The 115343-nt window shown below is 50.2% G+C and carries 95 protein-coding genes (1 of these 95 cut by a window edge); 45 read left to right on the top strand and 50 right to left on the bottom strand.

All coding sequences use genetic code 11. From position 1 onward, the window contains the following. Together ABD028_RS03895 and ABD028_RS03890 are read right to left on the bottom strand one after the other, a co-directional pair. Positions 1-298, bottom strand: partial view of a hemerythrin domain-containing protein gene (locus tag ABD028_RS03895; RefSeq protein WP_343841996.1) — the 5' portion only. Its footprint begins 143 nt before the window's first position; the window shows 298 of its 441 coding nt (coding positions 1-298); it begins with the start codon at positions 296-298; its stop codon lies off the left edge, out of view. A gap of 90 nt (positions 299-388) precedes the next feature. Next, positions 389-754 (bottom strand): YbaN family protein, encoded by a 366-nt coding sequence (locus ABD028_RS03890; protein ID WP_343841994.1) that lies wholly within the window; start codon positions 752-754, stop codon positions 389-391. A 177-nt stretch (positions 755-931) separates the two neighbouring features. Between ABD028_RS03890 and ABD028_RS03885 the strand changes: the two genes are divergently transcribed. Further along, complete coding sequence (locus tag ABD028_RS03885; RefSeq protein WP_343841991.1) at positions 932-2434, top strand: dipeptidase; 1503 nt, start codon at positions 932-934, stop codon at positions 2432-2434. Positions 2435-2590: 156 nt separating this feature from the next. Then, the gene (locus tag ABD028_RS03880) at positions 2591-2956 is read left to right on the top strand and encodes a DUF1428 domain-containing protein (protein WP_102795435.1); all 366 of its coding nucleotides are present in this window, start codon (positions 2591-2593) and stop codon (positions 2954-2956) included. Between the two features lie 40 nt (positions 2957-2996). Here the strand turns inward: ABD028_RS03880 and ABD028_RS03875 are convergent, their stop codons facing one another. Further along, positions 2997-5531, bottom strand: a complete 2535-nt coding sequence (locus ABD028_RS03875; RefSeq protein ID WP_343841987.1) for a TonB-dependent receptor plug domain-containing protein — start codon at positions 5529-5531, stop codon at positions 2997-2999. Between the two features lie 268 nt (positions 5532-5799). Then, the gene (locus ABD028_RS03870) at positions 5800-7380 is read right to left on the bottom strand and encodes an inorganic phosphate transporter (RefSeq protein WP_343841984.1); all 1581 of its coding nucleotides are present in this window, start codon (positions 7378-7380) and stop codon (positions 5800-5802) included. Between the two features lie 192 nt (positions 7381-7572). Here ABD028_RS03870 and modA point away from each other — a divergent pair, with 192 nt between their 5' ends. The 10 genes from modA to ABD028_RS03820 all read left to right on the top strand — a co-directional run bounded on the left by modA (position 7573) and on the right by ABD028_RS03820 (position 19840). After that, positions 7573-8316 carry a molybdate ABC transporter substrate-binding protein gene (gene modA / locus ABD028_RS03865; protein ID WP_343841982.1) on the top strand — a complete coding sequence of 248 codons (744 nt, stop codon included), beginning with the start codon at positions 7573-7575 and terminating at the stop codon, positions 8314-8316. Beyond that, the gene (gene modB, locus ABD028_RS03860) at positions 8316-9005 is read left to right on the top strand and encodes a molybdate ABC transporter permease subunit (protein ID WP_343841979.1); all 690 of its coding nucleotides are present in this window, start codon (positions 8316-8318) and stop codon (positions 9003-9005) included. Before modA ends, modB begins: the two co-directional genes overlap by 1 nt. After that, positions 8998-10059, top strand: coding sequence for a molybdenum ABC transporter ATP-binding protein (gene modC / locus ABD028_RS03855; RefSeq protein WP_343841976.1), 1062 nt, complete (start codon positions 8998-9000; stop codon positions 10057-10059). Before modB ends, modC begins: the two co-directional genes overlap by 8 nt. A 105-nt stretch (positions 10060-10164) precedes the next feature. Further along, a complete protein-coding gene (locus ABD028_RS03850) occupies positions 10165-10851 on the top strand; it encodes a GntR family transcriptional regulator (protein ID WP_343841973.1) in 687 nt (228 codons plus the stop codon). After that, positions 10848-11726: a methylisocitrate lyase gene (gene prpB, locus ABD028_RS03845; RefSeq protein WP_343841970.1), complete on the top strand. Its 879-nt coding sequence runs from the start codon at positions 10848-10850 to the stop codon at positions 11724-11726. Before ABD028_RS03850 ends, prpB begins: the two co-directional genes overlap by 4 nt. Positions 11727-11876: 150 nt before the next feature. Further along, positions 11877-13004 (top strand): bifunctional 2-methylcitrate synthase/citrate synthase, encoded by a 1128-nt coding sequence (gene prpC, locus ABD028_RS03840; RefSeq protein WP_102795427.1) that lies wholly within the window; start codon positions 11877-11879, stop codon positions 13002-13004. A 153-nt stretch (positions 13005-13157) separates the two neighbouring features. Continuing rightward, positions 13158-15752, top strand: coding sequence for a Fe/S-dependent 2-methylisocitrate dehydratase AcnD (acnD, locus tag ABD028_RS03835; protein ID WP_343841966.1), 2595 nt, complete (start codon positions 13158-13160; stop codon positions 15750-15752). A 284-nt stretch (positions 15753-16036) separates the two neighbouring features. After that, the gene (gene prpF / locus ABD028_RS03830; protein ID WP_343841963.1) at positions 16037-17215 is read left to right on the top strand and encodes a 2-methylaconitate cis-trans isomerase PrpF; all 1179 of its coding nucleotides are present in this window, start codon (positions 16037-16039) and stop codon (positions 17213-17215) included. Positions 17216-17306: 91 nt separating this feature from the next. Then, positions 17307-19433, top strand: coding sequence for a diguanylate cyclase (locus tag ABD028_RS03825; RefSeq protein ID WP_343841960.1), 2127 nt, complete (start codon positions 17307-17309; stop codon positions 19431-19433). Between the two features lie 125 nt (positions 19434-19558). Then, complete coding sequence (locus ABD028_RS03820; protein ID WP_343841958.1) at positions 19559-19840, top strand: hypothetical protein; 282 nt, start codon at positions 19559-19561, stop codon at positions 19838-19840. 9 nt (positions 19841-19849) lie between these two features. Here the strand turns inward: ABD028_RS03820 and ABD028_RS03815 are convergent, their stop codons facing one another. The 7 genes from ABD028_RS03815 to ABD028_RS03785 all read right to left on the bottom strand — a co-directional run bounded on the left by ABD028_RS03815 (position 19850) and on the right by ABD028_RS03785 (position 26410). Further along, complete coding sequence (locus tag ABD028_RS03815; protein WP_343841956.1) at positions 19850-20149, bottom strand: type II toxin-antitoxin system RelE/ParE family toxin; 300 nt, start codon at positions 20147-20149, stop codon at positions 19850-19852. An 11-nt stretch (positions 20150-20160) separates the two neighbouring features. Next, a complete protein-coding gene (locus ABD028_RS03810) occupies positions 20161-20418 on the bottom strand; it encodes a type II toxin-antitoxin system ParD family antitoxin (protein WP_343841953.1) in 258 nt (85 codons plus the stop codon). A gap of 196 nt (positions 20419-20614) precedes the next feature. Next, the gene (locus ABD028_RS03805; RefSeq protein ID WP_343841950.1) at positions 20615-20776 is read right to left on the bottom strand and encodes a hypothetical protein; all 162 of its coding nucleotides are present in this window, start codon (positions 20774-20776) and stop codon (positions 20615-20617) included. Between the two features lie 90 nt (positions 20777-20866). Beyond that, entirely contained in the window at positions 20867-21706 is an 840-nt protein-coding gene (locus tag ABD028_RS03800) for a putative zinc-binding metallopeptidase (protein WP_343841947.1), read from the bottom strand. Positions 21707-21708: 2 nt separating this feature from the next. Further along, positions 21709-22455: a LytR/AlgR family response regulator transcription factor gene (locus ABD028_RS03795; RefSeq protein ID WP_343841944.1), complete on the bottom strand. Its 747-nt coding sequence runs from the start codon at positions 22453-22455 to the stop codon at positions 21709-21711. Further along, entirely contained in the window at positions 22448-23524 is a 1077-nt protein-coding gene (locus ABD028_RS03790; protein WP_102795421.1) for a sensor histidine kinase, read from the bottom strand. Before ABD028_RS03790 ends, ABD028_RS03795 begins: the two co-directional genes overlap by 8 nt. A gap of 42 nt (positions 23525-23566) precedes the next feature. Continuing rightward, positions 23567-26410, bottom strand: coding sequence for a TonB-dependent receptor plug domain-containing protein (locus tag ABD028_RS03785; protein WP_343841939.1), 2844 nt, complete (start codon positions 26408-26410; stop codon positions 23567-23569). Positions 26411-26748: 338 nt separating this feature from the next. Here ABD028_RS03785 and ABD028_RS03780 point away from each other — a divergent pair, with 338 nt between their 5' ends. The 4 genes from ABD028_RS03780 (at position 26749) to ABD028_RS03765 (ending at position 35207) form a co-directional block, all read left to right on the top strand. Then, the gene (locus ABD028_RS03780) at positions 26749-28092 is read left to right on the top strand and encodes a M64 family metallopeptidase (RefSeq protein WP_343841937.1); all 1344 of its coding nucleotides are present in this window, start codon (positions 26749-26751) and stop codon (positions 28090-28092) included. Between the two features lie 28 nt (positions 28093-28120). Then, positions 28121-31852, top strand: coding sequence for a bifunctional proline dehydrogenase/L-glutamate gamma-semialdehyde dehydrogenase PutA (gene putA / locus ABD028_RS03775; protein ID WP_343841933.1), 3732 nt, complete (start codon positions 28121-28123; stop codon positions 31850-31852). Between the two features lie 721 nt (positions 31853-32573). Next, complete coding sequence (locus tag ABD028_RS03770) at positions 32574-34727, top strand: xanthine dehydrogenase family protein molybdopterin-binding subunit (RefSeq protein WP_343841930.1); 2154 nt, start codon at positions 32574-32576, stop codon at positions 34725-34727. Between the two features lie 9 nt (positions 34728-34736). Beyond that, the gene (locus tag ABD028_RS03765) at positions 34737-35207 is read left to right on the top strand and encodes a (2Fe-2S)-binding protein (protein WP_343841927.1); all 471 of its coding nucleotides are present in this window, start codon (positions 34737-34739) and stop codon (positions 35205-35207) included. Here the strand turns inward: ABD028_RS03765 and ABD028_RS03760 are convergent. Next, positions 35185-36018, bottom strand: a complete 834-nt coding sequence (locus ABD028_RS03760) for a LytR/AlgR family response regulator transcription factor (RefSeq protein ID WP_343841924.1) — start codon at positions 36016-36018, stop codon at positions 35185-35187. The genes ABD028_RS03765 and ABD028_RS03760 overlap by 23 nt on opposite strands. Positions 36019-36181: 163 nt before the next feature. Between ABD028_RS03760 and ABD028_RS03755 the strand changes: the two genes are divergently transcribed. The 7 genes from ABD028_RS03755 to ABD028_RS03725 all read left to right on the top strand — a co-directional run bounded on the left by ABD028_RS03755 (position 36182) and on the right by ABD028_RS03725 (position 39682). Then, on the top strand, positions 36182-37054 hold the full coding sequence (locus ABD028_RS03755) for a helix-turn-helix transcriptional regulator (RefSeq protein ID WP_343841921.1): 873 nt from the start codon (positions 36182-36184) through the stop codon (positions 37052-37054). Between the two features lie 31 nt (positions 37055-37085). Beyond that, complete coding sequence (locus ABD028_RS03750; protein WP_343841919.1) at positions 37086-37637, top strand: DUF6933 domain-containing protein; 552 nt, start codon at positions 37086-37088, stop codon at positions 37635-37637. A 67-nt stretch (positions 37638-37704) separates the two neighbouring features. After that, a complete protein-coding gene (locus ABD028_RS03745) occupies positions 37705-37881 on the top strand; it encodes a hypothetical protein (protein ID WP_343841917.1) in 177 nt (58 codons plus the stop codon). 108 nt (positions 37882-37989) lie between these two features. After that, positions 37990-38169: a hypothetical protein gene (locus tag ABD028_RS03740; protein ID WP_343841914.1), complete on the top strand. Its 180-nt coding sequence runs from the start codon at positions 37990-37992 to the stop codon at positions 38167-38169. Positions 38170-38394: 225 nt separating this feature from the next. Beyond that, on the top strand, positions 38395-38685 hold the full coding sequence (locus ABD028_RS03735; protein WP_102795406.1) for a type II toxin-antitoxin system RelB/DinJ family antitoxin: 291 nt from the start codon (positions 38395-38397) through the stop codon (positions 38683-38685). Next, positions 38678-38965 (top strand): type II toxin-antitoxin system RelE/ParE family toxin, encoded by a 288-nt coding sequence (locus ABD028_RS03730; protein WP_102795405.1) that lies wholly within the window; start codon positions 38678-38680, stop codon positions 38963-38965. The genes ABD028_RS03735 and ABD028_RS03730 overlap by 8 nt, the downstream gene beginning before the upstream one ends. A 102-nt stretch (positions 38966-39067) precedes the next feature. Next, positions 39068-39682 (top strand): hypothetical protein, encoded by a 615-nt coding sequence (locus tag ABD028_RS03725; RefSeq protein WP_343841910.1) that lies wholly within the window; start codon positions 39068-39070, stop codon positions 39680-39682. 23 nt (positions 39683-39705) lie between these two features. Here ABD028_RS03725 and ABD028_RS03720 read toward each other — a convergent pair whose 3' ends face one another. Next, entirely contained in the window at positions 39706-40038 is a 333-nt protein-coding gene (locus tag ABD028_RS03720; RefSeq protein WP_343841908.1) for a type II toxin-antitoxin system RelE/ParE family toxin, read from the bottom strand. Between the two features lie 2 nt (positions 40039-40040). After that, complete coding sequence (locus ABD028_RS03715; protein WP_343841905.1) at positions 40041-40286, bottom strand: type II toxin-antitoxin system Phd/YefM family antitoxin; 246 nt, start codon at positions 40284-40286, stop codon at positions 40041-40043. 1003 nt (positions 40287-41289) lie between these two features. On the opposite strand from ABD028_RS03715, the gene ABD028_RS03710 reads away from it, so the two are divergent. Continuing rightward, positions 41290-43503 (top strand): xanthine dehydrogenase family protein molybdopterin-binding subunit, encoded by a 2214-nt coding sequence (locus tag ABD028_RS03710; protein ID WP_343841902.1) that lies wholly within the window; start codon positions 41290-41292, stop codon positions 43501-43503. Between the two features lie 35 nt (positions 43504-43538). On the opposite strand, the gene ABD028_RS03705 is transcribed toward ABD028_RS03710, so the two are convergent. Further along, positions 43539-44723, bottom strand: coding sequence for a helix-turn-helix domain-containing protein (locus ABD028_RS03705; protein WP_343841899.1), 1185 nt, complete (start codon positions 44721-44723; stop codon positions 43539-43541). Between the two features lie 382 nt (positions 44724-45105). On the opposite strand from ABD028_RS03705, the gene ABD028_RS03700 reads away from it, so the two are divergent. From ABD028_RS03700 to fdhD, 3 genes are all read left to right on the top strand, one after another. Beyond that, entirely contained in the window at positions 45106-46440 is a 1335-nt protein-coding gene (locus tag ABD028_RS03700) for an alpha/beta hydrolase (protein WP_343841896.1), read from the top strand. 147 nt (positions 46441-46587) lie between these two features. Continuing rightward, entirely contained in the window at positions 46588-47328 is a 741-nt protein-coding gene (locus ABD028_RS03695; protein WP_343841893.1) for a trypsin-like serine protease, read from the top strand. Between the two features lie 185 nt (positions 47329-47513). Further along, complete coding sequence (gene fdhD, locus ABD028_RS03690; protein WP_343841891.1) at positions 47514-48326, top strand: formate dehydrogenase accessory sulfurtransferase FdhD; 813 nt, start codon at positions 47514-47516, stop codon at positions 48324-48326. 45 nt (positions 48327-48371) lie between these two features. Here fdhD and ABD028_RS03685 read toward each other — a convergent pair whose 3' ends face one another. Beyond that, entirely contained in the window at positions 48372-50696 is a 2325-nt protein-coding gene (locus tag ABD028_RS03685; RefSeq protein ID WP_343841889.1) for an FdhF/YdeP family oxidoreductase, read from the bottom strand. A gap of 227 nt (positions 50697-50923) precedes the next feature. On the opposite strand from ABD028_RS03685, the gene ABD028_RS03680 reads away from it, so the two are divergent. The 7 genes from ABD028_RS03680 to moeA all read left to right on the top strand — a co-directional run bounded on the left by ABD028_RS03680 (position 50924) and on the right by moeA (position 58264). After that, positions 50924-52012, top strand: a complete 1089-nt coding sequence (locus ABD028_RS03680) for a serine hydrolase domain-containing protein (RefSeq protein WP_343841886.1) — start codon at positions 50924-50926, stop codon at positions 52010-52012. A 73-nt stretch (positions 52013-52085) separates the two neighbouring features. Continuing rightward, positions 52086-52622 carry a molybdopterin adenylyltransferase gene (gene mog, locus ABD028_RS03675; RefSeq protein WP_343841883.1) on the top strand — a complete coding sequence of 179 codons (537 nt, stop codon included), beginning with the start codon at positions 52086-52088 and terminating at the stop codon, positions 52620-52622. 139 nt (positions 52623-52761) lie between these two features. Continuing rightward, the gene (locus ABD028_RS03670; protein ID WP_343841881.1) at positions 52762-53841 is read left to right on the top strand and encodes an MBL fold metallo-hydrolase; all 1080 of its coding nucleotides are present in this window, start codon (positions 52762-52764) and stop codon (positions 53839-53841) included. Next, complete coding sequence (locus ABD028_RS03665; RefSeq protein ID WP_102795393.1) at positions 53838-54254, top strand: cytidine deaminase; 417 nt, start codon at positions 53838-53840, stop codon at positions 54252-54254. The genes ABD028_RS03670 and ABD028_RS03665 overlap by 4 nt, the downstream gene beginning before the upstream one ends. 89 nt (positions 54255-54343) lie before the next feature. Continuing rightward, positions 54344-54757, top strand: coding sequence for a hypothetical protein (locus ABD028_RS03660; protein WP_343841878.1), 414 nt, complete (start codon positions 54344-54346; stop codon positions 54755-54757). A gap of 78 nt (positions 54758-54835) precedes the next feature. Then, a complete protein-coding gene (locus tag ABD028_RS03655) occupies positions 54836-56875 on the top strand; it encodes a TonB-dependent copper receptor (protein WP_343841876.1) in 2040 nt (679 codons plus the stop codon). 153 nt (positions 56876-57028) lie between these two features. Further along, a complete protein-coding gene (moeA, locus tag ABD028_RS03650; RefSeq protein WP_343841873.1) occupies positions 57029-58264 on the top strand; it encodes a molybdopterin molybdotransferase MoeA in 1236 nt (411 codons plus the stop codon). A gap of 128 nt (positions 58265-58392) precedes the next feature. On the opposite strand, the gene hemN is transcribed toward moeA, so the two are convergent. Then, positions 58393-59748: an oxygen-independent coproporphyrinogen III oxidase gene (gene hemN / locus ABD028_RS03645; RefSeq protein WP_343841869.1), complete on the bottom strand. Its 1356-nt coding sequence runs from the start codon at positions 59746-59748 to the stop codon at positions 58393-58395. A 223-nt stretch (positions 59749-59971) separates the two neighbouring features. Here hemN and ABD028_RS03640 point away from each other — a divergent pair, with 223 nt between their 5' ends. The 4 genes from ABD028_RS03640 to ABD028_RS03625 all read left to right on the top strand — a co-directional run bounded on the left by ABD028_RS03640 (position 59972) and on the right by ABD028_RS03625 (position 64730). Further along, positions 59972-60598 carry a hypothetical protein gene (locus ABD028_RS03640; protein ID WP_245921399.1) on the top strand — a complete coding sequence of 209 codons (627 nt, stop codon included), beginning with the start codon at positions 59972-59974 and terminating at the stop codon, positions 60596-60598. After that, a complete protein-coding gene (locus ABD028_RS03635) occupies positions 60588-61673 on the top strand; it encodes a rhomboid family intramembrane serine protease (RefSeq protein ID WP_343841861.1) in 1086 nt (361 codons plus the stop codon). The genes ABD028_RS03640 and ABD028_RS03635 overlap by 11 nt, the downstream gene beginning before the upstream one ends. Before the next feature lie 130 nt (positions 61674-61803). Beyond that, positions 61804-63207, top strand: coding sequence for an MBL fold metallo-hydrolase RNA specificity domain-containing protein (locus ABD028_RS03630; protein ID WP_343841858.1), 1404 nt, complete (start codon positions 61804-61806; stop codon positions 63205-63207). An 11-nt stretch (positions 63208-63218) separates the two neighbouring features. Next, on the top strand, positions 63219-64730 hold the full coding sequence (locus ABD028_RS03625) for a Na/Pi cotransporter family protein (RefSeq protein WP_343841855.1): 1512 nt from the start codon (positions 63219-63221) through the stop codon (positions 64728-64730). Here ABD028_RS03625 and ABD028_RS03620 read toward each other — a convergent pair. Further along, a complete protein-coding gene (locus tag ABD028_RS03620; RefSeq protein WP_102795509.1) occupies positions 64727-64975 on the bottom strand; it encodes a hypothetical protein in 249 nt (82 codons plus the stop codon). The two genes, ABD028_RS03625 and ABD028_RS03620, sit on opposite strands and share 4 nt — an antisense overlap. Before the next feature lie 169 nt (positions 64976-65144). Between ABD028_RS03620 and fabA the strand changes: the two genes are divergently transcribed. Then, positions 65145-65663, top strand: a complete 519-nt coding sequence (fabA, locus tag ABD028_RS03615) for a 3-hydroxyacyl-[acyl-carrier-protein] dehydratase FabA (RefSeq protein ID WP_102795383.1) — start codon at positions 65145-65147, stop codon at positions 65661-65663. An 88-nt stretch (positions 65664-65751) separates the two neighbouring features. On the opposite strand, the gene rmf is transcribed toward fabA, so the two are convergent. The 24 genes from rmf to acs form a co-directional block, all read right to left on the bottom strand. Beyond that, positions 65752-65928 carry a ribosome modulation factor gene (rmf, locus tag ABD028_RS03610; protein ID WP_102795508.1) on the bottom strand — a complete coding sequence of 59 codons (177 nt, stop codon included), beginning with the start codon at positions 65926-65928 and terminating at the stop codon, positions 65752-65754. Between the two features lie 326 nt (positions 65929-66254). After that, complete coding sequence (locus tag ABD028_RS03605; RefSeq protein ID WP_343841848.1) at positions 66255-67934, bottom strand: DUF3466 family protein; 1680 nt, start codon at positions 67932-67934, stop codon at positions 66255-66257. A gap of 38 nt (positions 67935-67972) precedes the next feature. Further along, positions 67973-69868 (bottom strand): ATP-binding cassette ATPase Uup, encoded by a 1896-nt coding sequence (gene uup / locus ABD028_RS03600; protein WP_343841845.1) that lies wholly within the window; start codon positions 69866-69868, stop codon positions 67973-67975. Then, positions 69865-70095 carry a glutaredoxin family protein gene (locus ABD028_RS03595; RefSeq protein ID WP_343841842.1) on the bottom strand — a complete coding sequence of 77 codons (231 nt, stop codon included), beginning with the start codon at positions 70093-70095 and terminating at the stop codon, positions 69865-69867. The genes uup and ABD028_RS03595 overlap by 4 nt, the downstream gene beginning before the upstream one ends. After that, positions 70085-72190: a bifunctional 23S rRNA (guanine(2069)-N(7))-methyltransferase RlmK/23S rRNA (guanine(2445)-N(2))-methyltransferase RlmL gene (gene rlmKL, locus ABD028_RS03590; protein ID WP_343841839.1), complete on the bottom strand. Its 2106-nt coding sequence runs from the start codon at positions 72188-72190 to the stop codon at positions 70085-70087. The genes ABD028_RS03595 and rlmKL overlap by 11 nt, the downstream gene beginning before the upstream one ends. 96 nt (positions 72191-72286) lie before the next feature. Further along, a complete protein-coding gene (locus ABD028_RS03585; RefSeq protein ID WP_343841836.1) occupies positions 72287-72814 on the bottom strand; it encodes a cell division protein ZapC domain-containing protein in 528 nt (175 codons plus the stop codon). Positions 72815-72944: 130 nt separating this feature from the next. Further along, complete coding sequence (pyrD, locus tag ABD028_RS03580) at positions 72945-73952, bottom strand: quinone-dependent dihydroorotate dehydrogenase (RefSeq protein WP_343841833.1); 1008 nt, start codon at positions 73950-73952, stop codon at positions 72945-72947. 163 nt (positions 73953-74115) lie between these two features. After that, positions 74116-78960 carry an NAD-glutamate dehydrogenase gene (locus ABD028_RS03575; protein ID WP_343841831.1) on the bottom strand — a complete coding sequence of 1615 codons (4845 nt, stop codon included), beginning with the start codon at positions 78958-78960 and terminating at the stop codon, positions 74116-74118. A 393-nt stretch (positions 78961-79353) separates the two neighbouring features. Beyond that, the gene (locus ABD028_RS03570; protein WP_343841829.1) at positions 79354-81669 is read right to left on the bottom strand and encodes an efflux RND transporter permease subunit; all 2316 of its coding nucleotides are present in this window, start codon (positions 81667-81669) and stop codon (positions 79354-79356) included. Positions 81670-81677: 8 nt separating this feature from the next. Next, on the bottom strand, positions 81678-82655 hold the full coding sequence (locus ABD028_RS03565) for a WD40/YVTN/BNR-like repeat-containing protein (protein ID WP_343841824.1): 978 nt from the start codon (positions 82653-82655) through the stop codon (positions 81678-81680). Positions 82656-82746: 91 nt separating this feature from the next. After that, on the bottom strand, positions 82747-84111 hold the full coding sequence (locus ABD028_RS03560) for a DUF1329 domain-containing protein (protein WP_343841821.1): 1365 nt from the start codon (positions 84109-84111) through the stop codon (positions 82747-82749). 13 nt (positions 84112-84124) lie between these two features. Continuing rightward, positions 84125-86209 carry a DUF1302 domain-containing protein gene (locus tag ABD028_RS03555; protein WP_343841819.1) on the bottom strand — a complete coding sequence of 695 codons (2085 nt, stop codon included), beginning with the start codon at positions 86207-86209 and terminating at the stop codon, positions 84125-84127. A gap of 195 nt (positions 86210-86404) precedes the next feature. Beyond that, on the bottom strand, positions 86405-86626 hold the full coding sequence (locus ABD028_RS03550) for a DUF2835 family protein (protein WP_343841817.1): 222 nt from the start codon (positions 86624-86626) through the stop codon (positions 86405-86407). An 11-nt stretch (positions 86627-86637) separates the two neighbouring features. Further along, entirely contained in the window at positions 86638-89208 is a 2571-nt protein-coding gene (gene pepN, locus ABD028_RS03545; RefSeq protein WP_343841815.1) for an aminopeptidase N, read from the bottom strand. 85 nt (positions 89209-89293) lie between these two features. After that, positions 89294-90748 carry a Na+/H+ antiporter NhaC gene (gene nhaC / locus ABD028_RS03540; RefSeq protein WP_102795369.1) on the bottom strand — a complete coding sequence of 485 codons (1455 nt, stop codon included), beginning with the start codon at positions 90746-90748 and terminating at the stop codon, positions 89294-89296. Between the two features lie 111 nt (positions 90749-90859). Further along, the gene (locus tag ABD028_RS03535; RefSeq protein WP_343841811.1) at positions 90860-92194 is read right to left on the bottom strand and encodes a sodium-dependent transporter; all 1335 of its coding nucleotides are present in this window, start codon (positions 92192-92194) and stop codon (positions 90860-90862) included. A 162-nt stretch (positions 92195-92356) separates the two neighbouring features. After that, entirely contained in the window at positions 92357-94399 is a 2043-nt protein-coding gene (gene prc, locus ABD028_RS03530) for a carboxy terminal-processing peptidase (RefSeq protein WP_343841809.1), read from the bottom strand. A 3-nt stretch (positions 94400-94402) separates the two neighbouring features. Next, on the bottom strand, positions 94403-95098 hold the full coding sequence (proQ, locus tag ABD028_RS03525; RefSeq protein ID WP_343841807.1) for an RNA chaperone ProQ: 696 nt from the start codon (positions 95096-95098) through the stop codon (positions 94403-94405). Positions 95099-95116: 18 nt separating this feature from the next. Then, positions 95117-95410, bottom strand: a complete 294-nt coding sequence (locus ABD028_RS03520) for a hypothetical protein (protein WP_102795365.1) — start codon at positions 95408-95410, stop codon at positions 95117-95119. Beyond that, entirely contained in the window at positions 95407-95871 is a 465-nt protein-coding gene (locus tag ABD028_RS03515) for a GAF domain-containing protein (RefSeq protein ID WP_343841803.1), read from the bottom strand. The genes ABD028_RS03520 and ABD028_RS03515 overlap by 4 nt, the downstream gene beginning before the upstream one ends. A gap of 158 nt (positions 95872-96029) precedes the next feature. Continuing rightward, the gene (locus tag ABD028_RS03510) at positions 96030-96704 is read right to left on the bottom strand and encodes an SIMPL domain-containing protein (RefSeq protein WP_343841800.1); all 675 of its coding nucleotides are present in this window, start codon (positions 96702-96704) and stop codon (positions 96030-96032) included. A gap of 137 nt (positions 96705-96841) precedes the next feature. Further along, positions 96842-97090 carry a DUF3862 domain-containing protein gene (locus tag ABD028_RS03505; protein ID WP_343841798.1) on the bottom strand — a complete coding sequence of 83 codons (249 nt, stop codon included), beginning with the start codon at positions 97088-97090 and terminating at the stop codon, positions 96842-96844. Between the two features lie 78 nt (positions 97091-97168). Then, complete coding sequence (locus tag ABD028_RS03500; protein WP_343841795.1) at positions 97169-97819, bottom strand: response regulator; 651 nt, start codon at positions 97817-97819, stop codon at positions 97169-97171. An 87-nt stretch (positions 97820-97906) separates the two neighbouring features. Further along, positions 97907-99850 (bottom strand): acetate--CoA ligase, encoded by a 1944-nt coding sequence (gene acs / locus ABD028_RS03495; RefSeq protein WP_343841792.1) that lies wholly within the window; start codon positions 99848-99850, stop codon positions 97907-97909. A gap of 240 nt (positions 99851-100090) precedes the next feature. Here acs and ABD028_RS03490 point away from each other — a divergent pair, with 240 nt between their 5' ends. Beyond that, a complete protein-coding gene (locus tag ABD028_RS03490; RefSeq protein ID WP_343841789.1) occupies positions 100091-101248 on the top strand; it encodes a DcaP family trimeric outer membrane transporter in 1158 nt (385 codons plus the stop codon). A 96-nt stretch (positions 101249-101344) separates the two neighbouring features. Here ABD028_RS03490 and ABD028_RS03485 read toward each other — a convergent pair whose 3' ends face one another. From ABD028_RS03485 to thrS, 8 genes are all read right to left on the bottom strand, one after another. Then, a complete protein-coding gene (locus ABD028_RS03485; protein ID WP_343841786.1) occupies positions 101345-103720 on the bottom strand; it encodes a PKD domain-containing protein in 2376 nt (791 codons plus the stop codon). Positions 103721-103843: 123 nt separating this feature from the next. Beyond that, complete coding sequence (locus ABD028_RS03480) at positions 103844-106171, bottom strand: TonB-dependent siderophore receptor (RefSeq protein ID WP_343841783.1); 2328 nt, start codon at positions 106169-106171, stop codon at positions 103844-103846. 74 nt (positions 106172-106245) lie between these two features. Next, positions 106246-107217, bottom strand: a complete 972-nt coding sequence (locus tag ABD028_RS03475) for a FecR family protein (RefSeq protein ID WP_343841781.1) — start codon at positions 107215-107217, stop codon at positions 106246-106248. Continuing rightward, entirely contained in the window at positions 107210-107713 is a 504-nt protein-coding gene (locus tag ABD028_RS03470; RefSeq protein ID WP_343841779.1) for a sigma-70 family RNA polymerase sigma factor, read from the bottom strand. Before ABD028_RS03470 ends, ABD028_RS03475 begins: the two co-directional genes overlap by 8 nt. A gap of 173 nt (positions 107714-107886) precedes the next feature. Next, positions 107887-108243, bottom strand: a complete 357-nt coding sequence (gene rplT / locus ABD028_RS03465; RefSeq protein ID WP_102795354.1) for a 50S ribosomal protein L20 — start codon at positions 108241-108243, stop codon at positions 107887-107889. 17 nt (positions 108244-108260) lie between these two features. Continuing rightward, positions 108261-108458 carry a 50S ribosomal protein L35 gene (rpmI, locus tag ABD028_RS03460; RefSeq protein WP_102795353.1) on the bottom strand — a complete coding sequence of 66 codons (198 nt, stop codon included), beginning with the start codon at positions 108456-108458 and terminating at the stop codon, positions 108261-108263. A gap of 85 nt (positions 108459-108543) precedes the next feature. Next, entirely contained in the window at positions 108544-109104 is a 561-nt protein-coding gene (infC, locus tag ABD028_RS03455) for a translation initiation factor IF-3 (RefSeq protein ID WP_425542079.1), read from the bottom strand. Next, positions 109104-111020, bottom strand: coding sequence for a threonine--tRNA ligase (thrS, locus tag ABD028_RS03450; RefSeq protein WP_343841774.1), 1917 nt, complete (start codon positions 111018-111020; stop codon positions 109104-109106). The genes infC and thrS overlap by 1 nt, the downstream gene beginning before the upstream one ends. A gap of 291 nt (positions 111021-111311) precedes the next feature. On the opposite strand from thrS, the gene ABD028_RS03445 reads away from it, so the two are divergent. Genes ABD028_RS03445 through ABD028_RS03425 form a run of 5 tightly spaced genes read left to right on the top strand, consistent with a single transcriptional unit; the run spans position 111312 to position 114808 of the window. Next, positions 111312-111863 (top strand): START domain-containing protein, encoded by a 552-nt coding sequence (locus ABD028_RS03445; protein WP_343841772.1) that lies wholly within the window; start codon positions 111312-111314, stop codon positions 111861-111863. Between the two features lie 56 nt (positions 111864-111919). After that, positions 111920-112780 (top strand): fructosamine kinase family protein, encoded by an 861-nt coding sequence (locus tag ABD028_RS03440; protein ID WP_343841770.1) that lies wholly within the window; start codon positions 111920-111922, stop codon positions 112778-112780. Between the two features lie 47 nt (positions 112781-112827). Continuing rightward, positions 112828-113559 (top strand): pteridine reductase, encoded by a 732-nt coding sequence (locus ABD028_RS03435; protein ID WP_343841768.1) that lies wholly within the window; start codon positions 112828-112830, stop codon positions 113557-113559. A 22-nt stretch (positions 113560-113581) separates the two neighbouring features. Then, positions 113582-113782 carry a CPXCG motif-containing cysteine-rich protein gene (locus ABD028_RS03430; protein WP_102795349.1) on the top strand — a complete coding sequence of 67 codons (201 nt, stop codon included), beginning with the start codon at positions 113582-113584 and terminating at the stop codon, positions 113780-113782. 6 nt (positions 113783-113788) lie between these two features. Continuing rightward, positions 113789-114808 (top strand): DUF3080 family protein, encoded by a 1020-nt coding sequence (locus tag ABD028_RS03425; RefSeq protein ID WP_343841765.1) that lies wholly within the window; start codon positions 113789-113791, stop codon positions 114806-114808. The last annotated feature ends 535 nt before the right edge of the window (positions 114809-115343 follow it).

Genomic DNA, 115343 nt, shown 5'->3' with positions numbered 1-115343 from the left:
GGCTTTCCTGTCCTTTTCGTAGCAAGTGCTCTACAGCGTCTACCTGTTGGCGGATTTTTTGTTGTTCGGCCCTGGCTTTATGGATCAGCTCATCCAATGGAGATTCGCCAAATGCCTGCAACAATGGAAATATCAGATTCTGATCCCACTGCATATGCTGGGCCAAATCATGGCTAAACAGTTTAAACAGCCTTTGAGCATGCTCTGGGCTGCTGCGCTTGTATTTGCGAAAGCCGATATACAGTAGCTCCAGCCGCTGCTGATTGGCGCTGAAGTAACGGGTAATGAATTTGTTCATGTGTCGGGCTCCAAACACCAGGGAGTGTCAGAATATCCGAAGCATGCCTGCCAAGATTTAATCTAAATCAAATGAAAGAGAGAAGCTGACTTATCTGTCCAGGGACAGCTCAGGGCGTGACCATAACCACAACATTACTGCTACCAGCACAATACTAATGGCCACGTTTAGGTACAGGTGAAGTGAAAAAAACCAAAGTAACAGAGCACTGCAGGAAATCATCACAGTAGCCAACACTTTGGCTTTTCGCGGTACGGACCCGAACTGGCGCCAATTGCGGATAGGCAAGCCATAGCGAGGATGGTTCAGTAGCCAAATTTCAAGAGCAGGCCAACCTTTACCCGCACACCAGGCAGCAATCAGCAAAAAGACCACAGTAGGCAGGCCTGGCACTACCACACCGATTAAACCAATCACCACAAAGGCGACTGCCAATAGCCGCCATAGCAAATTCATCGTCCAGCGCAACCCGACCTACTCAATCCATTTTGCATTGTCACCATCATAGCAGAATGGCCGGAAATACAGAGCAGATAATACTTTTCCTGAAAGATGCTGGGTATCGCTGATAACTTGTTGTTTTAAAATAAATAAATTGATAGTTTGAAGGCCCTTTATGTACTGGAGATAACTATGCGCAGGTCACTGGCTGCCATCCCTTTGCTGTTCACCTCTGTGATTTTTGCCCAAACACCGGATATGCGTGCCCAGCAGATTGCAGCTTATGCAGTAGAAACATATGAAGTTGCTATGGTCGACAGCCTGCGCGAGTTGGTTAAGCACAATACCGTGGCGGTAGAAGGGCTGCCGGCTTTGGATAATCCAGCCCATCAGGCATTTAAAGCTGAGCTGGCCAGGCAGGCCCACAGATTAGGCTTGGATTTTCAGGATCATGGCTATGTGGTGGTGATTGCGCTCGGTGAAGCAGAAAAACGATTAGGTGTAATTACACATGGTGATATTCAGCCCGTCGACCCATCAAAATGGACACGGTCTCCCTTTGAACTGGATGAAACCAGCGAGCCAGGGCGCTTGATTGGTCGTGGTACAGAAGATGACAAGGGCCCCATTTCCACCGCGTTGTACGCTATGAAAGCGATTAAAGACAAAGGCATTGCGCTGAACCGGCGGATTGAACTTTATGTATATATGGCTGAGGAGTCGGATTGGGGACCTCTACAGGAATTTGTTAAAGCCAACAGCCTGCCGGATCTGAATATCACGATAGATGCAGAATACCCGGTTGTGACCGCAGAAAAAGGCTACGGCACCCTGAGCATGACCTTTGCTGATCAGCTCATTGATACTGCACAGCCCTATTTGTCTGAGTTTTCCGGTGGTTTCTTTGGTAGTCAAATCCCCGAAGATGCCACGGTGGTGATCCAACATGCAGATAATGCCTTGGTCGCGCAGCTAAAGAGCCAGGCTAAACAATACAACAACATGCAGTTCCAATTTGACCAGCATGGGAATGTTTTACGGATTCAGGCCAAAGGAAAATCCGCTCATTCATCAAAACCCGATGATGGTGTGAATGCGATTTCCTATCTGGCCGCCTTGCTTAATGGTCAGCGCTGGCCAAATAACGCTGCCGGCTCGCTGGTGAACTTTATCAATGACCAGTTGGGAACCGGGCTATATGGTGACAAGTTTGGTGATATTGCGTATGCAGATGATTTTATGGGGCCAATGACGGTTTCCCCGACGGTGATTAAAGGAGTGGATGATGGTGTGCAGCTCAATATCAACATTCGTCGCCCCCGCGGCAAGACCGCTGAACAGCTTGATGTTGAGATTAATCAGGCGCTGGATGCCTGGCAGATAGCCAGTGGTGTCACCCTGGCAGCCCGGCATAACTATATAGGTGAACCCTTTGTACAAACCGGTGCGCCGCATATTGATACACTGCTGGCGGTTTTTTCCCATTATACCGGCATCCAAAACCCTGAGCCCATCGCCATAGGCGGCGGTACAAATTCCCGTTTATTTCCGAATGCGGTCAGTTTCGGGCCGTCTATGCCAGGGGTGGAATACACCGGTCACTCAGAGCATGAATTTATCAGCCGCGCACAATTTCGTTTGAATCTGCAAATGTACACGGCGGTAATGGTGGAACTGGCTGGAAAGACGCCATAATCAGCAAAATCACTATATAAAGGGTCAACATGTGTTGACCCTTTTGCTATTCGGCACATTTTGCAGGCAGTTGTCGAAACGATACCGGGCGTAGCGACTATATATTATCGTCACAGGACGATTATCGCTTTATTCTGCAAAACAGGAGAAAACCCGATGGCGAATTATGTTGATGGATTCGTATTGCCCGTACCTAAAAGCAAGCTGGACAGTTACCGACAATTGGCGCAAAAGGCCGGTGACGTCTGGATAGAATATGGTGCGCTGGAATATCGTGAATGGGTGGCGGAGGACGTCAAACCCGGTAAGGTGACTTCGTTTCCTCAGGCGGTAGACTTAAAAGACGATGAAATCGTGGTGTTTGCCTGGATCACCTATGCCTCACGGCAGGACAGGGACAGAATCAACGAGCAGGTGATGGCCGACCCAAGGTTAAGCGACATGATGAATCCCAAAGATATGCCCTTTGATGCCATGCGTATGTTCTGGGGGGGATTTGCGCCTTTGGTGCAACTGCCTTAGCGCCGAATAAAAAGGAGCGCCAATGCGCTCCTTATCTTTGTCAGAATCGATACTGTGCCTTGGCGTACCAGTAGCGCCCATCAATGCTGTAAGCGGAAAAACCGGAGTAGGGGAAGATCTGATTAAAGTCCGTTTGCCCCATAGTGCTGATGGTATCTCTGGGATACTGATCAAACAGGTTGTTGGCACCCACAGATACTTGCCACTGCTCCGTCAGCTCATAGGCCACATCCAGATCAGTAATCCATTTAGCATCCAGCACTTCGTCATTTGCTGCTGTGCTGCCGGCATCGACCACCTCTCCATAGCGTACCGCGCGCAAGGTCACTTTGCTTCTGTCATACTGCCAGGTGGCTGACAGGTTGAGCTTGGAGTCTGGCGTACCAAGCTCAAAGCGTTTGGTTTCCAGGCGGCCAAATAAGGTGTATTGGTCCGGATCCAATGCATCCAACTCTGGCGGGTTGGCGGCAATGCGTTCCACATCTGTGTCGTTACGGTTATAGGCGGCGGTCAGATTCAGACTGCCATACTCATGCAGCGGCAGGTTATAACTGGCAGTCAGGTCGACACCCTGGGTGCGAGTGTCTATGGCATTAGTGAAATAGCGCACTTGTTGCACTCCGCTGATACCGGCGTCGTTAAGAATTTGCACTACCGCCGGGCCGCTCAGGCTTTCACTTAACACAATACGATCGTCAATATTGATGCGATACCAATCCAACGTCAGGCTCAATCCGCCTGCCTGATAGGTCAAACCAATGGAGCGGCTCAGGGACTGCTCTTCCTGCAAAGGCTGCGAGCCTAAAGCTAAGGCGGCGGGATGGTCCGCGGTATAGGTGCCAACTTCAAAGGGCACGCCGTTAACAAACTGCGTACTGACGGTGGTAAAGGCTGATTGCGCCAGGCTGGGAGCACGGAAGCCGTTGCTGATTGAGGCGCGAATCGCCAAGCCGTCAGTCAACTGGTAGCGACTGGCCAGTTTGCCACTCACATCTGAACCAAAATCGCTGTAATCTTCATAGCGAGCGGCCAGGGCAATATTCCATTGCTCGGTCAGATTGGTATCCAGATCCACATACAGTGACCAGTTGTGGCGGCTGCGATCGGTAGCGCTGATGGGGGAAAAACCAGGGAACACCTGTGAGCCACCGGCCGCCACCGGATTGCCCTGCTCATCCAGCACCGTCAGATAGGATGCCAGTTCACCGGCTTTTATCTGGTAGTTTTCCCGCCGGTATTCGGCGCCCACCGCCACAAGCAGGCTGTCGGGAAGCCAGCTTGGTGTGTAATAGCGGGACAGATCCAGATTCAGCAGCGATTGCGCATATTCAAGGGTGCCAGCGTCAAATGTGGTCGGGCTGGCATTACCCATTGAGGTATTCAGACTGTTTTCCACATTAAAATTGAAACTGTCCCAACCATGCGTCAGGCTCACATCCCATTGCCATTCGCCTGCCAGGCCTTTGGCCCCCAGAGTACCACCCAGGTCTTCAATATCTGAAACAATGTAGGGTAAAAAGCCATCAGGATAGATGGCAGGTACATTACGACTATCACTGGCCCGTCGGTAAAAACCACCGCTTTCGCCATCCCGCACCCCATAGCTGGCATAGCCATACAGCTCCACCTCGCCAAGCGCATAACCACCATTTAGGATCAGGCTGTGCTCTTCAAGAGCAGCCTTGCCAAACCGGTGATTGTAACGGTCAAATTCCAGCTCTCTTGGGTCGAGTAAACCGCTGGCCTGCAAAGGATACTGGCGGCGGGGATCGAAGCCGGAACGGTTGGTGGGCTCACGGTCACGATACTCATAAGTCAGATTGATAAAACCTTCGTCACTGATGCTTAAACCTTTATTGACCGACAGGTTCCAGGTCTCACCGTCACTGCGTTTTCTGTCCTCACCAGTACTAAACTGCAGATTCCCTGCCGCGTCACCGGTGACGCCCGTCAACTGCGGTACCCCGGCCATTTGTGTATCGTGCTGACCAAAGGTCAGGGCAACGGTGCCTTCATCATCACTGTCTTTGAGGACAATGTTAATCACGCCGGCAATAGCGTCAGAGCCGTATTGTGATGCGGCGCCATCGCGCAGGATCTCAATGCGCTTGATGGCGGCGGCCGGGATCATATTCATATCCACTGCGCTGGAACCACGGCCAACCGAACCATTGAGGTTTAGCAGCGCACCGGCATGGCGGCGCTTACCATTAATCAGCACCAAGGTATGATCCGGCGCGAGACCTCGCAGTACCGCAGGACGGGCATGGTCAGTTCCATCGGTAACAGTGGCATGGGGATAATTAAAACTGGGGGCCAGATTGGTCAGAAGCTGACTGATTTCCAATTGGCCGGAAGAGGTCAGTTGATCGGCATCCAGAATATCAATGGGCACATTGCTTTGTGCCACGGTTCTGTCACTGCGTCTGGTACCTGTGATGATAATCTGTTCAAGTTGCTCATTGGCACCATCCTGCGCAAAGGCAACAGTGCTGCTGATGGTAATCAAAGGCAACGCAAGCAGTCCGGTGCCAAGCTGACGGCTAAGGGTAAAAGCAAGTTTGTTTAATTGCATGTGTCGCTCCTGCGTGTTTGTGTGTGCCACCGCACTTTAGCCAGGACCTTATAACGGGTCCAAGTTCTGATTTTAATTTTATATTCCTTAAAGGAATCAATATCGATAAATATATAACCAATATAAACGAGAAGGTCAGTTTGAGCTTAGGCAACGCCATTGACGTTGCGCCAGCAACCAACAATGTATTGATATGAAAAGCAGAAAGGCTGCGACAAACGGCTGGAATAAAGAACGCCGGCTTTACGGCCGGCGTCACTTGCAAAGACTAAAATGTGGCGCGTAGCACCATAAAACAGGCGGCACTCAGCAGTGCCGCAGCGGGCAGGGTGATGATCCAGGCCAGGCCAATGGGTTTCATCAAATCCCAGTTAGTTTGCTTATTAACCAGGCCTATGCCTAATACCGCACCAATCAGTATGTGGGTACTGGAGACGGGTAATCCCATTAAAGAGGCCACCATCACCACGGCTGCGGCGGCCAACTCCGCAGAAAAACCCGAAGCAGGGTGCATCTGCGTCAGGTTGTGGCCTACGGTTTGGATCACTTCTTTGCCAATAAACCATAGGCCGACAATCAGGGCGATACCAAAGGCTACCATGGCCACCGTGGGTACTGCCGCCGTGGCGCCCACTTCACCGGTACGCAGTACATCTAATATGGCGGCAAAAGGGCCAATGGCATTGGCAATATCATTGGAGCCGTGGCTGAAGGCAAAACCTGACGCGGTAAAAACCTGCATCCAACTGAACATTAAGTAAGTTGACTGAGACAGTGAACTGCCCTTCAGGGTTTTGGCAAAGATAAAGGTTGCCATCCATACTGCGGCGCCAATCATCATCATAATCAGATAGTTATGCAGTGTTGTCAGGCCCAGATTCATATGCTTCAGGCCTTTAAACAGCAGCATGGCAGAAATCACCATGGCCCCCAACGCGGCAATCAGTGGCACCCAGTGTTCCAGGGCTCGGTGTGCGCCGACTTCCTGCTTCTTCTGGTCAATTTCATGCAAGCTGCGGTAATAGTCAGATTCCAGATCATCAGGGCCAAAGTCACCCTCAACATACACATGAGCATCACGCGCCATGGCACCGGTATAGGCAATCTGCTGAATTTCACTTAGGCGTTCAAATGCCTGCTTATGCTGGGCTTTTAGCTTCTTTTTTTCTTTTTTTATGCGTTTCAGCTGGCTTTCTGCTTCATCATTGTAATGCAGTACATGCTTTTTAATGGCCGCAAACAACAGGTAGGAAACCAACCCACCTAACAAGGGAGACAACACCCAGGATATAGCAATTTCACCAATCTGATCCCAATGCACCAACCCAAAGGCAGAATCACTGCCATTCATTAAAATACCGAGGGTGATAGAACTACCGACAATACCGCCAATAATGGCGTGAGTGGTAGAGACCGGATAGCCGCGCTTAGAGGCAAACAACAACCAAAGGGCCGCAGACAAGAGTGCCGACATCATAATATAAACAAATTGCATCGGGTCCATATGCAATTGACTCATATCCACAATGCCTTTGCGGATAGTCTCTGTTACCTGACCGCCAGCAATCACCGCACCACTGACCTCAAAAATAGCAGCGATAAACAAGGCCTGTTTAATGGTCAGGGTACCGGCACCAACACTGGTACCAAAGGAGTTTGCTACATCGTTGCCACCTATATTAAACGCCATAAACAGGCCAAATAGCGTAGCCAATACGAATAGCAGGCTGTGGTTATTGTGGGTATAGCCTAATCCCCAATAAAGGAAATAGCCGCACGTCACTAACATCAGGACAATAAAGAACAAGCTCAACCTGGATAGCTGGTTGCCGGAGTGCGGCGCTGTCATTACATTACTCAGGGTATTCACTGCGATCGTTTTAAGTTGGGGTAAACTGCGCTCAAGCTAACAAGGCATTGTGTAATTAATGTGACATTGCAGGTCCCGTGACCATGACGAGTCATGAAATCCTTTTAGCTTCAATGGATTATTGCAATAGGCTAAGATTCAACACCAAGCGCGAAAAGATAAGGAAACGATATGAGGTCACTGGTGGCGTTACTGGCGCTGATATTTATATCTGCCCAGGCTGAACCACTGAAAGTGGCGGTAGCATCTAACTTTGCAGCCCCCATGCTGGCCATTGCCGACGAATTCGAGAAACAAAGCGGCTATCCGGTTAGTCTTGCCTTTGGCGCGTCCGGCAAATTTGTTGCGCAAATCACCCACGGTGCACCTTTTCATTTGTTTTTCAGTGCAGACCAGAGCAAACCTCAGGCCCTGCTGGACGCAGGTATCGCGCAAGCAGGAAGTCAGCAAACCTATGCCATAGGTAAGTTAGTGTTATGGTCACCCGGGCAGGATCCACAGCAGGGCAATATTCTAAACGGCCCGTATCGCAAACTGGCCCTGGCTAACCCCAGGCTCGCCCCCTATGGCAGTGCAGCGGTAAGCGTTTTAACCCAGCTCAATTTGCTGCAGAGCAGTAAAGCCCGTTGGGTGCAAGGAGAGAACATTGCCCAGACCTACCAGTTTGTGCAAAGTGGCAATGCCGAACTTGGCTTTGTGGCGTTGTCACAACTGATGCACAACGGCGCACTGGATACTCAGCATACCTGGCTGGTACCCAGCCATCTTTACCCGCCCATATACCAGGACAGGGTGGTGATCAGAAATGCCCATGAGCGTGCTGATACACAGGCCTTCCTTACCTTTTTACAATCACCCTATGCAGCGCAGATTATCCGCTCATTTGGTTACGTGTTACCCGGGCAAGACCAATAATGCCGCTTAGCAATGACGATTTAGCGGCCATTTGGCTGACCTTAAAGCTAGCCAGTACGGTGACAGTGATTCTGTTATTGATAGGGACGCCTATCGCCTGGTGGTTAAGCCAGACCACAAGTTGGTTTAAACGGCCTGTCGCAGCGTTAGTGGCGCTACCCTTGGTTTTGCCACCTACTGTTATTGGCTTTTATCTGCTGGTAGCGATGGGGCCGCAAGGGCCGATCGGACAGTTTACCCAGTGGTTGGGGCTGGGCCTGCTACCTTTTACCTTTTGGGGACTGGTGGTGGGCTCGGTGTTTTACTCCCTGCCTTTTGTGGTACAGCCTTTATACAACGCCATGACCGCCATCGGTCTGCGCCCTCTGGAAGTGGCGGCCACCTTGCGCGCCAGTCCCTGGGACCGATTTATCACTGTGGTATTGCCGCTGTCCAGACCCGGCTTTATTACCGCCGCCGTGCTTGGTTTCGCCCATACGGTGGGAGAATTTGGTGTCGTGCTGATGATAGGTGGCAATATTCCCGCCGAAACCCGCCTGGTTTCGGTACAAATCTACGATCATGTTGAAGCGCTGCAATACAGTCAGGCCCATAGTTTGTCTGCATTAATGCTGGTCTTTTCATTTATCGTGTTATTGCTGGTACAGGGAGTTTCAAGACAAAACACGCAAAGGAAAGGTCATGGATAAGATTGAAATCAGCCTGGATCTGCAATTAAGTAAACAATTCAATCTGGCTCTCGATTGCGTGTTGCCGGGCAAGGGCATTACCGGCATTTTCGGTCATTCCGGCTCGGGTAAAACCAGCCTGCTGCGTTTTATTGCCGGTCTTCAGCCTTGTGCTGGTGCCTCTTTAACTGTAGCCGGACAAATCTGGCAGCAAGGCAAGCAAAAACTGGCCGTGCATCAAAGGCCATTGGGATATGTATTTCAGGAGGCCAGCTTATTTGCTCATTTAACTGTGCAGGGCAATCTGGATTATGCGCGCAAACGGGCCTGGCCTGGCACAGGCATACCCTATCCACAAATTGTCGAACTGCTGGGCATTGACGGGCTGCTTAGGCAGTTACCCGATGCGCTGTCAGGCGGCGAACGCCAGCGGGTGGCGATTGCCAGGGCACTATTGGTTAATCCCAGCTTATTGCTGATGGACGAGCCTTTAGCTTCATTGGACGAAAAACGTAAACAGGAGTTTTTGCCCTATCTGCATAACTTGCATCAGGAGCTGGCGATTCCGGTGCTCTATGTCACCCATTCTCTGGCAGAGCTGACCCGCCTGGCTGACTACGTGCTGATGCTGGAACAGGGTAAGTTGAAGGCACAGGGCAGTATTGCCGAACTGAGCCGCCAGCTGGGGCTGGCGGATCCTGATGCACCTTTTTGTGTGCTTGACGCCGTGGTCACAGCATCCCATCCACAGTGGCATTTGGTCAGTGCCCAAAGTCAGTCGGCCAGTTTATGGCTACCAGACTCTGGCCTCAAGGTAGGAGAGCCTTTGCGCCTGCATATATTGGCCAGGGATATCAGCCTGAGCCTGGGTAATCACAATGACTCCAGCATTCTCAATCGACTGCCGGCCCGGGTAGAAAGCGTTAATACTGTGCAAGATGCAGTAATGGTTGAACTTAGCAGCAATGCAGGAGCATTGCTGGCCAAGATCAGCCTGCGCTCGGCAGAGCACCTGCATCTGCAAGTAGGCCAGTCGCTGTTCGCGCAAATCAAATCTATGGCTCTTAGTCGCTAACCTATCTACGACTATTGTCGACAATTATTGCATTTACATTTGATCTTCCCAGGTTCGGGGTCTATATTGTCGACACTTTAATAAGCTTATCCTGTGTGACGCCCCGTGAATTTACTCAGTGAACAGGCCGTAACTTCGGCCGATAAAACATTCTTCCTGCTGCGAAAGGACATAGTAGAAGGGGGGATTGCATCAGGCGCCAAGCTGAGTGAAACAGAATTGTCGACAAAATATGCCGTCAGTCGTGCCGTCATACGTGAAGCCATCAATCGATTGGAATCCTGTCGCCTGGTTGAGCGTAAAGCCAATATTGGCGCTAGAGTGGTGGCACTGAGTCCCCAGGGCCTGATTGAACTGTATGAAGTGCGCGAAGCGCTGGAAGGTATGGCGGCACGCCTGGCGGCACGCAATATGACAGAGCAGGAAATAACCGCACTGAATGACTTACTCAACCAGCATTTTCAGGAAGTAAAGGGCGGCGAATCTTATTATCAGGAAGCCGGAGATGTGGACTTTCATTACCGCATTATTCAGGGCAGCAAAAATCGCCATCTGATTAATATGCTCACCAACGGCATTTATCACCTGGTGCGTATGTACCGTGTACAGCTGGGAATGGCCGGACCGCGCGTCACCACAGCCTTCGATGAACACCGCCATATTGTTAAAGCCATTTCTAATCGTGATGAAGAACTGGCCGAAATGCTGATGCGCCGTCATATCACCTATTCAAGAATCAACATTGAACAAAAACTGGCCACTGATGCCGGTAACAGGAGAGAACAAGCATGAGTGCAGGAAAAAAATTCCGCCAGGCGCTGGCCGACAATCAACCCTTGCAGATTGTCGGTACGATTAACGCCTATACCGCGATGATGGCCAAACACATCGGCCATCAGGCTATCTATTTATCCGGCGGCGGTGTGGCCAATGCCTCTTATGGCCTGCCAGATTTAGGTATGACCTCGCTGAATGATGTGCTGGTGGATGTACAGCGTATTACCGCTGCCTGCGACCTACCGTTGATGGTGGATATTGATACCGGTTGGGGCGGGGCCTTTAATATCGCCAAAACCATCAAAGACATGCAAAAAGCCGGTGCGGCCGCAGTACATATGGAAGATCAGGTGGCGCAAAAACGCTGCGGCCATCGCCCCAATAAAGAGATTGTCTCTGTGGAAGAAATGCAGGACAGGATCAAAGCCGCCGTGGATGCCCGTACCGACCCTGACTTTTTTATTATGGCCCGCACCGATGCCTTTGCACAGGAAGGCTTGGAAGCTGCCATTGAACGAGCCAAGGCGTATGTGGAGGCCGGTGCCGACGGCATTTTCGCAGAAGCTATTCAAACCGAAACCCATTATCGGGCCTTCAGCGAAGCGTTGAACGTACCGATTCTGGCCAATATCACCGAGTTTGGTAAAACTGAGCTTTGGAACAAAGCCGAGCTAGGCCAGTGGGGCGTGGATATGGTGCTGTATCCGCTGTCCGCATTTCGGGCCATGAACCGTGCTGCAGAAAATGTCTACCGGCATATTCTTAGCGATGGTGACCAAAAAGCCGTACTGGACAGTATGCAAACCCGTATGGAGCTGTATGACTACCTGGGTTATCACGACTACGAACAAAAACTGGACGCCTTATTTGCCCAGGGCAAAAACAAGTAATAGTCCCGATTTTGCGGCAAAGGCACTGAATCAGCCGGACAAAAGCATAGAACGAGAATAGCCGCTGCAATAAATTCGTCATAAAAACGCGGCATTTCTATGCTTGATTAAACCAGTAAATGAACCCTATAAAAATCAGGAGAATGACCAATGGCACAAGGTAAAGTATTAAGTGGCGCAGGTCTGCGCGGCCAGGTGGCAGGTAAAACAGCGCTGTCTACCGTGGGTAAATCCGGCTCCGGGCTTACCTATCGCGGCTATGATGTTAAAGACCTGGCCGAACATTGCCAGTTCGAAGAAGTGGCTTACTTGATTCTGCAAGGCAAACTGCCCAATCAGGCCGAACTGGATGCGTATAAAGCTAAACTTAAGTCCCTGCGCGCGCTGCCACAGGCATTAAAAGATGTATTAGAGCGTATTCCTGCCGAAGCCCACCCAATGGATGTGTTGCGCACCGGCTGCTCAATGCTGGGCAATCTGGAAACAGAACTGGATTTCTCTGAGCAGCAAAACGCAACCGAACGCATGCTGGCCTGCTTCCCCAGCATCATCTGCTACTGGTATCGCTTCAGCCACGACGGCGTGCGCATCGAGGTAGAAACCGACGATGACAGCATTGGCGCGCACTTTTTGCATTTGTTACATGGTGAAAAACCCAAGTCGCTGCACGAGCAGGTGATGCATGTTTCCTTGATCCTTTACGCCGAACATGAGTTTAACGCCTCCACCTTTACCGCCCGCGTTTGCGCCTCCACCTTGTCAGATATGCATTCCTGTATCACCGGTGCCATCGGTTCACTGCGTGGCCCATTGCATGGCGGGGCCAATGAAGCGGCCATGGAAATGATTGAAGGCTTTACCTCTGCAGAGCATGCTGAGCAGGAAATGCTCGGTAAATTAGCCCGCAAAGAAAAGATCATGGGCTTTGGTCATGCCATTTATTCTGAGTCTGACCCGCGCAATGCCATTATCAAATCCTGGGCGGCCAGGCTGGCCGACGACGTGGGCGACAAAGTGTTGTATCCGGTGTCGGTGCGCTGTGAAGAAGTGATGTGGCGTGAGAAAAAGCTGTTCTGTAATGCCGATTTCTTCCATGCCTCGGCTTATCACTTTATGGGGATTCCGACTAAGTTGTTTACGCCGATTTTTGTGATGTCACGTTTAACCGGCTGGGCCGCCCACGTGATGGAACAGCGCGCCGACAACCGCATTATTCGCCCATCGGCGGAATACACCGGCGAAGAGCTACGTAAAGTCACTCCCATCGCCCAGCGGTAAGATCAAAAAGAACCACAGAGGCACAGAGGGCACTAAGTAATATGCTCTTTCTGTCTCTGTGGATAATGACAGCAAACAACTAAAGCGCGCTGGGAAAGACCAGCTTCTTATCTATCCAATTCTCTGTGCGCTCTGTGACTCTGTGGTGCAAATATGAATACCGAATTTAAACAGCTATTGCCTGGCACCAACCTGGCGTATTTCGATACCCAGGCTGCAGTGGAGGCTATTGAGCCTGGCGCCTATGCCAAATTACCTTATACCGCCAAAGTTCTGGCCGAAAATCTGGTCAGACGCGCCGAACCGGCCAAACTCAATGCGTTTCTAACGCAGATTATTCAGCGTAAACGCGAACTGGACTTCCCGTGGTTTCCGGCCAGGGTAGTGTGCCACGATATTTTGGGCCAGACCGCATTAGTCGACCTGGCAGGTTTACGTGACGCTATCGCCGAAAAAGGCGGCGATCCGGCCAAGGTCAATCCAGTGGTGCCCACCCAGTTGATAGTCGATCACAGCCTGGCGGTGGAACACGCCGGTTTTGAAAAAGACGCCTTTGCGAAAAACCGCGCCATAGAAGACAGGCGCAATGATGATCGCTTTCACTTTATTAACTGGACCAAAACGGCATTTAAAAATGTTGATGTGATCCCGCCAGGTAACGGCATCATGCACCAGATCAATCTGGAGAAAATGTCTCCGGTGATCCAGGTTAAAGACGGTGTCGCGTTTCCCGATACCTGTGTTGGCACCGACAGCCATACTCCGCATGTGGATGCCCTGGGCGTGATTGCCATTGGGGTGGGGGGGCTGGAAGCCGAAAGCGTGATGCTCGGACGTGCCTCCTGGATGCGTCTGCCTGATATCATCGGCGTTGAGCTGACCGGTAAACCACAACCCGGTATTACCGCTACCGATATCGTGCTGGCCATCACTGAATTTCTGCGTAAAGAAAAAGTAGTCGGGGCCTATCTGGAATTTTTCGGCGCCGGGGCCGCCAGTCTGACCCTGGGCGATCGTGCCACTATTTCCAATATGACTCCGGAATATGGCGCCACCGCGGCCATGTTCTATATCGACAAGCAAACCATTGACTACTTGCGCCTGACTGGCCGTGACGACCAACAAATCGCGCTGGTGGAGAACTATGCCAAAACCACCGGACTGTGGGCCGACAGCATGACCGAGGCGCAGTACGAGCGGGTGCTGACATTCGACCTTGCCACAGTAGTGCGCAATATGGCCGGGCCGTCTAACCCCCATGCACGAGTGGCCACCAATGAACTGGCCAGTAAAGGGATTGTCGCTGATTACCAGCAAGAGTCAGGCAAAATGCCAGATGGCGCCGTGATTATTGCCGCTATCACCAGTTGTACTAACACCAGTAACCCGCGCAATGTGATTGCCGCTGGTCTGCTGGCCAAAAAAGCCAATGCCATGGGACTGGAGCGTAAGCCCTGGGTGAAAACCTCGCTGGCCCCAGGCTCCAAAGCGGTGCAGCTGTATCTTGAAGAAGCCGGTTTGCTGCCGGAACTGGAACAGTTGGGCTTTGGTATAGTGGCGTTTGCCTGTACTACCTGTAATGGTATGAGCGGTGCACTGGATCCACAGATTCAACAAGAGATTATCGAGCGCGATCTATACGCCACTGCGGTGCTGTCGGGTAACCGTAACTTTGACGGCCGTATTCATCCTTATGCCAAGCAGGCCTTCTTAGCTTCACCGCCGCTGGTTATTGCCTATGCGATTGCCGGTACGGTGCGCTTTGATATTGAAAAAGACGCACTGGGGCAGGATGCCCAAGGTAACCCTGTGACCTTAAAGGATATCTGGCCAAGCGATGAAGAGATTGATGCGGTGATTGCCAAGTCGGTCAAACCCGAGCATTTCCGCAAAGTTTACGACCCGATGTTCGACTTAACTGTCGACTACGGTAGCCATATTGATCCCCTCTACCAGTGGCGTGAAATGAGTACCTATATCCGCCGTCCACCTTATTGGGAAGGGGCCCTGGCCGGGCAGCGCAGCCTGACAGGAATGAGACCGTTGGCGGTACTGGGTGACAATATCACTACCGATCACCTGTCGCCGTCCAATGCTATCTTGCTGGATAGTGCTGCCGGGGAATATCTGGCCAAAATGGGCCTGCCGGAAGAAGACTTTAACTCTTATGCCACCCATCGCGGTGACCATTTAACCGCGCAACGCGCCACTTTTGCCAACCCTAAGCTGTTTAACGAAATGGTCAAAGACGAAGCAGGTAAGGTTAAGCAAGGCTCGCTGGCCCGTGTTGAGCCGGAAGGTAAGGTTACGCGCATGTGGGAAGCCATAGAAACCTATATGCAGCGTAAACAGCCATTGTGCATTATTGCCGGTGCTGATTATGGACAGGGCTCGTCCCGTGACTGGGCCGCCAAAGGCGTGCGCCTGGCTGGGGTGGAAGCCATAGTGGCAGAAGGCTTTGAGCGTATTCACCGCACTAACTTAATTGGTATGGGGGTACTGCCACTGGAGTTTTTACCCGGCACCAACCGCCATACGCTGGCCATTGATGGCACTGAAACCTTTGATGTTAAAGGCAAACGTGAGCCCGGAGCGCTGCTTACCTTGGTAGTGCAGCGCCAAAATGGCCACAGTGAAGAAGTGCAGGTTAAATGCCGGCTGGATACCGCCGAGGAAGTGTCTATCTATGAAGCGGGCGGCGTGCTGCAGCGCTTCGCCCAGGACTTCCTTGAATCTGAAAAAGCCTAAGTTAACCACAGAGGCACAGAGAACACAGAGCGCTTAGATTTTGAATCTCCGTGCCCTCTGTGTCTCTGTGGTTGAATAAATTGGAAACTATTATGTTCAAACCGCAGATTCGTATTCCAGCCACCTATATGCGTGGCGGATTGTATATTACAGAGACCTGTCCAGAGCTTCCTGGAATCCAAAAAGCCTAAATTAACCACAGAGGCACAGAGAGCACAGAGTGCTTAGATTTTTGAACCTCTGTGCCCTCTGTGTCTCTGTGGTTGAATAAATTGGAGTCTATTATGTTTAAACCTCAGATTCGTATTCCGGCCACCTATATGCGTGGCGGTACCTCTAAGGGCGTGTTTTTTAAGTTGGATGATTTGCCGGTGGCGGCGCAGGTGCCTGGGGCGGAGCGGGATGCGCTGTTACTACGGGTCATCGGTAGTCCGGATCCTTATGCCAAGCATACCGACGGTATGGGCGGGGCAACATCATCCACCTCAAAAACGGTGATCTTAAGCAAAAGCACCAAAGCCAACCACGATGTGGACTACCTGTTTGGCCAGGTGGCCATCGACAAACCCTTTATCGACTGGAGTGGCAATTGCGGTAATCTCACCGCCGCAGTGGGTGCCTTTGCCATCAGCAATGGGTTGGTCAAAAGCGATCGTATTCCCCACAATGGTCATTGTGTAGTGAGGATCTGGCAGGCCAATATCGGCAAAACCATTATTGCCCATGTGCCGGTCAGTAACGGTGAAGTACAGGAAACCGGCGATTTTGAGCTGGACGGTGTGACCTTTCCAGCCGCCGAAGTACAGATTGAATTTCTGAACCCGGCCGCAGACGAAGACGGTGAGGGCGGGGCAATGTTTCCCACCGGTAATCTTATCGACACGCTGGATGTACCTGGCGTCGGCAGTTTTCCTGCCACCTTAATCAACGCCGGTATTCCTACCATTTTTGTTAACGCTGCGGATATTGGCTATTCCGGCAGCGAATTGCAGGACGATATTAATGCCGATAGCGCAGCGTTGGCGCGTTTTGAAACCATTCGTGCTTATGGCGCGCTGAAAATGGGCCTGATTGAAGATATTAGCCAAGCGGCGAGCCGCGCCCATACCCCGAAAATTGCCTTTGTCGCACCGCCTAAAGACTATCAGGCGTCCAGTGGTAAAACGGTCAGCGCAGATAGCATTAATTTGCTGGTACGGGCCTTATCCATGGGCAAACTGCACCATGCCATGATGGGTACCGCCGCCGTGGCCATTGGCACCGCAGCCGCCATTCCCGGTACACTGGTCAACCAGGCCGCTGGAGGCGGTGACAAACAAACGGTGGTCTTTGGTCATCCATCCGGTACCCTAAGAGTTGGGGCAGAGGCGATTCAACTAGATGGCCAATGGCAGGTTAGCAAAGCCATTATGAGCCGCAGTGCCCGTGTGTTGATGGAAGGTTGGGTAAGAGTACCAGGCTAGTCTGACTAGTTTGGCAGCGCCTTGAGGCGATGGTTATCCATCGCCTTTAATGTTACCTTCTTGGTCGATTTAGACTTTGTGGATTGCTGTTTTGCTGCGTTTTCTTAACCTGGCGGTGTTGCTGTCATGCGCATTCTCGGCATCTGTTCTGGCCCAGCAGGACAATTTCACTCTACTGAGGGAGCAAGTTGAAAGGGCAAGGCAGCAAGGCCAGATGGACAATGCCGATCAACTTGCCAATCAATATCTGATCCTGGCCAATCAACGCGGCGATCTGCTTGAACAGGGCCGGGCTTATTTCAACCTCGGCAGAAATGCCATGGAGCGAAACCGCTACCCCGATGCCAAAGCCTACCTTCAGCAGGCCATTAATCTGTTTCTGGATATCAACCAGCAAAGCCTGTTGGCAGAGTCGTACCGCCAGCTTGGGCTGACCTATCGTTATCAAAGTGACTACGGCCAGGCGCTGGATAACGTCTATCTGGCGATGCAAATCTACCAAACGCAGCAAGACACCAAGGCGATGGCCTCGGTTTACAACAGCATTGGTACAATTCTGGAAAAGATGGGCCAATTCGAACAAGCGTTGCAGGCGCATCAACAGTCCCTGGATCTACATTACCAGACAGGCGATCAGGAGGGGATCGCCAGCGCAATTTTTAATCTGGGCGACCTCAACCGTACCATGGGCGATAGACAAAAGGCCCTGAGCTACTTCCTGCAAGCGCTGAAGATGGACCAAGCTGTCGGCGATCCGAAAAACATTGCGTACAGCCACAACAAGTTGGGTTTCTTATACAGTGAACTGGGCAATTTTGCGCAGTCAGCCATACACCTTAACCAGGCTCTGGCATTATTTGAGCAGATTCACGCGCCGCGGGATGCAGACTGGGCGCGCACTTCGTTGGCAAAACTGGCAATGGACCAAGGTAACTATGATGAAGCACAGCAATTACTCGATGGTGTTATCGCCAGGGCAATGAAACAGGAATATAAAAGTCTACTGGTTGACGCTTATAAACTGGCGGCGGAACTGGCCATTAAGAAGGAAGAACACAGCGCTGCGCTGGGTTACATCGAAGCCGGTGTGATCCAGGCAAGATTGAATAATGAACGCGCCGATGAAGCCATTTTAGAAAAACTGCGGGTGCAGGTGCTGGTTAAACAGGACGCGGTACGTGAAGCCCTGGCCGCTTTGCAGCATCAAAAACAATTGGATGATGAGTTATTCAATGCGCAAAGAGCGGCAACCATTGCCAATATCCAGGCGCAGGCGGATTTTACCCGTCAGCAAAATCAGATAGAGCTGCTGAAAAGAGAACAGGCGCTGCAGCAAGCCATGGTTGAACAACACAGGTTGTATCGCAACTTTTGGATCCTGGGACTTGCCGCAGGTTTTACTTTGCTATTAATGCTCTACCATCGTCACAATCAAAAACGTCTTAACCGGCGTTTGGAGCAGCAAGTGGCAAGCAGAACAGAAGAGCTGCAAGATAAAAACCTGGAATTGCAGGCCGCCTATAAGCAGTTGGAAACCATCAGCCTGACCGACAAACTCACCGGCCTGCATAACCGCCATTTTTTGGAAAGCCATATTGAAAGCGATCTGATCCACAGTCAGCGTCTTTATCAGGACTGGCAAAGGGGCAAGACCCCCAAACCTGAGAGCGCTGACCTGGTGGTCTTTCTTATCGACCTGGACAATTTTAAAGCCCTGAATGACAGATACGGCCACAATGTCGGCGATGACGTGCTGCGCATGTTGAAACAGCGCATGCAGCAGGTATTTCGTCATTCAGATTATCTGGTGCGTTGGGGTGGGGAAGAATTTGTTGCCGTGGCCCGGTTTATACGCAGGGAAGATGCAACGTCACTGGCACAGCGCTTTGTTGACAGTATTCGCCATAGTGCGTTTTCTCCCCAAGGCACTGAGCCATTGTGGTTAACCTGTTCGGTCGGTTATGTTTGCTATCCACTGGCCATTGCAGAGCATAATTCATGGGCCACGCTGATAAAGCTGGCGGACCTGTGTTTATACGCCGCCAAACATTCTGGCCGGGACGGTTGGGTCGGGCTGGACGATATCACTGCTGACTCTTCAATATCCCTCAGCAGCATAGATTCTGAGCAAATTCAACAGTTGGTTGCACAGGGTAAGTTGCACATACAACATTCCTTTGCCAGCCCGCTTCGCTGGCAAAGCAGTACCGCTAAGTAACCTCGCATTTGATTCTGTAACAAAAATAACAACTAGACCAAGACAGGCTTCTTCTTGATTTTGTTACATAATTATTGGCTAATATAGACAAACTAAAAATAGATTATGTTACGGAATCAACTGATATGCGCCGAGTTATTCGCAAAGAAGTGCAGTTAGACTGGTTGGAACAAAAGGCTTCCAGAGGAGGCAGCCGACCAGGGGCAGGGCGGCCAGCTAAACGGGGCAAGACCCTGGTGAAGCGGATACCGCAACAATATGCCGAGGCAATTGAAAGCCTGATTGCTCACCTGGATCAGCAACGTGATTACCAGCAACTGCAGTCAAGGGTGCAGATACAGGATCTGGATAATCGCCAGGTTATGCTGACATTCAATACTGAGGCCCAAAGCGATAACAAGCGGTGAGTTTTTTCGCTATCTCAAGTGTCTGTTGGGATCCTGGCGGCCATGTAGTGTGCGAATAATTTCAATCCTGCCATCCACAACCCTGTAGAACAGCGTGTGACTTTCGACAGGCAGACTTCTGACTCCAGCAAAGAGTTCAGGGCGCTCGACGCCTATTAGGGGCTGTTCAGTAAGCAACCAGATCTGTTCCTTGATATTTTCCAGATATCTATCCGATTGAGCCTGCCCCCAATGTTGAACACCATACTGGTAGATTTCTTTGATGTCGGATTTAGCTGCAGGCGCAATAACAAGTTGATAGGCGGACATGGGCGAGGTAACTATACCTTGATGTCGTCAAACAGCGCATTCAGAGAACTTTTGGATTCAATGGCAATGCCTTCGCCGCGATCCAGTTGCTCAACCCCGGTTTTCAATTGCTCGCGAAGACGAGCTAGTTTTATTTCTCGAACCCAGTCTTCATGTGTTTCCATAAAACGCAGTGCTTCACGGATCACCTCGCTGGCATTATTGTACAAACCACTCTCTACTTTAGCTTTAACCCGGGATTCCAACTCAGGTGTTAGGGAAACATGCACAATGGCCTCCAAACGTAGAATATGACAGACACAAGATTAGAAACGCATACAAAGATTGTCAATCTTTGTAAGGTAGTCTTGGGTGCCAGGGGCTGTTTATCTTTCTGATATAGGTTCTGTTCAAACCCAGCCCTGGGTCGATGGCCCGACAGTCGCTCTTCGTAAACATCTTCGGCAAAGTGTATTTAAACTGGTTCTAATTCTCACCGCGCACAAAACCAACGCAGTCCTGCTCTTCCCCCGCGTCGGTTTCCTGTTCAGGTGCCCGCAATACTGCCAGTTGGGCCAGGGTAAATCGATAGCCTTGCTCGGGAGACGGTGGTGCTTGCTTAAGATCTTGTTGTTGCCTGCTTATCATCGCTTTTCACTTCTATCTGACCGGGAATGGTGATGGCCAGATTGCGGTATTTACATCCTGTTAACCAGTTGCTTGGCTACCAGCGGCAGGTTAAGAACCCTCAACTGCAGCTGGAGCGGCGTGAATGGTGTCAACAAATTCGCAGGCCGGTAGCGCAGCGAGATACCGCTGAATATAGTCAGGCCAGGTATTTGCCATCTCTGGTGCCTGACATTGCACCTGGGCGGTAAGCAGCCTAATTTTTGCCTGCAGTATGCTGTCGATTTCCACCAGAGTCTCAACGGCCTGCCAGCTTTGCTGCGCCCAGATAATCGCCCAGATCTCGGCCTTATCCTCTTCCAGGCCACTCATGGCATAACCATTGACAAAACCTGGGTGAGGGTGACTGAACACAGACACGCTGCTGTCCCTGGCGTAGGCCCCGCCATTACCGTATACAAAACCGTCAGGATTCAGGCTGTGCCAAAGCGGATCTTTATAGTAGGCACTGCCATATAACTGCTGCTCCAGCATATGGTAAAACTCGTGATGCACCACATGGCGCAGGTAAGCATCACCTGGGGCATCCACATCGTAATACAGCACTTCATGAATATAATCCGGCACCGCGGCGCGGGGCTGGGGCCCTACCGACAAGGCCCGTACAAAGGCCACTTTATCCAGGCCCGACAAACGCAGCACAGCGGGTGGCAGCTTAGCAATTTCCTGCTCAAACAGGGCCAGGTAATTGAGCAGCTTGGGGTCCTGTTCATAGCCGATATTCTGATAGCGGATATCCCAGGGTGACACGGTTAATGGCCGGGTTTCAGTGGTGAAGAACACCCCCGTGCGCTGGTGCTGGGTTTGCAGCAAACTGGGGCGCTGAAATTCGGGTTTGGCTGCACACCCCGCCAGCAGCATCAAGACTAAAGGTAACAGACGTTTAAACATGCTTACTCCGACGGCATACTGCGAAACAGATGTTGTGAGCTGCGACTCACCGGCAGGGGCTCACTAACGCCCTGCATAAACACCTGTAATTGCTCCGGCTCACTGGCACTGACATGATCAAGGTGATTGAGATTGATGACGATACTGCGATGAATTTGCCAGAAGCAGTCCGGATCAAGCTGCATCAGCAAGGACTTCAGCGGCATCCGCACCAGTGCTTCCCGGGCTTTGGTCACCACTTTGACATAGCGGCCGCTGGCCTGAAAATACAGCACATCCTGCACCGCCACTAACCAAATTCGGGTACCTATCTGGACCTTGATGCGCTTCAGATACTGGCGGCTGTCACCCTGCAAACTCAACAGCGCCTGACTAATATCCAGCGGCTGACTGTTCAGCCTGGCTTTGACCCGCGAGATGCTGTCCTGCAACCGTTCATCGGAATAGGGTTTTAACAGATAATCAATGGCGTCGGTTTCAAAGGCGGATACGGCATATTGGTCATAGGCCGTCACAAACACAAAATGGCATTGCCCACTGGCCTTAAGGGCCACATCAATACCGGTCAGATCGCCCATCTGAATATCCAGAAAGGCAACCTGTACGTCATTGGCCAAAATGGCATCCAGGGCGTCTTCGCCCGACTGACACTTAGCCACAATGTTGGCAGTGGGCCAGAATTTGGTCAGCTTGGCGGCCAGGCTGTCGAGTAAAATGGGTTCGTCGTCGGCAATAATCAGATTAACCATGCAGGGGCAACTCCAATGTGGCCAGTGTCAGCGGCGACTGGCAGGCAATACTGAATCTGGCCCGGCCTTCATAGGCAGTATCCAGGCGGGCAATCAGGTTACTCAGGCCGGTTCCTTCAGATTGCTGTTGTAGCAGGTTGGCATCGTCACTCACGGTTAACAGCAGTTGCTCGCCTTGCTGCCTGGCGAGGATCTGAATCGTGCCACCGCGGCGGGTCTTTTCGATGCCATGCTTTATGGCATTTTCCACCAGAGACAGTACCGACATAGGCAACACCGGGCAAGCGGCCACACTGTCGTCGCTTTCAATCCTAAAATTCAGTTTGTCGCCAAAACGGATCTTCTGAATATTCAGATAGCGGCGCACTATCTCCAGTTCTTCGCTCAGCTTGATAAAACGCTGGCGAAACTGCGGAATGGTTGAACGCAGATACCGGGTCAGCTCTTCCAGCAGGTGTTTGGCGCGCTCGCCGTCGATATCGATCAGGTTATGCAGATTAGCCAGGGTATTAAAGAAAAAGTGCGGCTCCAACTGGGCCTGCAGCAAATGCAGCTCCATCTCGGCTTTGTCGCGCTGCTGGGCGGTTTGCGCGATTTGGTTGCGCAGATTCTGAAACTGAATCTGCGATTCCCGCCTTTTGATATAAATAATCACAAAAATCGCCCAGGCCGCCAACAGCAGATTACCCAGCAAATAGGTGGAAGCCGCTAATATCGGATGAACGGTTTTGCCCTGCCAGCCAAACATCAAAAAGCTGACCGGCAGGCTGATGGCAAAGGCCAGCCCGCCAATAGACAAAACCCGGAAGAATCCAAGCCGGGCATCAGGGCCAGGAGACAGCAGCAGGTATGAAAACATCAGGGCAAAGCCCAACAGGTTATACACCTTAATGTATTCACTGATACTGGCGTAAAAGGCCGAAAAACCGGCCCCATCGGCAATCAGGTAGTGCAGGGCGTTAAGCAGCGCCCCCATGGTATTGAGCAAAAACACCACCACCAGATCGCGCCAGCTAATGGTGTTATACAGCGCCAGCAGTTTGCCGCGCAGAAAAGTCAGGTACGTCATTGACTATCCAGTTAGCCCGCCAACTGGCGGGCATCTTACTTATCAGAACCTGTGATTGACACTTAGGCTGTAATAGCGGCCAAGTGTACTGTACAAGCCAGCAGTGTAGCCCATTTCCCAGCTCGCACCACCGGTATTGGCGCCGGGGATCTGCGGGGTTTCGCGGCCACTGAGGTTGGACACGTACAGGTTTACACTGGTCTGGCTGTTGAACTGATAGTTCAAACCTAAGTCCAGATACCAAAGCCGCCCGGTGGCATACACTGAGTAATCAGCCGGATCGCGTGACAAGTCAGGCACCTGCGAGCCAATGTAGTGGCCGGTCAGGGTCAGTGTGATGTCCTCAGTCTGGGCGCTAAATGTGGTACGGCCCCGCCATTTAGGAAATGCCATTTCCCCCAGGGTTTGTTCTATCTCGGCATTGGGATCTGACTGCAAATCACGCTGTAACATGCGGCTCCAGTTACTGCGCAGCGACAGATTGACACCGCTGTCCGGCAGGCTGAAGCGGTAGTCCAGTGCGTAATCAACGCCGCGGGTTTCATGCATGGCCAGATTCAGGTACGACACATTAAGCTGAGTGTAACCGTCCTGGTATTCAATTAAGTCGCAGAAAATATTATCCAGGCTGGCACTGTCCATACAGTTAGGATAAATCTGCGACCAGTCCAGGGTGCCAATTTTATCCACCAGGTTGATATCCCAGTAGTCCACGGTCAGACTCAGATTATCAATATACTCAGGTGCATACACCAAACCGCCGGTAAAGGTATAGGCGCGTTCGGCTTTCAGCTCCTCGTTCCCCGAGGTGATGATCAGCGCGTTGTTATAGTAATTGGCTGGGTCATTCAGGCCACGCGCATCACAATTGGCTTCGCGGTACTCAGAGCCGTTTTTACGGTAGGCGGAATAGCACACCTCATACACATAATTCCATTGCTGGCTTTCGCTCTGGTAGATCTCATTGATATTGGGTGCCCGGGCGGCCTTGGCTCGCGAGGCGCGAATCTTAAGTTCGTCGGTAGGCATCCAATCCAGACCCACCGTCCAACTATGGTTGGTACCAGCGGTGCTATAACGGGCAGTACGCCAGGCGCCATTTAATTCCAGCGATTTGGCCAGCAGTACGTCGCTAAGCAGGGGGGCCCGCAACTCGGCAAAGGCTTCGCTGACATGATAATCGCCGCTAAGTGGTTTGGCTTTATAGTTAAAGGCGCCCAATCCGGCCAGTTGTACATCGGAAGGAGTACTGTCACTTTTCTCGCGCCGATGCTCAGCACCAATGGCAAACCCCATAAAACCTGCAGGTAATTCAAACAATTCGCCATCCAGACTGGCGGCGAATACCGATTGGGTGAGTTTGGCACTGCTTTGGTGCGGGGCAATTTTCAGATAATCAATTGCGTCCTGGCTGAGAGGTTGAAACACATTGACCGGCACGCAGCTGGCATCACAAGTACGCCACTGGGATGTCTCAGGGTCCTGATAACCACCCCATACCGCCTTTTCCCAGTTTTCCTGGGAATAATCATTGATGCTGGTGGTCTTCACTTTGGTCTGGCCATGCTGAACACTAAGCTGCCAGCGGTAGTTATTGTCGGTCAGACCTTCCAGGGCCAACACCGCCTGATGCAGGTCATAGTCATAGTCGCTGCCCTGACGTCCCATTTCCGGGAAATAGCCGCCAAACAGTAGGCCCTGGCCGGTACGCGTAACCTCCTGGCGCTGTGCATCGGTATAAAATGCATAGTCTGCAGGCAAGGGCGTCACGCCGTATTCGGCCAGTGGCTCGGTGCGGCTCTCAGACTTGGTTTTAACGTATTTCAGCTCCGCGCTAAAGTCCACGCCATCGGCAATTTCGCGATTCAGATTCAAATTGGCATTGAGTTTATCTTCTGGCACCGCCAGGCGCCCCCACTGATAACGGGTATAAAAATTGTCATTGCTGCTGTCCACCGTCAGGGCGGCAAGTTGGGTGGTGCTGGTGCCATACACTTCCTGTCCGTCAGCCAGCATCGGCTTTAAGCTGCCGTCCGGATTGATCCCAAAAGGACGGCCATCCAGTAAAAACAGGCGCTGACTGCTGGCGTATAGCGAAGAGCGATGGGCAGTGATGCGTTTAACTTGCCCGGGCGCATCGGCATTGGGGTTGTCGATAAAGGTCAGATCATTGGCCACATAGCCACGGGTATGGGCTTCTACTTCATCTGAGGTTTGATAGCTTAAATGGTAGTTAATATGTCCGTTGCCATCGGCAAAGGGTTGGCCGTGAGTCATAGTGGCGTACCAGCGTTTTCCGTCAAACTCGCCGGTACTGTTATAGGAGGCGCTCATTTCGGTGCCGGTAAAATTCTTTTTCAGAATAATATTTACCACCCCGGACACTGCGTCGGCACCGTAAATCGAAGACGCGCCACCGGTGAGTACGTCAATGCGTTCAATTAATGCAGTGGGAATCGACGACACATCTACTTCACTGGTGCCTGGTACGGAGGGCACATGACGACGACCATTGACCAGCACCAGAGTGCGAGTGGAACCCAGACCACGCAGATCCTGGCGGCTTAACCCGGCATAGCCATTGGCGTTGCTGGTTTCGGTGCCACCGGCCGGTACCATGCTGGGAAGCTCATTAAGCAGTTCACCAATATTGATCGTGCCGGTTTTTACAATGTCATCGGCACTGAAACTGACCACCGGGGTGTGCGTTTCAATATCGGTGCGGCGAATGCGGCTACCGGTGATATCAATCACCTCCATTTCCATATTCTGTTCGCTGGTTTGTTGTGCCTGAGCCTGCACAGCCGGAACCAGACCCAGCACCGACAAAGCCAGCAACGAATAGCGAAAAGGGGCGGCGTTATGGTTATCTCTCACTTGATGCATGTTGTGTTGTCCTGTTGTTGTTATCACGTGCCTGCCTTTTATTGATGACGGAAACAGGCTTGGCATCACAACTTGATAACATTTGCCGCACAATAAAAACGCTGATGGGCATGAATGGCAGAATGCTTGTATCCAATGTCACCCTCGGCGGTATAAACCGAAAACCCCATTTGAATAAGTTGTAAACAGCTCCGTTGGATTGGCTTTGCTGCTTTGATATTTAATGACCGCATCCGGTGCGTTCATGCCCCGATTCCCACCACCTGATGCCAGTTGCATTGTTCCTTGCAAATGAACTGATTAGCGTGCGCTCTGAATTTGAATTTCAAGGTAATTCTATGCGCATATTGCTCAGTCTTATTGTTATGGCCTTTATCAGCAGTGCCAGCGCCACGCCTATATGGCGGCTGGATTTTATACATACTGGCGGTCATGGTGCAAAAGAAGGCTTTACCGAACCGGCGCTCGTGCGTGAACCCGGGCAGTGGTCGTCGCCCTGGATTGATCATTTGCTGCGTGGCGACTACAAAGTGGAACTCTTTGCTAAAGGCCAGCCCAGCGCCTGGTTTTCGCAAAGCTATAACTCGGTGTATTCAGACTGGGCCCGCGGCGTAGCGGCCAAAGCGCAAACTGGCCAGTTTCAGGAATCGGTGCGTTTTCCGGCGCCAACAGAGGATGCAACCTTAGTAATCTCTGCGCGCCAGTTAGATAAACCCGGTCAGCCCTTTGTGCCAGTCTGGCAGACCGAGATCCTGGCTGCCACATCAAGCGAGCCGCCAATGGCCCAGGCTTTTGCGCCTGTGGTAGTACGCGACCTGCTGCAAAATGGCCAGCCGCAGCAAAAGCTGGACCTGCTGTTTATTGCCGAAGGCTTTACTGATGGCGAGCAGGACAAATTCTTTACCGCGGCGCAAAAAGCCATGCAGGCGCTGTTTAGCGCCGAGCCTTATCAAAGTTATCAGCATGCCTTTAATGTCCGGGCGCTGTTTGTTGCCTCCAATGATTCTGGTCTTGGCGGTGACACGGCCCTGAAGGTGAATCCCAATGCCCTGGGCATGGCCCGCTACGCCCTGACCCTGGAAAACCAGCGGCTGCGTAATATCGCCATGCATGCGCCGTACGACAATATTGTTATTCTGACTAACTCAGCCAAATACAGCGCCAGCGGCATTTTTGGTGCCTATACTGTGGTGCCGGCCTTTGAGCCACGCCTGCGCTTTTTATTGGTACATGAACTTGGCCATCACCTGGCCGGGCTGGCCGATGAGTATTTTCATGACACCCCTGGCTATGCTCAGGTCACGCAAGTGATTGAACCCCACGAACCCAATGTCACCGCCTTACAGGACGGCAAGCTGAAATGGGCCAAATGGGTAAAAGCAGACACGCCTATTCCCACCCCCTGGCCTCGCGAGCGCTTTATGCAAAGTATGCAGAGCGATCAGCGCTGGCTTGAAAGCCAACCCTTTGCCAATGAGGTAGGGGCCTTTGTGGGTGCCAATTACAGCCCTACGCAGTTTTACCGTCCGGCCCTGAACTGCCTGATGTTTCGTGATGGCGGCCACAATACCTTTTGCCCGGTGTGCAGTGCCGCCATCCTGGAGGTGATTAACGCCGCCACATCCGACGCCCTGAGCCAAGATAAACCGCGCCCGGCAGCTCATGCTGCTGCCATGCGCTAGTTCTGACTATTCGTTTGAGGTGAATGCCATGTTATTTTCCACGCCCTTGCCGCCGATTTGCGCCTTGCGCCAGCAAATTCGCGATCATTACCACTGCGATGAAGCAGGCCTTATCAATCAGCTAGTTGCCCTGGCCAGTCTGGATGACAGTGCCAAGGCCCAGGCCAAATGCCAGGCCCACCAACTGGTTACCCATATGCAGCAGGCCGCGGCCGGTATGATGGAAAGCCTGCTACAGGAATACGCGCTGTCCAGCGAAGAGGGGGTTATCTTAATGTGTCTGGCCGAAGCGCTGCTGCGCATTCCCGACAGCGCCACCCGCGACGCGCTGATCGCAGAAAAATTAGGGCAGGGCAACTGGCATTCGCACCTGGGTAACAGCCATTCACTGTTTGTTAATTTGTCCAGTCTGGGGCTGGTCAGCGGTAAATCAATGCTGGCCTCTAAACAGAGCGAAAAGCGCTTTGGCGGTATGCTGAAACGTCTGGGGGCACCGCTGGTGCGCCAGGCCATGCGCTTTGCCATGGCGCTACTGGGCGGGCAGTTTGTAACCGGCCAGAGTATCGAAAAGGCCTGTCAACATGCCAAAGCCCAGGAACAACGTGGTTATCGTTATTCCTATGACATGCTGGGCGAGGGTGCCCGCACCCAGCACGACGCCGATCGTTACTTTGCCAGTTATCAGCATGCGATTATGGCGCTAACGGGCATTGCAGGGAATGTGGCGGCCAGTCCCGGCATTTCGGTGAAACTGTCGGCCATTCACCCCCGCTACGAACTGGCACAGCAAGGCCGGGTGATGAGCGAGCTGGTGCCACGGCTGTTGCAACTGGCAGTGCTGGCCAAACGCCAGCATATTGGTCTGACGGTGGATGCCGAAGAGGCCGATAGACTGGACTTGTCGCTGGATGTCATTGAAGCGGTTTTTTTATCCCCTGAACTACAGGGCTGGGACGGCTTTGGCCTGGCGGTACAGGCCTATCAGAAACGTGCCTTACCGCTGATCCACTGGTTGGCGGCCCTGGCCGCCAAAGCCCAGCGCCGCTTAAACGTGCGGCTGGTAAAAGGTGCCTATTGGGACAGTGAAATTAAGCTGGCGCAACAACATGGTCTGGCCGATTACCCGGTGTTTACCCGTAAGCAAAATACCGATATCAGCTACCAGGCCTGCGCCAGAGCGCTGCTTGAGGCCAAATGGATCTACCCGCAGTTTGCCACCCATAATGCCTACACTCTGGCCTGTATTTTGGAAATGGCCGGTGAGCAACGGGATTTTGAGTTTCAGCGCCTGCATGGCATGGGCGAAGCCATGTACGATCCTTTGGTGACCAGCAATAAACTGCATTGCCGTATTTATGCACCGGTAGGCAAATACGCAGATTTACTGCCGTATCTGGTGCGCCGCCTGCTGGAAAATGGTGCCAATACGTCCTTTGTGAATCTGGTGCAAAACAAACAGCTGAATCTGGCCAGTCTGCTGGCCGACCCGGTGGATGCCATTTTGGTCATGAGCGATAAGCGCAATCCGCATATTGTGCTGCCCAAGGCCATTTATGGCAATGAGCGTAATAATGCCGAGGGGCTGGATGTACATCATCATAACGATTTACTGCCCCTGGATGCCGCCCTGGATAACTGGTGGCAACAACATCAGCAGCGCCTTAGTGAGCCGCAGCAGGATGACCACCAAGCTTATCTGGAAGTGCGAAACCCCGCCAATCGCCAGCAGGTACTGGCCTGGCTGAAAGCCCATAGCGAGGACGACATCGCCAGCGCTATCCGCCGGGCAGATGGCGCTTTTGGCACATGGTCATCCGGCGCGTTAAGCGAGCGGGCCGCGGTGCTGATGCGCTTTGCCGATAGCATGGAAAAACAGCAAACCGAACTACTGGGCTTGTGTTTAAAAGAGGCCGGTAAAACCCTGGACGATGCGGTGGCCGAAGTGCGCGAGGCGGTGGATTTCTGCCGCTACTACGCACAGCAGGCCCTTGCCGACCAACAGCCCAATCTGAATGCGCTGGGAACCGTGCTGTGTATCAGCCCCTGGAATTTTCCGCTGGCGATTTTTGTCGGCCAGGTGGTGGCTGCACTGGTCTGCGGCAATACCGTGGTGGCCAAACCGGCCGAACAAACCAGTCTGATTGCCTTGCGCGCGGCCGATATGCTGTATCAGGCCGGCTTAACTGCCGATGCCCTGCAGGTGGTGCTGGCCAGAGGCGCCGTGGTAGGCAAAGTCTGCCTGCCGGACCCCAGAATTCAGGCGGTCATGTTTACCGGCTCCAATGCCACCTGCGCACATATTGCCGCACAACTGGCCAAACGCGCGGAATCGATTCCGCTGATTGCCGAAACCGGCGGGCAGAACTGTATGATTGTCGACTCCACGGCCTTGCTGGAGCAGGTGGTGGACGATGTAATCCAATCCGGTTTTAAAAGTGCCGGGCAGCGCTGCTCGGCACTGCGGGTATTGTATGTGCAGGAAGATATTGCCGATGCGTTGATCACCATGCTGCAAGGGGCAATGGCGCAATTGAGCGTTAGCGATCCGGCTTTGCTGGCTACCGATATTGGCCCGCTGATTGACGCCAAAGCCTTGGACAGCCTGCAGCGCCATGCCCAGCGTATGGACAAACAAGCCAGGCTACTGGCTAAAATTGAGCCGGATCTGCCCAAAGATCAGGGCTTTTTCTTTGCCCCCAGGTTGTATGAAATCAGCGCCATCAGCCAGCTAAAAGAAGAAGTTTTTGGCCCTTGTGTGCATCTGGTCCGTTTTGCCGCTGCCGAGCTTGACCAGGTAGTGGCACAAATTAACAGCACTGGTTTTGGCTTAACCGCAGGCATTCATTCGCGCCTGGCCGAGCGAGCAGACAAACTGGCCCGCCAGCTTCAGGTTGGCAATGTGTATATTAACCGCAATATGGTCGGCGCGGTGGTGGGAGTACAACCCTTTGGCGGGCGCGGGTTATCCGGTACCGGCCCCAAAGCCGGTGGGCCTTTGTATTTAAGCCGCCTGCAAAAACCTGCGGCGACGCCGCACAGTATGCAAAGCTGTTGGCCGGCTGTGGCTGAACAGCCGCCGCTAACGCTGGATAGCCGTCCACTACAAAGCTGGCAGACAGTGACACTGGCCGAGCGCGAGCGCCAGTTACGCAGCGTGCTGGCCATGCTTAAGTTGCCGGGTGAAGACAGGGCAGAGCTGGAGCGGCTGACCGATACGCTATTTAGCCAGGCCAGAACCTGGCTGGCCCGCCCCTTAAGTCTGCCAGGGCCAACAGGGGAACGCAACGAACTGCACTTTGAGCCCCGCGGCTGGTTGCTGTATTTAGTGGCAGGTCGACAGGACAGGCATCTTTATCAGGCCCTGCTTAGTGCGCTTATCAGTGGTAATGGGCTGATTATTGCCTGTTTGGGCCATACGCCCGAGTGGCTGAAAGCCATGCAGCAATCTGCTTTACCGCTGCAAATAGTCAGCTTTACCCCCGCGTTGTTGGCCCATCCGGCCCTAAGCGGAGTGATCAGCAGCCCGGATTGTGGCTATAACGCCCTGGTGCAACAAGCACTGGTCACGCGCCCTGGCGCCTTGTTGCCGCTTATTTGCGAACCTGGCGGTCAGCGCTTGTTGCAGCGTATGTGGCTGGAGAAGACCTTAACGGTCAATACCACCGCCATTGGCGGCAATGCGTCGTTGATGCTGATTGAAGACAGTGCGCCTTCCGGCGCCATGCCGCCGCAGGGGCTGGCTTCAGCATTGGGTGCTTAATCTGTATTGGCCTGCTTTCGCAGGCCTTTTTTATGGGCTTCTCGCAAAGACGCTGGGATTCTGTAATCCGTAATCAAATAAACCACAGAGACACAGAGGGCACAGAGCGTTTAAGTTCATTAAAACGCTGTGCTTTTTATTTCTGTGGTAAATAGGATTTCCAAGTTTACTGCCTGAACTTTGCTTTCTTCGAGAACAGGGTCAACTGACTAGATCAGACGATACAATTCAGAATAACCACAGTTCAAAGGATGCAGCGAGTACGAGCCATTGATAACTCCGTGTTCTCTGTGTCTCTGTGGTTTTTTATCCTTCTGCGCAGTTAGATTTTCACCACGGAGACACAGAAGGCACAGAGTGTTTCTGTTCATTAAAACGTCTTGTTTTCGCGTTTCTAAGATGAAAACTGCTTTCGGGTTTTTCTGTCTGAATTCAGAATAACCACCGTTCCAAAAGAGTACATAGAGTACAAGCTATCGGTAACTCCATGTTCTCTGTGCCTCTGTGGTTTTCATCATGCACTAACTCGCATCAAGCCGCGGATACGCTCCTGTACACTCGGCACGGAATTCGTCCATTTATCCCAATCTGCTGTATTTCCGGGCTCTTCGGCGCATAGATTGTTGTCTAGGGTAACAAGACAACATAAAGGCGATGGGTAATGGTTCAGGACCCCAAGCGGCGGGAATTTCTAAAAGTATCGGCAATCGTAAGTAGCTCTATGCTGATATCAATCCTTCTTCCTGGTCAGGTAAGAGGCAGTGACAATGCCAATGCCGAATTATCGCAATGGTGTGTTTATGTGCACATTCACAGTGACAATTCGGTCAGTATGCAATCGCCCATTATGGAGATGGGACAATTTATGCGTACCGCCGGCCCTATGATCCTGGCGGATGAAATGGATCTGGACTGGTCGCTGATCCAATTCGACACCACTATGCCTACGTTTCTTCGTCGCGATGAGCAAAATAATATCGTCTATGCCCATGCTCAAATAGGTACAGGGGGCAGCCAGACCCTGAAGAATAATTGGTCGTACCTGCGCACCGCCGGTGCCATTGTGCGCCAGATGCTGATCGAAGAGGCCGCAGCACGCTGGGGCTGTGAGGCTGCCAGGTTAACTGCCAAAAACAGCCGGATTATCGACAGCCAATCCTCTCGTCAGTTCAGCTATGGCGAACTGGCGCAACAAGCCTCAACGCGCCGCGTGGACTTAAGCCGACTGAAGCTCAAACATCCATCACAATTCAGTATCATAGGCAGCAGTAAAGCCTCTATTGATGGCAGAGACATAGTTACCGGTAAGCCGTTGTTTGGTATTGATGAAAACTACCGAAATGCATTGCACGCGGTGATTGACCGGGCACCAGCCATGGGCGCAAGAATTGCCGGCTATAACCGTGAGGCTGCGCTTGCCATCCCTGGTGTCAAACAGATAGTCGAAACACCGCATCATAGCGGCCCGCACTGGCCAGGTGGTGAAACACAGATATGTGCAGCTGGTGTGGCAGTGTTGGCAGACAGTCATTGGGCGGCCCTGCAGGGTAAAGCCGCATTGGCCACCACCTGGACAGATGCCAATCGCTACGCTGGCCTGAACAGCGCAGCGCACAGAACTGCTCTCAATGCTTTGGCACAATCATCGAATCCCGGCAAGCGCCACCGGGATGACGGCAATGTCGAGCAAGCTTTTGAGCAGGCAGAACAAGTGTTAGTGCACACCTACGAACGGGCGTTGTTAAGTCACGCTTGTATGGAGCCATTGAATTGTATTGCTGATGTTCAAAAACATCATGCCGTGGTGGTGGTGGGCCATCAGTGGCCACACCAGGTGGCCCTGGAAGTTGAACAGCTAACCGGTATAGATGCTTTAAGGGTAGAAGTACGCAACAAACGTATGGGGGGCGGTTTTGGCCGCAAAGGTGAAACGGATTTTCTGCGTGAAGCCATTTGGCTCAGTCATAAGGTCGGCCAGCCGGTTAAAGTGCTCTGGACCCGCGAAAACGATATGCAGCGCGATTATTTTGCTCCCGCAGCTGCGGTAAAAATTAAGGCCGGGTTAAAGCAAGGGCGCATTCAGGGCTGGCATATGCGCCAGGCGCAAACCGGTGGCGAGGCGGAGTCACATGGTTTTCCTGCCCATCTGATTAGTGATTGCAGGATAGAAAGCCTTACGGCAAATCATCCATTTCCTTTAGGTGCCTGGCGTGGCCCCGGACAAATGCAGCAAGCCTTTGCGGTGGAGTCCATGTTAGATGAACTTGCTTATGCCAAAGGCAGCGACCCACTGACTTTTAGGTTAACGCTGATGGGGCCAGCGAAAATTTACCCAATCAACTTCTGGGCCGCCAACGAAATCGACTCAGGTCGTATGGCTAATTGCTATCGCTTGGCGGCAAAGATGGCTGGCTGGGGGAGAACATTAAAAAACGGGCAGGGGCTGGGAATTGCCGGTCACTTCACTTTTGGTACCTATGTGGTTTTTGTTCTGCAGGTGCAAGTGGATAAAAACCGAAAGCTGCAATTACAAAAGGCCTGGGGCGTTATCGACTGTGGTCTGGCCGTTAACCCCAACCATATTCGCGCACAAATGGAAGGCGGTTTTATTGACGGCTTAAACGCTGCCTTGTTTAACCAGGTGACAGTACAGGACAGTATTGTCGCCACCACTAACTTTGACCGACTGCGTTGGATGCGAATGCAGGAAGCCCCAACACAGATTGAAATTGACATCATACAGGGCGCCCAAAGCCCAACTGGTGTGGGAGAACCGCCTGTCGCGCCCGCACCAGCGGCCCTGGCTAATGCCATCTATGCGGCCAGCGGCTTACGTTTACGCCGTATGCCATTTGCAGAACATATCAATATTTAGGGAGCCACCATGCCCATTCAGTTTTCCGTTAATGGTCAGCCAGTTAACCTTGATCAGAAAGACCAAGAAATGCCACTGTTGTGGTTCCTGCGTGAAAAAATGCAGCTAACCGGCAGCAAATTCGGCTGTGGTATCGGCCAATGTGGTGCTTGTACTGTGCACCTAAATGGCTCAGCCGTGCGCTCGTGCCTTTTACCAGTGGGGCAATTGCAGGGCAGTGCTATTCGCACTATTGAAGGGCTGGCGTCTGGCACCGACCTGCATCCTGTACAACAAGCCTGGCTGGATGAAGATGTGCCACAATGCGGCTATTGCCAGGCCGGGCAAATAATGGCGGCCGTGGCTTTGCTGGAGCAGGTGAACGATCGCAGCGAGGAGCAAGTCAATGCGCATATGAGTAATATTTGCCGGTGCGGTACCTACACCAGAATTCGCAAGGCCATCAAGTTGGTGGCCGCTAAGGCACCGCCTGAAACTTAAATTGCTGTAGTGCCTTACGATAGGATTTACTCAGGGCCAGGGTATGGCCACTTTTGAGCAATACCTTACCACTACCTGAAGGTAGATGCTGAATACAGTCAATGGCGCCCAGGTTCACCATATAGGAGCGATGAATACGTAAAAAAAGCCGCGCGGGCAACTGTTCTTGCAGTTGCTGCATGGTCGCGCGCAGCAAATATTGCCCATCAGCAGTATGCACTTCAACATAGTTACCACTGGCGGCAAGCCATTGTATTGCATCAATGGCCAGCAACACCTGGCCACTGCCTTTGTTAACCATAATGCTGGCACTTTCGTTGGCGTCGGCTGGCTCAAGTGTTGGTTGTTTGGGACGGGCAGAGCAGGGGCGCAGGTATTTTCGCCATACCCACATCACCACTAACGATGCAGCCAGATAGCGGGGAAATAGCACCACCAGGCTACTGAACGCATCACCTGTACTGGCCAGCAGTTCCATCGCCAATTTGGCCAGTAACGCAATCAGCAGCAATACACCGCAGCACAGCCAACCTTTGTGCTGTGGCTGAATGACCTTTTGATTCAGACGAAAACAGGCAAAGGCCAACGGGGTAAGCACCATCCAGACTGCCCATTCACGACAGGCCCACATCAGAGTTTCAGTGGCTACCGCCCAGCTAAAATTAAAGGATGAGGCAAACAGCACCTGCTTATAAACCAGGCAGTAACAGGTTAACACCAGCACAAATCCACACCAGCCTATTAGCGGGGCCAGCACGTCCTTGCTGCCTAGCTGCAAAGGCCAATGTTTTACGTTAAGAAGTGGCGTCATAGTGGCGATTATCCCAAGCCTGTAGTCAGTCTGAAAAAACGGCACCATCCTAGCATCGCCTTAAACGCAATGCCAAGCACCCCAAGTGCTTGAAAATACGCCTTGTTATCCAATTTAAAATAAAGCACACTCGAAAAGTATAAAAGCCTAATCAAGGTGTTACATGAATTTAAAGGATATCCCTTTTGCCCAGCGCCAGCGCCTGGCCTATATAGATTTTGTGCTGTTATTTAAGGGCCATCTGACCCGCCAGGATCTGATTAACCGCTTTGAGGTGGGCTTATCTGCCGGTACCCGCGATTTTAATCTGTATAAGGAACTGGCCCCGAATAACATCCATTACGACACCCGCCTAAAGCAGTATTTTCAAACCCCGGGTTTTAAACCGCTGTTTGCCCATGACGCCAAAAAGACTCTGGCCAAGCTCGCCGCTGATATCAGCGACGGCTTTGATGCCATTAGCGATCTCAGCTTTCCGGTTGAAGCGCCCAGCCAGCTTAATGTGCCGGATATCTTTGTGGTGGCGCGTATTATTCAGGCGATTTTAAATAGCCGGGCGGTCAAGGTGATTTACACCTCGCTGTCCAGCGGTTCGGCGGCCCGGGAAATAGTGCCGCATAGTATTATCGATAACGGCCTGCGCTGGCATGTACGTGGCTTCGACCGTAAAACCCAGACCTTTCGCGACTTTGTGCTGACCCGCATAAGCTCCGTCACCTTGTTGGATAAAGCGCCGCAGCCCAATGAAGAACCAAGCGAAGATCATCAGTGGCAGCGCCAGATGCCGATCAAACTGGTGCCGCATCCGCATAATGTTAACCACCCCACCGCCATTGAACTGGACTACGGCATGCAAAACGGCGCGCTGGAACTCAACGTACGCGCCGCCCTGGCCGGTTATCTGCTACGGCGCTGGAATGTGGATTGCACCGAAAACGCCAGCCTGAGGGGAGGGGAATACCAGCTCTGGCTACAAAACCAGCAAAGCCTGTATGGCGCTGAGAATCTGGCTATCGCCCCTGGGTATGGAAAGTGAAAGCAGCCAAGCAATTGTTCAGGATAGATAAATGATTAAGTTACATTGCACACAAAAGCTGATCGCCAAATTACCGATGCAAGGCGGGGCATTACCACAGGGCGGAAAATGGCAAAATAGCCTGTCAAAGCAGATTGATAATAATCCTCTCTCCGGCTGGCACGCCAATTTAGTCATATTACATCGACGTAACTGCGTGCTACTGGTGCATAATCAGACGCGCTTTCCTCTGTTTATGATTGGCCTGACCAAACTGGACTTTGCAGCCCTGGACTATCATTTTGCCGATTGTTTTATTAACACCTTGTTGAAAATTGGGGCCAATAACGAACAACTCAACACTGCTCAGACATGGCTTGCGCCACATTGTATTGAAAAAACCAGCGATCGTTCGGTACAGGGCACCCTAAATCTTATGGCCGGCAATATCGAACACATGCTGTGGTACGACAGTGTCAATATCACAGAGTGTTCACCCTACAAAACCGCCGCCTGGTTATCTGAACGCCCCTACAACGTAAAAGGTCAGAAAGACAGTATTTGGCCGAACAGAGCGATGTTGCAGTTACTGGAAAACGGGTAAGGGCTATAAGTCGGAAGTGCAGATTGCCGCAGATGAAGAACAAATAACCAAACAACAAGGAAACCACATGTTTGAACTGGATTTAGCCGACGTTCTAAGTATTGTGCTCGCCAACAGCCCGGATATAGAAGGCCAAAAAGCCATGATGGATAAAGTGGAATCACTAGTGGCTGAGGGTATGCAACAAAGCAAAGCGGTAGAACTGGTGTTTGGCCATTTGGTCAGCGAAGCCAAGCCGCATTAACAGATTAAGCAGCAATGAGAGAGTCAATGAATCCAGAGTCAGCCACGCAGGCTACTAAGAAAACCATTAGTAAGCGTCCAGCGTTAGCGCTACAGATCAGTAATAACTATGAATAAATGGCTAATTGGTTCCGTTTTCCTCCTCCTCGGATTCATACTCGGCTACTGGTATCAGGATTCCAGCAACATCTACCACGCTGAAGAACTGATAGGTAAAGAAGTTGCCTTGCTGGAGAGCAGCAAAGCCATACCTGGCTTGATCTACTGGCTTGTGCCGATTCGCATTTAAAAGTCACTGAACAGGGCGAAACCATCATAGTCTGGCAATTCATTGCAGATACAGAACAGGTACGAAAAGTGGTAGTCGACAACGCCATGACAGTGGCGTATGACGAGTACAAATCCAGCTGTCACTAACGTTCTTCTATCGCTTTCAAACGGCAGCAGCTTACCAGTTGACCGTATCGCTTTTGATATACATACTTACGTGAACGAGGATAAGCCTGAGGTGGAAATGGCACAAACATCAATGCTGCACGTTCGTATCGATAGCCAGTTGAAAGCAGATGCAACAGAAAAATTGGCCAATGTAGGTCTGACCTTGTCAGATGCTGTGCGCATATTACTCACTCGGGTAAGCAAAGAAGGGGGATTACCGGCTGGCCTGACCGTTGATCCTGATGCACATGATGCGTGGTTTAGAGCCAAAGTTCAGGAAGCGCTTTCCAGCAATCAGGCGGATGTGCCACATAATCAGGTTGTTAACGACTTACAAGCGCTAGTTAACAGGAAACGCCGTGCCTAAAATTGCATGGTCCAAATTAGCCCACGCTGATTTGAGTGCAATTGTCGAGTACATTTCTGAGGATAATCCCGACGCAGCGCAAAGCCTTATTAACGATATTGTTGGAAAAGTAGAGAAGTTACCCTCATTTCCACAAATGGGCAGAACCGGCCGGGTTGCGAATACCCGGGAATTAGTTGCCCTGGCAAATTACATCGTAGTTTATCAATGCACACCCGAGTTGATCCGGATTCTCCGTATCCTCCATGCCGCGCGTCAGTGGCCACCTTTGGACGAATAGTGTTGCGGTAAAAGCGTGACATGTCACAGTAGTGATATTGCAACCAATCAACAACTCGAATAGAGTAGGCTGTATACATTTTACTTGTGACAGGTCACGGATTTGAATCTAAAACAAAACACATCAACATCGTCCACCACAGATACCAACCAAGCACTCTGGCAACAATTTGTGCAAAGCGGGTTAATTGAAAAAGCCATTAAGCCGGTGGATATGATTAAGCCGGATAGCGTATTGCCAGATTTTACTCAGCTAAGTGCCAGCGAGGCCATGCAGTTACTGAAGTACAGCATTGTGGCGGATTGCTATAAACGCCTGAATGCCAAATGGCGTAAGTATAAGCAGCGCCATTTAAGTAATCTCACCAGCTTAACCATTAAGGCCGAAACCCTGGACCGGCTCAGAGCCTTGGCCGCCAAAGCGGGGCTGGATGGGGATAACTACGATCTGGTGCTGGAATACTTGCTGGACCCGGAAGAAGATCTGGATAGTGTTAAACAAGCAGTAGCTGAATTGCCAAGTGGTCTCAATACCCAGGACCAGGGCCAATTACTGCAGGCCAAACTTAAACTTAGACCAAGCAGCCAGCGCTATTTTTACAGCCAGTTAGAGCATGCTTTTGGCCGTGGCTGGCTGGCCTGTAAAGCAGCAAAACAGCGCACCGATAAACACCGCGACCAGGCCTGTGAAGACTTTATGCGTGAACTGAAAAGCTAGTTCCTGAGCTACTTTTCCTGGCTTCAGACTTCGTCTGAAATGGCTTTTTCACGTCTTAGATGCTTTTCGGGAGCCATGTCCGAAGACAAAACACCGACAATAATGATCTTGTCCGGCTTCCTGACATAGTAGATAACGTGGTTTTTCAGTGGAAAACGATAGGCATCTGGCGAAATCTCATTTAGCGTGATGCCAATGTCTGGACTATTCGCTAGAGTTTGAAAGGTATTGAATAAAGTGTCTTTGTAGGTGAGCCACTGTGCCTGACCCCATTGCTTCATTGTGTATTGGCGAATACTTACCAAATCAGCACGGGCATAACTTTTGAAATAGAAGGGTACTGGTACGTTGGCCACTATTAAAGGGTATCAGCATCAAGCTCTTGGAAAAACGACTTACCATCGACGAGATCACTATCATCTGTATCAGTAAACCGTGCTTTAACCAGTTCCATTTTAAGCGCTTCCAGGCTTTGATATTCGCGTAGTGACATAACAACGGCTACGGGCGTACCGTTTTTCAGAATCTCAACAGGTTCGTTTTGAACGTTGATCAGCATAGTGCCGAACTTGGTTTTGGCTTCATTGGCGGTTAAAGATTGCATGAATAACTCCGCTTTAGTGTTGGCCTCAAGACTAGTCAAATCGAACGATTTGGTCAATTCAGTTAAAAGATGAATTCCCAATCCAAAACCTTATGCATTATAAAAACTAACAAAAACCTAGCCAATTATTTGAAATAGGCTGCAAAGCAAACAAAGTGCGCCGTGGTGAAATCTGCAAGACAGACACTGGCAAACTAACGCAGATTTCACGTAGCGGCACCAAGTAAAAGCTCCACAAAAACTCCCAAAAGCCATTACCAGAATCCGCCACATCGAAACGATTTAAACCAGAAATCAAAAATAGGGGATAAAACTAAGTAAATACCAGCGTTCAACCAAGGGCATATAAAACAACAAATGGTATTTAACATAATATACATTATGTGAATATGCGTATTGTAAGAGTGAAGGGCATTCAGGCCACCATTTTGGTGATTCGTTTGGTTGTATTGTTTGCAACAAGCGTTCGAACAAGATCTATATTGTCATCAGTCAGATGCATGGTCAGTGCGCTTAGATAACCCAGAAAACGCTTGTGCTGCAGAGTTGGAGCTGCGTTACATCACAGCAGGTACTATATTGATTGGATTAAAAAATCTAACCTATGGTGTAAAACCTGGCCGCTTCTAAAACAACAATCCTGGTTTTAGAGTGCGTTATCCCGCGCACCACAAACGGCATGGTAGCGACCAGTTTAGTCGTTAATTGGGATTGGCAATTAATCCGCAGAAAGGCTTACGCCACTCACCATGAAGCAGTTGAGTTCGTTATTGCACTCAACGTCTTTCCAGCAACTTTGTTCTTGAGTGATTGAATATACATCAAGTGTGACATGTCACACTTAAGATATCCGTGCGAAGAGTACTGACTGTACCGCGCGTTGCTCAGCTACATTAAGAACCTTTGAATATGTAAACCTCCGTGGAGCTTTGCATCATTGATTAAATGATCAATCACGTTGCCTGGTAAGAAGGTTCGGTTCAGCAAGCATCAAAGAGGCCCCATGGAAATAAGCAGACGACAGTTTGTTAAGCTAAGCCTGGTGTCAGGAGGTGGGCTGCTATTTGCAGTTACTCTGCCAACCTGTAGCCAGGAGACAGGTACTGATCATCAGTTTGACGTGTATTTTCGCTTAAACATGGATGGTTCCATTACTTATCGGGATACTAAACCTGAAATGGGACAGGGAATTTCGACCGGGCTGGCCATGGTTGCTTGCGATGAACTAGGGGCAGATTGGCAACGTTTGGTTATTGAACGCCCTCCTCTAAACACTGAGATGCCCATTGAGCACTCATTAGAATCCTCTGCAGGTAGTAACGGTATGCTGGCTGCGTATCTTCCGCTTCGTCAGGCTGCAGCCAATGTGCGGCACGTTTTTATCGAATGTGCATGCGATATATGGCGCTGTTCACCTGAAGACTGTTTTGTCTCCCAGGGCAAAGTCCATCGGCTTGCTACTTCGCAAGCCATTGCTTTTAGTGCGTTGTTTCGAGGTGTTATTGGTCGGCCGCTGCCAACCAATGCCGCACTTAAATCCGACAAAGATCTCACGCTCATTGGTGCCCCCGTTTCTATCCTGGAAAATCAGGATATTGTGACTGGCCAGCAAGAATATGCCATTGATGTTGCTTTAGAAGGCATGGTGCACGCCAGTATAGAGCGCAGCCCGACAACAGATGCCAGGCTGGTATCAGTAGACGACCAACTATGCCGGGAACTTAACGGCGTGCTGGAAACCATTGTGTTGCCGGCATTTCCATACAAAACCGACGAGAGTAACCAGTGGCAGGAAAAATACCGCGGCACCAAAAGCGGCGTGGCGGTGATAGCCGTTTCTACCTGGCACGCATTGCAAGGTCTTCGTTTGCTTAAAACAGTATGGGGTGAAAGTCGTTATACAGGACAGGACGATCAGTCAATAAAAGACGCTTTGCTATCAATACCGCAAGAGCGCATTCGCGACGTGGTGTCATCCGGTGATGTCGACAAGGAAATAGCGAAGGCTACGCCGACGTCGCTTTTTGAAAGCCAATATTTTAATCCTTACCAGGAAAACGCCCATATTGAGCCGTTAAGTGCCGTGGCAAAGTATGACGGTAAAACACTGTCACTGTGGGCCGGAAGTCAGTCCCCTACCCTGGCTCTTTACTATGTGGCAGAAGTGACAGGAGTCGCTGTTAGTAACATAAAAATTCATTCTATGCGCTCAGGTGGTGGTTTTGGTCGGCGCTATTTCTTTGATTTCATTGCCGAAGCGGCCTATCTGGCAATTCAAATAAGAAAACCGGTGAAGGTCACATGGCGTCGTGAAGACTGCATGCGCCATGGACGCTATCACCTGGCCCGTTTTGATCAACACAGGTTGGTTTTAGATGCAAAAAACAACCCGGTTGCCTGGGATTGTCTGACCAGAAGTGGCAATAACTACGGTTGGTTGGCGCGTAACAATATGCTGGATTACTACGCAGGCGCTACCATCCATCGGCGTTGTCGGCATGCAGAAAGTGACAGTCTGGTGCTTCTGCCCGGCTCTTGGCGCAGTGTAGATGCGCATCCACAAGGTCTGGCGCGAGAGTGTTTTATCGATGAGGTGGCGGACAAGTTAGGCGTCGATCCTATTGCCATCAGGCGGCAGTGGCTGTCCCAGCAGGCAGCTCACTTTCAGGGTGAAAAACTCAAGCCTGAGATGGTAAAGCAAAGAAACGAGGTGCAAGCGGGTCTTTTAGCAATGCTTAATCTGGCTTCTGACAATCAGGAATGGAATCGGACAATGCAGCCCAATCAAGGTAAAGGGCTGTCTTTAAGCTACTTCTATGGCACCTACGTCTGCCAAATGGCTTTTGTCAGCCAAAGTAATAAAGGGATCAAAGTCGACAAAGTGGTTTGCCTGTTTGATTGCGGCAAGGTTGTAAACCCGCAGCTGGTACATGGCCAAATAGAAGGCTCTATCATCTGGGCTTTATCTGCTGTGCTGAACCCGGCGATTTCGGTGCAAAATGGCGCGGTAGTGCAGTCTAATTTCCATGACTATCCAGTGCTGCGCCTGGCCGAAACACCGGTGATTGATATTCAACTGGTTAACAGCCATCGACCACCAAACCGAGTGGGAGAAGCCGCCGTACCAGATACGGCACCGGCTGTATTGAACGCTGTATTTAACCTAACCGGAATTCGCGTCAGACAGCTGCCACTAAGCGCCACTGTTTTTAACTAACCGCAACTTGTGCGCCAGCGGGAATAGTAGTTACGTTATGAGACTCTGACCTTTTCTTTCTTGTACGCTGACGGCGTACATTGCATAACTTCTTTAAAGGCTTTACTGAACGTCACCCTATTAGTGAAACCAGATTCGTATGCGATTCGCTCCAGGGTCCAGTTCATGGCAGGATTGTCGATTAATTCTATCGCGTGCTGAATTCTGTAGGTATTAATCAGCTTATAAAAGCTGGTTTTCATGGTCAGATTAATCACCTGCGACAGCGTATGGGCTTTAATGCCAGTCGCCTTGGCCAGGTCTGTCAGGCTCAATTTATCGTCCAGATATAGTTGTTTAGCCTGTATATGATGTTCCAGCTCCTTAGCTAAAAGTTCAGCCGTTTCCATCGGCAGTGCTGAGTGAAAATACTTAATATTGTCTGTCTTGTCCTGCGTATTACTGTCAGCCCGTGATTGGGCCAGTGTGTACTCTTCCTTGGTGAAAATAAGATCTGGTTTTTGCAGCCCGATATAGCCAATGCCTAACATCAATGCAGCGACTAACAATAACCAGATTTCACCGACTTTGGTCAAACTATCCAGGCCAAAGTACTGCTGCCCGATAAACAGCCCTGCCCATAGCATTTCTAACACAAAAAAGGCCGCAATCAGGCTTTTGATATTGGCTAAAACCTGCTGACTATTGTCAGAACGCAGATTAGCTGAAGCGTGTTCGAATAAACGTATTTCACGCCAGCTCAAGTATAAATACACACTCAGATGTACTTTCATGCCCAACAATAATATCACCAGGTATATTGGCAGGGGTGCCCCTTCTGAAGATGTCACTACCGTTTCCCACATCGCAATTTTCGCATCAGTACCACGAAATACCGCGGGTGAATTAAACAGCCAGATGGCCAAGGCGGGAATAAAATGACAACTTACCAGCGCGCTCCTGGCGGGTCTTTTACCCACCACTACGATGCTATAGATATATAACAGCGGCCCAATCACCAGTATTTCGCCTGGCAATAAATCCATGCTATGGGCCAGAAACGGATACAACCCGGTATAAAGTGCGCCGCCTTCGAACAACTTATAACTGACAATTAAGGTTAATAATGCCAGCCAACGACCAGAGCTCTGTTTAGCGGACCTATGCCACAGGGAAATGGCCAACATTAAGCTGTGACTAAAGGCCATAAAATAAATGAGCCCCAATAAGGTGTGATTCATTGCGAAATCCATCATGCACGTCTGGTGACAGTGTAAGTAATCGTTTCTAAGTTGCTGTAAATCTCAGGTTAAGTTAACACAATGTGGGCCACCAATCGGTAGGTTGTGTTAAACCAAAACAGCTACGCATGGACCGATGAAGCACACCAGCGAGGTATTCGTTCAGTTCTGCCCCACCCTTGGGCTCTTTTATGCATATAACCGCAAGACAGTGGCGATATGGCTTCCCGTTTGGACATCGCTCATAAACTGTCTGAGTCAGACTCTGCTCTGCTTATGCACTCGCGTATATCAATATTTATCCATGCGGCTTATGGCCTAGCAACCCGTCAAGGAACACTAAAAGGTGCGCTTACTAATTCTTTTATCACTCGGGTTGTCAATGTCGTTGACGTCAGTGACTGCGGCCTGGGCGTTGTCGCGCTCGCCACTTCTGGGTATTGCACCGGCCTCACCGTCAGACGAGCTCGTTGTAGTTGGCAGCGTGGTGTCTAACAGTACTGCCGCTCATCTGGGGTTACAGCAGGGCGATCAATTGGTTAGCCTGAACAAGGTCAATGTTACAGATTTTGACCAGTTGGTATCTCAGATTAGCAAACTGAAAAGCGGTGATGCGCTGACCATCGAGATACTCCGCGATACGAAATTGTTAACACTGCAAGGCCCACTCTATCCCAAACCATACGAAGTAAGCGACGCTGCTTATGTCAGTTATGAAGAAGTTGAGTTTAACCATCATCGTTTGCGCACTATTGTGCATGTGCCCAGATCCCTGAAGCCGGGCGAAAAAGCACCAGCCATTTTTTACATTCAAGGCTATACCTGTGATTCCATCGACATGGGACTGTTCCCGAAGAGCGCTTTATCCCAACTGGTGCGGCAGTTTTCTCAAGCTGGTTTTATCGTCTTTCGTGTCGAAAAGCCTGGCATAGGAGACAGTCGGTCCACAGAGCAGTGCACCAAGATGAATTTCACAGATGAATCAGAAGGTTTTATTCAGGCACTGCGCGCACTGAAAGCGCGGCAAAACGTCAATGCCAATGCAGTTTATCTGTGGGGGCATTCTATTGGAGTGTTACATAGTGCCGTGGTGGCTAATCAGGAGAAGGTGGCGGGTATTATCGGCTATGGTGGCGTGTCCAAGCCCTGGTATGACTATTTACTAGATGTATACCGCCATCAATCGGTCAGCCACTTTGCGGTGCCCGTTAAGCAAGCTGAGCACAATACACGCCTTGTTCAGCCCTTTTTGCACTTATGGTTAAATTCCAACATCACATGGCCCAAAGTACTCGCTGCCCAAGCGTCTAAACCGGCATTAACAGCCAACTTACTACCTGTGCAGAATGAGCAAGTGTTCAACCGTCATTTTAGTTATTTCAGAGACTTGAACCGCTATGACTTTGCCAAGCTATGGCGCCAAAGCGTGACGCCTGTCCTTATGTTGCATGGCAGCCTTGATATCCAGGCCATCAATAGTCACTGGGCATTCGACATTGTAAACACCAATGGCCTAGTGCAAAGCGCAGCCTTTATTATTGATGGGGCCGAACATGCCATGCTGCACTATCAGAATGGTCAACAATACCGTTTAGCCCGGCAACGGGGTGAGTTCAATCCGATGATTGCTGGTGACAATTTTGATCGTCGTATCGCCGAGAAGACGTTGAGTTGGATCCAATCGTTAAGATGGAAAAGAGTTCGCCCCATTATGTAAGAAAGGAAGTGCTTATCCCGAACTGGGATATGTAATCCTCAAGTGAAACTAGCCGCCAGATAAAAGTGTTATGGCTTACTGTGATACATGCTTGCCACCTTAGCCAACGGCACTATGGGCGCTATGTTCAGCTAACAAGGAGATACAGTGAAATATTATCAGCCTTCCATCACATTGGGGTTGTTTACCCTATTACTCTTTATCCCGGTGCTTGCCTATGCTCAGCAACTGTCAGGAGTCAACCAATTAACCTTCCACAATGCTAAATCCAACCATGCATTTATCGGCAACGCGTTCTTGCTTCAATACCGAGATAAAGTCTACGCACTAACAGTCAAACATGTATTGCTGGAAGCGAATGTCCCCGACATGCAAAGTGTGTCAATAAAAGATCATATTGCTCAATGGCAAATCAGTGCCAACAACGCTGACCATGCCCCCATTATACTGGGCAAACTACTCAATGAAGACCGCAGCGAAAAGCTGGATATGGCAGTGTTGGAAAAAGACTGGTTGGTTTTCGAAGTGCCTCAGCAGCCAACGTTCTTAACGCCCTTGTTACTTCGCCGTACGCCAATTGCTGCGGGGGAAATGCTGACCGCGGTCGGCTGCACTTATTTAAACCAGGCCAGTTGCTTGCAAGACACCTACGCTGGCGCATTTCTTAACAAGGAAAACAATAACTTACGCGTAAAAATGGCCAACATGGAGCCAACTAAACTAAGAGGTTTAAGTGGCAGTCCGGTTGTTGACGAACATATGCAATTAGTGGGCATTGTGTCAAATGTGATGAAATCAAAATCCGCCGACGGATTCGACTTCGCTCCTGCATCTACCGACTACCTCGTTGAGGTTCTGGACAGGCTAACAGCAAACACTAAGGAGTAAGCCGAGCATGTGACCTTTGCCCATGTAGGCCTGTACTATCTGCGTACTCTGACTTCGCAGATTCCAGTCACGGTGCTTCAGCTCAAAAAGCGCTACAGATATGAGAATACGCCGAGATATGCCAAGCTGTGACATGTTAGTCTTTTTCCAGCTTATGGCTTAACCGCCAGAATTTTGAGTGAGATATGTCAGCGCAGGATCATACCAATACCTCGCAACAGCCTGAGTGCTATCAATACCAGGAGGTTAGCGACAATCAAAATACCGGGCAGTTTCCCCTCGCTGCAGAAACCGCCCTGGCCATTAGCTACAACGGTATCAGCCATGCGGTGATGATGATATCACCCGGCGATGTAGAGGATTTTGTACTGGGTTTTAGCCTGAGTAATGGCATTATTGATGTCGCCACACAGATTCACGACATGGTTGTTAGCGAATCTGATGGGGCCTGCCTGGCAGATGTTACCTTAAGCAATAAAGCGCTTTGGATTCTTAAGCAAAGCCGCAGGCAACTGGCTGGCACCAGCGGCTGTGGTATCTGCGGCGTGGCAGCCCTTGAGCAAGCTTTGCCAGCCTTAACTCCCCTTATTCCTGCGCCCTTACCAGCACCGGAACTGTTTCTGGCCCTGCGCAGCAAAATCACCGCAGTGCAGCAACAAGCCCGTTGCAGCGGCGCCATGCATGCAGCACTCTATTTAGATGGCGATGGACATATTCAGCTGTGCCGTGAAGATATTGGCCGTCACAATGCCCTGGATAAATTAATTGGCGCACTACTGCGCAAACAGCTTAATCCGCATACCGGCATGGTGGTGCTCACCAGTCGCGGCAGCCTGGAGCTGGTGCAGAAGGCCGTGCGTGCTAAGGTTGGCACCCTGGTTACCTTAGCAGCCCCTACGGCCTTAAGCGTAGATTGGGCACGGCGTTACAACCTCAATCTGCTGCATCTGCCACGGCAAAGTGCGCCCAGGCTATATAGTCCAGCACATGACAAATAAAGTGGGATGGGCGAAAGATGACAGCTGTCACCGCCCTGCTCTACCTTATAATATGGCTGCGGCGATTTGCTTATCCGCTTTGGCCTTTTCCAGTTTGATTGCAATAAATTTTGAGGTGGGCGTAAAAGAGCCATCGCCATAGCTTTCCAGCGGTACCAGGGGATTAGTTTCGGGATAATAGGCGGCGGCCTGTCCGCCAGGCGTGTCATATTCCACCAATTCAAAGCCGCTGATGCGCCGCTCCAGGCCATCTTCCCATAATGAAATAATGTCGACCTTGTCACCGGCGGCAAAACCCAGGCGCTGGATATCCAGTTTGTTGACAAACAGCACTTCGCGCAGCCCAAAAACGCCGCGATAGCGATCATCCAGGCCATATAAGGTAGTGTTGTATTGGTCGTGCGAGCGCAGGGTTTGCAGGATCAAATCAGGCTTTTCGCCGCTGGCCAGGATCTTTTCATTTAGCAGTTGTGTGGGTAATGGGCCGCAGGCAAATTGTGCCTTACCACTGGCAGTGCGCCAGCGTCGCTGTGCCGCAGCATTGCCCAGATAAAAGCCGCCGGGCTGCTGTAATCTGGCATTAAAGTCGGCAAAGCCGGGAATGGTATCGGCAATCAGTTCGCGGATACGACCATAATCGGCAATCAGATCATCCCAGTCCACCGGCTGATTGCCTAGCGTGGCTTTTGCAATGCCCGCCACTATGGCAGGCTCAGAGCGCAGGGCATCTGAACAAGGCGGCAACTGCCCATAGGACAAATGCACCATGGAAAAGGTGTCTTCCACAGTAATGCCTTGCTTGCCTTTGACCTGCACATCTTCTTCACTGCGGCCCAAACAAGGCAAAATCAACGCGTCTTTGCCCAAAGTTAAGTGTGACCGATTGAGCTTAGTGCTGATATGTACGGTTAACTCGCAGTTTTGCAATGCTGCATGGGTACGCAGCGTATCGGGGGTTGCCTGGGCAAAATTACCGCCAAGGCCAATAAAGACTTTGGCCTGTTTTGCTTCCATGGCCTGTATGGCTTGCACGGTATTATGGCCCCGGCTACGTGGTACCTGAAAGGCAAAACGCTGTTCAATGGCATCCAGAAACCAGGCTGGCGGTACTTCATTAATCCCCATAGTGCGATCGCCCTGCACATTGCTGTGCCCGCGCACGGGTGACAACCCCGCCCCAGGTTTGCCAACATTGCCTCGCAGTAATTGCAAATTAACGATTTCCTGCACGGTGGCAACGGAATGCTTGTGCTGGGTAATGCCCATGGCCCAGCACATAATCACCTTATCGGCCCGTCGATACATGCTGGCCGCCAGCTCAATATCAGCCTTAGCAAGCCCGGACTGCTCAACAATCTGCTGCCAGGATGTGTTGTCCACTTCGGCTAAGTAAGCGTCCAGTCCCTGGGTATGGGCCTGGATAAAGTCATGGTCAAATACCGGTGCCAGGCCCTGAGTCTGGGCTTCGCGTTCCCACTGCAGTAAAAATTTGGCCATACCGCGCAGGGCCGCCATATCACCGCCTAGTGCCGGGCAAAAATACGCGGTATTGGTGGGCTGCGAACCATTGCTAAGCATCTCAAAAGGATGCTGCGGATGCTGAAAACGCTGCAACCCGCGTTCTTTCAGTGGATTAAAACACACCACCTGAGCACCACGTGCCACCGCTTCGCGCAGTGGTTCGAGCATGCGCGGGTGGTTCGTGCCGGGGTTTTGGCCAATCACAAAAATGGCATCGGCCTTGGCAAAATCCTCAAACACCACCGTGCCCTTCCCCACCCCTATGGTGCTGACCATGCCCTGGGCACTGGCTTCATGGCACATATTGGAGCAATCCGGGAAATTGTTGGTGCCAAAGGCCCGCACAAACAGCTGGTACAAATAGGCCGCTTCATTGCTGGCCCGGCCGGAGGTATAAAACTCGGCCTGATTGGGCGACTCCAGGCCATTCAGATGTCGGGCAACCAAGGCAAACGCTTCATCCCAACTGGTTTCTACATAGTGATCGGTCAGGGCGTCATAGCGCATCGGGTGGGTAATACGGCCCTGATATTCCAGCCAATAGTCGCTGTGCTTGCGCAATTGCGTGACGCTGTATTGACTGAAAAAGCTTGGCGTGACCAAGCGCCCGCTTGACTCCCAGTTGACCGCCTTGGCGCCGTTTTCACAAAACTTAATTTTGTGCTGATCTGGTGACTCTCCCCAGGCACAGCCCGGGCAGTCAAAACCTTGGTCCTGATTGGTTCTGAGCATAGCACGCAGATTTTTCAGTGGTTTTTCACTATCAATCCAAGCCTTGGTCACACTCTTCAGTGCACCCCAGCCCGCCGCCGGGCCCGAGTAGGGCTTGATATTTTTACTGTTACTCATGGCAGATTCCAGACAAGGAACGGCAAACACTCGGTTAGCTTACGTCGCGGCTGCCATATTCACAACAATCCATGTCGAGTACTGGCCCCCTTGGGCCAGGAAGCCGCCGAAAAATGCGCAACCTTGATATACAGGAGAATCTGGGGAGTATGAATCTATCTGAATAGGCACCGTCCTACAGCTTTTTACATTTTAGCGCAGGAATTTTTACAGACCGATTTGCTAGCATGGCGGTTTACTTCTACGACCTGAATAATATGCAAATCACCCGTCGATTCTTTTCTGCTGTTATTGTTTTAATCCTCGCCCTGACCTTATCAGCCTGTGGTAGTGATAAAAAAGTCACCTTGTCGGATCCTGTCCAAGGGCAAAGTATTGAAGACTACATCGCCTCACAGCCTTTTTCAGGCGCAGTGTTAGTGGCAAAAGACGGCAAAATTCTGCTAAAACGTGGCTTTGATTTGGCCGATCGCGCCCAGAACATCCAGAATCATGCTGACACGACCTTTTTAATCGCGTCGGTGTCCAAACAGTTTACCGCGATGGCCATGTTGATATTACAAGAGCGGGGGCAGCTGTCTCTTGAAGATCCCCTATCCCAATATCTGCCCGACTTTCCCAGTGCCGACAAGATAACCCTGAAGAATCTGCTGAATATGAACAGTGGCATTATTAATTACACATCGCTGAAGAACTTCGCGGAATTGCAGTTTAAACAACTAACGCCCGGTCAGCTCATTGACCAGTTCAGTGGCTACGAACTGGAATTTGAACCTGGTACACAGTACCAATATTCCAACTCAAATTATGTACTTGCAGGTTTTATTATCGAGCAGGTGTCTGGTGTGGCTTATGCCGACTTTATTGAGCAGGAAATTTTCAGGCCGCTGGGTATGTCCAACAGTGGCTATGGTTATGATGCGCCGAATCAGCAGTTTGCGGTGGGGTATGGTGATGGCAAACCAGCACCAATACTGAATATGAGCGTTCCTTATGCGTCTGGTGCACTGGCCTCCACCGTAGAAGATTTGTTTATCTGGCATAATGCCCTGCGCCAACGATGGCTAATCTCAGACCAATCGGCCGAACAAATGTACACTCCGGCTTTAGCCGGTTATGCCCTGGGCTGGAATATCAGCTACAACGTCAATGGCGATCAATTCCACCAGCATGGCGGCGGTATTGAAGGTTTTAGCACCTATATATTGCGCAGTGAATCCATCGATTATGTGGTGGTGGTGTTGTCCAATGAAGAGGATTTTCCCAGTGGTCATCTGGCTAATAAGATCACATCCATGGTGCTGTCCGCCAAATAAGATAACAAGCTGACTATTGGCAGGTCGTGTCGTCATGGGTAAGCTTAGCGGCCCATGTATTCTAGGAGGCTCTATGTCACAACCTGCCAAAATCGGCATTCTGACCGTCAGCGATCGCGCCAGCCGTGGCCAGTACGAAGACTTGTCCGGTCCCGCCATTATCGACACGCTGAACGACTACTTAACCAGCACATGGGAGCCAGTGTATCGTCTGGTAGAAGATGAACAGCCCCTGATTGAACAGGCGCTGAAAGCCTTGGTAGATACAGACGGCTGCGCCCTGGTGGTGACGACAGGCGGTACCGGGCCTGCTAAGCGAGATGTCACTCCGGAAGCAACCGAAGCGGTATGCGATCGTATGATGCCCGGCTTTGGCGAACTGATGCGAATGGAAAGCCTGAAATATGTGCCGACGGCTATCTTGTCGCGCCAGACTGCCGGCTTGCGGGGGCAATCATTAATTATCAACCTGCCCGGTAAGCCAAAGGCGATCCGCCAATGCCTGGACGCCGTGTTCCCAGCCGTGCCCTATTGTCTTGATTTGATGGAGGGTCCTTACTTGCAGTGCAATGAATCCGTCATCAATGCGTTTCGGCCCAAGGCTAAATAACCTACATCGGAATTATAAACGGGCGGCCATCGGTACTGGCTTAATCAAGCCCCTTGTTACATTTTTATGTGTCTTTGGCCTTGGCAGTCGGTGGTGTTGCCAATAGACTGTCGGGCCAAAAAAATCATAACAACAAACGATGAAAATCAATCTCTCCTTGTCTCTTGTCTGTCTGACCGGTTTGCTGTCGGCCTGCAGCAGCAATCACATTACCCGTATCACTGCGGATACTCCGGTGGCTAAATTGCTGGAAGACGGCCGCTACGGCAATCTGTATCCGGGTGACAAGACCTACCCGGTCACCTGCCAGGAAAACTGTTATCCGCCCCACCCTGATGTGCAATGTGAAACATCCGCAGAACATTGCCAGTACATCGGTGCGCAAACACCGCCAGGGCTGAACAGCGGTTTTACTGTACGCTGGTTGGGCCATGCCAGTTTTGTGATCCAGGCACCGGATGGTCAGCAGATTCTACTGGACCCGGTCAGCAAGCAGTTCGACTGGCCGGTAGACTGGGCCGCTGACTGGTTTGCCGATACCCATCGTGAACCTGGCTTGTGGCTGGGGGGTGAGCAGTTAGCCAAGACCAGCGCAGTGCTGTATTCGCACTTGCATTATGATCACTTTAACAAGGCGGATATTGCCGAGATTGGCAATCAGGCTGAGTATTTTGTTGGGCTGGGCAGTGGCGACTACTTTGATCAGGGCGGTTACAAGATAAACGAGATGGACTGGTATGCCAGTAAATCGCTGGGCGAGCTGACTATTCACTCGGTACCGGCTCATCATTTTAACGGTCGCATCTGGGTGCCCTTTTTATACGACGACAATGAGAAAGCCTTGTGGAGTGCCTGGCTGTTAGAGTATCAAGGTAAAACCTTATTTTTTGCAGGTGATACAGGTTATTCGGCGCATTTTAACGATATCCACCAGCGTTTTGGTGATATTGATATCTGTTTGATCCCCATCGCGTCCTATCATCACGAAGAACACAGCAAGTGGTATCGCTATGTGCATACCACGCCAGAGGATGCCCTGACCGCAGCCGCCGAACTAAACTGCAAGGTCATGATCCCCTGGGGTTATGGCAATGCCAGTTGGGGCATGGGGGATCTCAGCTCCCATTCAGCCCTGTTACGATTGCTGGCTATGTACCCGCGCTTAAACTCAGAGGTGCCTTTACTTATCTTAAATGAAGGCGACGAGGTGGCATTATGAGTGACAGTAGCAAGCGAATTCAGGCCATTGAACCTATGTACGAGCAAGCCAGGCAGGCCGCTGGGCGTGCCTATGCGCCTTACAGCCAGTTCCCTGTTGGCGCCGCACTTAAGCTGAAAGACGGTACAATGCTGCAAGGTTGCAATGTAGAAAACGCCAGCTTTGGCCTGTGTAACTGCGCCGAACGTACGGTAATCTTCAGCGCCATTGCCCAGGGTAAGCTGGCCTGCGACTTTGACAGTCTGCTGATTTATATGCCGGGCGATTCACTTTATTCCCCTTGCGGCGCCTGCCGCCAGGTTATTGTGGAGTTTTTTGCCGCAGACGCGCTGATTTATGCCACCTGTGACACAGAACAAATGAAAGTGTGGCGGGTGGATGCATTACTACCCGGAGTATTTAAACTACCCTGATCCAGCGCAAAGGATCCCCCTAAAGAGATATTGTCCACAGGCTTGCTTGCTTTTACACTAAGGTCAGTTTTGCCAATCTGGACGGGCACTTGTTAAAACGCCGCACTCAAACCTGGTTAATGCCGCTGCTGCTGTTGATGTTTATCTTCAACAATCTCAGCCTGGCGTTTGCGGCATCTCAACACCTGGCCCAGGCCCGCGCATACAGTGATGACGATAAAGTCTTGATCTGTACCGGGCGTGATATGAAGTGGGTATCGATGTCCGCTTCCTGGCAAGCGGGCACGTTTGTGTTCGTCGATGCACCAAAAGATCTTCCGCAGGAACTCAAAACCCTAAAATGTGGCGACTTGTTTGCCCAGGATCTCAAGACATGCGGAGTTAGCCATGCGATCACCATCGCCCAGTTAAGCTACCCCGACCTGCTTAACCCGCGTCTCGCTACGCCACATTTACAAGCCCAGTACGCCAAAGCTCTGTCTCGCGCCCCGCCCGCCGTTTGATTCCCTAATTAACAACAAATAGACATTTATGGGTCACAGGTGACTCGCCGTGCCCCTATAGCAAACGGAATCAATACAATGAACAAACACACTGCTTTTCGAGCCAGTGCCCTGAGCCTGGCTCTGCTTAGTGCATTTAGCTATGCCGACAACACCGCGCAGCAGCAAGACAACGCTGTTGAAACGATTGTTGTCAACGGTGAAGCCTTAAGCCTGCCTAATCAGGTGATTACCGATGCCAAGCAAGCTCGTCAGCCATTACCCGCCCATGATGGTGCCGATTATCTGAAAACCATCCCCGGCTTTTCCATGGTGCGTAAAGGTGGCGCCAGTGGCGACCCGGTATTTCGTGGCATGGCCGCGTCGCGTTTAACCATCTTAAATGACGGTAACTTACTCTTTGGTGGTTGCAGCAGCCGCATGGACCCGCCCACCGCCTATTTATCCCCACAGAGCTTTGATCAAATCCGCGTAATTAAAGGGCCGCAATCGGTGTTGCATTTGCCCGCTAACGCTACCGTGCTGTTTGAACGAAACAGCTATCAGCTAAGCGAAAGTGGCTTTAAAACCGACACCAGCCTGACCCTGGCCAGTGCCGGACGGCAGGAGCTGAATACCGACTTAACCTTGGGTAATCAGCGTGGTTTTGTCAGAGTGAATGCGGCTAAGGCCAAGGCGGATAATTATCAAGACGGTGACGGTAACGAAGTTAACAGCCATTACGACAGGTGGAGCGCTAACGCCGAGCTTGCCTGGACAGCGGATGCCGATAGCTTGCTGATGCTCAGCCTGGGGAGCAGTGACGGAGAAGCCGCCTATGCGGATCGCAGCATGGATGGTTCGCTGTTTGACCGCCGCCAGGTTAGTTTGAAAGGCCGCAAAGACAATCTTGCCGACTGGTTGCCCCGTCTGGAAGGCCAGTTGTATTTTAATCATGTTGATCATGTGATGGATAACTACAGTCTGCGTGATTTTATTCCCAGTATGATGATGCCAACTCCTGCCGCCATGAACCCGGACCGCTATAACCGCGGCGGCCGTATTCAGGCTGATCTGGCCTTGGGCAAACTGCAGGCTAAAGTGGGCGTTGATGCCAGTCAGAATACCCATCGCAACCGCATGAGCATGAACCAGCCAATGATGCCTTTTGAGGATATGCCTTATCTGGAAGATGGTCGCTTTGAACAGTGGGGCCTGTTTAGCGAATTGAGCTATGCCTACTCAGACAGCCTAAGCCTGCATGGCGGTGTGCGAGTGGATGACTGGCAAGCCGAAGACAGTCGCAAGAGTTTGCGTAAAAGCATGATGATGACCATACCGAACCCCAGCTTCGGGCAAAAACGTTCTGAGACCCTGACCAGCGGGTTTGTGCGCCTGGAGCAGCAAAGTGATCACCAGACCTGGTATGCCGGTATTGGCCGGGCGGCACGCTTCCCCGACTACTGGGAACTATTGGGTAATAATCGCGGCGGAGAAGATAGCGCCTCAGCTTTTGCTACCGATGCTGAGATTACCCATCAGTTGGACATAGGCTGGATCCGTCACTGGCAGAATGTGCGACTGAGTTTGTCCGGTTACTATGCCGATATCAGCGATTTCATATTGCTCGACAAGCACAATCCAATGCTGCCGGAAACCGTGCGCAATATCGACGCTCACACATTCGGGGGCGAAGCCAGCCTGACCTGGCAGGCCACCACGCAGTGGCGTGTAGAATCAAGTCTGACGGTTAGCCGCGGTAGCAACGATAGCGACGATCTGCCACTTGCTCAGCAACCACCTGTGGAGCTGCGTTTAAGTACTGCCTATCAATGGCAGGACTGGCAGTTTGGCGCCCTGTGGCGCCTGGTGCAAAGCCAGGATAAGGTAGCACAAAATCAGGGCACCATAGTGGGGCTGGACACCCTTCCTACCGCAGGCTTTGGCATTTTGTCAGCCAATGCCATGTGGTCACCGGACAATCAGTGGCAAATCAGTCTAGGGATAGACAATCTGCTGGATAGGCAATATCAGGAGTATCTGAGTAAAAGTGCCGCCGATATCCCCGGGTATATTGTCAGCGGCCGGGTAAATGAGCCAGGCCGTACTTTATGGGCTAAGGTGGATTACCGTTTTTAAAACAGCATTGCATCAATAATCGCCGTGCTGTGGCAGTTAAATCCCGCCACAGCACGGCCTATCGTCTTCTTTAGAGACTCTATTCCTTTTGTTGTATTGGCATCAACGCGTCAACTGGTTACCCTAACCGCAGATTAGTAGAAGGAGTCTTTCATGAGCGAAAACCATAGCAGCCCTTGTGATAACGCACCCACGATGATGCCGGTTGAGCAGGCTATCAACCTGATGCTTGCCTCGCTGCGCTGTGAGCAGGCCAAAATGCCAATACAACTGGACGCTGCCTTAGGTGCAATTCTGGCCGACGATATTCTGGCCGCTTTGGCTATTCCTCCCCATGATAACTCTTCCATGGATGGCTATGCCCTGCGTGCAGAAGACTTGCAAGATAAAGATAGTCTGCAACTGATTGGCAGCAGTTTTGCTGGCGCACCTTTTACCGGACAAGTACAAAAGGGCCAAACCGTACGTATTATGACCGGCGCTGTTATCCCAACAGGGGCCGACGCCGTGGTGATGCAGGAACAAACTAAAGCGAATGGCGAGCAAATTCACTTTTTAAGCCAGCCTGTTAAAGGTCAGAACATTCGCAGGCAAGGTGAAGATATTGCCACGGGGCAGATTCTGTTCAGTGCCGGGCACCGATTGCGCGCAGTGGATCTGGGATTACTGGCATCTTTAGGTATTGCCGAGGTGAATGTATATCAGCCGCTCAAAGTGGCTTTGATGTCTTCTGGCGATGAACTGGTTGCACCAGGGACAGCGCTGGCCGACGGACAGATCTACGACAGCAACCGGGCGGTACTGCGGGCGCAATTGCAGCAACTGGGTATTGATGTACTGGACCTAGGTATTGTCCCGGACAGCAAGCAGGCATTGCGGCTGGCCTTAAGTCAGGCTGCGGCTGAGTGTGATGCGCTGATCAGCTCTGGTGGTGTGTCGGTGGGTGAAGCGGATTTTACCAAAGAGATCCTGGCTGAGCTGGGCGAGATTGGTTTCTGGAAACTGGCGATAAAACCAGGCAAACCTTTTGCATTTGGCAATCTCGGTGGCTGTGTGTTTTTTGGCCTGCCCGGTAACCCGGTCTCAGCTTATGTCACCTTTGATTATCTGGTTCGTCCGGCTTTGGCGGTGATGGCAGGGCAAGAACGGCAAAACTCCAGGCAGTTTAGCGCTGAAACCATTGTCAGCTTAAAAAAGCGCCCAGGCCGCATGGATCTTCAGCGCGGCATTTACTGGCAGAACGAAGACGGCCAGTTACAGGTGAAAAGTACCGGCAATCAGGGTTCCGGGGTGCTGACCAGTATTGGCCAGGCCAATTGCTATATTGTGCTTGAACAGGAGCGCGGCAACGTTGAGCCAGGGGAACGGGTACACATCCAACCCTTTTAGCCTGTGGGTCGAATTTTAATTCGACAGATTTGCCGTCATCAGTTTTGACTTGCGGCTATCTTGTCGCAATTAATTGCGACCCACAGTTCCAATGATCTGCTGGCTGACGGCTGGTATAGCACGCGGCGTTACACCACCTTTGAATAACGCTGCTGGCCCTGCTGCAGATAAGCGTCAAAGCAAGCGCAAATACTGCGCACCCAAAAACGGCCATTAGGCAATACCTGCAGATGCTGGTCTGTAGCGCTGACCAGGCCGTCCTGGATAAAGGGCTGTAGGGCTTGTGTCGCATCGGCAAAGTGTGCCCAAAAGTCAGCCAACTGCCACGTTTGACTAAACGCAGCAATATCCAGGTGAAAGTGACAAATAAGCTGGCTGATCAGCGCAGCTCTTAATTTGTCCTCCTGACTCAGGGCAAAACCTTTGTCCAGCGGCAGACGCTGAGCGTCGAGGGCCTGGTAATAAGCCGGCAGTTCTTTGGCATTTTGCCAGAGCACCCCATTTACCTGGCTGATGGACGAGACTCCCAAGCCAATCAAGGCATCCTGTCCATGGGTGGTATAACCCTGGAAATTGCGCTGCAAGCGCCCTTGCTGTTGCGCTTTCGCCAGCGCATCGTCGGGTTTGGCAAAATGATCCATACCAATAAACTGATAACCGGCGGCGTTGAATGCGTCAATTGCCAGCTGCAAAAGCGCCAGCTTGGTTGCTGAGTCTGGCAGACTGTGCGCTGGGATTTTACGCTGCGCGGCAAAACGGGCTGGCAAGTGCGCATAACTGAACAAAGAAATGCGATCCGGACTTAATCTGACAATCTCCGCCAGCGTCTGGGCAAAACTGTCGGGATGCTGAAACGGCAAGCCATAGACCAGATCCAGATTCACGGAGGCAAAACCCAGTTCCCGGCATAGCGCCACCTGATGCTGAATCAGCTCTGTGGCCTGTACCCGATTGATGGCAATCTGCACTTTATTGTCCAGATCCTGCACACCAAAACTCACCCGGTTGAATCCCAGGGCTTTGAGGTGACGAAGTTTATCGTCACTGCAGGAGCGCGGGTCAATCTCAATGCTCAGTTCCACATCTTGTGCGATAGAAAAGTGCTGATGCAGTGCTGAAACTAAGCGGCTTAACTGCGCTTCGGTCAGGAAGGTTGGCGTACCACCGCCAAGGTGAATCTGATGTATGCCTTTTCCGCCCAGCTTACCCTGATATAAGGCCATTTCCGCTTCCAGCGCATCCAGATAACGGTCAGCCTTATGCTGATGACGGGTAATCACCTTATTACAACCGCAGTAGTAACAAAGCTGATGACAAAATGGAATGTGAATATACAGGCTCAGGTCAGCACGGCTGCCTTCCAATGCAAGTTGCATTGTGGCCGGGTCAAAGTCGCTACTGAGTGCCAGCGCGGTGGGGTAAGAGGTATAACGTGGTCCGTTGATATTGTATTTGGCAATAAGTTTGGGATCCCAGCCTGGCATGGTATTTCTCTGTCATCAGCAATACAGCCAGTGTATCGGTGCACAGATGCAGTGGTATTGATCTAACACAATTCTGCTGGCCTTTCAGGTAAAAACTGGCGGCCTGGCCTGTATATTTTCACCTTATCTATCAGGTCATTGTGCACATCGAACGTCATGCTTATCAGTGGCCGGATGATCCGCTACTATTGCGGCCCTTTTCACTTACTACAGGATGTATGTTTTGTCTCAGTCCGATATCAATCAGGCTACGGCCGATGCCCTCAATCATCAGCGAAAAGTTCCTTTGGATAATCAGGAACTTCGTAAAACCGGCTTTTGGCTGAACCAGATCTTTATGATTGTCTCCACCATTGTTGGGGTTTACCTGGCGGCTCAAAGTGGTTTGCAGCAAGCCCTGACGTTCGATACGTATAGCAAGATGGAAGACAACTATTATCTGCGCATGTCTTTGTACGATGAATTGCAGGACAATGTTCGGGATGTGGAAAAGTATGCCACCGAGGTACTGGCCAAAAGTCCGGCGCTGCAAATCATTAAAGACAGTCGTCCGCCCATGGACTTGTATGTCTGGGAAACCATGCGTTTTCATCCTTCAACCCTGGAAACACCCAGTGAGATCCTCACCGAAGTCAGACGCTTTTACAGCCAGTCCCGGGTACTGATGGACAAGGTAGAAAAGCGCAGTCTGGGTTCGGCCTATGGTGCAGAACAGCTACTGAAGCTCAGCAGCCATATTCAACAACAGGTGCTCCCTGCCCTGGCTGGCAGCGCGACTGAACTTAAGCAGGCGCTGGCAGAAGAAGGGGTAAACATCGGTGGGTTAAAGGAGCTTAGTCATGCCCATTAAGCCTTGTCCAAAATGTCAAAACCAGATGCTGACCCCGACCACCTATGGCAGCGACGAAATCGACGTTTGTCAGGCCTGCGGTGGATTGTGGTTTGAAAAAGATGAAGTTAATCGCATGATTGATGAACTTCACCCCGACAGCCCATTGGATAATTATCAGCAATATTTTGGTGAAAAGCTGGGCGACAGTGAGCTGAATTGCCCTGACTGTAAACGGCAATTGCAGCGTTATCATTTACTGGCTGACTATCACACCGAAATCGATCATTGCCATCATTGTGACGGTAGTTGGGTCGATCGCGAAGAATTACAGGGTGTGCAGCAAAGCCCGGCACTGCGCAGCGCACTGGCCGAGCTGAACCAGAAAATTAACTGGAAAACCTATCTGTTCCAGTTTCTTTCGCAAATGCCGGTGGAATACAACCTGAAAAGTAAAAACCGTCCTTGGGTTAACTGGACCCTGATTGCGCTGAATGTGCTGATATTCGCCGGCTACTTTTTCGATGAAGGCCGTTTTATCTGGGTATTCAGCCACTTGGCTGCGGTGCCCAACGAAGTACTGGCCGGCCAGCAAAGCTGGACGCTGCTGACCTGTATTTTCCTGCACGGCTCGGTGCTGCACCTGCTGGGCAATATGTACTTTTTATACGTGGTTGGCGACAACCTGGAAGAGGCGCTTGGTCACTGGCGGTATCTGGGCTTGTACCTGCTGTGCGGCATTGCCGCCAGTCTGGCCGGCGCGTTATTGCGTAGCAGCAGCGATATTCCATCGGTGGGTGCCAGCGGGGCGATTGCTGCGCTGTTTGGTATGTATCTGCTGTGGTTTCGTCATGCCAGTCTGACCTTTATGATTGTGGTCTACCAGAAAAAGCTGTCTGCGCCCTGGTTTTTTGGTATCTGGCTGGCCTTTAATCTGTTTGGCATGCTGATTGGGCAGTCCGAAGTTGATTATGGCGCGCATATTGGAGGCTTTGTCGTTGGTTTGTTGATTGGCGGGTGGCTAAAGACAAAAATTCTGCGCGACAATCCACTGATTGACCTGCTGAATCGCCAGGAAGCGGTGATTCGACGTTAAATATTTTCAGGCCGGTGCAGACCGGCCTTCTCCTTTCCTTGGCGCTGATCCATATCAATCCATGTATGGCCAGAGCGTGATAACGTTAAAAAATCGCGCTACATTTGAGCAATCAACAAGGAATAAACATATGGCCACCATTAGTTTTCTCGGCGCAGCACAGGAAGTGACCGGCAGCTGTCATTTACTCGAATCGGATAGTTTCGGTCGCATTCTACTGGACTGTGGCATGCATCAGGGCGGCGATATTATTGAGCGCCTGGAGTCTGATGACTTTCATTTCAATCCACAAACCATCAATGCGGTGATTTTGTCCCATGCGCATCTGGACCACTCAGGTTTGTTACCCAGGCTGGTGCATCAGGGGTTTGACGGCCCGATTTTCTGTACCAAGGCCACGGTGGACTTGCTCAGGATCATGCTAAAGGACTCAGCCGGGCTGTATGAGCGGGATCTGGAACGGGAAAATCTCAGGCGCAAGCGCCAGGGCAAAAAACTACTCAAGCCTCAGTATCGCCTGCAGGATGTAGAGCAAGCCATACATCAGTGTGAAGGTCTGGATTACCTGCAAAGCAGGCAATTGACTCAGGATGCCGCGTTTACCCTGCATGATGCCGGGCATATTCTTGGCTCTGCCATTGTTGAGCTGAACTTCAAGGAGCGTGGCCGCGATAAATGTCTGGTCTTTAGCGGGGATTTAGGTAAACGCAACGCGGTACTGATGAACGATCCCAGCTATCTGAAACATGCCGATATGGTGCTGATGGAAAGCACCTACGGCGATCGCGAACACCGCAACGAAACTGACACCCTTGCGCAGTTGCAAGATATTCTGGCCGAGACCTGGCAGCGTGGCGGCAACGTGATGATCCCCTCCTTCGCGGTTGGGCGCACCCAGGAACTGTTGTTCTATCTGGGTTGCTTGCATCAGCAGGGCAAATTGGATAACTGGCAAATCTTTCTCGACAGCCCAATGGCCATTGAAGTGACCCGGGTGTATGAAAAATGGGTGGCGCTGTTATCGGAAGAAGATACTGCGCATCTGCAATTAGATCACCGCAAACCGCTGGAAGATTTTCTGCCCAATTTGTTTATGGCGGTCACGCCAGAAGACTCCATGGCTATCAATAAAGTGGCCAGGGGCGCCATTGTTATTGCCGGCAGCGGTATGTGTAACGGTGGCCGTATCCGCCATCATTTTAAGCAGCGTATCTGGAATAAAAACAACACCCTGATATTTGTAGGTTTTCAAGCCCGTGGCACCCTGGGGCGTATTTTGGTAGACGGAGCCAAGCACATCAAACTCTTTGGTGAACCTTATCTGGTTAAGGCCCGCATAGAGACTCTGGGGGGCTTTTCCGCCCATGCCGGTCAATCTGGTTTAGTTAAATGGATTGGTCAGTTCAAACCTCAGCCCAAGGTGATTCTGGTACATGGTGAGCCACAGGCCCAGCAGGCCCTGGCGCAACGACTCTGGCAAGAACAGACCTTAGCGGTTGAGATGCCGTCACAACATCAATCCATGGTGTTTTAGGAAAACCAAACATGCAGTTATTAGGTGCGCTGGGACTCTTCTTGCTGGGCATGTGGCTGATGACCGAAGGCTTAAAAATAGCTGGTGGTAAAGCCCTGGAACATATGCTGGGAAAATGGATCAGCAGTCGCTGGCGCGGCTTTGTGGCCGGGGTGGTGGTAACCGGGCTGGTGCAATCTTCCAGTGCTGTGACGGTTGCCACTATTGGATTTGTCAATGCTGGCCTGATGAGTTTTGCCCAGTCGGTGTGGGTGATTTTCGGCAGCAACGTCGGCACTACCCTTACCGCCTGGTTGGTAACGCTCATCGGCTTTAAGCTGGATATGGCCGCATTCACCTACCCCCTTATCGGCATTGGTGCGCTGCTTAAGGTGTTTTCGCCAAAGGTACGGGGACAATCCCTGGGTATGGCGCTGGCAGGCTTTGGCCTGCTGTTTATGGGCATCAGTGCGCTGCAAAGCAGCTTTTCCGCCGTACAGTTTGACCCCGCCAGCCTGACCCAATGGATAAACAGCCCTTTACTGGTGGGCCTGGGGTTGGGGGTGATTCTTACCATCCTAACGCAATCATCCAGCGCTGCCATCGCGATAATCTTAACGGCATCGGCGTCAGGCATGGGTGACTGGGAATTAGCTGCAGCGGCAGTGATTGGTGCCAATATCGGTACAACGTCCACGGCGTTACTTGCCAGTTTGGGCGCCTCAGCAGGTGCTAAACGCCTGGTTATGGCCCATGTACTGTTTAATCTTCTGACCGGACTGGTGGCGTTGTGTCTGCTTCCGCTGCTGACCTGGGGGCTGGCAGACTGGTTGGGCACGGCCAGTCATATGCCATTGTTTCTGGCCCTTTTTCACAGTGGCTTTAACTTACTGGGCGTACTGCTGATGTTACCGGTGGAGCCGAAAATGTCCGCCTGGCTATTAAGCCGTTTTCGCCGGGTTAACCGCTATACCCAATTGGATACCAACCTGGCAGCCATACCCGATTTGGCCCTGGGCGCGGTGCAAAGAGAGACAGCCTTGCTGCGATTAGCCATTCTGGAATTGCCGCAAGCACAACAAACAGACGTCAAACTGGACAGGTTGCAGGGCCGGGTGGGTGAGATCCGCGAATTTATCAGCAAAGCCAGCCGCAACCCGCTTACCGAGCAACAAGGACAAGCTTTTGAGCAGGCCATGGCTGACCTGCATGGCTTTTCATCTGCCCTTGAAGCGTATCTGGATTTTATTGCACAGGCCGATGCCTTGACCGCCACGCCTTTTGCACAAGATGTGCAGGACTGGCTTGCACAGGTACAGCATTTTGCTGACTTGCAGCGCCAGATGAGCGAAGGTTTGGATACGCCATGGCAGGCATTAAATCAACGCTATAAACAACTGCGTCACCGTCTGATACGCATCAGTATGAGCCAGCATCTGGATGCCGCCATACTGGAAAAAGCCCTGCAGGGCCTGAGCGCCTGTCTGCGCTGCCAGCGCCGTATTCTGGAGAGTGGCCAGCACCCGCCAATATTGGCAAGCTAACAGTCGTTACTTTTAAGCCACTCGTTTAACAGCTTAATCTGTCCACAGCGATAGGCAGCATAGGTTATGCGTAACGCATTATTCAGTAATTCACCGTCTGTCCAGCCACTTTTCTCCGACAGTTCCTTGTAACACTGCATGCCTTTGGGAGTCACATAGCCACGTACTTCTTTGTTACCTTTGGCGCGCTGCCTTTCACGAAAGCGCTTCTGTTTATCTGCGTTGGGGTTACTGCTGTTTGGCATGATGAAACTTTTGTGAACAGGTCCTGCCAACAGTATCTGATATTCAGGTTTGTGGGTAAACTCCAATCATGAATGAAAAATTCGGCTAAATCTTACTGTTCAGAGTTGTTTAGCGTACGACTGTTCGCTAAATTAAGCCGCTGATTTTGCACCAACCTTCAAGAGAATTATGACAAGCAGAAAAAACAGTTTCTCCAGAGAAGACCTGCTGGCCTGTAGCCGTGGCGAACTATTCGGACCAGGTAACAGCCAGCTCCCCGCTCCAAACATGTTGATGATGGACAGGATCGTCAGTATTGGTGAGGAAGGTGGTGCCTTTGACAAGGGTCATATTGTGGCTGAACTGGATATCTCGCCGGACCTGTGGTTCTTTGACTGCCACTTCCCTGGCGACCCGGTTATGCCTGGCTGTCTGGGGCTGGATGCCATGTGGCAGTTAGTAGGCTTTTTCCTGGGCTGGTCGGATGGCCCCGGCAAAGGCAGGGCACTGGGAGTGGGTGAAGTCAAATTTACCGGGCAAATTTTGCCTACCGCAAAAAAAGTGACTTACCGTATTGATATGAAACGCGTCATCAAGCGTAAGCTGTTTATGGGGTTGGCGGACGGCTGTGTTGAAGTCGATGGCCGTAAGATATATGAAGCAAAAGACTTAAAAGTTGGCCTGTTTCAGGATACCAGTAACTTCTGAGGCCCCTGCTTTACTAAAACGTCAAAAGCCCCGTCCGGGGCTTTTTTTATCTGGTTGAGGCCGTGCTAAACGGCAAAGTTAAACCATGTCAGCGATTCGCCAACCCAGTACTTCTATCTTCCTGAGCCGCTCGCCAACCCCCTAACCATTGGGAACGGGAATCTGTAGTTTGATAAGGACAATTTTCTTTGGAACGACCTGAGATGCCGGCTTGATAACCCTTTGCATGGGCACGGGAAAGTTTATCTCTCTTCTGTCTTTTCATTAGATACCTCATCCGTAATTTAACAATGTGATCTTGCGACCACTTGTATGTGATATCGAATTCGGCCTGATGGTTCAACCATACTTAGTGCACTCATCCACTTGAAATTTTTAAGCGCATGAAATCAGTTGAAATTTTTCTTACATCATTTTGTCATATTAAGAAGATATTCTGGCCTGTCTTGCATAAAGGCCTGTCTGCGGGCAGCTCGGGGGAGCATCAAGTGAAAAGCCTTGAGCGAGAATGTTTGGCAGGAACACAGTGCCAGTACAACAGACTGTGCATTCAATGAGCCATCAACGCCCATTGAATGCACTAAATCAGGATTAACGTCTGCGGATCAGACCGCCCAACCCAAGCAGACCTAGCATCCACCAGCCAAAGCTGGCGCCCTGACGCTCAATCTTATCGTCATCTGAACTGCAGTCATCGATATTGCCGCCCGGAATAGGCACCAGTTTCACCGCTACCGCGGCTTCTTCCATAATCTGGTTACCGGCATCGTCCAGCAAGGGTTCACCGACAATGTCCAGTTTCGCACGTTTGTATGTGGCGGTGGCGGCAATTTCGCCATTTTCGTTAATGGCATTGCCCTGTACCAGAGTATAAGGACTGTCACAGGCGACTAAATCATTCAGATTGCGGAACTGTTTATCGTTCAGATCATATAAAAACGCAGCACGTCGGCGGTTGGCGCTGCCAATCGTAGTTTCAACTTCACCGTCACCTACCACCAAGCCGGCATCGTTAATATCTCTGGCGACACTGGATGAACCCGGAAAGAAGTCATCTGGGTATTCCAAGGTTTGTTCATCCAGGTCATACACAAAGAATTTGGTACGTTCAAAACCGTTCACTAACTTCAGAGTCTGACCTACCACCTGATTGTGGTTATTAATCGCAGCAGTCCAACTTAGATAAGAGTTATTTCTTAGGGTTTGATTAGTATAATCTTCGTTGTTGGCAAAAACAGTGGTTTTACCGTCCGCAAACACGGCGGCAAAGCCGCGAGTGGCATCATTGTTTTGCGGGTAGCGGTCAAAACTGGTGCCAACGGCAATACCAGCATTATTTACATCCACCGCCCGGGATGGGTAAAAATTGGTGTCATCTTCTGCGGGAGTAAAAGGAAGATCAAAGGTTTTGCTATCCAGCATATTACCCTGATTATCCAGTTTCCATAGTGTTGCCTTGTTCATATAACCAATGCTTCTGGCATTGCTGTAACAATACTCCACTGGTACATCCGGACGTTTTTCATCGTCATCGCAGTTTGCAATGGCGGTGTCCATGCCCTCGGGCTTATCTACCGAGCTAATCCCCGCCACCCATAGATTATCAGAAATCCCCAGCGCTTCGCTGTAGCCGCCTAATGTCACTTCCTGCGGTACCAGTGCGACGGTCTGACCGTTAATCCTGACAAAACCACGACTGGCAAAGTCACGAATAAGATAGGTGAGCTCGTCATCGGATTCATTGGTGTAGGCTAATTTCAGGTAAGGCGCAGAACTGGTCCCCACCACTACGCCGTCTGTATTAACCTTGCCTGGCGAAACGGTGACACTATTAGTTAAATCACCCAGATCACTGTCTGTGACATCAAAACCAGTGAGTTTTTCACTGCCGTCGTTATCTGACAGATAAGCAACATACCGGGCAATTCTTTGAACCAACGGGCTGCTATCGGCCTGGCTGTTGACGTAAGCAAACAAAACCGCCAGGTCTTTCTTGCTGATAACACCATTTTTCACATCATCAGGTGATTCAAGCAGATTGCTTAGTGCTTCGTTATTGTCCAGATCCAGCAAACTGATATCAATCAATGGGCTGTAAGGCGTATCCAACGTCAGCAATACATCCCCATCGCCGCTTATCCCGCTGGCAAAAGTGTATTGCCCCTTGTCGGTGGCATCCAGCGGCACAACCTGGTAGCTGGCGGCAAAAGCGCCGGAAGCGAAAATAGCCAGACTCAAGGCGGAAAGTGGCAATAAGCTGTTTTTATTCATCTGAAATCCTGTTTTACTTCAAGCACTTGTCTGATGTGCTACGACATACTATCTAATTCTTCCCATCTGGCAAACGCCTGCTCCAGGTCCTGTTGGGCCTGGGCAAGCTGATCCAGCATGGTGGCGGTATTCTTGGGATCCTGTTTAAAAAAGTCCGGATCACTGACCTGGGTTTCCAGCGCCTGGATTTGTTCCTCTAGGGCCTCTATCTTGGCGGGTAACTGCTCAAGTTCCAACTGCAACTTGTATGATAACTTTTTGCTTTTCTGTGCAGAAGTCTTTGCTGCAGCAGTTTGACTGGTGTTTTGTCCTTTAGTTTCCTGCTTGACCTGATTTTGTTGCGCATACCAGGCCATTACATCGGCATAACCGCCGACAAATTCGTGGATTTTACCCTGGCCTTCAAAAAACAGACTGGAAGTGACCACGTTATCGACAAATTCCCGGTCGTGGCTGACCAGAATCACTGTGCCCGGATACTGGCTCAGGGTCTCTTCCAGCAATTCCAGGGTTTCCACGTCCAGGTCGTTGGTCGGTTCATCCAGAATCAGTAAATTGCTGGGCTTAGCCAACAGCTTGGCCAGCAGCAAACGGTTGCGCTCTCCACCAGACAGCGAACTGACCGGTGCCAGGATGCGATCCGGAGTAAACAGATAGTCCTGCAGATAACTGATAGCATGACGGGTACGACCATTGATGGTGATATCTTTCTTACCATCGGCCACGGCATCTATCACGGTGGCGTTCTGATCCAGCGCCTGGCGGTGCTGGTCAAAATACGCCAGTTCCAGCGCGGTACCCATGCGTACCGAGCCACTATCAGGTTTAAGTTGCCCCAGCAATAATTTTAATAAGGTACTTTTACCACAGCCATTAGGACCAATCAGCGCCAGCTTGTCGCCGCGAAACACACTAAGGTCGAGATTATCCACGATACGATGGCCGTCGATAGCATAGGATAATTGCTGGGCTTCAAACACCAGTTTACCCGAGGCCTGACTATCGGCCAGACTGACCTTAGCCGTGCCCTGGCGATTGCGACGTTCGGAATGTTCTTTGCGCAGCGCTTTGAGTGCTCTGACTCTGCCCTCATTTCGGGTACGGCGGGCCTTAATGCCCTGGCGGATCCAAGTCTCTTCTTCTGACAAGCGCTTATCGAACAGGGCATTTTGGGTTTCTTCTATCTGTAGATCTTCGGCTTTCTTATCCAGATACTGCTGATAGTTGCCCGGGTAGCTGGTGAGGTTACCGCGGTCCAAATCGATAATACGGGTGGCAATGGCACGGATAAAGGCCCGGTCATGGCTGACAAACACCACAGTGCCTTTAAAATCCAACAGTACCTTCTCCAGCCATTGAATACTGGCGACGTCCAGGTGGTTGGTGGGCTCATCCAACAGCAGAATGTCCGGGTCGGTCACCAGAGCGCGCGCCAGCGCGGCTTTTCTGCGCCAGCCGCCAGACAGCGAAGCCAGGGATTGTTCAGCCGGCAATGACAGTTGGTTGAGCACCTGCTCAATACGCTGCTCCAGTCGCCAGGCATCCAGACTTTCAAGCTCTGCCTGCAAACGCTCCAGTTTATTCAGATTCGCTTCAGACGGGTCGCTGGCAATCAGATGGGTGTGGTGAAAATAGGCTTTGAGCACTTCACCGGATTCAGCCAGGCCTTCGGCCACATAATCAAATATGCTCTGGTCGGCTAATAGCGGTGGGTCCTGCTCCAGTCTGGCGATCACCGTGCCACCAGTGACAATACGCTGACCGTCATCCAGTTGCATCTCGTCGTTGATAATTTTCAGCAGGGTCGATTTACCGCAGCCATTGCGACCGACCAGACACAAACGTTCAGCACTTTGAATGACCAGTTCGGCTTTATCCAACAAGGTATGCGTGCCAAACGCCAGTTGGGCGTTTTTTAGTTGTAACAAACTCAAGACAAAAACTCGTTTAATTGGGTGGCATCAAAGGGCCAGCACAGTTCCCTGCCCTGACTGTCTTTCAGCACCGGAATACTGTAACGGTATTGGGAAAACACGGCATCATCATCCATGATATCCACTTTTTGCAGGGCGCACTCTGGTGCATGGGTCTTCACCAGTGCTTCGGCTTCTTCGCATAAATGACAGGCCACCGTGCCGTATAGCACTAAATTACTGTGCATGGGTCAGCAGCCAGCAGTGGTGAATTTTCGGATTGCGTTTAAAGTCTTCCGGCAAGGTATCGGCACTGATGTTTTCAAAGCGCAGTCCCAGTTCGGCAACACCTTGCTCATCCAGCTTAAACTGGCGCAGATTGTTGGAAAACACCAGTTTACCACCTTTACGCAGGCAGCGCTTGGCGTCTGCCAGCATGGCCAGATGGTCGCGTTGCACATCCCAGGTGCTCTGCATACGCTTGGAATTGGAAAACGACGGTGGATCAATAAATATCAGGTCATATTGCTGGTGATGCCCTTTGAGCCACTCCAGGCAGTTTTCCTGCAAAAAACGATACTGATAAACATTGTTAAACTTGTTCAGCTCGAAGTTACGTTTGGCCCAGTCCAGATAGGTTCGTGACATATCCACCGTGGTAACTGTTTTTGCGCCCCCAAGGGCAGCGTGCACAGACACCGAACCTGTGTAGGCAAACAGGTTAAGCACATCAGCGTTTTTACTCCACTGACGAACCATTTGGCGGGTGCTGCGGTGATCCAGGAATAAGCCGGTATCCAGGTAATCTTTCAGATTAACCCAGAAGCGTGCGCCATTTTCCCAGACCTGGATAAATTCCTTTTCGCTGGCAAACTTTTCATACTGTTCCTTACCCTTTTGCTGCTGACGCACCTTGAGCACAATCTTATCGTGCTCCACGCCAAGTACTTTGGGTAACTGCAGCATGGCATCCATCAACCGTTTACGGGTTTTGCCTTCGGGAATATTCTTAGGTGCCGCATATTCCTGCACTACCACCCAATCGCCATAGCGATCAATGGCCAGGTTATACTCTGGCAGGTCGGCGTCATAGATACGGTAACAATTGCTGTCCAGTTGCTTGATCCAGCCTTTGAGTTTCTGCAGGTTCTTGCTCAGACGATTGGCAAAATCCTGCCCGGCCTGACTGGATTCGCGAATTTCGCAGTTCTTTTCATCCAGTACAAAGTTAACCAACTGGCATTCCAGCTTGCCGTTTAATATCTGGTATTCCTTGCCCGCCACTAACTTCATCTGTCGCAGCAAATCACGATTAGAGGTCAGCACTGACAAATGCCAGCCGGCAAACTGTTGTTTTAGTTGCAGCCCCCAGTCATTAAACAGCGGCAGCAACTCGGTCAGCTCACCCAGCCTTTCACCGTAGGGTGGATTGGTGACCAGATAACCAGGGGCAGAGGAGCACTGCCATTTACTGGCATCTGCATTGGAAAACTGAATCAGATCTGCGACGCCGGCTGCACCGGCGTTTTGCCGTGCCAGTTGCACCATGGCAGGGTCAATATCATTGGCGTAAAACTGTCTGGCCGGGCTGACCACCGCTTGTTCGGCTTCATTTAGCAAGGTTTCCCAGATGTCACTCTGGTGCTTTTTCCAGTGACTGAAACCCCATTGGCTGCGCAGCAGCGCGGGGGCCTGATTGGCAGCCATCAGGGCCGCTTCAATCACAATAGTGCCCGCCCCGCACATAGGATCGGCCAGTGGCTGGTGCATATCGGCCGTCCAGCCACTGCGATACAGCATGGCTGCCGCTATATGTTCTTTTACCGGCGCCTGACCGGCTTTTAATCTGTAGTGTCGCTGGTGCAGGCTGCCACCGGAAAGATCCAGGTAAATACCCAGTTTATCGCGCCATAAGCGGCACTGAATACGAATGGCAGGATTGTCCTTACTGACGTTAGGGCGTCGTTCATACAATTCCTGGAACTGATCGACCACCGCGTCTTTGACTTTTAAGGCACCAAACTGGCTGTTATTGATACTTTTGCTGGTTCCGATAAAGTCCACCACAAAACTGTCGGTAACATTAAACTGGGCCGCCCAGTTAATACTGGAAGCCAGTTGGTACAACTGTTCGGCGTCCTGGCAATCTCCTTCAGCCAGTTTGACCAGTACACGGTTGGCCAGTCTGGACCACAAACAAAGGTAATAAGCGTCTTTCAGCTCACCTTCAAACAGTACCTGCCCCGGCTTGTTTTTTAACTGCAAATGAGGACAAAGCCGACCAATCTCCTGCATCAGGAGATCGTCCAGGCCTTTAGAAGTGGTTATAACGAATGCGTACATGCCAAGCCAGACAAAAATGAAAGGCTGGGATTATAAGGGAAAAGCACTGATTTGTATGGATCAATTTGTCAAATTAGGGCGTAAAGAGGCAATCAGTCAAGCCAGCTTGCGCAATGGCTGCTGCTCAAAACAGGGTTCCAGGCAATCCGGCATTACCCTGATGGCCTCAAATTGTCCCATGGCTTTACCGGTTCCCAGCGGCAGTTGGTCATCCAGCAGCAGGCATAGACAACTGCTGTGATTGTCTTCCACCACCCATACCTTGGCACGGTATTCTCCAGTACTTAACCAGGCCAGGCGATGATGATGACCACCTGTTTCACTGCGGGTAAAAAACCAACTTTTGGGCATCAGTGGTTTATGAAAGCGCTGCACGGCGCAGACATTGATGGCAAGCTGGGTTTGCTGTGCGGCACTTAATGGCAGGCAGCAGTGTTCAAGCTGATTGGCAATCTGGCTATAAACTTCCAGGTCCTGCAAATCAAATGATTCTTCACCGCTGACAGTATAGACCAAATGCTTGGTGCGATAGGGTGTCAGAAACAACATGTCGCCTAACAGCAGAGCCAGGCGGTCATGCTGATGGTCATAATACCAGCGCCAGTTGCTATCAGGTTGTAACATACTAAACATCCTTATGGAAAACACAAATGGGGCCGGTAAAATGCCCCGCTCCATTTCTATACACTATACCCAAGCGATTCTTTTTATTAATAATTTTTCCGCATAGCGGACTGCGATCCGGCCAGGATCTTTATAAGGATTCTAGGATCTCTTTGATCAAATCCGGCCCCTGGTAGATCAGCGAGGAGTAGATCTGGATCAGACTCGATCCTGCCGCGATCCGCGCCTTGGCAGCATGGGGAGAATCTATTCCGCCTACGCCAATAATTGGCATGGCCCCGTCCAGGGCCTTACTCAGTTTCTCCACCACATTCTGGCTAACCTGAGTAAGTGGCGAGCCACTCAACCCCCCTGCCTCATTGGCATATTGCTGGCCTTGCACCAGTTTGCGATCCAAGGTGGTGTTGGTGGCAATCACGCCATCCATACCGGTTTGCACTAAAGACCTGGCAATGTCGACAATCTCTTCGTCACTCAAATCCGGGGCAATCTTCACCAGCACCGGTACATACTTGCCATGTTGCTCGCTAAGTTGCTGCTGGCGCTGCTTTAAGCCCCTGAGCAGATTGTCAAGAGCTTCCCCGTACTGCAAATTACGTAATCCAGGTGTATTGGGAGAGGAAATATTGATAGTGACATAACTGGCGTGGGCGTAGACTTTATCCAGGCAGTGCAAATAATCATCCAGCGCCTGCTCTTCCGGCGTAATTTTGTTTTTGCCGATATTAATCCCTAACACGCCTTTGTATTCGGCACGTTTTACCTGCTCAACCAGATAATCGACGCCTTTGTTGTTAAAGCCCATGCGATTGATAATGGCCTGAGACTGAGGCAAGCGGAATAATCTGGGTTTGTCATTGCCGCCTTGTGGCTTAGGTGTCACCGTCCCCACTTCAATAAAACCAAAGCCCATGGCCGCAAAGGCGTCAATGCACTCGCCATTTTTATCCAGCCCGGCCGCCAGGCCAATTGGATTGCGAAACTGCATACCCAACACCTCAACGGGTTTGTCTGGTAGCGATTGCCCATATAAGCGGTTTAAGACATTGCGCTGGCTGGCTTTTAAGAAGGCCAGGCTGAGATCATGAGAACGTTCTGCATCCAGTGTGAATAGCAAATCTCTTAATAACGAATACATGGTGGCGAAATTTCCTTTGTGGCAGCTAATTAACAGGCGATTGCCAATGCATTTCCCTGCAATCCTGGCAGATATTTTTCCATAAACATAAAAAAGCCCCGGCTAAACCGGGGCATTATAGAGGATGCTCAGTACCCTGTCCCGCTCATCGGCGGGGAGGATGTCAGTGAACCGCTGAATTACTACAGTTCAGGCTTAACAGCATCAGCTCACGCAGCGCCACCGAGAACTTGGCAAACTCGTGGGTTCCGCTGGTCTTAAACTCTGACATCATGTGATACCAACGCTCCAGCAACTCGTTATGCGTCTCGATCCAGCTGTCCAGAATTGCCTGGGCATCCTGACTCTTAGGATCGAACTTCAGCAGCACTGATGTCAGTGAACGCTGTTGCCAATCCAGTTCCTCACGGTAAGACGCGCGGGCCAGTGCCTGCCAATGGTTGCTAACGGACTGGCGGTTGATTTGGTCCAGGAACCAGTGCAGTTGCAGTTTATTACCGAGTTTGTAGTACAAACTGGCCACCAGGGCGACTTTCTTGCCTTCCTGGGTGGAAATCTGTGCCAAATCCAAACAGGAGAACAAGTTGCTCAGGCTCGCCACTTTGTAAGCAATGTCTTTGGCAACACCGGCTTCTGTCAGCACACGGGTTTTCTCTTCCAGTTCCTTATACTCGGCTTCGACCAGATAATCCTGCAGGTTTTTGCTCAGATCATCCATGGTCGGACGATAGAAGGCAATGGCCTCATCAATGGACAACGACTTGTTACCATGACGCAGATACCAACGCGACGCGCGACGCAAAGAACGGCGCATATCATCCAGCATGGCTAACTGCATATTGGCGTCAATCTTATTGTCCAGCTTCTCGATATCACGCCACACCGACTCCATACCGAAGATCCCTTTTACCACTGAATAGGCATTGACCACTTCTGATACATTGGCACCGGTCTCTTCCTGCAGACGATGCATAAAGTTCAGGCCCATGTCGTTGATCATATTGTTGGTCAACTTGGTGGCAATGATTTCCCCTTTCAGCGGGTGCTGGGTCATTTGCTCAGCAAACTTGTCCTGCAGCATTTTCGGGAAGGCGGTGATCAGCAATCTGGCATGATACGGGTTCTCGGTTACTTCCGGGATATTCAGCTTGTCTTTCAGGACCATTTTGCCGTAAGCCATCAGCACCGCCAGTTCAGGGCGGGTCAAACCACGGTCAGATGCCTGACGTTCAGACAGTTCGTCGTCGCTGGGAATAAATTCCAGCTCCCGGTTCAATCGCCCTTCGCGTTCCAGACCATGAATAAAGCGCAACTGCTCTTTCAGCCTGGAACCACCACCGATCTCGGTAATAGAAATAGACTGGGTTTGACGATAACAATCCTGCAGAACGATTTGTGCCACGTCATCGGTCATATCGTAGAGCAGTTTATTACGTTGCTTAATCGTCAGGTCACCATTTTGTACCAGGGTATTAAGCAAGATCTTGATGTTAACTTCGTTGTCTGAGCAGTCCACCCCACCGACGTTATCAATAAAGTCGGTGTTCATGCGACCGCCAGCAGCACAGTATTCCACGCGGCCTAGCTGAGTGCACCCCAGGTTGCCCCCTTCACCGATAATTCTGGCTTTAACATCCTTACCGTTAACGCGTAAGTCGTCATTGGCACGGTCACCTACATCTGCATGAGTTTCCTTACTGCCTTTCACATAGGTACCAATGCCGCCGTTCCACAGCAAATCCACCGGCATCTTAAGAATATTCTTAATCAGCTCGCTTGGGGTCATGGTCAGTTGCTTAGTGCCCAGCCATTTCTTCATCTCGGTAGTCAGCTTAATGGCCTTATCAGAACGAGAGAAAATACCGCCGCCCTTGGAAATCAAGTCTTTGTTGTAATCGGCCCAGTTCAGGCTTGGGTCTTTAAACAAACGCAAGCGTTCTTCGTAGGTCTTGGCCGCATCCGGATCAGGATCGAAGAAAATATGCATGTGGTTAAAGGCCGCTATCAAACGGGTATGTTTGGACAACAACATACCGTTACCGAAAACGTCACCGGCCATGTCACCAATACCGATACAGGTAAAATCCGTGCTTTGACAGTCTATGCCCATTTCACGGAAATGGCGTTTAACCGACTCCCAGCCGCCACGGGCGGTAATGCCCATGCCCTTGTGGTCATAACCAACGCTGCCACCAGACGCAAACGCATCGCCCATCCAGAAGTTATACTCTTCGGAAATACCGTTCGCGATGTCAGAGAAGGTTGCGGTACCTTTGTCTGCTGCCACCACCAGATAGGGATCATCCTCATCCAGACGCACCACGTCTTTGGGCGGGACAATTTCACCCTGCACAATATTGTCAGTGATATCCAGCAAAGAACGGATAAAGATGCGGTAGCACTCTTTGCCTTCTTCCAGGAAAGCTTGACGTCCACCGGTCGTGGGCAGATTTTTACAGATAAAACCACCTTTGGCCCCAACCGGAACAATCACGGTGTTTTTTACCTGTTGGGCTTTTACCAGGCCGAGTACTTCGGTACGGAAATCTTCCTGACGGTCTGACCAGCGTAATCCACCGCGGGCGACGCGACCACCACGCAAATGCACGCCTTCCACTCGTGGCGAGTAAACAAAAATCTCAAACTTAGGCAGTGGCAGCGGCATTTCAGGGATCAGCTCAGGCAGCATCTTGAATGAGATATACGGCTTGTCGTTACCCTGGTCGTCTTTCTGGTAGAAGTTGGTACGCAAAGTGGCCATGACCATATCCAGATAGCGGCGAATAATTCGGTCGTCATCCAGGTTGGACACGTTGTCCAGGCTCTCTTTAACTTGCGCCAGCAGTGCTTGCTCTTTTTTCTCAGAACGCTTAACCGCCGGGTCAAAACGCTGCTCAAACAATTGCACCAGTAAAATGGCAATATGCGGGTACTTATCCAGTGTTCTGGCGATGTAATCCTGACTGAAAGAACTACCGGTCTGGCGCATATATTTGGCATAAGCACGTAAAATCGTCACTTTGCGGCCAGGCATTCCGGCTCCCAGCACCAGACGGTTGAAAGAATCATCTTCCAGTTGCTGATACCAGACTTTAGAGAAGGCATCCTGGAACAGCTCCTGGGCTTTTTCCAGACTCATTTTGTTGCTGGAACTGTGCAACATGGAGAAGTCCATGATCCAGTTAACAGTTCCGTCGCTGGCCTTGACCTGATAGGGGCTTTCATCGATTACGCGTAACCCGAAGTGCTCCAGCATCGGTAATACCGCAGACAAGTGAATGGGTTGGTTGCGATGGAACAGCTTCAGTTTAACTACCGCGCTGTCATCAGACTCTTCCTGTGGACGGTAGAACAACATATCCAGGGTACGAACATCATCCAGGCTTTCCAGCTTCTCAATATCCACCACCGTGGTGGTGGGCAGATTCTGCTCTTTATAGCTGCGGGTAAAGGCGTTGTCGTACTTCTGATCAAGCTTCTTACCCTGAGCTTCACCGTGGCTGGCACGCAACGCGCTGCTGAGCTTGTCATTCCAGCTCTTGGACAGCTCGATAATGTTCTTTTCAATTTCCTTCACGTCGATTTCCACGTTGTTATTCTTAACCCGGACCATATAGTGGGTGCGGGCATAAACAGATTCGGAGAAGAAAGTGGTGAATTCCACATCCTGCTCGCTGCCGAAGGACTTTTTCAGCAAGGCCTGGGTGTCTTTACGCAACTGGGTGTTGTAACGCTCTCTGGGAACAAACACCATACAGGAATAGAAGCGGCCGAATACGTCGCGACGCATAAACAAACGGGAAATACCGCGTTCCTGCATCTGGAAAATACCCAGAGCAATCTGACCTAATTCCTGCTCACTGGCCTGTAGCAACTCATCACGTGGATAGGTTTCCAGAATATTCAGGAAGGCCTTGTAGGCATGTGAAGACTTGTCGAACCCGGAGTTATCACACATACGGGCAATTTTTTCTTTCAGTACCGGTACATCACCTGCACCTGCGTTATAAAACGCAGAAGAGAACAAACCGATAAAGCGATGTTCCCCTATGACATTCCCATCTTTGTCGAATTCTTTAACACCGATATAGTCCATATAGGCTGGACGGTGTACCCGGGATTTACTGTTGGTTTTTGTCAGGATCAGTGGATTCTGGCTAAGTGTTTCCTGGCGCGCCGATAATGGCAGACGGGACAACAGCCTGTCGCGGTTGCTTTTGGAGTTTTTCATCAGCCCCAGGCTGGAGTCGTTATCAGCAATCCAACGATGGTCGCCTTCTACGGCTTTAGCCTGATAATGGCGATAACCCATCAGGGTGAAGTTGTTGTTGCGGATCCAACGCAGGAAGGTGTGTACTTCTTTTTTAGCTGCATCGCCTGCCGGACAAGGTTGCTTGTCATACCCGGCAATAATGGCATCCAACCGTTCATTCATCGGCATCCAGTCAGACACTGCCAACTGCACTTCATCCAGAACAGAGTGCAACTCTTTTTCAATGTCTTCCAGGGCTTTTTTACTGGTCTGACGGTCGATTTCCACCAGGAACACGGTTTGCTTGCTGGGCCCTTTAGCCTTAGCATCCTGCATGGTTTCAAGCTTGTGATCTTTACCACGTTTCACCGCGATGGGGCTGTGTAACAGCAGATGGGCGGTAATACTCAGGCGGTTAATCGCCATGCGCACGGAGTCCACCAAAAACGGCATATCATCCACAATAATTTCAATAATGGTATGAGATGACTGCCAACCATGTTTGGCTATTTCCGGGTTGAATACCCGGATAAAAGGTTCCGAGTCATGATAGTCCACAAACTCATTCCACAGGCTTAAGGTAGCGCCGTACAGGTCGCTGTCCACCCGGTTTTGTAAGTCGTCTTTGGAAATATTCTTAAATAGGATCTGGGCAAATTGTTCGACTAACGGGGCCTGAACCTTGTCGACCTTTTTGCGGATCAATGTATACACATTTTCGAGGAGTACAGAGTGCTGGCTATTTGCAACCGTCATTTTTATACCTTGTCATGCGGGCTTTTGTAGGGCGAATTTTAGTATACCAATTCACTTTTCGTTTTATTTTCGCTCAGCGGAATCAGTAATAAAGAACTGAGTTCTATACAAATTCCGCGTATTTTCGCTGATTCCGCCAACCTTTGAAAGGGCTAAATAGGCTGGTATGACCCGCCTTTGGGATACATATTCATACTGGTTTAATAAAAATTTCTAATGACAAACCTGACCAGTCTGTCAGGGCGATAATCATGTAGCTACAACATGAATGAACTGCAAGGAAAAAACAGCGAAAAGCAGCTAACTACCCGTAACAAGCAAAAACGCCATAAAACTCCTGTTGGAATTTTATGGCGCTATTTCATGCCCGGAGGTTATTAACTATGCAAGAAATTATTTTTGCTTGTACCAGAATACTGCTGCTAAAGCAGGCAATACTACGACCGCCCCCAGCATATTGACGACAAACATAAAGGTTAGCAGGATGCCCATGTCCATTTGGAACTTCAGGCTGGAGAACACCCAGGTGCTGACCCCAATAGCCAGAGTAATACCGGTGAACAGTACCGCACTACCCCGTTCTTTCAGCGCATCAAAATACGCCTGGCGCACGGCCATTCCGGATTTAAGCTTCTGACTCATGGTCGACAGGATATAAATTCCATAGTCCACCCCAATGCCCACCCCCAGTGCGATAACTGGTAAGGTAGAAACCGTCAGGCCAATTTGCAGCTTCGTCATCAGCGCTTGTGCCAATACAGATACCACATACAAGGGTAATACCACCGCCAGCGTAGCGCGCAGTGAGCGGAAGCTCAGCAAACACAGCAGAATCACTGCGCCAAACACGTATAACATCATGGGAGCTTGCGCCGCTTTGACCGCTTCGTTGGTAGCCGCCATCACTCCTACTGGGCCTGATGCCAGCTTGAATTGCAGGTCTTCACGTTCATATTGCTGACGATATGCTTTGACCGCTTCCACCACCCGATTAATGGTTTCAGCCTTATGGTCGGCCATAAACAGGATCACCGGCATTACTGAACAGTCACCGTTAAGTAGACCCGAAGAGGTGTCTACCCTGGAGATATTCTGTACCAGAGATTGCTGATTGCGTGGCAGCACCCGCCACTTAGGATTACCTTCGTTATAACCTGCGTTGATCAGCTTAGCAACGGAGGCCAAACTGACCGCAGACTGCACCCCTTCAACGTTTTCCATCTTCCATTGGAACTCATCAATGGCATTCATCACCTCAAATGAGGTACAGGCCGAAGGCGTGGTTTCTACCAATACCGACATGTAATCGACACTAATGGCATACTTGTCGGTAATAAGGAAGGTATCCTGATTGTATCTGGAGCTTTCATGCAGGGCCGGTGCGCCAGCATGCAAATCGCCAATCTTCATCTTTTCAGATTCATACCAGCCAAAGGCAAACAGCAGCGCCACCACCACCAGAATGACCTTGGCAACCCCAGGGTTTGAACAATGCGCAATGCGATTCCAGAAACGATCAGATCGCTGTTCTTTGTTGGCAAAACGGGATTTGTAGCCGTCACCCAGCTTAACGTATGACATCAGTACCGGTAGCAACACCAGGTTAGTCAGAATAATAACCGCGACCCCCATACTGGCGGTGATAGCCAGTTCGCGGATAATGCCGATGTCGATTACCAGCAAGGTCATAAAGCCCACGGTGTCAGACAACAAGGCAATCCCACCAGGAACCAGTAAGGTTCTGAAAGCCTTTTGTGCTCCCTGCTTTGCGGTATTACCGGCAATCACTTCCTTGCCTACCGAGTTAATCATTTGCACACCATGGCTGACGCCGATGGCAAAGACTAAAAACGGAACCAAAATCGACATGGGATCGAGACCGAACCCAAGCAGGGTGAGCAAACCCATTTGCCAGATAACCGCAATAATAGAACAAAGCAGTGGCAACACCGTCAGCAAAGCGGACTTACAGAACAGATATACCATGACGGCGGTGATGGCGATGGCAATGGCGAAGAACAGCAGCACATCTTTTGCGCCGTCAGCCACATCACCTACCATTTTTGAGAAGCCGATAATGTGCACACTGATTTTATCGTCTTCGTACTGACCTCTTAATTGTGTTTCCAGGTTGGCAGCAAAGGCCAGCGTATCGAGTTTTTCACCTGTTTGTGGATCCAACTCCAGTAGTTGCGCGGTCACCATGGCACATTTGAAATCATCGGATACCATACGACCGACAATGCCGGCTTTTACGATATTCTCTGACACCAATTTAAGGGCCGCCGGATTGGCTGAATTAAAATCGGCCGGGATCACCGGTCCACCAGAAAACCCTTCCTCTACGACTTCAGTAAAACGGGTGGAAGCACTGTAAAGCGATTTAACCTGAGAACGATCCACGCCGGGAATAAAAAATAGCTGGTCATGAACATCTTTAAGACGGTCAAAAAATGTCTGATTAAATATACTTCCGTCACGCTGACAGACCGACACCAGAATACTATTGGCACCACCAAAGTTTTTCTGGTGCTTCATATAGTTCTGCATATACGGGTGATTAAGCGGAATATTCTTGGTAAAGGCTGCATCTAGCTTTAATTGAGTGGCTTGCCAAAGCAAAAAACCACTGAGCAGACCAAACAGAATGATGACCCACTTTCGGTGCCGGAAAAACACTAATTCGAGAATATCTATTAACCTGGTCATAGTCCCATCTACTTCTGTAAAAATCTGATGCCGGTTTCGGTCACTGCAATGACTTTGTCAGCCACAGGCAATGCATTAAGCACCGCTTTTTCTTCCTCGGTCTGTTGCACCTGCAGCTCATCATTCAGCCAGATTAAATAGCCATTATTGCCCACCACCAAAGTGTGTCCGTCGGCAAGCGGCACAATGCTGTTAAGCGAAGACTTCATATTGGTGGGCAGTTCTTGCCAGCCGTCCTGCGCTTGATACTCAAATAAATGACCGCGCAATCCGGCCGCCAGCAAGCGATTATCTGTGGTCTGACGAATATCAAAGAACGAACCGTAGTAATCGATTTCCATTCGTTGCCAGGTACGCCCCTGATCCTGACTAACAGCCAGTAAGCCAGCCTCACCAGCTAAATACAAGGTCTCGCCCGCACGGGACAGGCGGTTGAAATGTGGCAAGATAGATGACAGCTCCTGTTCGTACAAAGACTCATCTTCCTGCTTTAAGTCCTGCAGATACTGAATGTCGTCTTCGTCCAACAATTCAATATGAGGCTCGCGTAGCCAATTCGCACCGCCATCAGTGGTTCGGTAAAATAGTCCATAAGCGCCAATAGCAATTCCCTGATTCTCATCCAGAAACAGCACGTCCATTAACGGCTTTTCCAATTCCGGCTGATAGTTTTGTATTTGCCAGCTATGACCGTTGTCGACACTGGCTATAATCACAGCATCGTGGCCGACCGCCCAGATCCGCTGTCCTTGCACGGTAACCGCGGTCAAAGTTGAGGAAACGGGTACGGTCTGCTGTTGCCAATTGGTAGCGTCGGAAGAAAGCAGTATATGGCCACGTTCACCGACAGCAATAATACCTTCGGCGGTGGCTGCCACATCCAGTAACAAAGATTGATCGGCCAGCGGTGCCACAAAAGCCGGTGTGGAATGAGCCTTTGTCGGGCCTACCAACAAGGCCAGCATCAGGAAAACAGGCAACTTCATGTGGTTACTATCTCAAGGTTTGATGTATTAGTTAGGGCATGCTTTAGGGTGCAAAAGAAAACGGCTGGCAGTGCCAACCGTTTTACTGCTCTTATCTCAGGCCTTCCCGCCGCAGCGCCTGAGAAGTGAACTCGCTGTCGTCCGGTTTAATGGTAAAATCGTACATCTTTGTCTCGTTATCCAGGCCCAGTGCCAGATAACGACGCGAGTTCAAATCATAGTAAACATCCAGTGTAGACCAAAGCGTTGGTACGTCGTAATAATTCACCGCATACGCCATCGCAACTCGATACAGCTCATTGCGGTTGTCGTACATATCCGCAACCAGGATCTGCCAGCTGTCTTCATCAATATAGAACACACGCTTCTGATAAATATGACGATATTCCGGTTTCAGGTTGGCTTCTACCACCCATACACGGTGTTTCTCAAAACGGGTTAAATCCGGGTTAATATGACCAGGTTTGAGGATATCGTCATATTTGACCTGATCACTGTGCAGTTTGTAGTTGTTATATGGAACATACAATTCCTGTTTACCTTTTAAGGTCCAGTTGTAGCGATCCGGTGCACCATTGAACATGTCGAAATCATCTGTGGTACGCAGACCATCTGCCGCCGTACCTGGTGCGTCATATGCAATATTTGGCGCTTTGCGCACACGACGCTGCCCGGTGTTGTAGGTCCAGGCCTGACGAGGCTCTTTTACCTGATCCATGGTTTCATGCACAAGCAAAGCAGTCCCCGCCAAACGGGCAGGTTCAGTGATGCTCTGCTTGAACTTCATCAGCACATTTTCCTGCTCAAGCTTTTCGGGTGTTACACCGTCTTCTGCATACTTGATCATCAGGATGTCATCAAAACCGATAACGTTAAAATCACCGGACGCTGTAGGTGCCGCCTGACCACCATAGCGTTGAATGGCCTGACCACGATAGCGCAGGATATGGTTCCATATGGCTTCCAAACCATTTTGTGCAATTGGGAAAGGCACGCCCATTGCCGCATTTTTAATCCCGTTACCCCCTTCTACCAGTTCAGCCCGGGTGGCATTGGTTTTGGTGGCATCGTAAACAAACTGCGGATTTGAGGCCGTACGACGCGTTTGGTAAACAGGGATCCTGAAGGTATCCGGATAGGTTTCAAACAGCTTCTTTTGCCCATCTGAAAGCAGATTGGCATATTGGCTCATGTTGGCGGCAGTAATTTCAAATAACACTTTATCCTGCGGGAATGGATCGGGATGGTGATCCCCAACCTTATAACCAGCAGGTGGTGCGGTAATACCGCCATCCCAGGCAGGGATACTGCCGTCGGCATTTCCCGCTTTCAGGCCACCCAACGGAGTGAGCTCAGTGCCCAACTTGGCCGCTTCGGCCTCTGATACTTTAGCCTGTACTAATGCCGTCGACAGACTTAAACCTATAGCTGCTGCGACTAGGGTTAATTTTTTCATTAATCACTACTCCCTAGATTGAATACTTAATGTTAAAGGATACAAAGTCTCTGTCCGACAATGCGTTCGTTGTACCTACACCGCCCCAGAAGGAATTCAGGGAAACACTGGCAGACCACTTGCTCAGATAATCGAAATCTACGGACAAACTTGAAGACTTACGGTCTTCAATAAACAAAAACAGAGGGTCCGGGGTAATGCCATCTACGTCATGAGCAAAGGTCGCCCTGACTGACATATTGATGCCCGCATACACGTTGTTAAAGTCGGCCTTAGCCAACAGCCTGTAGCCCCAGGCGTCATCGGTGGGAAACGGATTGGTTTCCGGACCATTGGAAATAAATGTGTGCAGCCCTTCTTTACCGGGTAATGGGCCACTTCTGGAGGTACCGGGACCATTCAGCCTGAGCAAATTAGGATCTGGCATATCATGAATTTTCACATAGCCCACTTCACCAAGAATTGTCAGGTTATCGGTACCCAGTACCGGGCCAAACAAATGGGTAGCAGAGACCTGCACCTGTGACGTATCGCTTAATACATGGCCAACGGCCGTTCCACCGGGACCGACAACATAGCCAAGATAATCATTAAACTGAGAAATATCCTCTAAGCCCGCATATCGGGCCGCCAAGGCAGGAATATCTGACCTGGCCCCCTGTTGCGGAGTCGCAGCATATAACAATTCGATATCATCTATTTGCAGAGGCTCATCCTGCCGGAAGGCAAATTCACCGGCAACGGCTGTTTCACCAATATTGGTATTAAAACTCAGGCCGTATAACTTAATGTCTTCCGGATAGACAAATCTGGCTTCGGTAAAAGCCACTAAATCCGTGACATTGTGTTTGGTAATCTCACTGGCAGTTGCCAGATAGGCGATATCTTTCCCTACACCAGCTTGCGTGAGGTTTGCGGTACGACCGGAAATCAGTGGCCTCTGGCTATGGTAGTTGAGGTGATAGAAGCCAAACTCCGTATCATTTAACGCTTCTGAATAATATGACAACTTGATCCCGTATTGACCCTGATCATCGGCATCGTCATGGGCTGAATCACTGTAAGCCCGCAGCGCCACCTTAGTGGGGTAAGCCAGGTAAGCAGTACTGATGGTTGCGGGATTAGCGCCGGCTTTGAGGGCAGAACTTAACTCGTTCAGTTTCAGCAGTAAGAAATCCAAATCCAGGTCGGCCGCACCGCCAAACCCATACTGAATGTTGGCTGATTGCCCCCCTTCCCCGGCAAAGTCATTGGTGGAGAAGTAGCTGCCATTTTGCGGCAGGCGGCTTTTTTCCCACTCGTATTGGTAGTACATCGCCAAACCGAGGGTTTCGCTTAAACCAAACTGGGCATATACCATACCGACAGGAATAAAGACTTCTTTTAATTCAGCACCTGGTGCTTGGGAGCGGGTAACATCAACAGGGTTGGTGGTATTAATACCATGTTGAATAAAGGTGCTTTCACCCCAGCTGACCACCTGGTCACCAATTCGAATGGAAACAGGCACAGACCCCAAATCAAAGTCAGCGTAAAAGAATGCATCGAGCAGGCGAATATCGGCACAAAGCTCTTGCTTGGCGTATTTATCCTCACAAGGATCGAATGGCTTATCAAAGCCTGCTTGTGAAGATACTGGATTGCGCCAGGGGCGATCGCCATCCATCATTTCAAAATCGTAAAAGTACATGCCCCGGGCAAAAAAGCCCATGTTCTTATAACGAATATCCAGGTCGTGTGTGCCTTTGAACTGGGTGGAAAACGCTTTACCCGGGTCGTAGTTCAGATTGCCGTTGTCCACGTTGGCAGAATAACCACCATTAATCTGGCCCCACAGGGACAGCGGATCTATACCGGTATTAGTTGTACCGTTATAACCATTCCAATTCAAAGAGGGATAATTACTGGCACTGATAAGTTCCCAGTTTCTGTCTTCAATGCGGTAGCTAGTGCCCAGAGAGAAACTGGAGTCAAAACTGATAGACCAATCCCCCTCTTCCCAGTTTACAGCTTGCGCCGGGGCACTCGCGCCCCCCAGCAGTGCCGCAATCCCTATGGCCAAGGCTGACTTTTTATAAATGCGAGGCCCGTTATTCATCGTTTTTATACTCCTCTGTATCCGCAGTGAGGTTGAGTGTCCGCAGATCGTAAGCTGGTTGTCAGTTTGGTTACCGACATTTTACAAAATGATTACATCATTTCAGCTCATTATCAAGAACTAATCGTACCAGTTGAGAGTAGTCTACATCCCTTTATTTATCAAAACGTTGCAAACAAAAAATCGAGCAAAAATTCAACTTACACGTTCAAATGATCGTATTTTGTTATGCTCATTTGTTATGAGCCTGAAACGCCCATGAATGCCAAGATGATTAATAAAGGGGCGCAAGTTACCAGCCGGCAACTGCACCCTTTCACCACTCTCAGCGTACATAATCAGCTTTTGCACGGAACCGTCATACAGTGCTCGGCACTCTTCGTAGCTTAGTCGAAGATTAAAAAAATAGGTTTTCAACCTGCATTTTCCTAACTGCTCAGCTTGAGGGCCTTACTGACTTTTTCGAACAAGTCACGGCTTAAGGATTTGTTATCAAGTAATCTGGCTAACTGCTGAGTCAGCAAATCCTGCCGACGGTCATCCAGATGGGCAAAACCCAGCATCGGCGTAATCAATCGCGAGGCCACCTGCGGATTGACCGCATCCAGCTTCAGCAAGTAGTCCGTAACGAAGCGATAACCACCGCCATCAAGCGCGTGAAAGCCTGCCGTATTGTAAAAGGCAAAGCTACCAATCAATGCCCTGACTTTGTTAGGGTTGTTAATACTGTACATAGCATGGCTGGTCAGCAGTTGCAGTTTTGCCAGGCTGTCTTTGTGCTGATGACTGCCGTGTAAGGCAAACCATTTGTCCATCACCAGACTGTCTGCCTGCCAACGGCTTTCAAAGTCCTGCATTAACCCCGAAAACAGCGGATGGTCGGCCTGCTGGCAAGCTTTGAGTACGGCCAGGGTATCGGTCATATTGTCACTGGTGGTATAGGCGCTCTGAAGCAAGGTGCTTTGGTCTTGTCTGTGCGCCAGATAGCCCAGACACACAGCGCGCAGGCGGCGTTTTTGCACCTGGTCAGCTTCGTAGATATAAGACTGTGAAGACGATGCGCTTAATGCCTGCCATTGTGGATGGAACCTGTCGGCCAGTAACCGCTTTAACGCGTTTCTGGCATTTAGCAAAGCATCCACATCAATACGTTGACGCTGCTGAGCTAAGGTTTCAAAGCTGGGCAGTTCAAGCATTTCGGCGGCCAGCGCCCGCTGTTCAGGAGCGAATTCCAACACACCTTCAAACAGACCTTGCAGGTTGTCTGATAGTACCGTTTGCCCTTGTTCTGCCGCCCGATGCAGCGCTTCACTGATAAGCTGCTGACTGGCATCCCAGCGTAAGAATGGGTCCTGTGCATAGAGTACGGTATTCAGCAGCCCTTGCTCATCTTGCTTAAAATCCAGTTTCACTGGTGCGCTAAAGCCTGCCAGTACAGCCAATTGCGGCTTTGTTTCAAACTGCCCAAGTGGAAATGTCTGACTTTCTTTAGTTAATGACAGCACCTGACTTTTGCTGCCATGCGTACCTAACACTTCAAGGGCGATGGGTAGATGCAATGCCTGTTTATGCGGCTGATCCGCGGTTGGCGGAGTGTGCTGATGCAGGGCAACTGTAAACTGCCCACTTTGCTGGTCGTACTGTTCTTTTACGCTTAACACTGGCGTGCCGGATTGGCTGTACCAGCGTTTGAATAGTTCAAGGTTGACGTTATTGGCATCCTGCATGGCCTGCACAAAATCGTCGCAGGTCACCGCCTGACCATCATGCCGGGAAATATACAGATCCATACCCCGCCGAAAGCCTTGCTCGCCCAGCAAAGTATGCAGCATACGTATCACCTCAGCGCCTTTGTCATACACAGTCACGGAGTAAAAATTGTTCATTTCCATGACTTCTGCCGGGCGAATCGGATGTGACATCGGTCCTGCATCTTCGGCAAACTGATGCTCACGCATGACCTTAACCTGCTTGATTCGCACAATTGCCGGGTCAGCCATATCCGCGCTGAATTGTTGATCGCGAAATACCGTCAGCCCCTCTTTCAGACTGAGCTGAAACCAGTCCCGGCAGGTAACTCTGTTGCCGGTCCAGTTATGAAAATATTCATGGGCAATCACCGATTCAATATTAAAGTAATCCTCGTCGGTGGCCGCTGCGGCGTCAGCCAACACAAACTTGCTGTTGAACAGATTCAGTCCTTTGTTTTCCATGGCCCCCATATTAAAAAAGTCCACGGCGACGATCATGTATATATCCAGATCATATTCCAGACCATACTTTTGTTCATCCCAGGCCATGGCTTTTTTCAATGACCTCATGGCATGTCCGGCCCGATGCAGATTGCCTTTATCAACGAAGATTTGTAATGCTACCTTTCGCCCACTTTGCGTAATAAATTCATCTTCCAGCAAGTCGAAGTCGCCTGCGACCAGGGCAAACAGGTAGCTGGGTTTGAAAAAGGGATCGTCCCAACGTACCCAGTGACGACCGTCTGGTAGCTCACCAGCATCCACTTTATTGCCGTTGGACAACAAATAAGGGTAACGGGCTTTATCCGCGGTAATCTTGACCTGGTATCGGGCCATTACATCTGGCCGGTCAAGAAAGTAGGTGATTTTGCGGAAACCCTCAGCCTCACATTGAGTACAAAATGCCTGACCTGATTTATACAACCCTTCCAACGAGGTGTTATTGGCCGGGTCAATACGGGTCACAATACGCAAGGTGAATTCGTCAGGCACTGACGCAAACGTCAAATCCGTGTCGCTACCCTGTGGCTGCACAGCCTGGCCATTAATCTGTACCTCCGTCAGCTCGAGCTTCTCACCATGTAGCACCAATGGCCTGTCATGATCTCCCTGGCGAACAATCTTGCTGGTGGCAATTACCTGTGTTTGATGGTCATCCAACTCAAACTCCAGAGACAATTCAGGAATCAAAAAATCTGGTTGTTGATAATCAGCCAGTCTCATGGCCTTTGCACGGGACTCAGACATAACGCCTCCTTGGAACGGTGTATTTTGATACTGAGAATAGCAAACCACCGCCAGGCGAGGCGGAGGTTTAGAGGATGGAATAAATTTAAGCCTTATTTTCCTGTGGTACTGGAATACGCAGAATCTTGATACCTAGGTAAGCATAAATAATCGCCAGTACCGGACTAATGAGGTTGAAAAAGGCATAGAACAGATAATTCAATGGGTCAACTTTTAGCACAGAATGCATATAAGCACCGCAGGTATTCCAGGGGATCAAGGGCGACGTAATGGTGCCACCGTCTTCCAGACTGCGGGACAAATTCAACTGATGCAGGCCGCGTTTGGCAAACTCATCTTTATACATACGTCCCGGCATCACAATGGACATATATTGGTCCGCAGAAATCAGGTTAGTGCCAAAACATGTCAGGATGGTTCTGGACACCATGCCTCCGGCAGTTTTTGCGCCATGTAACAAGGTAGCGACGGCACGCTTGAGTAATCCGGTTTTTTCCAATACTGCGCCAAAGGATAAGGCACACATAATCAGCCAAATGGTATTGAGCATACTGGACATACCGCCACCACTGAGCAGGTCGTTAAGGTCAGCATTGCCGGTATCCAGGCTCACACCGTCATATAGTGCGTGCCAGACAACGGTGACACTGGCCAGCCACCCTTCTCTGCCTTCGCTGGCCAGTTTTGTAATCAGCTCAGGTTGGAATATGACTGCCCATATACCCCCCAGTAAGGCACCGATAGAAACCGCCGGAAACGCCGGCATTTTGCGAATAGCCAACGCCAGTAACACCACCAGTGGCACCAAAAGCAGCGGACCCAAATTAAAATTCTCTGCCAGTAACGTCTGCATCTGCTGAATTTTATCCATGGATGCATCGCCGGACGCATTCAGACCAATCACCAGGAATAGAATCAAAGCCAGCACAAAACTGGGAATGGTAGTCCATAGCATATAGCGAATATGCTCAAACAGCTCAGTACCGGCAACTGCAGGCGCCAGGTTGGTGGTTTCAGACAAAGGCGATATTTTATCACCAAAGTATGCGCCGGATACCACCGCACCGGCGGTAACCGCTTCTGACATACCCATACCATTGGATACACCCATTAGCGCCACGCCTACGGTGGCGGCAGTAGTCCATGAACTACCGATGCTCATAGCAACGACTGCACAAATGACACAAGTGGCCGCATAGAATACCGATGGATTAAGCAGTTCAAGACCATAGTAAATCAAGGTTGGTACGGTACCTGCCAGTAACCAGGTGCCGATCAATGAGCCCACAGCCAGCAGAATCAACACGGCTCCCAATGACAGTGAGATACCATGCACTATCCCTTCTTCAATTTCTTTCCAGGTAAAACCGTTTTTGATCCCAATCAAAGCGGCAATGCCCATGGCGATCAATAATGCAATCTGATTCGGGCCATAGGATGAATTATCCGAAAACAGAATGACGGACGACGATAACAGGGCAACTAATACCACTATAGGGATCATGGCATCGAGTAAGGAGGGTTGTCTTGGCTTTGACATTCTAATTATTACTCCAGGCACCTGACCTTGCTGCAAAACTGGTTAAAACAACAAAATCGGGTATGCAGGCGGCGTTTCGCCGCCCAGATTAACGAAAAGGTTAAAAGGTGATTATTGCACCGAGCGATAGAACATCAAAATGATGATCACGGGGCAGACAAAACGCACGTACCAGGGCCATACTTTCCAGAACAGGCCTTGATGAGCATCAGGATCACTGCTTTGCAGCTCTTTGAGGATTTCATTGCGCTTCCACACCCAACCAGCAAAGATGCACAATGCCATGCCAAGCAATGGCTGGCTGTACTCAGTGGTAAGTGAGATCACCAGACCGAACAAACTGCCAAAGTTAAACGCAATAATGGCACTACACAGGAATATCACTGCAGCAATCATCCATACCGCCTTTCTACGCGCAATCCCTTTATTTTCCACTACATAGGCCACCGGTACTTCCAGCATGGAGATGGAAGAGGTTAAAGCGGCAATAATCATCAAAGCAAAAAAGGCCATAGCGACCAGGTTACCTGCCCCGCCCATAGTATCGAACAAGGCCGGTAATACGGTGAAGATCAGGGTGTCGCCGTCTATCAGCTCACCGGCGTCGGAAAAGATCTGAACACCATTATGCAGTGCCACATACATAGCCGGAATAATCAACAAACCGGCCAGTATGGCCACGCCAATATCCACTAGCGCAACCGAAGCCCCCAGACTTGGCAGCTTCTCCTGCTGGCTGACATAGGAGCCGTAAACCAGCATAGTTCCTACCCCAAGCGACATTGAAAAGAATGCCTGGCCCATAGCACTGATTAATAAATCCGGGCTCAATACCTTGGAAAAATCCGGCACCAGATAAACTTTCAGACCTTGCATAGCGCCGTCCAGGGTCATCACATAGGCGATAAGCAACAGGATAATCACGAATAAGGTTGGCATCAGTCGCACTGACCATTTTTCTATGCCTTTACTGACGCCGCCTGTAACAATACCCGCAGTTAACAGCATAAACAAGCCACAACAGATCAGGTTTCGCACCACCGAAAACTCAGTCAGCCAAGTGGCAAAAGCGGTCATCCCGGCAATAGTGGCCAGAGCCTCCACGCCATACGCCAGCATCCAACCGCCAACAATGGCGTAAAACGCCAGAATAAGTGAAACCGTGACAATGCCCCACAAACCCGTGGCTCGTCCCAACCAGTGCCCGGAGATCTGACCTAGCGCATCCACCATATTGGAACGGGTGGCCCGGCCAATAAGAAGCTCGGCCATCAACACCGGATATGCCAGCACAAAGGCCAACAACATGTACATCAGGACAAAAGCTGCACCACCATTACTGGCAACCTGAGTCGGAAAGCCCCAGATATTCCCCAGTCCCACTGCCGACCCTGCGGCGGCCAGAATAAATCCCAGCCTGGAAGAAAATTCCCCTCTTACACTCATCTTTCAACCTTAGTTATTGTTATAGTGTTCTTATCAATCTCATCCACCTGGGACAAGTTGGCCAGTCTATGCTGACTTTTTGCCGTCCTGGCACGCTTTCTAAACGCCAGATACAAACAGGGCTATGATGTCATAGCCCTGTTGGTGCAACGGTGAGTTACGTTACTTACTGTGGATGGCGTATTTACCTGTTCCCACCACGTCGTAAGTAATGGCGGCAGCTTCATCCAGCAGTGGGTCGAGATTTTCCAGTGCTTCAGGCAGGTCGTCAAGGTTTTCAACCTTTTCCAGGCCCATACGGGCTAAACGTTCATTGGCACGCTGCAGTGCTTGCTGTTCGTTTTCCTGCTTTTCCTTGCGTCTTTCTGACTCTACCAAAGAAATGGTTTTATCATCCTTACGCGCCTTGTATTCACTGATATCCTGCATGATGTAAGCAAACTCAGGATCTTGCATGATACGGCTGTCATGGCGACCGGCGACATCCCTGACGGTGGCACTGGTGTCACCAAAAGTGGTGTAGTTGGCTCTGGGAATGCTGTCCCATGGCAATGCATTCTCTTCGCGGCTTTCGCCCCACTCAGCAGGATCAATAGGCGACGGGAACAGAATGTCTGGCACTACGCCTTTATGCTGGGTACTGCCACCATTTATGCGATAGAACTTAGCTATGGTGAATTGCACACTACCCAGCGGGTTGTCATACAAATCATAAATCCGCCCAAGACCACGATGCTGTTGAACCGTGCCTTTACCGAATGTTTGTTCACCAACAATCAGCGCTCGCCCATAGTCCTGCATGGCCGCGGCAAAAATTTCAGAAGCAGATGCGCTATACCGGTCAACCAACACCGTCAGGGGACCTTCATAAAACACCACGCCGTCGGTGTCCCGCTCTTCGCGGATTCGTCCGGCGTTGTCACGAATTTGTACCACAGGACCTTTGTCTATAAACAATCCTGTCAGCAATGTGGCTTCCGTTAACGAACCGCCGCCATTACCTCGTAAATCAATGATGATGCCCTGGACTTTCTCTTCTTTGAGTTTATCCAGTTCCTTTTTTACATCATCGTGCAAGTTATTATAGAAAGACGGGATGGTAATGACCCCTAGCTTGTCCCCTTGATTCGGGCCTTTTTCGGGAACATACACCTTAGACTTGGCCGCTCTGTCTTCCAGCTTGATCTTATCGCGGGTCAGGCTAACGACGTCAGGTGTGCCACTGTCCGATGCAGACCCTTTAAGTACCTGCAAACGCACGATGCTGCCTTTAGGGCCTTTAATCAGGTCAACGACTTCGTCCAGTCGCCAACCCACCACATCAACAAATTCTTCGTCATCCTGAGCCACACCAATAATGCGATCTTCGGGCTTAATCTGTTTAGACAGGTCAGCCGGACCACCGGGCACGATGGAGCGGATCACTGTGTGATCATCCTGAGATTGTAATACCGCGCCGATCCCTTCAAATGACAGGTTCATTTCCATCTGGAAACGCTCAGCATTTCGTGGTGACAGGTAGCTGGTATGCGCTTCAATAGTGCGGGCAAAGGAGTTCATCAGCGTCTGAAAAACGTCTTCGCTTTCAGTTTGTTGCAAGCGCTTAATGGCGCGCTCGTACCTTTTGGTCAGCAGCTCTTTAATGCCAGCGTCGTCTTTACCGGCAAGTTTCAGGTTAAGCGCGTCATACTTGACACGCTGACGCCATAGCTCATCCAACTCTGCATCGTCTTTTGGCCAGGCCGCATCTTCACGGTCATACTGAAATGCATCGCCAGCCTTCTCGAAATCAAAGCCTTTATCCAACAGAGACAATGCAAACTCATACCGTTCAACACGACGTTTCAGGTTGGTTGTGAAAATGTCGTAAGCACCTGCCAAATTGCCCCGTTCAAGTGCATCATCAAAGCTTTGGCGGTACTTCTCCATGGCTTTGATATCCGCGGCAATAAACAGATTTTTATTGGGATCCAAGGACTTAATAAAGCGGTCATACACTTGACCGGACAGCGCATCATTTAATTCGATCTCTTTATAATGCGCCCGGCTGAACAACGACGATATTCGTTTGGTGGCTACAGCATGCTGCGATTCTTGTTCCAGATTGGGTAAATCGTGAGCGCTGGGTGCGGTGGCAACCGCACTTGCACCGAATGTAGCAGCAAGCAATGCCGCGGCAACTGAGACTTGAATCGCATTCTTCATGTTTTACCTCTTGGGACGGGCTAACCTCAGGCTTTCTGCTGGTACTTTTACCACCATGCCTGTGTTCAATTGAACGTGCACCCCTTCTTTACCTACTTCATTGATGGTGCCTGGCATTGGCATTTTGCCAATTTTGACGGTCACTAAGGTACCGGCTACCAGATCAGTATCGCTCAATTTTTCCGGTGGGGGTCTCTTTATTGGTTTAGGCTTTTGGAAATTAGTTCCATCGCCAGCCGCTTTACCTCCACTTTTGGGCCTTTCAGCCCCGTTACTGTCAACTTTAGCAGGGCCCGCGTTTGCTGCAGACTTTTTGTAACGATTCTTTGCATCGGGGCGATTTTTAGCCTGCTCTTTGCGCTTTTCAGCCACACGCTGCTTGCTTTCGGCCAACTGTTGCTGGGCATGCTCGGCATGTTGTTTTTCAATTACTGCATCGTCTTTGCCATCCAGGTCGACACGATGCGCCCCTTCAACTACAGCATGCAAATATCGCCAGCTACTGGTGTAATGACGCAACGATGCGCGCAGCAGGGTTTTACTAACCCGCTCTTCATTCTCCAGGCGTTCGACCAGATCCTGAAATATACCAACTTTAAGGGGCTTTGCCTGACCTTCAATACTGAAGCAGGCGGGAAAGGTTTCAGCTAAAAAAGCAATCACTTCTTTGCTGTTTGAAAACTTCTGTGGGCTATCCATTCGCTTACGTTCTAAGGGTTAATCTAAGTGTGCACCAGAATGCTCATCATCCCAAGTTGCCACTAGTTGGTCAACCCAGTCATAGAGCTCCGGCTCGTCAATATCCAATAAATATTGGTCCTGATGCCAAGTTTCCCAGATATGTTGCAGCATCAGCTCTAACTGATGGCTGTCAATATCATCGTCAACACGGCTGTACAGATAATGTAAAAGTTCGTTGAGGCGATCTGCGGCATCCACCGCCTGATCTTCCCAAAATTCCATATCGGCTGGCGTCGCCAGTACAACATGGATATCAATACTGGACTTCACGCTAACGCTTCCTGAAGTACCGATATTAAATTTTGCAGTCCCTGCAGGTCTTCCTGATCGAAACGGGCCAGGCTTGGGCTGTCAATATCCAACACCCCCATTAATTGAGCCCCCTGATAAAACGGCAACACAATTTCAGAATTGGATGCAGCATCACAGGCAATATGCCCTTCAAACTGGTGTACATCCTCGACTAATTGCGGCTGTCCCAGCTTCGCGGCAGTGCCACACACGCCACGGCCCATCGGGATACGCACACAGGCTGGTTTACCCTGGAAGGGCCCCAGTACCAATTCTTCGTCCTTCAGCAGATAGAAGCCAGCCCAATTAATATCGGGTAAGTGCATCCACAACAACGCACTGATATTGGCCAGATTGGCAATCAAATCCTTTTCCCCTTCCATCAGCGCACTGGCTTGCTGAACGACTTCCCGGTAGAGCTCTGATTTGACTTTCGGCATGTAGGCTTGAAATCCTGTTACTAAAGGCGCACAAGGTACTGCTATTCCAGAAAAAATAAAACCCCTTTATGGGGTCATTTGTCTCATCAACTCAAATGGGCAAGGGTTTTGGTTATAAGTGGCCAGATTTTGTGCAAACCCAGCCACTTTATACATGATTACTGAACCAACTCAAACGTCACTTGCACTTGAGCATCAATATTCATTTGGCCAGCCATACTGCCAGATGCATCTTTCATCAGCATTCTCGATTCCATCGCCATGGCCATTGGACGATAGGCGGAGGATTCACTAACCGACACCACTTTGCCCACTTTTGCGCCCAAACTGCTGGCCAGCTTTTCTGCCCGAAGCTGCGCGTTCTTTACCGCCAATTCCAGCGCACTTAGATATAAATCCTGTTGATTCTCAACATTGTGTTGGAAACCGTCGATGCGCGTGGCACCAAGTTTCAATACGCCATCCAAAACTTTGTCATACAGGGCCAGTTCCCTCAGACTAACTTGAATTTGCCTGGCCAGCACAAAGCCCTTTTGCTCAGACCCTGAGTCTCGGTGTTCATACCAGGGATAAAGCTGGACATGCATAGATTGAATGTCCCGTTCTTTAACCCCCTGTTTCAGCAAGAAGCTCACCAACTTATTGGTTTTGTCTGTCACGGTCTCGTTAAGCTTGGATACCACCGGGCCTTTTTCTTCTATGTACAAACTAAACTGGAACAGATCCGGCACGGCGCTAACATTGGCCTGCCCCATCACATTAATGGTTTTGTCGTCAGCAACAGCTGTGAGTGACGCACCAACAAGCATGAATATAGCAATCAGTTTTCTCATCGAATTTCCTTAATGAATAAAGCTGCTGCCAGTATGCCGATGCTGACTGAACCTTTTATGAATCCTGGCTAACTGCCGTTGAACAGATATGCGGACCTTATCTCGAGACCAGCCCAACTGGTACTTCTGCGGGGTAGCTACAAGCCCTGCTGGTTAAAATAAACCACGGCACCAGCAACAAAATTAACCTGAATATGTCGCCCGTCTTTATTGCCCCAGATACATTCCTGATTTGCCACACCGTCTTCGCATTGATCGGCGTTGCCCAACACCTGAATCACTTCACGGTAACTCATACCGGTTTCTAACTGTTGGTAGTTACCCATATTGAGTTTTGAGCAAGCGCTCAAACAGAACAGAGCTATCATCAGAGACAGAAGTTTCATATCGCTTTCCTTGTTGTATTTAGGCTCCCATTTGATATAGCACAAAATATTCAGAGAGATACAACATGGTGCCAACGACTAACTTTTACCTGGCGGCTCCAGTTGCAGCTTTTCGGCCAATAATACCGCCTGAATACGACTGTATACGTCCAGTTTACGAAAGATGGCAGTAACATGGGCTTTTACGGTAGCTTCTGTAATGCCCAGCTCATAGGCGATTTGTTTGTTTAGCAGGCCATTGTGAATCAAATAAAGCACTTTGTATTGCTGCGGGGTAAGATCTGCCACCTTTTGGGCTAGGTCTCTGTCTTCATCACTGATTTTGTGTAATTTGTCTTTTAATGCATCAGGTACCCAGTTATCTCCTTCCAATATACTGTTAATCGCCGAAGCGATTTGCTCAGAAGATGACGACTTGGGAATAAAACCCAGTGCACCGAAACCCATTACCCGTGACACCACTTCCAGGCTATCGGTACCGGATATCACTGCCACGGGAACAGTGGGAAAATCTTGTCGGACACGGATTAAGCCATACAGATCACCAGACCCAGGCATATGCAAGTCCAGCAGGATGAGATCCACATCATCATGTTCCTGCAGTGCCTTTAACGTGGAATCCAATGAGTCTGACTGAACCAATGTCAGTGCATTAAATTTCAATTGCAAAGCACCAGCCAGTGCTTCTCGGAATAAGGGATGGTCATCGGCAATCAGAAACTTAGCCATGGCGACTCCATTGTGACATTGACAAAAAGGCCGCCAGCAGGCGGCCTTTCACAGTGTCGGTCATTTTCTAGATCGACACCAGTTTTATCAGCGATTCAAACGCTTATCTATGAGTGAGTCGACGACCGAAGGATCGGCCAGGGTAGAGGTATCACCCAGGCTTTCAAACTCATTGGCGGCAATCTTGCGCAGAATACGGCGCATAATTTTGCCTGAGCGGGTTTTCGGCAAGCCATGGGTCCACTGGATAAAATCCGGTGTGGCAATGGGACTGAGATCATCACGAACCCATTGACGAACCTGCTTAGTTAACTCTTCAGTGATTTCAACCCCATCGGTTGGCAGCAGGTAAACGTAGATCCCCTGCCCTTTGATATCATGGGGATAACCAACCACTGCAGCCTCAGCCACGGCAGGATGGCCGACCAGCGAACTTTCAATTTCGGCCGTACCCAGACGGTGGCCTGACACGTTCAACACATCATCAACCCGGCCTGTGATCCAGTAGTAACCATCTTCATCACGTCTGGCACCATCACCGGTAAAATACAGGTTGTTGTAGGTGCTGAAGTAGGTCTGTTCGAAACGCTCGTGATCGCCCCAGACAGTTCTGGCCTGGCCGGGCCAGGAGTCTTTAATTACCAGATTACCTTCTGTGGCACCATCCAGGAAGTTGCCTTCAGCATCCACCAGGGCCGGTTGTACGCCGAAGAAGGGCCGGGTTGCAGAACCAGGCTTAAGGTCAGTGGCACCAGGAAGTGGTGTAATCATAATGCCGCCGGTTTCGGTCTGCCACCAGGTGTCAACAATCGGGCAACGGCTATCACCAATCTTATCGTGATACCACTGCCAGGCTTCCGGATTAATAGGCTCACCCACACTACCAAGCAGACGCAAGCTCTTGCGACTGGTGCCTTCGGCAGGAAAATCGCCTTTGGCCATCAGAGCACGGATAGCCGTCGGCGCTGTATAGAGAATGTTGACGTTATGCTTATCGACGACCTGTGCCATACGACGAACATCAGGATAAGTTGGCACCCCTTCAAACATCAGTGAAATAGCACCATTGGCAAAGGGGCCATAAACAATATAGCTATGCCCGGTAATCCAGCCAACATCGGCGGCACACCAATACACATCACCAGGCTGATAATCAAATACGTATTGATGTGTCATGGCGGCGTATACCAGGTATCCACCGGTGGTATGTACGACCCCCTTGGGTTTGCCTGTTGAGCCAGAAGTATACAGCACGAAAAGAGGATCTTCTGCTCTCATTACCTCAGGTTCACAGTTGGCTGAACAATCCGCTGTGGCTTCATGCCACCAGGCGTCGCGTCCATCTTGCATATGAGTAGGTTCATCCAGTAACTGATAAACGATGACACTTTGAATACAGGCGGTTGTATCTTTTTCCAAGGCCTTATCAACGTTGGCTTTAAGTGGCACTTTATTGCCACCACGACGGCCGTAGTTAGCGGTAATGACCAGTTTGGCCTGACAATCTTCTACCCTGTCGGCAATAGCATTGGGTGAAAAACCGCCAAATATCACCGAATGCACTGCACCAATGCGGGCACAGGCAAGCATGGCATAGGCTGCTTCAGGAATCATCGGCATATAGATAATCACCCTGTCGCCTTTGCCTACACCCTGTTTTTTCATGGCGTTGGCCAGACGGCATACTTCATCATGCATCTGCTGATAGCTGATAGTTTTGCTGACATTTGGATCGTCACCTTCCCAGATAATGGCGGTGGCGTCCGGGTTGGTTTTCAGATGGCGGTCAATACAGTTATAACTGGCGTTAAGCTGACCGTCGGCAAACCATTTGATATCCACATTGCCACGGGCGAAGCTGGTTGACTTCACTTTGGTATATGGTGTTATCCAATCCAGTCTCTTGCCCTGTTCGGCCCAGAAGCCCTGCGGATCTTCCACCGACCATTGGTACAGGCGCTGATACTCTGCATTGTCGGCATGAGCAGCCCTAGGTGGATAAGATGAAACAGGATAAATTGCATGCGACATTGTCAGATCTCCATATAATTTTCGTTGCAATACTAAGGGGCCAGCCCGGCTAAAGTATTAGACCATGGTCGTAGCAGACCAGATTAACACCGAATTAAAACAGACTTTACACCCCTTTAACAATAAGCTTCCCGCCCCATTGAGGACAGGCTGCGACCTTGGTCGCTTAGACCATGGTCTGATTGAGCAGTTCGCGCCCCTGAACAATTGTTAAGCAGACTTTGAACATGAGGATCTGCAATGAGAACCATAACGAGAACCCCCCTTGCTTGTCTGATCGGCACCCTGCTGAGCGCGTCCGCTGCCAGCGCATCTGTACTGGATGACACCAAATTTAACTTTGGTGGTTATGTCAAACTCGATGCCATTGCCAGCAACTATTCAGATGGCACCCTGCCGTCGGGCAATATTGGCCGTGATTTTTATATTCCCGGACTCACTCCCGTTGGCGGTAATGACGAAGGCACGGCTTTTGATATGCATGCCCGACAAACCCGCTTTAATTTTTCCAGCAAAACCCAGTTGGAGAATGGCAAAAGCCTGGCAACTAAAATAGAGCTGGACTTTATGGCCACACCTAATGGCGATGAACGGGTCAGTAACTCATACAGTCCCAGGCTGCGCATCGCTACTATAGAGTATGATGGCTGGTTGTTTGGTCAGACCTGGACAACCTTCCAGGATGTTGCCGTGCTGCCGGACACCCTGGACTTCATTGGCGCCACTGATGGCACTATCTTCGTACGTCAGGCCATGATTCGCTATAGCAATGGTGGCTTCCAGATTGCCCTGGAAAACCCAGAGACTACCGTAACCCCTTATGGCGGCGGCGGTCGCATTGTTACTGACGACAACTCTGTACCGGATTTAGTGCTGCGTTATACCCATAAAGCCGACTGGGGGCATGTTTCTGGTGCGGCTCTGGTGCGTCAACTTGCATATGATGACGGTGGATTAATCGACAGTACCGAAACGGCTGCATCGTTCAGCATTTCAGCGAAGTTTAATATTGGCAAAGATGATATCAAGCTGATGTACAACGCTGGCTCTGGGATGGGTCGTTACCTTGGTATCAACACTGCCAATGGTGCCGTGATCAATGCCAATGGCGAATTGGAAGCTATCGACTCCAGCGGTGGCCTGATAGCGTATCGACACCTTTGGAATGACCAATGGCGTTCCACCATCAGCTATTCCTGGTTTGAAGCTGATAACGAAGTGGCATTGACCGGAATGGGGGTTACCGAAACCACCAGTAGTGTCAGGGTGAATGCCATCTATTCCCCCACCAAAGCCTTAAGCTTTGGCCTGGAATATTCCCACGCCGAGCGCGAATTGGAAAATGGTAATGATGGTGATATGGACAGATTACAGTTTTCTGCCAAGTATGCGTTTTAGGCCACCTCTCGCCTGAAGCGCCCTTGCCGGCGAAAGCCGGCGTTTTCTTTCTGATATAGCCGGATAAGCATCCGGCATTTTCCAGTGGGCAAGTATTTACGGCTCACAAATATCTACATAGAAGCTATTCGTACCACTAGCATCTGGCTGATGCTCGAACTGCCTGCTGCCATTAAATGTAATGTGCGCATTGAGAGAAGCAAATATCGCTGGGGCCAACAATTTGGTTTTTACTTTGGGTAATGCCCGGCTGAAGGACAATAATGCCATTGCCTTAACACTAAAGTCAGTATTGTCGGAATGCCCCCTCAAGATTGTCTTGTACTCTTTGTCTGACACGCTGTCGCAAAAACGCGCTTCAAATACCACATCCTGCAACGTAGCGATTTTCTTGGTTCCCAACTCAATTGAATTGCCTTCATCCAATTCCAGGGCCAAATCCTGATATCCATATCTTAGGCTTGCACCAACCCTTAAACCTGGTTCCCAATTGCCTTGCTGAGGGCGATCAAACGATAGAATAAACTGCCCTGATTCATCGGTGTAAGTTTCATAAAATCCGGTATAGCCCTGGCGGATATTAATATAGCTGGTTGCCACGTTGATCCCGCTAACAGGCTGGTTTGTTGCATCCAGCAAAGTGCCGGTTAACCTTAGCTGTTCCTCCAGCTCAGTGGCGGCCTGAATTAAGTAGCTGGCTTCCCCCTTTTTGACCCCATCACTGACCGTTAGGTGCACACGATAGCTACCGGCGTACTTGGGACTAAAACTAAAATGCTCGGTGCCGGACTCAGTGGCAACCGTTTGCATATTTGCTTCCTCAAACACCCGCCATTTATAACTTAGCGGTTGCCCTTCTGGGTCATAGCTGATGGCAGCATTAAAATGCACGGTGTCCCCAACCAGAGCATTCCGCTTTGTCTGTCCAGCAACTCTGGCAATGGGAGACAGGTTACTGTCAGCCGTCAATATGATGGTGGCAGGCTCAGATTGCCCCTGAGGGTTTGTGCCTACCAATTGAATCAGGTACTCACCTTCTTTATCTGCCTTAAAAAGCACCGAACGTTGGTGGCTGCCATCCAGTTGGCCATCTGCTCCTTGCGGTTGCTTAATCAAGGACCAGGAGTAACTCACCGGCTCGGCTGCAGTATTACTATTCGCGGTTAAAGTTACCCATTGGTTGATAGAAATATTTGTCTCAAGGCTGGTGATCTGTACCTGGGGCAAGGTGACTTCAGTCAGAGATATGACTTTAGTAAAAGCTTCGGAATACAGCTTTTGGTCGTACACTCTGAGTTGTAGCTGATATTCACCGGCCCTATCGGCTTGAAATACTGGTGCTTTGTCATTTTTTGTGTCTAGCGTCCACTGGCTCCCCGTTGGCGCAGACAACACTTGCCACTCATATTCCAGCAGGTCTGCGTCTGGATCGCTGGCATCACTCAGCAATTCAATTTTGTTGTTTGGCCTGAGATCTCTGCTATCCACACCAAGGGCCAAATCAAATGAGGCAACAGGCGCACGATTTTCCTTGATAACCTGAATATCTACACAGTCAGTGTCATGATATTTGCCATCTCTGACAGTTAAACACACCTGATAGGTTGCCAAATCAAGTGGCTCAAATTCAAAGGTTTCAAGATTGTCAGGATGTGCTTGCACATCCCCGCCTTTTACTAACCACTGATAACTCAAACTGTCATTGTCCGCATCGACACTAAGGCTGGTCAGGGTTAAGCGATCGCCTTTCCATAGCTGAGTAATATGACGCGTGTCTATGCTTGCTTGCGGTGGCACATTGCCTGCTTTATGCACGCTGATGGTCTGTCTGACGTCCCGCCTGATAATATTGCCCAACTGCATCGACAATTGAATCTCATAGTCTCCCACCTCATCAGCCAGAAAATAGGTCTGGATCTGTTCTGGCGCTTGTATGCTGGCTTGACTGGCGGTCGGCTTTGCAATCAGTGTCCAATGATATTTTGGCGTGACTTTTTCGCTGAGCATATGCGTAAACACCGCTTCTAGGGCAACCTTTTCCCCTACTTTCGCGGTTTTGGCGGTCTTAATAGACAAGGTATGACGCTGACTTTTAGTCACTGCAATCACTAACTTGGTGCTGCTTGTGGCTCCCTGACTGTCCGTAACTGTCAGGCTAACCTGATAGCTGCCAGGCTGTTGCGGACTAAACTCAATGGCCTTACTACTGTTATCGCTCAGTGTCAGGGCCTGACCATTGGCATCGTCAATGCGCCACAAATAATTTAGCGCTGACTGTTCAGGATCTTTGCTACTGCTGGCGTCGAAGCTGAGCAACTCCCCTACTTCAATGCTGTTTTGGCTGGCAACGAATTTAGCCATGGGAGGCTGGTTGGGGCGCACATTGACGGTTGGCGCATCACTGCCACCCCCCCCGCAACCACTGAGCAACATAAACACGGAGGCGGCAATCACCTTTAGCTGAGTATTCAATTGGATTTCCTTATTTTTCGCGTATGCACTTCGCTTTGCTGGAACTGTATGCGGCGAAAGTGCTGACAGCGGAATTGCTGTTAATAAGGAAACGAATGAGGTTGGCTAAACAGCTAAACTTTTTTAAAAATGTTGATCAATTGTCAGGGTTATCTGCCGGGGAGCACCATAAGCGGCCCAACCCCGAACCAGATCCACACCGTCAAAATAGCCTTTATCCAATACATTTTTGATACTCAAAGTCAATGCACTCCCCTCGCCGAATTGCCATTTATAATAGGCATTGAGCCGCCAGCTGGCTGGCTGGGAAACGTTCACTCTATTAGTGTCAATAAAGGTTCTTAGCAGATAGTGCTGCCTGGATTCGCCCTCAATCGCTGCGCCAAACGTCATGTTGAGCGCTTTCCAGGGCAACGAATAACCCACGGTTGCACGATACAGGGTGTCAGGAAACTGCACGTTGGCATTGTCTGCAGACTGCACTGAATGTCGGCGCGCATAGGCCAGATTGATCTGTATAGCCTGGTTCTGATAGCGAAACTCCGCTTCCCACCCTGCTTGTTTGTTGTAGGTAATATCAGGCGCCAAACCAAATTTCTGTGGGCGACTTTGATAAGCGCTAAGACTAAGTTGCCCTTTACGCTGCCAAAAGTCGGCTTTAATGCCTAATTCTGTAGAGATATGCCGGACCGGCAACAAGCCAATATTCAACATGGACAAATAACCACTGCGAAAGTCCACAATATCTGTATAGCTAGCGTAAAGTTGTATCTCTCCTATCGCCTGACTGATACCCAAATAGAGGTTGTTGTATTGGCTGTTATCCTCTTCTGTCTCGCCAAAGAAGATACTGCTGTCAACCAGATAGCGGCTATGATTTCTTCGCACAGAGGCAGACAACCGGGTTGACGTTGTCAGGCTTATTAGACTAGCCAGTTTTATACTGTCAACCTTAACGCGCAGGTCATTGATATAGCTCGCCAGTACGTTATCCGGTAATGGCTCGTCTCGGTTAAGCGCCTCAAAACTGTGATGCTGTATCACCAGCATACCTTGGTAATCCATCTCATTTAAACGCTGAAAACTGCGACTATCGGTACTGCTGGCCGTCAGGCTGATATCCACTGGCAGCGAATAAAGAGAAATCTCTCCATCCAGGCTTATCGAGCCTTTGTATGTTTTGTAATGCAATTGCTGCTGATAAGCCCAATAGGCCATCGACAAGGTCTGGCGGTCAGGAAAGCTATTGAATTCCTGAAACAGCATATCCGATTTTTGGATGGCTTTACTCAGGCTGAGTCTGGCCCGCCACGTTGAATTCAGTTGATGTTCAAGCAAGAAATGAGAAAAACCTAAATGCTGTTCTCCACCTGACCAGTTTGGCCAGAAATTGGTGGAAAGTGGCCCGTCATAAGGAGTGAGATCCGCATACAGCAACGGCCGGATTTTCGAACGCTCGCGTTGCTGATCTTGTTGTTCAATATGATAAAAGTCCAGTTTAAGGGCATCGGAAAGGTGCCAGGTCAGTCGTCCATAGCCGCCGCTTCGTATGTTATGGGAATGATCGGCTGCGTCCTGCTGTTTTTGCTCCACCATCACCAGCCGCCCCATAAGCTTGGAGCTGTTGAGTAAGGCACCACCGATATCCGCACTTAACCTGCGATTCAGTAACTCACCATAACTGGCAGAAAGGTCCAAAAAAACCTCTTCACTTGCGGGCTTTGGCAGTAAATTCACCGAAGCAGAGTTCACTCCGTTGTCCTGTTGGACACCATTAGTACCGCGATTGATTTCAAATAAATTGAAATACCCTGCATCCAATTCGGACACAGCAAAATTAGACTCAGCGAAAGGTTGTCCATCAATCAGGAATGGATTAAGTAAGTTACCTCGCGCCCGAAATTCACGGTTACCAGTAATGGCGTTGGCAGTGCTGTAAATGCCAGGAGATGAGCGCAGCACTTCGCCTAGATCAGTTTGACTGAAGGAAAGGAATGTTTTGGGATTTACCAGCGATACCGTCTGCGGTAGCTGTTTAACGCTTTGCGCAATCCCTGAAGACGAGCTTGTCACGTCCTGCCAGTCAGATAACGGGGTAAAAAGCGTTGTCTGTTTGTCCGGTAGCGAGAAAGTCACCCGAATTTCTGTGGGGCCGCCTTGCCCTTGAGATACGCCCGCCTCACCTTGAACCACAAAGTGAACATCACCCACCTGCTGATAATGTAGTCCTGATTCTGACAACACCTTTTTCAGGGCTTGTTGTGCGCTCAGGCGCTGAGAAAATCCAGTGCAGGGTTTATCGGCAATCAGTTGGCTATCAACGGAGATATAGATATTGGCTGTGCGGGCAATCGTATTCAGGCACTGGCTAAGACTGCCCTGTTGCAAGTCAAAAGGATAAATCGATTCGGCCCAGGCTTCGGCTTCACCTGCTGTAAGCGTTAAAGTCACAAGCACCAGTGAAGTGACTAGCCTGCTTTTACATAAGATTAAGGTCAATATTAGTCGGCCTGGCAGTTGTTGTATCAGGCGGATGCTATATTCACCCACCATGGCCCCACTTTACTGACGGAAATTGGCAAGCTGAGGGCCAGCATTTCCAGTGTCTTATCACTGTCAAAAGCCGGAAATACACCGTCTATGCTCAGATTCTGCACCTCGGGGGCAACACGGATAAATCCCTGGCGGTAACGATTGAGTTCAATGCCGAAAGCTTGCAGTGACATGTCCTTTGCAATAAGTTTACCATCGCGCCAACCGGGTAAATCTGTTACCGTCCCAAGGGCCGAAAAGCCACCTGCCGTCCAGCTTATCTGCTGGCCAGCCTGCAAGGTTTTTGATTCTCCTGCCCCATGCAAAATCGCTTGCCCCTGAAAAATACAGAGTTCACAGCCAGCGTCTTGCTTATACAGATTTAAATGGCTGAAAGAAGATTCGATAACAAACTCCTGTGCCTGCCAGTTCGTATTTATGCGCAATGCCTTTGACTGACCAAGCCCATTGTGCTCAACAAAAAGCTCGCCTTGTAGAAGGGTTATTTCGTGAATGGCACCGATTTGCCTGGTATCTATGGCAGTATTGGTATTCAGCCATAACTGCAGATGCTCCGCTAATTGAATATGTTCAGATTGCCCCACCGGCACACTATGGTCTGCAGCCATCTGATACCAGGTGGACCTGGCAATTGGCGTCCTGGCGCTGAGATAAGTCATAAATGACACCCCGAACAGGGCCAGACATTTAATCACTGCACGTCTCGACATAACCGGTTGTTGCAATAGCTCATGCAAAGAAGGGTGCTGCTGTTGATGACGGCTAAACTGCTCAAAGGTACTGTGCATCTCCAGCACCTTCTGCCAGGCATGGCGATTAGCCGGGCTCTCCAGCCAAGCTTCAAACTTGATTCGGCTTGCCGTTGTCGGCGTTTGTTCCTGCATTTCCACAAACCAACTGGCAGCACTTTGCAGGCTGTTCGGATCAATCCTTGAATTACTCAAAATGGGTTTCCCTGAAAATAGTCATTCTGACAATGGCCTGAGCCAAATAGTTTTTAACACTGGCGACGGAGATGTTGTCGCGCTGCGCAACTTGTTGGTAGGTCAGGCCTTCGACCTGCACCGCAATAAAAGTGCGTTTGACCTTGCGTGGTAATCGGCTGAGCATTTGGTCAACTTTGACAATAATATCAACGATGGCTTGCTGTTCAGCGATGTCGGGTAAGTGCGCAGCATCCAGCTGTTGAAGGCTGTCCAGATAAGCCTGCTCGATTTGCCTTCTGCGCCATAAATCGATGCAAAGTGAGTGGGCGATACGGCTGAGGTAATGACGCCCCCCCAATAAACTGTCAAAACGCATGGGCTTTCTTAACAATCTCTCGAAAGCATCCTGTGCCAAATCGGCAGCATCTTCAGGGCAACCAAGCCTGCGTATCAGCAGGTTTCTCATCCAGCCATGATGATTACGATACAATTGTTGAACGTCTTGCCGATCCATTTAATACAATATCCCTAGACAGCGGGAGCCAATCCAAAACACCGCGCATTATGCGCTGACTCGAATCGATTAGACAAGATTGCTTTTTTGATGCAGTTTGTTAACGCATAAAAAAAACGGGAAGCATCCGGCTTCCCGTTTCTCTGAAAGAACTCAAGCTTAATAGTTAAATATTAAGCCAATGCGCCTTTGGCAGCATTTACCAGTGCGCTGAAAGCTGCTTTGTCATGTACAGCGATGTCAGCCAGGATCTTACGATCGATTTCGACAGACGCTTTCTTCAGACCGTTGATGAAACGGCTGTATGACAAACCATTCTGACGGGCCGCAGCGTTGATACGTGCAATCCACAATTGACGGAATTGACGCTTACGCTGACGACGGTCGCGGTACGCATACTGGCCGGCTTTGGTAACCGCCTGTACTGCAACGCGATACACCCGTGAACGGGCTCCGTAGTAACCTTTGGCTTGCTTCAGTACCTTTTTATGACGGGCACGTGCAATAACACCACGTTTTACTCTTGCCATGTTTCAGTCTCCTTAGCTTAAGCGTACGGCAACATGCGTTGGATCAACGCAGTATCCGAGTCATGGGCCAGTTTCTTGCCACGCAGGTGGCGTTTACGCTTAGAGCTCTTCTTGGTCAGAATATGACGCAAGTGAGACTGTTTGCTTTTAAAGCGACCGGAAGCAGATTTCTTAAAACGCTTCGCGGCACCGCTGTTGCTTTTCATTTTAGGCATTGCTAAAACTCCGCATTGTTTAAGTTACAACCAAGTAGTAAGGCGACTTTGATGCGCAGTCATCAAAGCACTTGATGAGCCTTACTTACCGTTTAGTGGGGGCCATCACCATGATCATCTGTCGGCCTTCCACCCTGTTGGGGAAAGACTCACAGTTGGCAATGTCTTCCAACTCGCTTTTAATGCGGTTCAGAAGCTCAATACCAATTTCCTGGTGAGCCATTTCACGTCCGCGGAAACGAACCGTGACTTTGGCTTTATCACCCCCTTCAAGAAAGCGACGCAGGTTGCGCAGTTTGACCTGGTAATCGCCTTCATCAGTGCCAGGGCGGAATTTAACCTCCTTGACCTGAATTTGCTTTTGCTTTTTCTTCTGCTCTTTTTGAGCTTTACTCTTTTCGAAGATGAACTTGCCGTAATCCATAATTTTACAGACCGGCGGTTCGGCATTCGGGCTAATTTCCACCAAATCCAGCTCGACTTCTGCGGCTGATTCCAGTGCCTGGGCCAGGGAGACAATGCCTGCCTGCTCACCATCCTTGCCAATCAAACGAACTTCTTTTGCTCTTATTTCTTCGTTAATACGGGCTTTTGCCGAATCTTGGCCCTTCGTGTTAGCGCCTTTAATATGCTCTTCCTCCGAAATTATTCGATAATCTTGCTAGTGACCTGTTCATTGGCTTTAGAAATAAACTCCTCTAGGGAGAATTTGCCCAGGTCTTCGCCTTTCCGAGTCCTTACTGCCACTTCACCGGCTTCCATTTCTTTGTCGCCGACAACCAACATGTAAGGAACACGCCTTAGAGTGTGCTCGCGGATTTTAAAGCCAATCTTCTCGTTTCTCAAGTCAGACTTTGCTCTAAAGCCTAATTCTTGTAACCTTTTTGCCACAGAGCTGGCATATTCTGCCTGATTGTCGGTAATATTCATCACCACCATCTGCATTGGCGCCAGCCAAAGTGGAAAATATCCGGCATATTCTTCGGTCAGAATACCAATAAAGCGCTCCAATGATCCCAGCACCGCACGGTGAATCATAACAGGGACTCTGCGTTCACCATCTTCGGCCACATAGGTACTGCCTAAGCGACCCGGCATAGAGAAATCCAGCTGTACGGTACCGCACTGCCAGGCCCTGTCGAGGCAATCATGCAACGTGAATTCGATTTTCGGTCCGTAGAAGGCACCTTCACCTGGCAGGTACTGGAATTCTATACCTTTACTGTCCAGCGCTTCAGCCAGGGCTTTTTCCGCCTTATCCCACACTTCATCAGAACCTACACGCTTTTCCGGGCGGGTAGACAGCTTAACGACGATTTTGTCAAAACCAAAGGTCTTGTAGGTATCGTAAATCATATCGATACAACCACCTACTTCACTGAGGATTTGCTCTTCAGTACAGAAGATATGTGCATCATCCTGAGTAAAGCCACGTACACGCATCAGGCCATGCAAGGCACCCGACGGCTCGTTACGGTGGCAGCAACCAAACTCCGCCATACGTAGCGGCAGGTCGCGGTATGACTTCAAGCCCTGATTGAAAATCTGCACATGACCCGGGCAGTTCATTGGCTTAATGGCATACTCGCGTTTTTCCGACTCTGTGGTAAACATGGCGTCACCAAATTTATCCCAGTGACCGGATTTTTCCCACAAGGTGCGATCCATCATCAACGGCCCTTTCACTTCGCCGTAATCGTAACGTCGCAGTTTGTCACGTACAAAGCGCTCCAGCTCTGTATAAATTGTCCAGCCGTCGTTATGCCAGAACACCATACCCGGTGCTTCTTCCTGCCAGTGGAACAGATCCAGCGCCTTACCAATTTTGCGGTGATCGCGTTTTTCGGCTTCTTCCAAACGCTGTAAATAGGCTTTGAGCTGCTTTTTATCTGCCCAGGCGGTGCCGTAAATACGTTGCAACATTTTATTGTCGCTATTACCACGCCAATACGCACCGGCCACTTTCATAATCTTAAAATGCTGACAGAAGCGCATATTCGGTACGTGCGGACCACGGCACATATCCACGTATTCTTCATGGTGATACAGGCCTGGACGATCATCACGGCTGATATTCTCGTCCAGGATTTCAATTTTGTATGACTCGCCACGTGCCGCAAAAGCATCGCGCGCTTCCTGCCAGCTCACCACCTTTTTCACAACGTCATAACTGGTGTTTGCCAGTTCCTGCATGCGCTTCTCTAATTTGTCCAGGTCATCCTGGCTCAGCGCATGTTCCATATCGACGTCATAGTAGAAGCCATTATCAATCACCGGCCCGATAGCCATCTTAGTATTTGGCCACAGCTGTTTGATGGCATGACCCAACAAATGCGCACAGGAGTGGCGCAAAATTTCCAAGCCTTCATCATCCTTGGCAGTGATAATCTGCAATGTCGCATTGGTACTGATAACTTCACAGGCATCGACCAGACGACCGTCAATGCGGCCGGCAATGGTGGCTTTAGCTAAACCAGGGCCGATATCATTGGCAACGTCCATCACGGACACAGGATTATCAAATTGGCGTTGGCTGCCGTCGGGAAGTGTAATAACAGGCATGAAAATTCCTTAACAGTGGTGACGCAAACCAAGCGCCACGTGTCTTTCAAAAACACAAAAAAACACCCTCAGTGGGTGTTCCGATAAAATTCGCTGGTCTGCTACCATCAGACCAAGGGCAACTATATCTATTTAAGCCAACAGATGCAATTTCCAATCCGGGGTATCGCTGCCCTGCTCTGCCTGACTTTTTCAGTCAATGCAGAGAATTGCAGCAATATGGTGAATGAATGGAACTTAATTAAGCGCCATCAGCAAATCCGGTTATATCAACGACAAAGCCCTTCCGGTATGTTTGATGTGATGGCGATCACTGAGCTTAATACCCGTCTCAATGCCTTCATTTGGTTGCTTAGAGACACTAATAGAGGACCAGAGTGGATTGCCAATGCAAGCACCATTCAGTTACTGGCAAGGCCTGAACCCAATCAGGACTTAGTTCACAGCCGGTTTGACGCTCCTTGGCCCATCCGCAGCCGCGATATGGTCACGTTGTCAACCTTTAGTCAGGATGCAGAAAGCCTGATTTTGACGCTGGACGTTAAGGATGCAGCAGAAAGCTTACCCATAAATGAGCATTGGGTGAGGATGAAACATGTTTGGGCAATATGGCAACTAAGTCCACTCGCCTCTGGTTTAGTTGAAATTTGTTATCGGGGAAGCGCGGATCCAGCCGGTCATATTCCTCTTTGGCTGGCGAACCAATTACTGTTAAAAGGCACATTTACTACTTTTGTGAAGCTTCGTCAGTTATTAGTGGAAAATCAATACCAACATAAGACTCTAAGCGGCATTCAGGAACCCTCTGTGCATTTAGAAACAAAAATCAGCAACAACCCTTAACAAATCTCATTGCTGTTCCATACTAAGAAAAGTTTGCGGCAATCCATTCGTCTCTTATGTGGCATTTTATCAGCGAACAAATCAGCGAAAAGCTGGGTCAGGATTTTATCTGCGATGATATCCGCCAGATTCACCAACAATTTCATACCCGCAGTTTTCGTATTTCAGATGGTCGTCACCGCTTCTTTATCAAGGTGGCTGAGGCCGGAGAATTGCCACGGCTTGAATGCGAAGCGCATGGCCTTGAACATTTGAAACTGGAACAGGATATAAAGTTACCTGCAGTGGTATGTTCAGGGCGAGTCTCTCAGCACAGCTTCTTAGTCCTGGAATACATTAATATGGGAGAAGGTTCCGCCCCACTCTGGTTCAAGTTCGGCCAGGCACTGGCCAGATTGCATGCAGCCAACAACCAGAACATGTATGGATGGCAGGAAGACAACTATATAGGTGCCACATTGCAACCCAACAGTTGGCAGAAAAAATGGTGTCAGTTTTTCGCCGAGCAACGTATCGGTTACCTGCTGCAGCTTTTATGCGAGAAAGATATTCTGACAGTACATATCGATAAAGTTGTTTCATCCGTCGACCAATTATTATCTGGGCATAAACCGCCAGCGTCGCCATTACATGGCGATCTATGGCAGGGCAATACAGGTTTTTGGAAAGAGCAGCCGGTTGTATATGATCCGGCTTTCTACTTTGGTGACAGGGAAACGGATATTGCCATGACCGAACTGTTTGGCCGCTTTCCTGAACCTTTCTATCAGGGCTATCAAGAGGTATGGCCACTCAGCCAGGACTACCAGTATCGCAAGCCCATTTACCAACTCTACCATCTGCTCAATCATGCCTTGTTATTTGGTGGCCAGTACATTCAAACCGCAAAACTACACCTGCAACATCTGGATAGCTAGGAGTGAAAAAAGCATACTGGCAGTAAGCATTATTAAATCGGTATGTTATGAATAAAGTGGCTTTTATCAGTGGCAGTGCCAAACGCCTAGGTGCCCACACGGCGACACATCTGCATTCCCTGGGATATCAGGTGGTGTTGCACTGTCACCGGTCTGCACAACAAGCTGCAGAATTGCTGGATTGTCTTAACAACAGACGCCCCGCCTCAGCGGCTTTGGTTCGGGGCGACTTAACCAACACCAGCAATCTTTCTTCAATGGCTGCGGATATTATTAAACAGTTTGGTCGACTTGACGTGCTGGTAAACAACGCATCCAGCTTTTATCCGACGCCCTTATCAAACATCCACCTTGAACAATGGTGCGAATTGGTCGGTTCAAATTTACAGGCACCGCTGTTTCTCTGTCACTTTCTGGCTGATGAGCTGAAAAGTCGTAAAGGGACTATCATCAATATGGTAGACATTCATGCTTTTCGCCCATTAGCTGGTCATAGCCTTTATTGTCTGGCCAAAGCGGGACTGGTTAGTATGACGCAATCACTGGCCGTTGAGCTGGCTCCTGATGTACGGGTAAATGCTGTCGCCCCCGGTGCCATTTTATGGCCAGAACAGGACATGGAAACTAAGCAAAAACAGGACATTCTGGCACAGATCCCATTGGCACGACTGGGCGAAAGCCAGGATATTGCCAATGCCATTGAGTACCTGTTGCAAGCGCAGTATGTAACTGGACAAGTACTGACCGTCGATGGAGGGCGGAGTTTAACCGGCGCATAATCTCACAGCGCTAAGGAGAAATATGAAAGCCAAATCAGTTCAGGCCAATTGCCCCCAGTGTGGCCATTCCATGCATTTACTTTTAGATTACAGCTTGGGGGATCAGGACTACTACGAGGATTGCAGCAATTGCTGTCACCCAATGCGAATAAGTCTGCATGTGGATGAAGTAAATAAGAAACTGGTGTATAAAATTGGTGCCGATGACGAACAGTATTACTGAGACATCTTGTTTAGCCTGAAAAATATTCCAGCACTTTGCTGGCTTAGTGTTTTAATCCAGTTAACTGCCTGCCAGCCTTCTATTGATAATGATCTGGCCAATTATCAAGCCAGGCTAGCCAATGTACTCAATGTAAGTGCTCCAGCGACCCTATCCCCCACCGCATTAGGATTTCCTGCGTTATCAATCACCGGCGCTCCAGAGCTGAATATCAGTCTGACAGACTTCTATCAGTTAAGACATTGTACTTTGTATAACTTGGTTGCACAGCGCAACACCACCTTAGGTAAGTTACAGGGTCCATCACAACGCTATCTCTATGAAAGGCACTTTCTGTCAGCGCTACAACAGTGCCTCCAAAATACCGAAAATGATGATTTACGCAGTCAAATGCAGGTTTGGCAAAATCAGAAACGCATGGATTTACTTCTCGCCTGGCAAAAGCTGTTAGCCGGTGAAGAAATGCGTAGCGCTTTGGCTGGCCATCAAATCAAACTATCTGCGGATGAAAATGCACTATTTCAGGCTACCCGGGCTGCACTGACTTACTTGTCAGGTATTGGTCCTCAGGAGTCTGGAAACGGCGCCGTGCACCTGGAACAACATCTGCAAATATTGCATCAGGGGCAACTGCCTGCCAGGGTGTTCCGGACAAGAAAAAAGATAACGGTATTTTTTGCTCAGCTTACCCCATGGCTGGAGAAACAAGCGCTGGACTGCAACAAGGATGAACAAGAAATCACGTACCTTAGCAATGTATTCAGAATTTTCTTTATTGAAAAGATTCAACCATTAGCAGCAAATATCAACCGCTATCAATACGAGTTATTGCCCCTGCTGACAGCTCTTTATTCAAGTGGTCCAGTGCCAGTGGTTGAATGGTTAGAACAGCAAGAATTGGAATTTGTTGCTTTTCAAACCAATCTGCGTCGCCATGTTAATTGGTGGCAACAGCTCTTTAAGCGTTGCCAGATAAGCATACCTGCCTTACAACAACCTCAAACAACCACAAAACCAGAATATTGAGATATACGCCGCCCAAGACAGTTACGCATAACCCGGGTTTATGCGTTATACGCCAAACCCTGCGGTTATTTCTACCATGCTAACCCCGTTACGGCTCTCTCCGGCATAGAAGGTTAACATTAATATGGAGAGATTTAGAGGAGGTATGCTATGAGTGACTACGGGCCGCCGCTGAAGACAGGATGTTCACATTTGTCGACATGCAGTGCTTTTACTCATTTCCCATAATCTGATTTAAAGCCGTTATCTGAACAGATGTTTGGAGAAGAGCTGTATCTACGCAAGGGATTACCAAACACGTCCTGTGTTTCGCCCTGCGGGCCGGGGGCCATCAAGCGCTTGAACGCTAATGACATCAAAGTGTACGTTTCCAGCACAATGGCTGGCGATACTCTATTCTGTTGGGGATGACTCCGGGCTTCCTGCCCTTCGCCCTACGGGCCGCCGCTGACAACGCGACGTTCAAAAACGCTCCAGGCGTTTTTGTCGAACCCAAGGGGGTTTTCACCCCCTTATCACCAGGATATAAAGAAAA

Origin of the sequence: Bowmanella denitrificans, assembly GCF_039522935.1 — a bacterium.
In the GTDB taxonomy this organism is placed as follows: Bacteria; Pseudomonadota; Gammaproteobacteria; order Enterobacterales; family Alteromonadaceae; genus Bowmanella; species Bowmanella denitrificans.
The sequence above is the reverse complement of the archived record's forward strand: the minus strand, read 5'-3'. Positions and strand labels throughout refer to the sequence as shown.

Excerpts from the sequence above, each read along its gene's own strand:
- ABD028_RS03820 (WP_343841958.1), top strand. The coding sequence starts at position 19,559 with ATGCGCCGAGTTATTCGCAAAGAAGTGCAGTTAGACTGGTTGGAACAA.
- ABD028_RS03510 (WP_343841800.1), bottom strand. The coding sequence starts at position 96,704 with ATGAGAAAACTGATTGCTATATTCATGCTTGTTGGTGCGTCACTCACA.
- ABD028_RS03735 (WP_102795406.1), top strand. The coding sequence starts at position 38,395 with ATGGCACAAACATCAATGCTGCACGTTCGTATCGATAGCCAGTTGAAA.
- ABD028_RS03635 (WP_343841861.1), top strand. The coding sequence starts at position 60,588 with ATGCCCATTAAGCCTTGTCCAAAATGTCAAAACCAGATGCTGACCCCG.
- ABD028_RS03795 (WP_343841944.1), bottom strand. The coding sequence starts at position 22,455 with ATGGTTAATCTGATTATTGCCGACGACGAACCCATTTTACTCGACAGC.
- rplT (WP_102795354.1), bottom strand. The coding sequence starts at position 108,243 with ATGGCAAGAGTAAAACGTGGTGTTATTGCACGTGCCCGTCATAAAAAG.
- hemN (WP_343841869.1), bottom strand. The coding sequence starts at position 59,748 with ATGCCAGGCTGGGATCCCAAACTTATTGCCAAATACAATATCAACGGA.
- modC (WP_343841976.1), top strand. The coding sequence starts at position 8,998 with ATGGATAAGATTGAAATCAGCCTGGATCTGCAATTAAGTAAACAATTC.
- ABD028_RS03620 (WP_102795509.1), bottom strand. The coding sequence starts at position 64,975 with ATGCCAAACAGCAGTAACCCCAACGCAGATAAACAGAAGCGCTTTCGT.
- ABD028_RS03535 (WP_343841811.1), bottom strand. The coding sequence starts at position 92,194 with ATGAGTGTAAGAGGGGAATTTTCTTCCAGGCTGGGATTTATTCTGGCC.
- rmf (WP_102795508.1), bottom strand. The coding sequence starts at position 65,928 with ATGAAAAGACAGAAGAGAGATAAACTTTCCCGTGCCCATGCAAAGGGT.
- ABD028_RS03470 (WP_343841779.1), bottom strand. The coding sequence starts at position 107,713 with ATGGATCGGCAAGACGTTCAACAATTGTATCGTAATCATCATGGCTGG.
- ABD028_RS03885 (WP_343841991.1), top strand. The coding sequence starts at position 932 with ATGCGCAGGTCACTGGCTGCCATCCCTTTGCTGTTCACCTCTGTGATT.
- mog (WP_343841883.1), top strand. The coding sequence starts at position 52,086 with ATGTCACAACCTGCCAAAATCGGCATTCTGACCGTCAGCGATCGCGCC.
- ABD028_RS03700 (WP_343841896.1), top strand. The coding sequence starts at position 45,106 with ATGTCGTTGACGTCAGTGACTGCGGCCTGGGCGTTGTCGCGCTCGCCA.
- ABD028_RS03595 (WP_343841842.1), bottom strand. The coding sequence starts at position 70,095 with ATGCACAGTAATTTAGTGCTATACGGCACGGTGGCCTGTCATTTATGC.
- ABD028_RS03880 (WP_102795435.1), top strand. The coding sequence starts at position 2,591 with ATGGCGAATTATGTTGATGGATTCGTATTGCCCGTACCTAAAAGCAAG.
- prc (WP_343841809.1), bottom strand. The coding sequence starts at position 94,399 with ATGAAGAATGCGATTCAAGTCTCAGTTGCCGCGGCATTGCTTGCTGCT.
- ABD028_RS03625 (WP_343841855.1), top strand. The coding sequence starts at position 63,219 with ATGCAGTTATTAGGTGCGCTGGGACTCTTCTTGCTGGGCATGTGGCTG.
- ABD028_RS03655 (WP_343841876.1), top strand. The coding sequence starts at position 54,836 with ATGAACAAACACACTGCTTTTCGAGCCAGTGCCCTGAGCCTGGCTCTG.
- ABD028_RS03790 (WP_102795421.1), bottom strand. The coding sequence starts at position 23,524 with ATGACGTACCTGACTTTTCTGCGCGGCAAACTGCTGGCGCTGTATAAC.
- ABD028_RS03805 (WP_343841950.1), bottom strand. The coding sequence starts at position 20,776 with ATGATAAGCAGGCAACAACAAGATCTTAAGCAAGCACCACCGTCTCCC.
- ABD028_RS03585 (WP_343841836.1), bottom strand. The coding sequence starts at position 72,814 with ATGTTACAACCTGATAGCAACTGGCGCTGGTATTATGACCATCAGCAT.
- ABD028_RS03705 (WP_343841899.1), bottom strand. The coding sequence starts at position 44,723 with ATGAATCACACCTTATTGGGGCTCATTTATTTTATGGCCTTTAGTCAC.
- ABD028_RS03710 (WP_343841902.1), top strand. The coding sequence starts at position 41,290 with ATGGAAATAAGCAGACGACAGTTTGTTAAGCTAAGCCTGGTGTCAGGA.
- fdhD (WP_343841891.1), top strand. The coding sequence starts at position 47,514 with ATGTCAGCGCAGGATCATACCAATACCTCGCAACAGCCTGAGTGCTAT.
- pyrD (WP_343841833.1), bottom strand. The coding sequence starts at position 73,952 with ATGTATTCGTTATTAAGAGATTTGCTATTCACACTGGATGCAGAACGT.
- ABD028_RS03630 (WP_343841858.1), top strand. The coding sequence starts at position 61,804 with ATGGCCACCATTAGTTTTCTCGGCGCAGCACAGGAAGTGACCGGCAGC.
- acnD (WP_343841966.1), top strand. The coding sequence starts at position 13,158 with ATGAATACCGAATTTAAACAGCTATTGCCTGGCACCAACCTGGCGTAT.
- ABD028_RS03515 (WP_343841803.1), bottom strand. The coding sequence starts at position 95,871 with ATGCCGAAAGTCAAATCAGAGCTCTACCGGGAAGTCGTTCAGCAAGCC.
- ABD028_RS03685 (WP_343841889.1), bottom strand. The coding sequence starts at position 50,696 with ATGAGTAACAGTAAAAATATCAAGCCCTACTCGGGCCCGGCGGCGGGC.
- ABD028_RS03740 (WP_343841914.1), top strand. The coding sequence starts at position 37,990 with ATGAATAAATGGCTAATTGGTTCCGTTTTCCTCCTCCTCGGATTCATA.
- prpF (WP_343841963.1), top strand. The coding sequence starts at position 16,037 with ATGTTTAAACCTCAGATTCGTATTCCGGCCACCTATATGCGTGGCGGT.
- ABD028_RS03890 (WP_343841994.1), bottom strand. The coding sequence starts at position 754 with ATGAATTTGCTATGGCGGCTATTGGCAGTCGCCTTTGTGGTGATTGGT.
- ABD028_RS03560 (WP_343841821.1), bottom strand. The coding sequence starts at position 84,111 with ATGAAAAAATTAACCCTAGTCGCAGCAGCTATAGGTTTAAGTCTGTCG.
- ABD028_RS03770 (WP_343841930.1), top strand. The coding sequence starts at position 32,574 with ATGCTGATATCAATCCTTCTTCCTGGTCAGGTAAGAGGCAGTGACAAT.
- ABD028_RS03555 (WP_343841819.1), bottom strand. The coding sequence starts at position 86,209 with ATGAATAACGGGCCTCGCATTTATAAAAAGTCAGCCTTGGCCATAGGG.
- ABD028_RS03670 (WP_343841881.1), top strand. The coding sequence starts at position 52,762 with ATGAAAATCAATCTCTCCTTGTCTCTTGTCTGTCTGACCGGTTTGCTG.
- ABD028_RS03715 (WP_343841905.1), bottom strand. The coding sequence starts at position 40,286 with ATGCAATCTTTAACCGCCAATGAAGCCAAAACCAAGTTCGGCACTATG.
- ABD028_RS03575 (WP_343841831.1), bottom strand. The coding sequence starts at position 78,960 with ATGACGGTTGCAAATAGCCAGCACTCTGTACTCCTCGAAAATGTGTAT.
- proQ (WP_343841807.1), bottom strand. The coding sequence starts at position 95,098 with ATGGATAGCCCACAGAAGTTTTCAAACAGCAAAGAAGTGATTGCTTTT.
- nhaC (WP_102795369.1), bottom strand. The coding sequence starts at position 90,748 with ATGTCAAAGCCAAGACAACCCTCCTTACTCGATGCCATGATCCCTATA.
- ABD028_RS03875 (WP_343841987.1), bottom strand. The coding sequence starts at position 5,531 with ATGCAATTAAACAAACTTGCTTTTACCCTTAGCCGTCAGCTTGGCACC.
- rlmKL (WP_343841839.1), bottom strand. The coding sequence starts at position 72,190 with ATGTACGCATTCGTTATAACCACTTCTAAAGGCCTGGACGATCTCCTG.
- ABD028_RS03750 (WP_343841919.1), top strand. The coding sequence starts at position 37,086 with ATGATTAAGTTACATTGCACACAAAAGCTGATCGCCAAATTACCGATG.
- ABD028_RS03570 (WP_343841829.1), bottom strand. The coding sequence starts at position 81,669 with ATGACCAGGTTAATAGATATTCTCGAATTAGTGTTTTTCCGGCACCGA.
- rpmI (WP_102795353.1), bottom strand. The coding sequence starts at position 108,458 with ATGCCTAAAATGAAAAGCAACAGCGGTGCCGCGAAGCGTTTTAAGAAA.
- ABD028_RS03565 (WP_343841824.1), bottom strand. The coding sequence starts at position 82,655 with ATGAAGTTGCCTGTTTTCCTGATGCTGGCCTTGTTGGTAGGCCCGACA.
- modB (WP_343841979.1), top strand. The coding sequence starts at position 8,316 with ATGCCGCTTAGCAATGACGATTTAGCGGCCATTTGGCTGACCTTAAAG.
- ABD028_RS03445 (WP_343841772.1), top strand. The coding sequence starts at position 111,312 with ATGTTTGATGTGATGGCGATCACTGAGCTTAATACCCGTCTCAATGCC.
- ABD028_RS03760 (WP_343841924.1), bottom strand. The coding sequence starts at position 36,018 with ATGACGCCACTTCTTAACGTAAAACATTGGCCTTTGCAGCTAGGCAGC.
- ABD028_RS03800 (WP_343841947.1), bottom strand. The coding sequence starts at position 21,706 with ATGTTTAAACGTCTGTTACCTTTAGTCTTGATGCTGCTGGCGGGGTGT.
- ABD028_RS03765 (WP_343841927.1), top strand. The coding sequence starts at position 34,737 with ATGCCCATTCAGTTTTCCGTTAATGGTCAGCCAGTTAACCTTGATCAG.
- ABD028_RS03870 (WP_343841984.1), bottom strand. The coding sequence starts at position 7,380 with ATGACAGCGCCGCACTCCGGCAACCAGCTATCCAGGTTGAGCTTGTTC.
- ABD028_RS03430 (WP_102795349.1), top strand. The coding sequence starts at position 113,582 with ATGAAAGCCAAATCAGTTCAGGCCAATTGCCCCCAGTGTGGCCATTCC.
- ABD028_RS03505 (WP_343841798.1), bottom strand. The coding sequence starts at position 97,090 with ATGAAACTTCTGTCTCTGATGATAGCTCTGTTCTGTTTGAGCGCTTGC.
- ABD028_RS03440 (WP_343841770.1), top strand. The coding sequence starts at position 111,920 with ATGTGGCATTTTATCAGCGAACAAATCAGCGAAAAGCTGGGTCAGGAT.
- acs (WP_343841792.1), bottom strand. The coding sequence starts at position 99,850 with ATGTCGCATGCAATTTATCCTGTTTCATCTTATCCACCTAGGGCTGCT.
- prpB (WP_343841970.1), top strand. The coding sequence starts at position 10,848 with ATGAGTGCAGGAAAAAAATTCCGCCAGGCGCTGGCCGACAATCAACCC.
- ABD028_RS03745 (WP_343841917.1), top strand. The coding sequence starts at position 37,705 with ATGTTTGAACTGGATTTAGCCGACGTTCTAAGTATTGTGCTCGCCAAC.
- moeA (WP_343841873.1), top strand. The coding sequence starts at position 57,029 with ATGAGCGAAAACCATAGCAGCCCTTGTGATAACGCACCCACGATGATG.
- ABD028_RS03780 (WP_343841937.1), top strand. The coding sequence starts at position 26,749 with ATGCGCATATTGCTCAGTCTTATTGTTATGGCCTTTATCAGCAGTGCC.
- ABD028_RS03490 (WP_343841789.1), top strand. The coding sequence starts at position 100,091 with ATGAGAACCATAACGAGAACCCCCCTTGCTTGTCTGATCGGCACCCTG.
- ABD028_RS03755 (WP_343841921.1), top strand. The coding sequence starts at position 36,182 with ATGAATTTAAAGGATATCCCTTTTGCCCAGCGCCAGCGCCTGGCCTAT.
- fabA (WP_102795383.1), top strand. The coding sequence starts at position 65,145 with ATGACAAGCAGAAAAAACAGTTTCTCCAGAGAAGACCTGCTGGCCTGT.
- prpC (WP_102795427.1), top strand. The coding sequence starts at position 11,877 with ATGGCACAAGGTAAAGTATTAAGTGGCGCAGGTCTGCGCGGCCAGGTG.
- ABD028_RS03665 (WP_102795393.1), top strand. The coding sequence starts at position 53,838 with ATGAGTGACAGTAGCAAGCGAATTCAGGCCATTGAACCTATGTACGAG.
- ABD028_RS03435 (WP_343841768.1), top strand. The coding sequence starts at position 112,828 with ATGAATAAAGTGGCTTTTATCAGTGGCAGTGCCAAACGCCTAGGTGCC.
- ABD028_RS03500 (WP_343841795.1), bottom strand. The coding sequence starts at position 97,819 with ATGGCTAAGTTTCTGATTGCCGATGACCATCCCTTATTCCGAGAAGCA.
- ABD028_RS03785 (WP_343841939.1), bottom strand. The coding sequence starts at position 26,410 with ATGCATCAAGTGAGAGATAACCATAACGCCGCCCCTTTTCGCTATTCG.
- ABD028_RS03605 (WP_343841848.1), bottom strand. The coding sequence starts at position 67,934 with ATGAATAAAAACAGCTTATTGCCACTTTCCGCCTTGAGTCTGGCTATT.
- ABD028_RS03815 (WP_343841956.1), bottom strand. The coding sequence starts at position 20,149 with ATGTCCGCCTATCAACTTGTTATTGCGCCTGCAGCTAAATCCGACATC.
- pepN (WP_343841815.1), bottom strand. The coding sequence starts at position 89,208 with ATGTCTGAGTCCCGTGCAAAGGCCATGAGACTGGCTGATTATCAACAA.
- modA (WP_343841982.1), top strand. The coding sequence starts at position 7,573 with ATGAGGTCACTGGTGGCGTTACTGGCGCTGATATTTATATCTGCCCAG.
- putA (WP_343841933.1), top strand. The coding sequence starts at position 28,121 with ATGTTATTTTCCACGCCCTTGCCGCCGATTTGCGCCTTGCGCCAGCAA.
- ABD028_RS03680 (WP_343841886.1), top strand. The coding sequence starts at position 50,924 with ATGGCGGTTTACTTCTACGACCTGAATAATATGCAAATCACCCGTCGA.
- thrS (WP_343841774.1), bottom strand. The coding sequence starts at position 111,020 with ATGCCTGTTATTACACTTCCCGACGGCAGCCAACGCCAATTTGATAAT.